This window comes from Cupriavidus sp. USMAA2-4 (assembly GCF_001854305.1).
GTDB lineage: Bacteria > Pseudomonadota > Gammaproteobacteria > Burkholderiales > Burkholderiaceae > Cupriavidus > Cupriavidus malaysiensis.
In genome coordinates this window covers 2,654,032-2,765,261 of sequence record NZ_CP017748.1, presented here as the reverse complement: position 1 = coordinate 2,765,261, position 111,230 = coordinate 2,654,032, and the positions used below count along the sequence as shown (strand labels likewise).

Below are 111,230 nucleotides of genomic sequence, written 5' to 3'. Positions count from 1 at the left end.
CTTCGCGCTGGTGCGGGACCCGGCCGCCGCCACGGGCCGGCGTGCCGCCGTCGCGCCGGCGTCCACGGTGTTGCGTGAAGGCAACGCTCGGGTCGAGGAACTGCCGGCGGCCGACCGCCTGGTGCTGATCCTGTCGGCCGGCGACGTGCTGCTGAGCGAGGCCGACGTCCCGCCGCTGGCACCGGCCCGCCTGAAGCTGGCGCTGCCCAACCTGGTCGAGGACATACTCGCGGGCGACGCCCAGCTCAGCCACATCGCGGTCGGCCCGGCGCTGGATGCCGCAGCGGCCGGTACGCCGCGCGCGGCGCGCCGCCGCCTGCTGATGGTGGTCGACCGCGCCTGGCTGCGCGCGGTGCTGGATGCCTTCGCCGAACACAGCCACCGCCGCCGCTGCGTGCTGCCGGCCCAGCTCTGCCTGCCGCTGGCCGAGCCGGCCGCGCCGGACAGCGCCGCCGACGGCGAGGCCGCCACCGAGCCGCCGCCAGCGGCGGCGGCCGCGCCGGCCACGCTGGCGATCGAGGATGCCACCCCGACACTGGAGCAGGCCGACGGCCTGCTCGCCGACGACGCCATTGCCGCGCCCCGCCAGGCGCAGCGGCTATGGCAGTTGACCGTGCGCACCGGACCGCATGCCGGCTACGGCCTGCTGCTCGGCAGCGAGTCGCTGGCCGGCTGGCTCGCGCTGGCGCCGGCAGGCAACTGGATTGCGGACCGTGAAGCGGGCCGCCACGCCGGCCTGCCGGTGGCGCCGGCCGCGCTCGGCTGGCCGCAGTGGCTGGCCGGCGCCCAGGACTGCCTGCGCGACGCGGCGCTCGACCTGGCCCAGTTCGAGTTCGCCCAAGGCCGTGCCGAGCGCTGGAACCTGCGCGCCTGGCGCCTGCCGCTGGCGCTCGCCGCCGGCCTGCTGCTGGTGCAGCTGGCCGGCATGAACATCCTGTGGCTGAAACTGCACCAGGAGCAGCAACGGCTCGCGGCCGCGCAGCTGCAGGCCCTGCGCAGCGCCTTCCCGCAGCTCCCCGTGGTGGTGGACCCGCCGTTGCAGATGCGCCGCCAGGTCGAGCAGCTGCGCCTGGCCAGCGGCCGCAGCGTGCCGGACGATTTCCTGCCGCTGGCCGACCGCTTCGCCCAGGCCGCCCGCCAGTTGCCGCCCGACGGCCTGCTGGGGCTCGAATACCGCAGCCGCACGCTCTATGTGACGCTCAAGGCCGGCACCGACACCGCCACCCTGCGCAGCGCGGCGCGCCAGGCCGGGCTGGCGATGGACGAAGACAACAGCCCGCGGGAAGGCAGCCAGGCCCCGGCCGGCAGCTCGCGCTGGACGGTCAAGCCCGCCCTATGAGCCCGCGCCCCGTCTCGACCGCCACTGCGCCCAGGAACGCCCCGTGATACCGACCAAAGACTCCGCACCCGGCCGCGCGCCGGGCCCGGCCGCGAACGGCGGCAAGCCGCGCAGCGCCCTGAACCGCCTGGCCGGCCTGGCGCGTCCGCGCCTGCCCGCGGCCTGGCGCGAGCGCTTCGACGCCTTCTGGTCGGCACGCAATCCGCGCGAGCAATGGATCCTGGCAGGCGGGGCGGCCGTGCTGCTGGCGGTCGCCGGCTACAGCCTGCTGTGGGAACCGGCCGCCGACGCCAGCGCCCGTCTCGCGCGCAGCCTGCCGCAGCAGCGTGCCGACCTCGCCGAGATGGACACCCTGGCGCAGGAAGCGCGCAGCCTGAACAGCAGCCCGCCGCCGGCGCTGCAGGGCGATGCCCTCACCCAGGCCCTGCAGGCCGGCCTGGCCCAGCAGGGCCTGAAGGCCACCCGGCTGGCCACCAACGGCGACGGCAGTGTGCAGGTCCAGCTCGACAAGGTGCCGTTCGGCGCGCTCGCGGCGTGGCTGCAGGACGTGCGCCAGCAGCAGCGGCTCAAGGTGACCGATGCCAGGCTGAGTTACGTCGGCGCGACCGCGCTGGTCAACATGACGGCCACCTTGCAGGGCCCCACCGCAGGCGGCCAGCGCTGATGGCACGGCTCGAAGCCCTGCGCCTGCGCCGGCCAGCCGCGCCCGCGCCACGCGGCTGGCGCCGCCTGGGCTGGCTGGCGCTCGGCGCGCTGGTGGTGGGCTTGACCACCCTGGCCGCCCTGCCGGCGGCCTGGATCGCAGACAGCGTGGCCGCGCAAAGCGGGCAGAAGCTGCTGCTGGCCGATGCGCAGGGCACGCTGTGGCAGGGCAGCGCCACGCTGGCCCTGTCGGCCGGCAGCGGCAGCGAGACCGCCACCGTGCTGCCCGGACGGCTGCAGTGGACGGTGGCCTTCTGGCCGCTGTTCACCGGCCGCCTGCGCGTGACGGTGCGCCATACCGAGGCCATGGACACGCCGGTGGCGCTGACCGTGGCGCCGGGTGGCTGGCAGGCCCAGGCCGGCGCGCTGCGCCTGCCGGCCACGCTGCTCGAAGGACTGGGCGCGCCATTCAACAGCCTGCGCCCCGACGGGCGCATGCAGCTCGACTGGACGGCGCTGAACGGCAGTTTCTCGGCATCCGGCGGCCAGCCGGCAGGACACCTGACGCTGCGCCTGGACAACCTGTCGTCCGCGGTCAGCCGCCTGCGCCCGCTGGGCAGCTACCGCGCCGAGATCGACTGGAGCGGCGGCGGCGGCAAGCTGCGGCTGCACACCGTCAATGGGCCGCTGCACCTGGAGGGCGACGGCACACTGGGACGGCAGGCGCGTTTCGAGGGCACGGCCTTTGCCGATCCCGATGCCGCCGCACAGCTGGTGGGCCTGCTGAGCCTGCTGGGAAGACGTGAGGACAATGTGACCACGCTGCGCTTCTGACCTGGCAGCCGGTACCAGCCGGCCATGCCCGCAGCCGCTAAACGATGATGAAAAAACAAGCTTTCCGCCCGTTCCTGCACACCGCCACCAAGCACGCCACCGTGCTGCTGTGCGGCCTTTCCCTGCTGGCGCCGGCGCCGCTGTGGGCCCAGCAGCCCGCCGGCGCGAACGGACGCGACCAGGTGGTGCTCAACTTCGTCAACGCCGATCTCGAATCGGTGGTCAAGGCGGTGGGCCAGGCCACCGGCAAGAACTTCGTGGTCGACCCGCGCGTCAAGGGCTCGGTCAACCTCGTCACCGAACAGCCGGTCTCGCGCGAACAGGCGCTGTCCACGCTGGGCTCGGTGCTGCGCATGCAGGGCTACGCCATCGTGGAAAGCAACGGCTTCACCAAGGTGGTGCCGGAGGCCGATGCCAAGCTGCAGGGCTCGCCCACCGTGGTCGGCCCCGCGCCGGCGCGCGGCGGCAGCGGCGGCGAGCAGGTGGTGACCCAGGTGTTCCGGCTGAACTACGAGTCAGCCAACAACCTGGTGCCGGTGCTGCGTCCCATGATCGCGCCGAACAACACCATCACCGCCTACCCGGGCAACAACACGCTGGTCATCACCGACTACGCCGACAACCTGCGCCGCCTTGCCCGCGTGATCGCGGCCATCGACGCGCCGGCCTCCGGCGAGGTGGAGCTGGTGCCGCTGCGCAATGCCATCGCCAGCGACGCCGCCGTGGTGCTGCAGAAGCTGCTCGATCCGGGTGCCGCCGGCGCCTCGGGCGGCGGCGGTGGCGGCCTGGACGCCAGCCTGCGCACCTCGGTGGTGGCCGAACCGCGCAGCAACTCGCTGCTGATCCGCGCCTCCAGCCGTGCACGGCTGCAGCAGGCACGCCAGCTGATCGAACAGCTCGACCAGCCCTTCTCGCGCCCCGGCAACATCTGGGTGGTACCGCTGAAGAACGCCGACGCGGTCAAGCTGGCGCAGACGCTGCGGGCCATCGTCGCCGCCGACAGCAGCTTCAACAGTACGCAGTCCGGCGCCGGCGTCGGCGGCACCGGTGCCACCAATACGCTGCAGAACACCGTCGCCAACACGGCCAGCCAGTACGCCACCAACACCACCAGCAGCACCGGGCGCAGCGGCACGGGCGGCGGCAGCGGCAATTCCGCCTTCAGCGCCTCGTTCGCCAGCCAGCAACTGCCCACCACCGGAGGCATCATCCAGGCCGACCCGGCCACCAACTCGCTGATCATCACCGCCAGCGAGCCGGTCTACCGCAACCTGCGCTCGGTGATCGACGACCTCGACATGCGGCGGGCCCAGGTCTACATCGAGTCGATGATCGTCGAGGTCTCGTCCACGCAGACCTCCAAGCTCGGCATCCAGTGGCAGGGCCTGCTCAACGCGAGCGGCAACACCATCGGCTTCGCCGGCACCAACTTCGGCACCGGCGGCGCCAACATCATCAACCTGGCCGGTGCCGTCGCCGCCGTGCGCGCCGACGGCGCCTCGGCCATCAACTCCGTCTCCGGCCTGGTGCCGGACCTGGCCGGCCTGAACCTCGGCGTGGTCAACAAGGCCGCCGGGCTGGGCGCGCTGCTGAGCGCGCTGAGCGCCGACGGCAGCACCAACCTGCTGTCCACGCCGAACCTGATCACGCTGGAGAACGAGGAAGCCAAGATCCTGATCGGGCAGAACATCCCGGTCACCACCGGCTCCTACGCCCAGACCGGCAGTTCCTCCACGGTCACGCCGTTCACCACCTACGACCGCAAGGACGTCGGCGTCACGCTGCGCGTCAAGCCGCAGATCACCGACGGCGGCCTGGTCAAGATGCAGATCTACCAGGAATCGTCTTCGGTGGTATCGGGCACCGCCACGCTGTCCCAGGGCCCGACCACCAACGTGCGCTCGATCGAGACCAATGTGCTGGTCAACGACGGCCAGATCATCGTGCTCGGCGGCCTGATCGAGGACACCTATGGCGACGGCGTGCAGAAGGTGCCGCTGCTGGGCGACATCCCCTGGATCGGCAACCTGTTCCGCTACGAGAACAAGAACCGCGGCAAGACCAACCTGCTGGTATTCCTGCGCCCCTACGTGATGCGCACCGCCGGCGCCACCGACCGCCTGACGCAGGACCGCTACGACTACATGCGCGCCAAGCAGCAGGGCTTCGTCTCGCCCAACAATATGGTGCGCGACCAGGACACGCCGGTGCTGCCGCCGGCAGACGCGCCGGCGGCGCCCTTCGTCGACCCGCGCGACAAGGGCGTGGCGCCAGCCGGGCCGCTGCCGCTGCCGCAGTCCGTGCCGCTGACGCGGTCCGGGCCGTTGCTGATGCCGATGCCGCAGTCCGGGCAGCCGACCTCGCAAGCGGCACCGCAAGCCTCCGCCCAGGCGCCGCAGGCCGCCGCCTCCGGCAACTGACGATGACGACGACGGCAACCGCATCTCCCGCCGCCGCGGCCCCCGCGCTGGAACCGCCCTCGCCGATGGCGGCCCGGCTGCTGCCCTACGCCTTCGCGCGCGAGGGCCGGCTGCTGGTCGCGCACCAGCGCGCCGACGGGCTCGAGGTCTGGGTCAGCCGCGCCACCGCACCGGCCGCGCTGGCCGAAGTGGCGCGCGTGCACGGCCCGCTGCAGCTGCGGGTACTCGAGCCCGACGCGCTGGAACGCGCCATGTCCGATGCCTACAACCGCCAGGACGGCAGCGCCGCCCAGGTGGTCGGCGAGGTCGAGGGCGAGGTCGACCTGTCGCGGCTGATGCAGGACATTCCCGCGGTGGAAGACCTGCTCGAATCCGAGGACGACGCCCCCATCATCCGCATGATCAACGCGCTGCTGACGCAGGCCGCGCGCGAAGGCGCCTCGGACATCCACATCGAGCCCTTCGAGTCGGCCTCGGTGGTGCGCTTCCGCGTGGACGGCACGCTGCGCGACGTGGTGCGCCCGAAGAAGGCGCTGCACGGCGCGCTGATCTCGCGCATCAAGATCATGGCCCAGCTCGACATCGCCGAGAAGCGCCTGCCGCAGGACGGCCGCATCACCCTGCGCGTGGGCGGCCGCCCGGTCGACGTGCGCGTCTCCACGCTGCCCACCGGCCACGGCGAGCGCGCGGTGCTGCGCCTGCTCGACAAGGAAGCCGGGCGCCTCGACCTGGCCAAGCTCGGCATGGCGCCGGGCACGCTGGCCGGTTTCGACGGCCTGATCCGCCAGCCGCACGGCATCGTGCTGGTGACCGGCCCGACCGGCTCGGGCAAGACCACCACGCTGTACGCGGCGCTCTCGCGGCTGGACGCGCAGAGCACCAACATCATGACGGTGGAAGATCCGATCGAGTACGACCTCGACGGCATCGGCCAGACCCAGGTCAACGCCCGCATCGACATGACCTTCGCCAAGGCCCTGCGCGCCATCCTGCGCCAGGACCCGGACGTGGTGATGATCGGCGAGATCCGCGACCTGGAGACCGCGCAGATCGCCGTGCAGGCCTCCCTCACCGGCCACCTGGTGCTGGCGACGCTGCACACCAACGACTCGGCCTCGGCAGTGACCCGCCTGGTCGACATGGGCATCGAGCCCTTCCTGCTGTCGTCGTCATTGCTTGGCGTGCTGGCGCAGCGCCTGGTACGCCGCCTGTGCCCGCACTGCAAGCGCGAGGAGGTCATCGAGGCCGCGCCGGACGAGGGCGGGGCCCTGCAGCCGCAGGGACGGCCGCTGCAGCGCGTGTGGCACGCGGCAGGCTGCGACAAGTGCGGCCATTCCGGCTATCAGGGCCGCATGGGCGTCTATGAGCTGCTGAGCGTGGACGACCAGATCCGCACCATGATCCACCGCCAGACGCCCGAGGCGGAGATCAAGCAGGCGGCGCTGGCTCGCGGCATGCACACCATGCGCGGCGACGCGCAGCGCTGGATCGACAGCGGTGCCACCTCGCTCGAGGAAGTGCTGCGCGTGACGCGCGACTGAACGGGAGGCCCGCCACATGCCAGCCTTCCGCTATGAAGCCGTCGACGCGGCCGGCAAGACCGACCGCGGCGTGGTCGACGCCGACAGTCCCAAGCAGGCGCGCGCGCAGCTGCGCGCGCGCGGCCTGACCCCGCTCTCGGTCGACGTCCTCGGCGCCGGCAGCGACAGCGGACGCGGCAAGGCCGCCGGCCTGGTGCGGCGCCTGACCAAGCAGGAACAGGCGCTGTTCACGCGCCAGCTCGCCAGCCTGATCGTGGCCGGCCTGCCGCTGGACGAAGCGCTGGGCGCGCTGGCCGACCAGGCAGAGCGCGCCTACGTGCACGAACTGCTGGCCGGCATCCGCGCCGACGTGATGGGCGGCAATTCGCTGTCGGCGGCGCTGTCGCAGCACCCGCGCGACTTTCCCGACATCTACCGCGCCCTGGTCTCGGCCGGCGAGCACTCCGGCCACCTCGGCCTGGTGCTGGAGCGGCTGGCCGACTACGTGGAAGCGCGCAACGCGCTGACCGGCAAGATCCGCCTGGCCTTCACCTACCCCGCCATCGTCACCGTGGTGGCCTTCGCCATCGTCATCTTCCTGCTCTCCTACGTGGTGCCGCAGGTGGTGAGCGTGTTCGCCAACACCAAGCAGAAGCTGCCGACGCTGACCATCATCATGCTGGCGCTGTCGGATTTCGTGCGCAATTGGTGGTGGGCCGCGCTCGCCGCGATCGCCGCGGTGACGTTGGGCATCCGCGCGCTGTTGCGCCAGCCCGGCGTGCGCCTGTCCTGGCACCGCTGGCTGCTGACCGCGCCGCTGGCCGGCAAGCTGATCCGCGGCTACGACTCCGCGCGCTTCGCCAGCACCCTGGCCATCCTGGTCTCGGCCGGGGTGCCGATCCTGCGCAGCCTGCAGGCCGCCGGCGAAACCCTCACCAACGAGGCGCTCAAGGCCAACGTCGACGACGCCACCACGCGCGTGCGCGAAGGCGCCTCGCTGGCGCGTGCGCTGGCGGCGCAGAACCAGTTCCCGCCGGTGCTGGTGCACCTGATCCGCTCCGGCGAAGCCACCGGCAACCTGCCGACCATGCTGGAACGCGCGGCGCAGGGCGAGGCGCAGGAACTGGAGCGGCGCACGATGTTCCTCACCAGCTTGCTGGAGCCGCTGCTGATCCTGACCATGGGGGTGGTGGTGCTGTTGATCGTGCTGGCGGTGTTGATGCCGATTATTGAGATCAATCAGTTGGTGAGGTGAGGGGTTGGTTCTTTAGCGTTTGGGCGTTTGGGCGTTTGGGCGTTTGGGCGTTTGGGCGTTTGGGCGTTTGGGCGTTTGGGCGTTTGGGCGTTTGGGCGTTTGGGCGTTTGGGCGTTTGGGCGTTTGGGCGTTTGGGCGTTTGGGCGTTTGGGCGTTTGGGCGTTTGGGCGTTTGGGCGTTTGGGCGTTTGGGCCGACGGTGTTGGTTTGCGAGGCAACGGCTTGTTTCGACTCCCCCTGCGGGGGAGCCGACCTACTTTCTTGGTCTTGCCCAAGAAAGTGGGCAAAGAAGGCGCGCCGGGTGCGGCTCAACACCCCCTCGCGTGCTGGGGCAAAGAGCGGCCGGGCCCCAACTCGGATCGCCTTAAGGCGATCCTCAGACAGGGGGCCCTCTTTTCCGCTCTTTGCCCCAGCACGCGAGGCGCCGCACACGGCAGGGAACAGATGCCACGCCTCGCTTCGCTTCGGGTGACGGGTGTTCGGCCAGCTCGCTGGCCGAACACGAAAGCTCAGCAGACCAAGCCTTCACGCTATATCGAACTCGTTGGCAGACCGATGGCTTGGCTTGCGCTTTTGCACTCTGTCCAGCGCTTCGGAGATAGATGTTCGGCCAGCGAGCTGGCCGAACACGAAGGCTCAGCCAGCCAAGCCAGCATGCAAGAGCAAGCCCACTCGCATACCAACGGTTTGGCCTTTCCCTCCCGTGTGCGGCGCCTCGCGAATTAGCCCCGGCCGCCGATGAAGCCCGTCCGCTGTCTGAGCGGCCGCAGGCCGCGAGTTCGGACGGGCGCGGCGGCCGGGGCTAATTCGCGAGGGGGGGTCGCCGCACCCGGGTCGCCTTCTTTGCCTACTTTCTTGGGCGAGATGTATAGACCGGGGACATAGGTGACACCTGTGCGAGGACATGGTTGACACATATTAGGCCGCCTGGTGGTCGTTCAAATCGATGTAGCCGAAGCAGTGATCGACGAAATACAGATCGAATCGTCCATCGTGGTTGGGTTGTGGGCGCAAGGCGACCGGGAAATCTCGTAGGGCATTGGACACTTTGAAGGTTTGCCCGCGAAAGCGCAGTTGTCCGTCCCATTTGATCTTCACTACCAGATCGTCAGGGCCGTATTCGATCTCCGGTAGCACCTCCGGATAGGAGCGAGGACTGGGCTGATAGCGTGTCACCGGCGTCGCCAGGCCGAGTGCCTCATGTGGGCGCTGCAAGTTGTAGATATCGCGCCAGGCATCAAACGCATGCTGGGCTTGCAGGCTGGAGGCAAAGCCACGGGCATTGATCACTTCGGCTTTGAGGGTGCGGTGAAAGCGTTCGTCCTTGCCATTGGTTTGAGGATGGGCCGGACGGCTATGGGTCAGGCGCACGCCTAGCCGGATGAGCCAGACCCCCAGGCCGGTGAGCTGCCCCGGTTGTGAGGGACTGCCCCACGGCGCCCCATTGTCGGCGTTGATGCGCCAAGGCAGTCCGAAGTGGCGAAAGGCCTGGGCCAGGTGCTCCTGGACCACAGCGGTGTGGGTCTGCGTACAGGCGGCCAGCGTGACGGCGAAGCGGGAATGATCGTCCAGTACCGTCAATGGCGAGCACATCTGGCCATCGTGCGTGCGAAAGCCGCCCTTGAAATCCATTTGCCACAGCTGATTGGGCGCCGCATGTTCAAAGCGTTGCCAGGGCTGGGCCTTGACCGAGGCTTCGGGTGAGATCAGGCCATGTCGATGCAGGATGGACGTCACGGTGCTCGGAGCCGGCACCGGTGTGTGGCCCAGATCCTGAAGCCGTCGGCTGATCTTGCGCCCGCCCCAAGCCGGGTGCTGCAGGCGCAGGTCGACGACCAGTCGCTCCAGTTCCTCCGCCGTTCGGGTCGGACTGGTCGCGGGCCGGCGCGACCGCTCGACCAAGCCAGCCATCTCCTGTTCGGTGTACCGAGCAATCCACTTATAGCCGGTCTGCGGGGAGATGCCGTAGCGTTGGCATAGCTGGCGGCGATTGCAGCCCTCTTGCTGGGCGAGCAGGACGAATTCGTGGCGCAGGCTCATGGTGTCGCGTGGGCTCCAGGGCATGACGGACTCCGGCAGAAACTCTGCCGTGAAGTGTCAACCATGTCCTCGCACACCTGTCCACCATGTCCCCGGTCTATACAGCGAGACCAAGAAAGTAGGTCGGCTCCCCCGCAGGGGGAGTCGAAACAGGTCGTTGTCTCGCAGACCAACACCGCCCGAACCCACACGACAAGCGTCAAGTCACGAGAGCCAAAACAAGCCGTTGCCCCGCAGACAGACAGCCCCCGAATCCGGGCATCCAATCAACTGCCGATCTACTCCGCAACCTTCTTCACCGCCCGCTTGCGCGGCGCAGCCGCCCGCTTCTTCTTCACCGGCGCAGCCTCGCCCACTACCTCCGTCTCAGCCGCAGCCTCTACGACAGGCGCCGCCACAATCAACTCTTCGCCAGGCACGCCAGCCGTCAGCACGGTCGCCCCGGGCGCGGCGAACACGGTGGCGTCGATCGGCCACGGCGTCTCGCTCAGCACCACATCGGGGCGCTTGGGCGCACGCTTCGGACGCCCCGCCGCCTTGGCCTTGGCGGGAACGGCTTCGGCCGGGGGCTCGCCCGCGTCCGCCGGTGCCGCGATCCCTGCCTCGGGCTCTGCCGCGGCCTCGGCCGGCACGATGGGCGCAGCCTCGGGTACGACCGCCGGCAACGGAGCTTCCTCGGGTTCCTGCAGCGCCGGGACTACCGCAATGGCCGCTGCCTCGGGAGCGGGAGCGGGAGACGGAGCCTGTCGTTGTTGCGCCCCATGGCGGTCGGGCCCGCGCCCTTCGCCGCGCGCGTGGCCGCCATGCTGCGGAGCCGCCGGCTGGGCCGGTGCCTGTGCCTTGCCTTCGCTTTCGGGTGCGTTGCGCGAGCGCTTCTTCAGGCGCACCCAGATGGTCTTGTTGTTGCCGCCGTTGCGCGTCTCCACCTCGAACAGGCCGGTGGCGACGACCAGTTCGGAGAGCTTGCCGTAGCCATAGTTGCGCGAGTCGAATTCCGGCGCCTGCTTGGCGATGTGGCTGCCGATGCCGCCCAGCGTGGCCCAGCCGTCTTCGTCCGACACGGCCTGCGAGGCGCTCTGCAGCAGGCGCACCAGGCGCGAGTCCTGGCGCAGTTCGCCGCCGCTGCGGCGCTTGGCGGGTGCCGCGGCTTCGTCGGTCTCGGCATCGGCACGCAACACGTCGGAGTAGATGAACTTGTCGCAGGCGGTGACGAAGGGCTTGGGCGTCTTGCGCTCGCCGAAGCCGTAGACGATCAGGCCCTGTTCACGGATGCGCGAGGCCAGGCGGGTGAAGTCGCTGTCGCTGGAGACGATGCAGAAGCCATCGAAGCGGCCGGTGTACAGCAGGTCCATCGCGTCGATGATCATCGCGCTGTCGGTGGCGTTCTTGCCGACCGTGTAGCGGAACTGCTGGATCGGCTGGATCGAGTGCGACAGCAGGCGCTCCTTCCAGCCGGCGAGGTTAGGCTTGGTCCAGTCGCCGTAGATGCGCTTGACGGCGGCCACGCCGTACTTGGCCACCTCGGCCAGCAGGCCTTCGACGATGGCGGGCGCCGCATTGTCGGCGTCGATCAGCACGGCCAGGGTCGCGCTGCCCTGGCGGGGGGAATTGGTCATGTCGTTTCCTGGTGTGCCGGGTGCCCCGGATCGGGGCGGGTTGCACCTGGCGCGATGTGGCGCCGGCCCGGCTTGCGCCCCTTCCGGGCGCCTGCTTTGAACGCAACGCAGTGTACACGCGAAGCCGCGTCCATACGGGAAATCACGGTCCCCCCGGGGGCGCATTTTGCTGCGCCGCAGGATATGCCGCGGCCGGGGGCGGTGCTACCATGCCGCGCAGAGACACAGCCGTGCCCCGCCTTCACAAGAGGCGCCAGCGGCTGCCCACAACCGAAGCGCCGGTGATCCCGGCAACACGCCAAGAGAGAGGAGCACGCATGAATGCCCCCCTGACCCCGCCTGTGAGCGACGCCATCCGCGAGGCGCTCGCCAGAGTTTCCCTGGACGACAAGTACACGCTCGAGCGTGGCCGCATCTATATCAGCGGCACGCAGGCGCTGGTACGGCTGCCGATGCTGCAGCAGGAGCGCGACCGCGCCGCCGGCCTCAATACGGCCGGCTTCATCTCGGGCTACCGCGGCTCGCCGCTGGGCGCGCTGGACCAGTCGCTATGGAAGGCCAAGAAGCACCTGGCCGCGCACAACATCGTCTTCCAGGCCGGCCTGAACGAAGACCTGGCCGCCACCTCGGTGTGGGGCTCGCAGCAGGTCAACATGTATCCGGACGCGCAGTTCGATGGCGTGTTCGGCATGTGGTATGGCAAGGGGCCCGGCGTGGACCGCACCGGCGACGTCTTCAAGCACGCCAACTCGGCCGGCTCGTCGAAGCACGGCGGCGTGCTGGTGCTGGCGGGCGACGACCACGCCGCCAAGTCGTCGACGCTGGCGCACCAGTCCGAGCATATCTTCAAGGCCTGCGGCCTGCCGGTGCTCTATCCGTCCAACGTGCAGGAATACCTGGATTACGGCCTGCACGGCTGGGCCATGAGCCGCTACTCCGGCCTGTGGGTGGCAATGAAGTGCGTGACCGACGTGGTCGAGTCGTCGGCTTCGGTGGAACTGGACCCGCACCGCGTGCGCATCGTCCTGCCGGACGACTTCCAGCTGCCGCCGGGCGGCCTCAACATCCGCTGGCCAGATCCGCCACTGGTGCAGGAAGCGCGCCTGCTCGACTACAAGTGGTACGCCGGCCTGGCCTATGTGCGCGCCAACAAGATCGACCGTATCGAGATCGATTCGCCGCACGCGCGCTTCGGCATCATGACCGGCGGCAAGGCCTACCTCGATACCCGCCAGGCGCTGTCCGACCTCGGCCTCGACAACGAGACCTGCGCCCGCATCGGCATCCGCCTGTACAAGGTCGGCTGCGTGTGGCCGCTGGAAGCACAGGGTGCGCGGGCCTTCGCCGAAGGCCTGCAGGAGATCCTGGTGGTGGAGGAAAAGCGCCAGATCATGGAGTACGCGCTCAAGGAAGAGCTGTACAACTGGCGCGACGACGTGCGGCCCAAGGTCTACGGCAAGTTCGACGAGAAGGACAACGCCGGCGGCGAGTGGTCGATCCCGCAGAGCAACTGGCTGCTGCCGGCACACTACGAGCTGTCGCCGGCCATCATCGCCAAGGCGATCGCCACGCGGCTGGAGAAGTTCGAGCTGCCGTCCGACGTGCGCGCGCGCATCGAGGCGCGCCTGGCCATCATCCAGGCCAAGGAGAAGGCGCTGGCCACGCCGCGCGTGGCGGTGGAGCGCAAGCCCTGGTTCTGCTCGGGCTGCCCGCACAACACCTCGACCAACGTGCCCGAGGGCTCGCGCGCGCTGGCCGGCATCGGCTGCCATTACATGACGGTGTGGATGGACCGCAACACCAGCACCTTCAGCCAGATGGGCGGTGAAGGGGTGGCGTGGATCGGCCAGGCGCCGTTCGCCGGCGACAAGCACGTGTTCGCCAACCTGGGCGACGGCACCTACTTCCACTCCGGCCTGCTGGCGATCCGCGCCTCCATCGCCGCCAACGTCAACATCACCTACAAGATCCTCTACAACGATGCGGTGGCCATGACCGGCGGCCAGCCGGTGGACGGCCAGCTGTCGGTGCAGGACATCGCCTTCCAGGTGGCGGCGGAGGGCGCCAAGCGCATCGAGATCGTCACTGACCAGCCGGAGAAGTACCACGGCGCCATCAAGCTGCCGGCCGGCGTGACCGTGCATCACCGCGACGAGCTCGACCGCGTGCAGCGCGAGCTGCGCGAGGTGCCGGGCGCCACCATCCTGATCTACGACCAGACCTGCGCCACCGAGAAGCGCCGCCGCCGCAAGCGCGGCACCATGGCCGACCCGGCCCGGCGCGCCTTCATCAACGACGCGGTGTGCGAAGGCTGCGGCGATTGCTCGGTCAAGTCCAACTGCCTGTCGGTGGAGCCGCTGGAGACGGACCTGGGCACCAAGCGCCGCATCAACCAGTCTTCGTGCAACAAGGACTTCTCCTGCGTCAACGGTTTCTGCCCGAGCTTCGTCACCGCCGAGGGCGCGCAGGTGCGCAAGCCCGAGCAGCACGGCGTGTCGATGGAAGGCCTGCCGGCACTGCCCGCGCCGGCGCTGCCCGGCCTGGCCCATCCCTATGGCGTGCTGGTGACCGGCGTGGGCGGTACCGGCGTGGTCACCATCGGCGGCCTGCTGGGCATGGCGGCCCACCTGGAGAACAAGGGCGTGACCGTGCTCGACATGGCCGGCCTGGCGCAGAAGGGCGGCGCGGTGCTGTCGCACGTGCAGATCGCCGCGCGTCCCGATGACCTGCACGCCACCCGCATCGCCATGGGCGAGGCAGACCTGGTGATCGGCTGCGACGCCATCGTCTCGGCCAGCGACGAGGTCCTGGCCAAGACCCAGTCGGGACGCACGCGCGCCGTGATCAACACCGCGCAAACCCCGACCGCCGACTTCATCAAGAATCCGAAGTGGCAGTTCCCCGGCCTGTCGGCCGAGCAGGACCTGCGCAACGCGGTGGGCGAGGCCTGCGAGTTCATCAATGCCTCCGGCCTGGCCGTCACCCTGCTGGGCGATACCATCTACACCAACCCGCTGGTACTCGGCTTCGCCTGGCAGAAGGGCTGGCTGCCCCTGTCGCTCGACGCCATGCTGCGCGCCATCGAGCTCAACGGCGTGGCGGTGGAGAAGAACCGCGCCGCCTTCGACTGGGGCCGCCACATGGCGCACGATCCCGAGCGCGTGCTGGCACTGGCCGGCAAGCTGCGCAACACGGCCGAAGGCGCCGAGGTGGTCAAGCTGCCGACCTCGTCCGGCGCCCTGCTCGACAAGCTGATCGCCGGCCGTGCCGAGCACCTGACCGCCTACCAGGACGCAGCCTATGCGCAGGCCTACCGCGATGCCATCGCCCAGGTGCGCACGGCCGAAAGCGCACTGGTCGGCGCCGGCAAGCCGCTGCCGCTGACCGAGGCGGCCGCGCGCGGACTGGCCAAGCTGATGGCCTACAAGGATGAGTACGAAGTGGCGCGGCTCTACACCGACCCGGCCTTCCTCGACAAGCTGCGCGCCCAGTTCGAGGGCGAGCCCGGCCGCGACTACCAGCTCAGCTTCTGGCTGGCGCCGCCGCTGCTGGCCAAGCGCGACGACAAGGGGCACCTGGTCAAGCGGCGCTTCGGGCCGTCGACGATGGCGCTGTTCAGGCTGCTGGCCCGCTTCAAGGGCCTGCGCGGCGGTGCGCTCGACATCTTCGGCAAGACCGAGGAACGCCGTACCGAGCGCGCGCTGATCGGCGAGTACCGCGCACTGCTCGACGAACTGCGCGGCGGCCTCAGCGCGGCCAACCACGCCACCGCGGTGACGCTGGCCGCGCTGCCGGACGACATCCGCGGCTTCGGCCACGTCAAGGAGAACAACCTGCAGGCGGTGCGTGGGCGCTGGCAGGCGCTGCTGGCGCAGTTCCGCGACCCGCAGGCCGCGCAGCAGGCAGCATGAGCCGGAGCCGGGACCGGACCGGCGGCCGCATGACGGCATGACCAAGGGGCGCGATTCGCGCCCCTTTTCTTATTCCGGCGTGCGGTGGTGCCGCCGCACCGGCCCGGGTCAGGCCGCGCTGGCCAGCTTGTCCTCGCCCGGCTTCACGTACATCGAATTGCGCGGACGCGCGAGCACGCGCCGCACCATCGGCTCGAAGAAGGACAGCGGCAGCGTGTCGTAGTCGGTCATGAAGGCGGCCGCGTCGTACTTCTGGCAGAACTCGGCGGTGCGCGCGAACAGTTCGGGCTGGTCGCGGAACTGCTCGCGCAGGTTGCGGTCCAGGCCGAGGTGATGGAAGAAGTAGTAGCCCTGGAACACGCCGTGCTTCTCCACCATCCACAGGTTCTCCGGGCTGACGAAGGGCTTGAGGATGGCCGCCGCGATGTCAGGGTGGTTGTAGCTGCCCAGCGTGTCGCCGATATCGTGCAGCAGCGCGCAGACCACGTACTCCTCGTCGCGCCCGTCGCGGTGGGCCAGCGTGGCCGTCTGCAGCGAGTGCGTCAGGCGATCGACGGGGAAGCCGCCGAAGTCGCCGTCGAGCAGGCGCAGGTGGGCCAGCACGCGTTCGGGCAGGGCCTGGGCGTAGGGCATGAACTCGGCGGAGATGGCGGCCCAGTCCTCGCGGGTGCCCTGCTCCATGTGGTGGAAGGTGGCGCGCGCGGCGGCGCCGCCGTGGCCGGCTTCGTTGGTGCTCATGGGGTCTCCTGTTTCTTGTGACGGCCTGGCCGCCTTGTTGTCAGCCTGTCGGGCTTCGGGCATTGTGTCACCAAGCGCACCGCGACACTGTCAATATCCCGACTTTGGCGAGCCCCGACTCGCTGCACCGCACCATGCTGATCCGCTCCTACCGGCCCGCCGACGAGGCCGACATCATCGCCCTGTGGCAGGCCTGCGGCCTGACCCGCCCCTGGAACGACCCGAAGAAGGACATCGCGCGCAAGCTGACCGAGCAGCCCGAGCTGTTCCTGGTCGGCGAGGACGGCGGCCGCCCGGTGGCCTCGGCCATGGTGGGTTTCGACGGACACCGCGGCTGGGTCTACTACCTGGCGGTCGACCCGGCCCAGCAGCGCCTGGGCTGGGGCCGCGCACTGATGGCGCGCGCCGAGCAATTGCTGGTCGAGCGCGGCTGCCCCAAGATCAACCTGCTGGTACGCAAGGGCAACGACGCGGTGCTCGGCTTCTACGACAGCCTGGGCTATGCGCAGGACGAGGCGGTCAGCCTCGGCAAGCGGCTGATCCCGGACCTCTGAGGCGCCCCCGGGGGGCCTGCCGGGACGCTCGACGCCGGCTGCCGCGCCTCGTAGGCTGGTAGGATGACAGGGGCCACCGCGAGACCGCCATGTTCCGCATCCTCGGCATCGACCACCTGGTTCTGCGCAGCGCCGACGTGCCGGCGATGCTGCGTTTCTACGTCGGCGTGCTCGGCTGCACCGTCGAGCGCGAGCAGGCCGCGCTCGGCCTGACCCAGCTGCGCGCCGGCTGCGCCCTGATCGACCTGGTCGCGCTGGACGGCCCCCTCGGGCGCGCCGGCGGCGCCGGACCCGGCGCGCAGGGCCGCAACCTGGATCACTTCTGCCTGCGCATCGACCCGTTCGACAGTGCCAGCCTGTCGGCGTGGCTGCGCGGGCTCGGTATCGAGCCGGCCCCCCCCGAGATGCGCTACGGCGCGGAAGGCCTCGGATTCTCCCTCTACGTGCGCGATCCCGACGGCAATGTGGTGGAACTCAAGGGTCCGGCGCAGCCGCCCGGGGCGAAGCCGGACGGCATGGGCGCCTGACACGCGCCACCGGAAGGCGGCGGCACCCCGTGCCGTGCACGCCACAATCGCCGCCAGCCAACGCGCACCGCCGCTACAATCGACGCTGGCAGGCCGCCGCAGCGGGTCCCCCGAGCCATCCCCGCGCGCGCCCGCTTCCCGACACCCGCACTCCAGCGAGGAAGCCCGCGCCGCCGGCCACCGGCCAGCGTCCGCGTGCCCGCGCGCACCATGACACAACAAGAACACCACACACCTTCCGGCCGGCATGCCGCACCAGCCGACCATAGTGGCAGCGCCCTGCGCAAGCTGGTCTGGGCCCTCGGCATCACCGAGGTGATTTCCTGGGGCACGCTGTACTTCAGTTTCACCGTCTTCATCGGGCCGATGAGCCAGGCCCTGGGCTATTCCAAGCCCTTCCTCGCCGGCGGCTTCTCGCTGGGCCTGCTGGTCTGGGCCCTGTGCTCCTTCGCCGTGGGGCGCCTGCTGGACCGCGTGCCGGCACGCCGCGTGATGTGCGCGGGCTCGCTGCTGGCCGGCGCCGGCATGCTGCTGTGGGCCTGGTCGCCGTCGCCGGCCGCCTTCCTGCTGACCTGGCTGCCGCTCGGCCTGGCGATGTCGAGCACGCTGTATGAGCCGGCCTTCCTGGTGCTGCGCCAGGCCTTCGGCGACGGCTACCAGAAACCCATCCTCAGCCTCACGCTGATCGCCGGCTTCTCCAGCACGATCTTCGTGCCGCTGGCGCAATGGCTGGTGCTGCATCTCGGCTGGCAGCCGACCCTGCTGGTCTTCGCCGCCCTCAACCTGCTGGTCTGCGCCCCGCTGCACGCGCGCCTGCGCTATGCCATCCACCCGAGCTATGCCGCCCCCGCCTCGCCGTTGCCGGAAGGCGCAGCGGGTGCCGGCATCGCCCGCGCCACGCTGCGCCAGCCGGTATTCTGGGCCGTAGTGGCGGCCTTCACGGCGACCGCCGTGATCGCCTCCCTGCTGGGGGCCCACCTGATCCCGATGCTGACCGAGAAGGGCATGCCGTTGTCGCAGCAGCTGATGGTGGCCGCGCTGATCGGACCGGCCCAGGTGGTGGGCCGCACCGTGATGATGCGCCTGCCGGTCAGTCATCCGGTGCGCCTGTCGATGCCTGTCTACGCGGTGATGGCGCTCGGCCTGCTGGGCTTCGCCCTGGGCGCGGGCGGCTGGCTGATGCTGGCCGCCGTCATCTACGGCTGCGCCAACGGCGTCAACACCATGCTGCGCGCGATGGCCATGCCGGAACTGATCTCGCGCCATCACTACGCCACGCTCAACGGCCTGATGATGACACCGGTGCTGCTGATGCAGGCCGCAGCGCCCTGGTTCGGCGCCCTGCTGTGGCGCGCCGCCGGTGGCTACTGGCTGATGCTGTGGCTGATGGTGGCATTGGCGCTGGCGGCGCTGGCCGCCTTCGCCTTCGCGCTGCAGCAGCGCGGCCTGCTGCGCACCGGTGCGGCACCGGCCTGAGCCGCCAGCGGCCGCGGGCGCGGCGCACGCGCGTCACGCGGCTGTGCGACCATGCGGGTCTCGCGCAGGCGGCGCGCCGGAACGGTCCGGCGCGCCACGCATGCGCCGCCGCCATCCGCATGTCCGATCCACATCACAGCCGGCCCTTGCCGGAACTTCCCGCGGGCCCGGTGCCCGCCGCCATGCCTGCCATGGCCGCCACCCGGCGGGTGGAACACGCCGCCTACGCCACCATGGCGCTGTTCTTCGTCAACGGCGCCACCTTCGCCACCTGGGGCGTCCATATCCCTACCATCAAGGCCCGCTTCGGCCTGTCCGATGCCGCGCTGTCGCTGGCCATGCTGGCGGTGGCCGGCGGCGCGATCGCGGCAATGGGGCCGGTCGGCCGCTGGGTGGCGCGCGTGGGCAGCGCGCGCGCCTCGCTGGCCAGCGGTGCGGCCTATGCCCTCGCCACCGCCCTGCTGCTGGCCATGCCGGATTTCCTGCTGCTGGTGCCGGCACTGCTGGCCTTCGGCATGGCCAATGCCGCATTCGACGTCGCCATGAACGCGCAGGCGGCCACGGTGGAAGCCAGCCGCAGCCGTCCCATCATGTCGCGCCTGCACGGCATGTTCAGCCTGGGCGGCATGGCGGGGGCGTCCTTCGGCGGGCTGATGCTGTCGCTGGGCGTGCCGCCGCTTGCGCACGCCGCCCTGATCGCGCTGATGACCGCGGCCACCTCGCTGTGCGCCGCGCCGCGGCTGCTGGACGACCATCCGGTGGCGCCGGCGCAGGCCGGTCACCACCACACCGGCCGTGTGTTGTGGCTGCTGGGTCTGATGGCCTTCCTGGGCCTGATCGGCGAGGGCGCCATGTATGACTGGACCAGCGTCTACATGCGCGAGGTCGCGGCGGCGCCGGCCGACTGGTCCGGCTTCGGCTACGCCGCCTTCTCGGCCGGCATGGCCTGCGGACGCTTCGGTGGCGACTGGCTGCGGGCGCGCTGGTCGGACCCGGCCACGCTGCGCGCCAGCGCCTGGCTGGCCTTCGGCGGCATCGGGCTGGCCCTGCTGCTGCCGTCACCGGCGTGCGCCCTGCTCGGCTTCACGCTGATGGGACTGGGCACCGCGAACATGGTGCCGATCTTCTTCATGGCCGCCTCGCAGCTGCCGGGCGTGGCGCCCGCCGAGGCCATCGCACGGGTGGCGCGCTTCGCCTACACCGGCCTGCTGCTCGGGCCGGTCCTGATCGGCGGCGTGGCGCATCTCGCCAGCCTGCGCCACGGCCTGGCCGTGGTCGCGCTGACCATGGGCTGGATCGCCCTGGCCGGCGTGCGCGTCGCCCGCCCCTACCTGCTGCGAGGCGAACGCTAGGTAGCCAGCAGCCGGGAATCAGGCTGCTGCGGGCTGCCGTTGCGGCGTGCCCAGGCCGTCGAAGACGAAGCTGTCCATGGCGAGCACGCCGTAGGTGACCTCGTCGGCCACGCGCGCAGCCTGGACGTGGGCGGATGCGCCCGCGGACGCATCGCGCGGGCCCAGCGCGGCGCCCAGCGCCACGTAGAAGGGCAGCAGGTGCTCGTCGGTCGGGTGGGCACGGCGCGCGTACGGCGCCTGCGCCCGGTAGTCGGCCAGCCGCGCGGTGTCGCCGGTGGCCAGCGTTTCATCGAGCGCCTCCAGCATCCAGCCGCGGAAGGCCTCGACATAGGGCTCCGGCGCCGGACCGTGCTGCGTGCGGTGGCCGCCGCTGCCGAACACATCCTGCAGGTTGTGGGTGAAGCTGCCCGAGCCGATCACCAGCACGCCCTCGTCGCGCAGCGGCGCCAGTGCGCGGCCGATCTCGATCTGCGTGGCGGGCGGCAGGTAGGGATTCAGCGCCAGTTGCACGACCGGCACGTCGGCAGCGGGAAACAGGTGGCGCAGCGGCAGCCAGGCACCGTGGTCGAGCGGACGGTCCTCGTCCTCGGCGACGAAAGCCGCGCCCGGAATCGCCGCCGCTTCCACCAGTTCCTTGACACGCGCGGCCAGTGCCGGCGCGCCGGGCGCATCGTAGCGCAGCGCGTAGAGCTCGCGCGGGAAGCCGCCGAAGTCGTGCCACGCTTCCTGGCGCTCGCGCGTGCTGACCGCCAGCGTGCTGTAGATCCAGTGCGCCGAGATGACCAGCACGGCGCACGGCGGCGAGCGGCGCAGCTGGTCGCCGAGGGCGTCGAATGCCGCGCCGGTCGGGCCGGGGTCGAGCGCCAGCATGGGAGAACCGTGCGAGAGGTAAAGCGAGGGAAGCATGGCGTCTGTCCTTGGAATCTTCTCTTCAAATGCTTTGTGTGGCTGCATACAAGTTTGGCAAAGAAGAGCAGATCGCACGGTCAAGCGATACGGACACCTCGCTCAATAATTTTGAATCGATTGGCGCAAGCTGCCGCCAGCGCCCCTGCGCCGTCGCCGCGCGCACGGTGCGGTGGCGGCGGACGTGGCGCCTCCGCATCACGTCCGGTGCCGCACCAGGCCGCGGCCCGGCCCCGCTGCGCGGCTGGCGCAATCGGCCTATGATGCAGTCAGGGCCGCCTGCGGCGGCCGCCGATACGGCGCCCGGCGCGCCGGCAGGAGAACAACGTGGCGAAGCGGACCCCACCCTGGCTCAAGTTGCCCCTGGCGCATTGGTGGCAGCCGGGACTGTTCGCCAGCCTGCCTGCGGTGGCGCTGTGGACCATCGCGCGGCTGCCGGCCGACCTGCTGGCTGCGCTCGGCGGCAGCACGCTGTCCGCGCTGCTCAACCATGCGGGCGACACGCTGTTCGTGGCGGGCTGGCTGCTTTCAGGCCTGCGCCTTTGGACAAGCCGCCGGCGCCCCGCCGCCGAGGACGGGCGCCGGCGCGAAGTGCCGCCCGCGGCGCCGTCGCGCCACCGCGCCGGCTGAGACGGCCCGGCTTCCCGACCTCGCCCCTGGCCTCGCACCCCGCACCGCACCTGCCCGCCGGCCGAAGCCGTCCGCGCCGCTCCCGCCATGTGACGGCTGCGCCGGATCGCTTAATATTCCAGGCAGGTGGCCGCGAGGCCCCTGGTTTTCTTCATCGCAGCACACCACAACAACATCATGCAAGGCACTGCCTACCCAACCCAACAAGTCTCGCCCGCCCATCGGCGCAAGGCCATCCTGGCGGCCACCATCGGCAACGGCCTGGAGTGGTTCGATTTCACCGTCTACAGCTTCTTCGCCGTCATCATCGCCAAGCTGTTCTTTCCCACCGGCAATGACCTGACCTCCTTCCTGCTGACCGTGGCGACCTTCGGCGTGGGCTTCTTCATGCGGCCGGTCGGCGCCATCGTGCTGGGCGTCTACGCCGACCGCGTCGGCCGCAAGGCTGCGCTGACCCTGACCATCCTGCTGATGGCGCTGGGCACGGCCATCATCGGCCTGGCACCCACCTATGACCAGATCGGCATGTGGGCCCCGGCGCTGATCGTGCTGGCCCGCCTGATCCAGGGCTTCTCCGCCGGCGGCGAGGTCGGCGGCGCGACCGCCTTCCTGATCGAGAATTCGCCCGATGCCAAGCGCGGCCTCTACGCCAGCTGGCAGCAGGCCAGCCAGGGCATCTCCTTCATGCTGGGCGCGGCCATGGGCGCGCTGGTCATCAATGGCCTGGAGCCGGCACAGGTAGATGCCTGGGGCTGGCGTATCCCCTTCCTGTTCGGCCTGCTGATCGGTCCGGTCGGCATGTACATCCGCTCCCACCTGGAAGAGCCGCCCGCCTTCCAGCAGCAGCGCGCCGAGCGCCAGGCCGCCAAGGTCAAGTTCTCGCCGCTGTCGCAGGTGCTGCGCGACCATCCGCGCGAGGTCGTGGCCGGGCTGGGCGTGACCATCCTGTGGACGGTCTGCACCTATGTGCTGGTGTTCTACATGCCGTCCTACGCCAAGCAGCAGCTGGGCCTGCCGCTGGGCGCGACCTTCAACTCGACCGCCCTGTGCGGCGCCATCATCCTGGTGCTGTGCCCGGTGATGGGTACCCTGTCCGACCGCATCGGCCGCAAGCGCATGCTGGGCGTGGTGGCGCTGGCGATCGGCGTGCTCGCCTACCCGCTGTTCCACTGGCTCAACCTGAGCCCGACCTCGCAGACCCTGCTGCAGGTACAGGTCGTGCTGGGCGTGCTGCTGGCAGCCTTCACCGGTCCCGCGCCGGCGGTGCTGGCCGAGCAGTTCCCGACCGAGGTGCGCTCCACCGGCCTGTCGCTGGCTTACAACTTCGCGGTCACCATCTTCGGCGGCTTCGCCCCGCTGATCGTGACGTGGCTGATCGAGTCCAGCGGCAACAAGCTGGCCCCCGCCTTCTACGTGATCGCGGCCGCCATCGCCAGCTTCATCGCGCTGCTCTTCATGCACGACCGCACCGGCAAGCCGCTGGCCTGAACGCCCGCGCCCCGGCCTTTGCCCAAAGCCAGCCATGCGCTGGCTTTTTTGTTGCCGCGATTCCTGGCGCGGTCCTTGGCATGATCGCGGCGCGGCCGGTGATGCCTGCGCCGCTGCCTGCGGCTACCATGGAAGGCCTGCCAGGAGACGAGCGACCATGAACCAGGACAAGACCCCACCGGCACCGCAACGCTGCGGCTGGTGCGGAACCCTAGAGGACTACTGCCACTACCACGACCACGAATGGGGCTTCCCCGTGGACGACGACCGCCGGCTGTTCGAGAAGCTGTGCCTGGAAGGCTTCCAGGCCGGCCTGAGCTGGCTGACCATCCTGCGCAAGCGCGAGGCCTTCCGCCGCGCCTTCGCCAATTTCGACATCGACAAGATGGCCCGCTTCGGCGAGCGCGACATCCAGCGCTTGCTGGGCGACGCCGGCATCGTGCGCCACCGCGGCAAGATCGAGGCGGCCATCAACAATGCCCAGCGTGCGCGCGAGCTGCTGGAAAGCGAATCCTCGCTGGCTGCATATTTCTGGCGTTTCGAGCCGGACCCGGCCAGCCGCCCGGACCGGCTCACTCCGGAGGTGCTGCGTGCCATGACCACCTCGCCCGAGGCCACCGCCCTGTCCAAGGACCTGAAGCGGCGCGGCTGGCGCTTCGTCGGGCCCACCACCATGTACGCGCTGATGCAAGCGATGGGGCTGGTCAACGATCACCAGGAGGGCTGTGCCGCCGGCGAGGCGGTTCGGCGGGCGCGCAAGGCCTTCAAGGTGCCGAAGTAAACCGGGGTAAACGTCCGGCAGCAGTACATCGCGTAAACCGGCGGCGATGCGCGGGCCAGAACGAAGCCAGGACGCTGAACGTATACGCCGCCGCGCTCCCCGCGCGAGCGGGCCGCAGTAAGACAGATCCTGCCTGCGCCGGCGTATACGGCAACGATTTCTCGTCTGGTTTCAATATTGTTTACGTATACAAAAATAGTAGTAGTAGGTAAACGGCACCCATTGCCGTGGATAAGCCACTTTTTTTGTTTCAATTCAATGACTTGAGTGATCGATAAGTGCTAGGAGCAAAGGCGGGTAAACGCTGATAAGTCTTGCGGATACGGAAGGGCGGCAGGTATACGTGGGGAGTTCTCCGTATACGCCCCACAAGGCGCCCCCAGGCAGGGCACAACTTGTCCAGCGGCTTATCCCCAGCCTGGCGGGGCATCTATCCACAGCCTGCCTGGATGCGGGGTGGCGGTGCGGCGGGCGGGGTATACGGCGGTTGGGGGCATCGCGATGCAGCAGAATGCAGCGAGTGCTGCGCGACGAAGAGGCGCGACAAAGAAAAAAGCCCGCCGATGTTGCCATCGGCGGGCTTCTGGTGCTGGCGGAGTGGACGGGGCTCGAACCCGCGACCCCCGGCGTGACAGGCCGGTATTCTAACCAACTGAACTACCACTCCCTGGCGCGGTGGCTCTCGCCACCGCCGCCACGCGCAAACCGCCTGTTGGCGGCCCGCGCGGATTTGGCGTCCCCTAGGGGATTCGAACCCCTGTACTCACCGTGAAAGGGTGATGTCCTAGGCCTCTAGACGAAGGGGACAGGAACCAGGTCATCGACGCGTTTCGCGCTGTGTTGCGTTTTGCGTCGCGAGGGGCGCGATTGTAACGCGACCTTTTGCGATTGTGAAGCCCCCATGCTCAGGTTTTTGCAGAGACCATGGAAATGCGCCGTACGAGCGGATGCAAACCGGGCCGGGCGCCGCTCAATTCCCTGCCGGCATGCTGTGCGGAAAGCGTCGTGCGCCGGCCTCCAGCGGCAAGCGCAGGGCATTGGTCAGGTAGCTGACGGTGCGATAGGAACCGGCCAGCATCAGCAACGCCAGCATGGCCTCCTCGCTGTAGCGGGTACGCAGGCGCGCCCACAGCGCGTCGTCCACATCGCAGTCGCGATGCAGCGCGTCACACAAGCGGATCAGGGTCGGCTTCCTCGGGCAGCCAGCGGGCATCGCCGGGGCCGCCGCGCGCCGCGCAACGGCTCGACCACGATGGCTCGGTCTATGTGCTGACGGCGCGCTGCGTCGAACTGCTGGAGCTGATGCTGCCGCTCAATGCCTGGGCGCAGCGTTGGGCGAGCGATATCGAGGCGGGAGAGGATCGGCCATGAGGCGGTCACGGGTCTTGCCGGGCCTTCGCCGTCGCGGCGGTGGGAGAGCGTGCGTGGGGATGGTCGCGCGCGCGGCCATCCGCGCTGCGCAGCGGGCGCATGCCGCCCGAATGCCGCCGGGCCTGCCGGCAGAAACGACAACGCCCCGGAACACAGCGTGTTCCGGGGCGTTGAAGGAAATCCTGGTGGACCGAAGGAGGATCGAACTCCCGACCTCTGCATTGCGAACGCAGCGCTCTCCCAGCTGAGCTATCGGCCCGTAGCGGAGGATTGTAGCGCAAGTTTCCGACAGCATTCAAGCCGGCCGCCGCCGGCATGCGACGGCACGCGCTCAGGCCGCCATGCCGGGGTTGCCGTCCATGCCGAGCACGCGCGGCACGTTGAGCGGGCGGGCATCGACCTCGCGCTGGCCGCGCAGCCAGTCGGCCATCACGTCCCAGACCGGGCGGCCGCCGGCCTGGCGCGCTTCCTCGGCCACCGGTGCCCAGCCCGCCACCTTGTAGGTCTTGCCGGCCTCGAGCGGCCGGCCATCGAGGCGCATGTCGCGGATGCGCTTGCCCATCGGCGCATTGGGCTCGATGGCGTACTGCAGGCCGCCCACGCGCACCATGTCGCCGCCTTGCTGGTAGTAGGGGTCGGGGTTGAACAGGTTGTCGGCGACGTCTTCCAGGATGGTCTTGATGGTCTCCCCGCTCATCGGTGTCACCGTGGTGTAGGGGTAGGTGATGGCGGTCTGGTCCATCAGGTGTTCCATCGTGATGGCCTCGCCGGGCAGCAGGCTGGTGCCCCAGCGGAAGCCCGGCGAGAAGGCGATCTGGGCATCCTGCATCTGCATCAGGCCGTCCAGGATCAGCTGGTCGAAGGTGCCGTTGAAATTGCCGCGCCGGTACAGCAGGCCGCGGTTGATCGCCAGCACTTCGCCCAGCTTCGCTTCGTAGGGCGCGCGCAGCTTGCCGATCAGGGCTTCCATGGCGGGATCGGCCGGCAGCGCATCGGAGAAGACCGGCAGCAGGCGGTAGCGGAAATCCCGTACGCGCTTGCCCTGCACGTCGAAGTCGAGCACGCCCAGGAACTTGCCGTTGGAGCCGGCATTGGTGACCAGGGTGACGCCGCCCGGGTTCTTGACCTGCACCGGCGCCGGCACGCCGTCGTGCGTATGGCCGCCGAGGATGGCGTCGAGGCCGCGTACGCGCGAGGCCAGCTTCAGGTCGACGTCCATGCCGTTGTGCGACAGCAGCACCACGGCGGCGGCGCCCTTGGCGCGCGCTTCGTCGATGACCTGCTGCAGGTTCTCTTCCTGGATGCCGAAGGTCCAGTCGGGCACCAGGTAGCGCGGGTTGGCGATCGGCGTATAGGGGAAGGCCTGGCCGATGATGGCGACCGGCACGCCGTTGATCTCGCGCATCACGTAGGCATCGAAGACCGGGTCGCCGAAGTCGTTGGTCTTGATGTTCTGCGCGAGGAACGACACCTTGCCCTTGAAGTCGCCTTCGACGATCTCCTTGACGCGCTCGGCGCCGAGCGTCATTTCCCAGTGCGGCGTCATCACGTCGACGCCCAGCGCCAGCGCCGCCTCGACCATGTCCTGCCCGCGCGTCCACAGGGCCGTGGCCGAGCCCTGCCAGGTATCGCCGCCGTCGAGCAGCAGCGCGCCGGGACGCCCGGCCTTGAGTTGCTTGACCAGCGTGGCCAGGTGGGCGAAGCCGCCGACCTTGCCGTAGCGCCGCGCGGCTTGCGCGAAGTCGAGACAGGTGAAGGCGTAGGCCTGCGCGCTGCCGGGCGCGATGCCGTAGTGGCGCAGCATGGCCGCGCCGACCAGGTGCGGCGGCTTGCCGGCGTAGTCGCCGATACCGAGATTGACGTCCGGCTCGCGGAAATGGACCGGGCGCAGCTGGGCGTGGCAGTCGGTGAAGTGCAGCAGGTGGACGTTGCCGAAGCGCGGCAGCGCGTAGAGATCGCGCAGTTGCTGCGCGGCCTCGGCCTCGCGCGCGGGAAAGGTCATGCCGGCGGCGCCGGCCACGGCCAGCACCTGCAGGAACTCGCGTCGGTTCATCGTCTCTTCCTGTACCAGGGCCGCCGCGTCCGGACCAAGCCGGGCGCGGCAGCGCATGTCGTGCCGCTGCGCAGTGCGCACGCGGTCCTGTCGTGTCGTTGTGTTGTCGTGTTGCCGTCTTCTTGTGCCGCCGGGCCGGCCCGCCGTGCCCAGCGCGCGGCAGGCCACCGGAAGGGGAGCGGCCTCAGGGCCGCGCGTACCTGGCCAGCGCCGCCACGTCGTCGTCCAGCATTTCGCCCACCTCCTTCTGCACCACGCGCCCGTGCGCATCGAGCACGTAGAGCTCGGGCAGGCCCTTGCGCGGCCCGACGACGGCGCGCAGCGCCGGCGTCTCGAGTGCCGCGGGGAAGGTGTAGCCGTGCTTCTTCAGGTAGGCGGCCGCTTCGGCCGGCGTCTTGTCGATGCTGATCGCCAGTACCTGCAGCGGCGTGCCGCGGGTCGCGTCGTAGAGCTTCTGCAGGCGGGGATTCTGCAGCGCGCAGAACGGGCACCAGGAGGCCCACACCTCGATCACCACGGGCTTGCCGGCCCACTGCGAGGCGGGCACGGTGCGGCCGTCCAGCAACTGCAGCGCCGGCAGGCGCACGGTGTCGCCGACCTCGAGCGCCAGTGCCACGCCGGCCTGCAGCAGCGCCAGCGCCGCGGCGCCGCCGGCGAGCGCGCGGCGCAAACCCGCCGCGCGCGCCGACGGCGGGCGCTTGGCGACGGGGGTGGGCATGGCCGTCATCGCCTTATTGGTTGACCGGCGAGGCCGGGTCCAGCAGCAACGCCATCACGTCGCGGATCTGCTGCTCGGTCAGGATGCCCTGGTGGCCGAAGCGCGGCATGTTGGAGCAGGCGGCGTAGGCGCTGGAATCCCAGATCTTGCCCCAGGTGTACTTGAGCACCGCCTCCGAATTGCCGCGCAGCTTGCCATACTGGTACAGCGAGGGCCCGATGTTGCCGAAGGAGATCTCGGCCCTGGTCAGCTGGTGGCAGGCGTAGCAGTTGCCGCCATTGGTGCCGCCGACCGGGTCGCTGAACTGCATGCCGCGGCCGTTCTGCGCGACCTTTTCGCCTTCCTTCCAGTCACCCAGCCAGGTCTTGTCGGCCGGGTACTTGACCTGCTTCAGCTCGGCGGCCTCGATTTTCCTGGCCACCTTTTCCGGCACCTTGCTGCGGTCCGGATACTGGCTGCAGGCCTGCTGCATGGTGTCCTGCTCCAGCACGCCGGCCACCGTGGCCGGTCCCTTGGAGCTGAACGACTGTTCGATCAGGTGCCGCATGTCGGCGTCGCTGACGGCGGGCGCGCGTGCGGCCTTGCCGCTGTCCTGCGCGTGCGCGGCCGTGCCCAGGCAGGCGGCGGCCACGATGGCGGCGGCGAATGCCGCGCGGTGGGTCTGATATGGCTTCATCTCGCGTCTCCCCTGCCTCAGCGTTTCATCGACGGGCCGTCGTAGGCGCCGCCGTTGGCATTGCGCGCCAGGAACAGCGACAGCGCGGTGATCACGTCAGAGCCGTAGGCGGGCTCGGGGAAGCGCTGCTGGCGCAGGCAGTCGTAGAGACGGTGCTGCATGGTGCGTACCTCGCCCTGCGATACCCGGTAGGCCGGCCACGTGGTGTAGGCGGCCTGGGCGCCCTTCTGCGTCAGCAGGTTGGGCAGGTCCTGCAGCCGGATGCGCTGGCCGTCGACGGCATGGCAGGTGGCACAGGCGAAGTCATAGGCGCCGCCGCGGTAGAAGAACATCTTCTGCCCGAGTGCGTAGACCCGCTTCTCTTCCGGGTGCTTGAGCTGCACGTTCATCGGCAGGCCGCGCGATTCGGAGGTGATATAGGCCACCAGCCGCTCGATGTCGGACGACTTGCCCGGCGCCGAGAAGGGATTGCGCATGGCCTCGTCGCGTGTCAGGCCCTGCAGCGTCACGCGGCAGTAGGCCAGGCGCTGCTCCAGGTCCATCACCTTGCCGGTGTCGGGGAAGAAGCGCGGCAGCTCCGCATAGGCACCCTTGACCACACCCGGCCCCTTGCCCAGGTCGCACTGTTCCAGCGAGACGTTCCTGGGGCCGGCGGGCTTCTTCCACAGTTCCTCGCCGGCGGCCTCCCACAGTTCGGCGGGGTTGCCCTCGGCCAGCATCTGGCGGTACTTGGCGATTTCCGCGGCGGTGTTGTCCTGCGCACGCGCGGCGCCGGTCGCCAGCACGGCCGCCGCCGCGGCGGCGAGCGCTGCCGCCGGCAGCAGCGAGGCTCGGATGTGTTTCATGGGGCTTCTCCTCGCGGTCGCGCCGGCTGGCACGCCGCTGCGTTCTTGTCCGTTCTTCCCTGCCGCCAGGCTCGATGGCTCAGGGCTTGATATAAGCGTAGCCTTCGTCGAACTGCAGGCGCGCCACTTCCACCACGCCGGCCGGCACCACCTTGGCCTCCATCAGCAGGCTCGTTTCCGAGATCCTGCGCGCCGCCAGCGTGTTGTGGCAGACGCGGAACTCGACGCCGTCCGAGGCCAGCGCGCTCACCGGCGCCTCGAAGGTATTGCCGCGCGCGTCGCGCGCGCCTTCGACGAGGAAGTCCACCCCGTAGCCGAAGGCCACCACCACGATCTTGGTGCCGGGCGCGCCGTTCAGGTGGTTGCGCAGGTTGGCCATGGCGCGCACCGCCTGGTCGATGCCTTCCGACAACTGGTAGACCACCTTGACCCGCCCGCCCTTGCGTCCTTCCGGGCCGGCCTGGGCCGAGGCCTTGGCCGCCAGGCCGATGGCGGCCAGGGCCGCCGTTGCTCGCATGAATGCTCGCCGCATGCTGTTCCTTTCACACCGACTCCCCCGCGCGACGGCGCGGGACCGGATGGCCGGCAGGAACTGAACCTTAGCAGACGGCGCCGAATCCCGCCGGCATGCCGCCGGGCCCGGCCGGATCAGGAAATGGTGGCCGAGTCGGTACGGCTGTCGTTGTGGTTGTCGACCCAGGTCACGGTGACCTTGTCGCCCTTGTTGCCGCCCTTGAACTTGAAGTTCAGGAACGGGTCCTTCGACACCGCCGGCCCGAACTGGGCGCGGAACACTTCCTTGCCATTGCACTGCGCCACCACGGTCTGGATATGCCAGGCCGGGATGGTCTTGCCGGACGCGTCCTTGCGCTGGCCGGTCTCCATGTCGTGCTTCATCAGGATCTTGACGTCGACGACGCCACCGTTCTCGGTGGCGCGTACGCGCATCGGGTCTGCCATGCTGCTCTCCTGTTACGGCTGAATCCAGGCGGCTCCGCCTGCCTGGGATGACGGTCGCGGGCGCCGGCGTCAGCCGCCGCAGCCGCCCAGCGTCACCTTGATTTCCTTGGACGCCACATACCACTTGCCGCCCGCCTTGACTGCCGCGACCACCACCGAGGTCTGGCCCATCTTCACGCGCGTGGAGACGAAGGGCTCGGTGCCGGCGGGGATGGCGAAGTCGGCCGCCAGCGTGTTCGGGTTCTTTTCCACCAGGATGGCGATCTGCTCGGTGCCGGGGATATTGCTGGTCACCGCCACCGGCACCACGGCGCCGTTCTCGGCGATGTCGGGCGCGGTGAACACGATGGCCGTGCTCTTCTCGGTGCCGCTGCCGCCCAGGGCCTTGATCACGTCGGCGACGCTCTTGCCGTCGAAGGCGACCTTGTTCCACTCGGCGGCCTGCGCTTCGCTGATCAGGCCGGTGGCCGCCATCAGCGACAGCACCGCCGTCATGCGCAGCATGTCTCGTCGTTTCACATTCATTGAGGTTTTCTCCTGCGTCTCCGCTCCCGCCCGTTCCGGGCTCCGCCGCCGCCCGGGATGGCTGCGCGGCCTGTTCATGCTCGATTGATTGTCGTGCCGCGTTATCCCATGGACTTGTGGCGCGGACTTGCCACGTAGGCTTGTTACGCGGTCTCGTCGCATCGTCTGGTCGCGCGGGAACCGGCATGGCGCCGGATCCCGCGCCGGCGGCGCCCCGCACGGGCCGCCGCCGGACTTGCCTTACTTGGCCGGGGCGCCCGCCAGCACCCACTCCACCACGGTCTTCACGTCGGCATCGCTGACGCCGGCGTTGGCCGGCATCGGGATCGGGCCCCAGACGCCGGAGCCGCCGCCCTTGACCTTCTTGATCAGCGCGGCCTCGGCATTCTTGTCGCCCTTGTACTTGGCGGCAACATCCTTGAAGGCGGGGCCGACCAGCTTCTTGTCGACCTGGTGGCAGCCCATGCAGGCGTTCTTATTGGCGATCTCCTGCGCCTTGGCGGCATCGACGGCGTGCGCCGACGCGGCGGCTGCCAGCATCAGCGTGGCGATGACAAACTGCTTCATTCTCTTGTGCTCCGAGATTTTCTAATGGCCGTGGGAACGGCGGGTGGGGCCGCGCGGATCCTGCCTTGCCCCTTGCGGCGCGGCAGCACCGGCCGCCGCGGGGGCGCAATGGCGGCCAGTGCGCTATTTTGCCTGAAGAATCCACCCCACCAGCGCCTGCAGGTCGGCTTCGGGCACCTGCGCCTGCGGCGGCATGGGCAGGCTGCCCCAGGCGCCCTGTCCTCCATCCCTCACCTTGCGCGCCAGCGTGGCCGCCGCGTCCTGGCCGTGGTAGCGGCGCGCGATGTCGGCGAACGACGGTCCGACCAGCTTGTGTCCGGCGGCGTGGCAGGCCACGCACTGGTAGCGGCTCGCCAGGGCATCGACTGGTGAAGCCGGCGCGGCAGGCGCGGTGCCATCGACAGCACCGGCCATCGCCGCGCTGGCGCCGGCCGGTGCCGTATGCAGGCCGCGCGTCGGGCCGAACCCGCGCTGCTGGCGCGCCAGGTCTCCGTGGGCATCGCGCGCGTAGTCGGGCAGCGACGACAGCAGCGTCACCGAGGCCTGGCAGTCGCGCATGCAGGCCGTGTTGTGCGTGTCCGGGCGCCCGCGTCCCGGCCACATGCCGTGGGCCGCGGTCATGCCGTTGCGATTCGGCATGCGTTGCTGCGCCTCGGCGATGCTGGTGTCGCTCAGCACGAAGTCGGCCGGCACGATGTCGCCCAGGTTGAGCAGGTAGGCGGTCACCGCGTAGACCTCGTCGGTCGACAGGCTCTTCGGCGCGTTCCACGGCATGGCACGGCGGATGTAGTCCCACAGTGTGCTGACGGTGCTGACCTTCATCAGCGTGGTGCGGTAGGGCTGGTTGCCGGTCAGCGCTGCCACGCGGCCGCGGCGGATATCGTCCGCACTGGTGCCGCCTACCAGCGGCGAGAAGACGTCGTTGGATTCGCCGAATTCGCCGTGGCAGGCAGCGCACTTGCCGTCCCATACCTGCTGGCCCTGCGCCACGCTGCCCTGCCCGCGCGGCAGGCCCTGGAAATCGCCGCGCACGTCGATATCCCAGGCGCGCACCTCGGCGGGGGTGGCGGCGCGGCCCAGCGCTGTGCGGGCCCCCGCCGTTGCATCCGTGGCTGCCGCCGCGAGCGCCGGCCCGGTTGCGGTCATGGCAACGAGCGAGACGAGCGCGATGCGCACGAGAAGCATCCCCGGCACGGCCAGGGCCGGCGCATGCCGTGCGCCGCGCTCAATCCACCTGGACATTGGACACCTCGCCGCCGGGCGCCACCTGCCAGCTCTGGATGGCGTTGTTGTGGTAGATCGAACGCTTGCCGCGCACCGCGCGCAGTTGCGCCATCTTCGGCTGCACATAGCCGGTCTCGTCGATGGCGCGGCTCTGCAGGATGGCGGGCCCGCCGTCCCAGACCCAGTCCAGGTTGAAGCGTGTCAGGCATTTCGACAGCACGGGCGTCTCCAGCCGCGCCGTGCGCCAGTTGCGGCCGCCATCGGTGGAGACGTCCACGCGGCGGATGCGCCCGCGCCCCGACCAGGCCAGTCCGCTGACGTTGTAGAAGCCCCGCCCGACCAGCACCTGGCCACCCGATGGCGTGGTGATCACCGACTTGCATTCCTGGATCGAGGTGTACTGGCGCTGCATGCCGTCGGGCATCATGTCGACGTAGTGCACCGTCTCGTCCTTGGTATTCCAGGGCTGGTCGCCCAGCTTGAGCCGGCGCAGCCACTTGACCCAGGACACGCCCTGCACGCCCGGCACCACCAGGCGCAGCGGATAGCCGTTCTCGGGGCGCAGCATCTCGCCGTTCATGCCCCAGGCCACCAGGATCTCGTCGGCCAGTTCCATCGGGATGGTGCGCGTCATCGACGAGCCGTCGCCACCCTCGGCCAGCAGGTAGCGCCCGCGGCGCAGGTCCGCGCCTGCGTCCTCGAGCAGCACCTTGAGCGGCACGCCGGTGAACTCGCAGCAGGACAGCATGCCGTGCGTGTACTGCACCGTGGGCACGGCCACATTGCCCCATTCCATGCCGGTATTGGCGCCGCACTCGATGAAGTGGATGCGCGATACCGCGGGCATGCGCATCAGGTCGTCCATGGTGTAGACGCGCGCTTCGCGCACCAGCCCGTTGACCATCAGGCGGTGGCGCGCCGGATCGATGTCCTGCCAGCCCTGGTGGTGCCGCTCGAAGTGCAGACTGTTGGGGGTGATGATGCCGAACAGGCCCTGCAGCGGTGCGAAGGCGACCGAGGCGGCCGCGACGCGGGTCAGCCCGGGAGATTCGCGCCGGACCAGGTTCTGCTCGTACTGCGAAGGCTGGCCATAGGGACGCGCCGCGACCGGCTGGCCGAGCGAGGTGGCCCAGGGTTGCGGGGTCAGGATGGCGGGGTCGCCCTCGCCGGGGGTGGCGGCCGCCTCGGTGTTCCCGGCGGCGTGCGCGCCGCGCGCCAGCCCCGCCGCGGCGACCGCCGCGGCGGTGGCGCCGGCGAAGCTGCGGCGCAGGAAGGCACGCCGCGCGTCGTCGAGCCCGTGGCGCGTGATCTGCTGCTGCAGGGATGCGGGAATGAAGCCTTCCGGCGCGCGCAACACGCGCCCGGGCCTGGCATGGTCCGGCACGGCGGTCTCCTCCGGCACGCTCTGGCGGCGTGCCTTGTCATGCGTGATCGGTGCCGGCCTGCCCGGGGCCGCTCAGCGCCGCGCGGCGCGCTTGCGCGCAGGCGCGGAAGGCGCAGGCTGGCCGGGCATGAAGCGGTCCACCACGGTCGGCGTCAGGGCCTCGTCTTCGAGCTGGCTCGCCACCTGCACGCACACCGAGCGGCACAGCGCCACCACGCTCTCGTCGGCGATCGCGTAGTAGACCAGGTTGGCCTCCTTGCGGCGCGCCAGCACGCCGGCGCGATACATCGCGTTCAGGTGGCGCGACACATTGGTCTGCGACGAACCCACCGTCTCGACCACGGTGCCGACCGGTTTTTCGCCGTCGCACAGCGCGTGCAGGATCTTCAGCCGGGTCGGCTCCGCCAGCAGGCTGAAGTAGCCCGATACCTTCTCGAACACGCGGTCCAGTTCTTCCATGGCGTCCAATATATGCCTATATGCGTGTATGCGCATATATCGTTAACCCCCTGCTGCGCGGCAGCAGGGGCGGCGGCATGCCGGGCGGCTAATCCATTGCGTCAGAGAAGGCGCGCCCCTGGCGGCGATGCCTTTCGAATGACGCCGTGGACTAACCCAGCATCTCGCTCCAGATGCTGCGCGCCCAGGCCTGCGCGTAGATGCCCTCCTGCACATTCGGCGCGGCCGACAGGCCGCCGGCGCCGGGCACGGTCAGCATGGTCCGTTGCGCTGCGTCGTAGCGGTGCACGCTGGCCACGTGCACGGCTTCGGTCGCACTGGTGAAGCTGTAGCAGGTGTTGTTGTAGAGCGGCTCCGGATCCGGAGCCTGTCCCGACAGCAGGGCGACGATGGCGGCCGCCGCGGTCTTGCCGTGCTGGTTGGCCATGTGGCCGGATTTCGGCATCAGCGGTGCGATCTGGATGGCGTCGCCGAGCACGTGGATGCCCGCTGCGGCGCGCGACTCGAAGGTGAGGAAGTCCACCTCGCACCAGCGCCCGTTGGCGGTGGCCAGCCCCGCCGCGACCGCGATGGCGCCGGCACGCTGCGGCGGCAGCAGGTTGAGCACGTCGGCGCGCTCGTCTTCCTGTACCTCGAACTTGAGCGTGCGCGTGGCGGCATCGACCTCGACCGCCGCGTATTGCGGCCGGTATTCGACCATGCCGGCGTACTGTGTGGCCCACACACGCTTGAACAGCTCGCCCTTGGAGGTCACGTCGGGATTGGCGTCGAGGATCAGCACCTTGCTGCGCGGCTTGTGCTGCTTCAGGTAGTGCGCGACCAGGCAGGCGCGCTCGTAGGGGCCGGGCGGGCAGCGGTAGGGCGCCAGCGGGATGGCGATGACGAAGGTGCCGCCATCGCGCATGGCCTCGAGCTGCGCGCGCAGCGCCGCCGTCTGTGGTCCGGCCTTCCAGGCATGCAGGATGTGCTCGCCGCCGGGGCCGGCCAGGCCGGGCAGTTCGGCCGAGAGAAAGTCGACACCGGGCGACAGCACCAGCCGGTCATAGGGCAGCAGCGCGCCGCCGGCCAGGCGGACCTGGCGCCGCTGCGCGTCGATGGCCACCGCGCGGTCGCGTGCCAGGCGCACGCCGTGGCGCGCGGCCAGCGCATCGTAGGGCACGGTGATGTCGGCCATGGTGCGGGCCCCGCCGATCACCAGGTTGGAGAGCGGGCAGGAAACGAAGCTGGTGTCGGGCTCGACCAGGGTCACGTCGATGGCACCCCCGCTCCAGGCGCGCAGGTAGCGCGCCGCGGTGGCGCCGCCGTAGCCGCCGCCCACCACCACCACCTTGGCGTGCGCGGCCGATCGTGCGCGCGCGGCCGACATGCCGGCGGCGAGGGCCGCGGCGGCGGCAAGGAATCGGCGTCTGCGCATCTCAGTCTCCTTGCGGCCGTGCCGCGGCGAACCAGGCGGCGATGGCCGCGATCTGCGCTTCGCTGTAGCCCTTGGCGATCTGCGGCATCACGGTGCCGTCGCGCCGGCCCGCCTTGAAGTCCGCCATCAGCGACGCGATCCGCGCGGCCGGACGCCCGGCCAGCGGCGGGATCGGGCTGCCCGCGGGCGGCTGTCCGCCGAAGCCGTGGCAACTGGCGCAGGCCGCGGCCCAGGCGCGCGCCTGCAGCGGCCGGTCGTCATCGGCGGCCGCGCGGCCGGGCATGGCAAGCGCTGCGATGGCCGCGCACACTGCCAGCAACGCCGGCATGGCCGGCAGGTGGGTCTTGCGCATGGTGTCGCTCCGGGGGCGGATGGGTGATGCGGTCGCGCGTGCCGCCGCGCGTGGCGTGGCAATCCTGGCACATCGCCCCGCGTGCGTGGCGGGGTGTCCGTGCCGCCGCCGGCATGCGCGCCGGCGGTGGCAGGAAACGTCAGGGCAGGTTGCGGCCCGGCGGCAGCGGCACCGGCGAGGTGACCGGGCTGGTGACGGGGCTGGTCACGGCGCCGCCGGGGGCGGCGCTGGCCGGCGAGCCCGTTGCCGCCGGGGCGGGGCCCGCTGCGGGGGCGTTGTCGAGGCCGTTGCGCACGCCGTCGTCGGGCTGCTGGCCCGGCGTCGTCTGGTTCTGCGCGTTGGCCGCCTTGTCGAGTCGGTCGCGTTCGGCCTCGCTGATGTAGTCGAAGGTCTTGACCACCTTGCTGACACCGCCCGCATTGCGCGCCACGTCGGTGGCGCGGTCGCCTTCGGCATTGGTGACGATGCCGAGCAGGTAGACCACGCCCTTTTCCGTCACCACCTTGATGGAGTTGGACGGCACCCCCTCGGCGGTCATCAGCTGGGTCTTGACCTTGCTGGTGATGAAGGCGTCCTCGCTGCGCGTCATGAAGGACGGGGAGGAGACCACCTCGATCTCGTTGATCACTTCGCGCGCATTGGGCAGGCTGCGCACGTACTGGTCGACCTGCTGCTTGACGTCGTTGTTCTGGGCCTCGCCGGTCAACAGCACCTTGCGGTTGAAGACCGTCACGTTGACGCGGGCGCGGTCGCCGAAGCGCGAGTTGATCGTGCTTTCGGACTCGATCTGCAGGCCGCGGTCGACGGTCTGCACGGCGGTGGGCCGCCGGTCGGTGGCGACCAGCACGCCGCCGGCCATGGCGCCGGCCAGGACGGGGAAGCAGCCGGTCAGCTGGGTGGCCGCCGCGGCGAGCGCCGCCACGGTGGCCAGGGTGCGGGCCAGGCGCGGCAGGCCCGCGGGCACGGCGTGGCGCGCTGCCTGCCGGCTGGCCAGGGAGTCTTGCTGGGGATGCGGGTTCGTCGTCATGCGGTCCTTGCTGTGGCTGTGATGCGGATCGGGGGCGGGTGCGGCACGCTCAGCCTTCGCCGAGCAGGGCCTCGTCGATGCCTTCGCAGAGGCAGTGCAGGGTGAGCAGGTGCACTTCCTGGATGCGCGCGGTGCGTTCGCTCGGCACGCACAGGTGCACGTCGAATTCGTCGAGCAATGCGGCGATCTCGCCTCCGCCCTTGCCGGTCAGCGCGATCACCGACATGTCGCGCTGGCGCGCAGCCTGGATGGCGCGGATCACGTTGAGCGAATTGCCGGAGGTGGAGATCGCCAGCAGGATGTCGCCCGGCTGGCCGAGCGCCTCGACCTGCTTGGCGAACACCACGCTGAAATCGTAGTCGTTGCCGATCGCGGTGAGGATGGAGCTGTCGGTGGTCAGGGCCAGCGCGGCCAGGCCGGGCCGTTCGCGCTCGAAGCGGCCGACCAGCTCGGCGGCGAAATGCTGGGCGTCGGCAGCCGAGCCGCCGTTGCCGCAGGCGAGGATCTTGTTGCCGCTGGTCAGCGCGCCGACCACGCGCTCGATCGCGGCCTCGATGTGCGGCGCCATCTCGGCCGCGGCGCGGCGCTTGGTCTCCGCGCTGTCCAGGAACTGCTGGTGAATGCTGTCAATGCTCATGGGGTCCGGCCGGCCTGCTTCGCCTGCTCTGCTTGCTGTCCTGTGCTGTCCTGCGCTGTCCTATCCTATGGTCCGCGCTGCCTGCGCCACCCGGGGCCACCTGCGTGGCCCGCGGCAAGGCGCATTATGACGCAGCGGCCGGCCGCCGGCGGCCTCAGTCGCCGCTCTCCAGGGCTTCCTGCCCGAAGGCACCCTGCAGCCACTCCAGCCTCGCGCCATCGATGGCCACCACGTCGAAGCGGCAGCCCGGCACGGCGGGCCATGCCGCCAGGAAATGGCTGGCGGCGAGCAGCACGCGGCGCTGCTTGGCTGGCGTCACGCTGGCCGCCGCGCCGCCGAAGGCGCGGCTGCTGCGCTGGCGCACCTCCACGAATACCAGCCCGCCATCCGCCTCCTGCATCACCAGGTCGATCTCGCCGCCATTGCAGCGATAATTGCGGGCGGCGAGCACGAGACCGTGCCGCTGCAGGTGCGCCAGCGCCCGGGCCTCGGCCTGGGCGCCGCGCGTCCTTGCGATGGTATTGGATGAGCGATGCAAAGGAAGTTCCCAAGATGAGTGACTGGATCTCGCTGGCGGCCGGCCAGTCCTACCCTGCCGGCACGCTGTACGTGGTGGCGACGCCGATCGGCAACGTGGCGGACCTGTCGCTGCGGGCGCTGCACGTGCTGGGCCTGGTCGATGCCATTGCCTGCGAAGACACCCGCAACACCGGGCAGCTGCTCGCCCGCCTGGGCCTGCAACGCCCGCTGGTGGCGGTGCACGAGCACAACGAGCGCGAGGCGGCCGGGCGCATCGTCGCGCGGCTCGCGGCGGGCGAGCGCATCGCCTACGTGTCCGATGCCGGCACGCCGGGCATTTCCGACCCCGGCGCGCGCCTGGTCGAGGCGGCGCGCGCGGGTGGCCACGCCGTGGTGCCGCTGCCGGGCCCGAGCGCCGCGGTGGCGGCGCTGTCGGTGGCCGGCGGCCTGCTGGATACCGGTGCGGGCCGCTTCACCTTCGTCGGCTTCCTGCCGTCCAAGGCGCGCGCGCGGGCCGAGGCCATCGCCGGACTGGCCGGGCTCGACCATGCCTGGGTCCTCTACGAGGCACCCCACCGCATCGCCGAGACGCTGGCGGCGCTGGCCGAGGGCCTGCCCGGCACGCGCCGCCTGCTGATCGGGCGCGAGCTGACCAAGCTGTTCGAGGAAACGCCGGTGCTGAGCGTGGCCGAGGCGCCGGGCTGGCTGGCGGCCGATGCGGCGCGCGCCAAGGGCGAGTTCGTGCTGGTGGTCGAAGGGGCGGCCGCGGTGGCGGCGGACGGCGCGCCGGATGCGCAGGCGCAGCGGGTGCTCGATCTGCTGCTGGCCGAGCTGCCGGCCAAGCGCGCGGCCAAGCTGGCGGCCGCCATCACCGGTGCGCAGACCGATGCGCTGTACCGGCTGGCGCTGGCGCGGCGTGGCGATGACGGCGCGGCATAGCGGGTGACATAGGGCGCGGCCGCCGTACCGGTGCCGGCGGCGTCGCGGCGCACGCGCGTACGGCAACGGCGTGGGGATGTGCCCGGCCGGGGCCGGAAGGGATGCAGCGCTGGAAGTTATCCACAGGCCGGCAAGCTCCCGCCTGCTGCGCTCAGCGGGCCTTGTGCCTGGGCGCGGCCTTGCGCGTCTTGCTGGTCTTGCGTGCGGCGCGCGAGTGCTTGGTCCTGGTGGTGGTGTCGGCATCGGCATCGTCGGCATCGCCGCCGGCCTCGTCCGCCACGCTGTTGTCCACGCCGGCCTGCGGGCCCAGCGCTGCCACTTCGGTGCGCGACAGGCGGCGGATCTCCACCTGGGTGGCGCCGTGGTCGACGAAGCCGAGGCGCTTGGCCGCCGCGTAGGAGACGTCGAGGATGCGGTTGCCATGATAGGGGCCGCGGTCGTTGATGCGCAGCACGGCTACTTTGTCATTGCGCAGGTTGCGCACCAGCACCCAGCTGTCGAGCGGTAGCGAGGGGTGGGCGGCGGTCATGGCGCGCATGTCGAAACGCTCGCCGGTGGCGGTGCGGCGGCCGTGCAGGCCGCGCCCGTACCAGGAGGCAGAGCCGCGCTCCTCGAAAGTGCCGAGGTCCGCGCGCAGGCCGTCGAGCGAGCCCTGGCGGCCGAGGCCGGCGTCCCCGCCATTGCCGCCGTTGGCAGCGCTGTCGTCGTTGCCCCAGGAGAACAGGTTCCAGCCGCTGCCGCGCTCGTCGCTGGCGCCGGCCTGGGCATGCGCGGAGAGGCCGGACCTGGCCGTCGCGGGACGGTTGGCAGCCGGCGTGCGCTTCGCCGCCAGCGGCTGCGGCGAATCGGCATCGCCCGGGCCGGCGGTAGGCGGCAGCGCGCAGGCGCTCAGCGCGAGCGCGCAGACGCCGTGCGCGCCGAAGCGGGCAAGGCGTCGCAGGTCGGAGGGGAAGCGGAGCAGCGTGCGCATCGGGCGGAGTCTAGCATCATGCGAATGCCGCTACTGCACCGATTTTGTTACGAAATGTCCGGATCGCCAGGGCAATTCCGCGCAATCCACCAGCTGGCGCGGGATTGCGGGGAATCACCCCCCTTTGTCTTGACATGCATCATACGGCACCCGGACGGCCCGCATCCGGCGCGAAACGGGGCCGGAGGCTACAATGCGGCCACAGTTTCCGCGCGTCCGGCGCGGCGCCGACACCCCAGACGTCCACCATGAAAGTCCTGCTGATCCCGGTTACGCCCTTCCAGCAAAACTGCTCGCTGCTGATCGACGAGAGCAGCGGCCGTGCCGCGGTCTGCGACCCGGGCGGCGATCTCGACCGCATCCTGGCCGCGGTCAAGGAACAGGGTGTGACGCTCGAGAAAATCTTTCTGACGCATGGCCACGTCGACCACTGCGCCGGCGCGGCCGCGCTGTCGCGCGAACTGGGGATTCCCATCGAGGGGCCGCAGCGCGACGAGCGTTTCTGGATCGAGCAATTGCCGGAGCAGACGCGGCGTTTCGGCTTCGGCCATGCCGAGGTGTTCGAGCCGGAGCGCTGGCTGGAGAACGGCGACACGGTCCAGTTCGGCAATGAGACGCTCGAGGTCTATCACTGCCCGGGACATACCCCGGGCCACGTGGTGTTCTTCTCGCGGCCGCACCGGCTGGCGATCGTCGGTGACGTGCTGTTCGCCGGCTCGATCGGCCGCACCGACTTCCCGCGCGGCAACCACGCCGACCTGATCCGCGCGATCCGCACGCGCCTGTGGCCGCTGGGCGACGACGTGACCTTCGTGCCCGGGCACGGCCCGGTCTCGACCTTCGGCGAGGAGCGCAAGCACAACCCCTACGTCGCCGACCACCTGATCGACGCCGCCTGAGCCCGGCGGCCAGGCGCATACCCCATGGCCAAGCACCAGGCTCCCGATACGCGGCCCGAGATCTACGTCAGCACCGACATCGAGGCCGACGGCCCGATCCCCGGGCCGCACTCCATGCTCTCCTTCGCCTCGGCGGCCATGCTGGCCGACAAGACCGTGGTGGGGACTTTCTCGGCCAACCTGCACACGCTGCCGGGCGCCAGCGGCCATCCGGTGCAGATGCGCTGGTGGGAGACGCAGCCGGAAGCCTGGGCGGCCTGCCGGCGCGACCTGCAGGCGCCCGAGGAAGCGCTGCCGCGCTACGTCGAATGGGTCGAGAGCCTGCCCGGCAAGCCGGTCTTCGTGGCCTTCCCGGCCGGCTTCGACTTCACCTGGATGTTCTGGTACATGATGCGCTTCGCCGGCCGCTCGCCGTTCGGCTGGGCCGCGCTCGACATCAAGACGCTCGGCTTCGCGCTGACGGGGCTGCCCTACCGCCGTACCGTCAAGCCGGCCCTGCCCGCCGAGTGGAAGGATCCGTTGCCGCATACCCACGTGGCGCTTGATGATGCGCTGGAACAGGGCGCTCTCTTCTGCAATATGCTGGCCGCGCTGCGCACACGGCAGGCCGCCGCGGCGGCCGATGGCGCGGGCGCTGCCGGTGCCACTCCGCTGGCGGCCGATAGCGGCCCGGCGTGAGCCGCCGCCGGGTGGGCCAGCGCTCGCTCCGCCCTTGTGCGCCCTGGGCGAGCGCGCGGATGGCCGCCTATAGTGATAGGGAGAGGCGACGGGCCGGGCGCGGCAGGGTGCCACTGCCGGCCGTTGCGTGCCGCGGCTACGCCTGCGGGCGACCCGGGCGGAGGAGGTGTCCATCATGCGTTTCCACCCCGATCTGCACTGGCGGCAGCTTGCCGAACGGCTGCACCGGGGGCGTCCGAGCCACCCCGCGCCGCACCTGATGCATTCACTGGACGACGATGCGGAAGCCGCCAAGGCCACGCTCTATGTCGCCACCATCGCCCTGCTGGTATTGCTGTTCGTGTTCGCTGGCATCGCTTTCGGTCAGGAGGCCATGCACTGGCTGGGTGTCGGCTAGACGACCCGCCTGAAGCAGACTGTCTGTCTGACCGGGCCGGCCCCCATGAGAATGGGGGCCGGCCTCTTTCTGGGGCAGTGGAAGGGGCAGTGGAAGTGGACCGCAGGGGGGCGGTGGGCGGCGCATGGCGTGCGCCGCCGGGGTTCAGTCCAGCAGTGCCGCGACGTTCTCGGGCGGGCGGCCGATCGCGGCACGGCCCTTGCGTACCACCAGCGGGCGTTGCAACAGGATCGGGTGGTCGGCGACCGCGGCCAGCACCTCGGCATCGGTCAGCCCCGCATCGGCGAGGTCGAGTTCCTGGTAGATGGCCTCGTTGTCGCGCACCATCTGCCGGACCGGCACTCCCAGCATGGCGTGGAGTTGCTTGAGCGTGGCCAGGCTGGGCGGGGTCTTCAGGTATTCGACCACTTCCACCGGCTCGCCGAGGCGGGTGGCCGCGGCCTCGACCAGGGCTAGGGTCTCACGCGACTTGGAGCAGCGCGGGTTGTGGTAGATGGTGATCATGGCCAGGTTCTCCGGATGCGAATACCGGCACTATAACCAAGAGCGGCGTCCCGGGCACCAGGGTGGTGCACCTCGGGGCGGCCGCTTCCAGGCGGCAGCTCAGGGGCCGCGCTCAGCCGCGCTCAGGCATCGCGGCGGGAGGCCGGCGCCAGTGCGGACAGTGCCTCCACGGTGGCGCGCAGCCCGGCCTGCAGCGGCTTGTCACGGCGCAGCACCACGGCCAGCGTGCGTCCCAGCGGGGGGGCCAGCCCGCGCACGGCGATGGCCGCGCCGCGCCGGCCGGGCGGCAGCGCCATCGAGGGCAGTACCGAATAGCCCAGGCCGGCACCCACCAGCTCCTTGATCGCCTCCACGCTGTCCAGCTCCATGACCGGATGGGCCGCCACGCCACCGCGTGCCAGCCAGGCGTCCACCAGGCTGCGCGTATTGCCGCTCGGCGAGAACAGCACCAGCGGGCGGCCGGCCAGGTCGGCGGGCGAGACCTCGGGCGGCAGCGGCTCGCCGTCGGCCGGGCCGATCGCGACAAAGGGATCGTCGACCACCGGGATGACTTCCAGCATGCGCCCGGAAGCCGGCAGCGTGACCAGGGCCAGGTCCAGGCTGTTGTCCTCGACCGCGCGCACCGCCTCGGCCGCATGGCAGGTGCGCACCACGATCTCCAGTCCCGGCAGGCGCCGCCGCAGTTCGCGCAGGACTGCCGGCAGCAGGTAGATGCAGGCCGTGGCGCCGGACCCCAGCCGCACCTGGCCGATCACCTCGGTGCCGTGGCGGGCCATGCCGGCTTCGGTGGCGGCCAGGGCCGCGGCCACGCTCCGTGCGTGGCGCAGCAGTTCTTCGCCCGCGGCGGTGGGACGTGCGCGCCGGCCGACCCGCTCCAGCAGTCGCAGGCCGTAGCGCTGCTCGAGCTGGCGCACCTGCTGGCTCACCGCGGGCTGGCTCAGGCCGAGACGGTCGGCCGCGGCCGAAAAGCTGCCAAGTTCGCAGACCAGCGCGAAGCTGCGCAGGTGATCGGGATGCAGCAGAGGACGCATACCAAAGTTCTGCTAATGCAGTGGATAAGCCGCCAAAGCTTCCCTTATAGCATGGCGCTGCGCTAAGGTTGGACCATGGCCCCGCCTTCCTGCCCGCCAGGTGCGCCAGGGCCGTGCCGGCCACGCGCCGGCTCCATCCTGCCGTCGTCACCACCCGATCATGAACGCCCCGCTGCCCGTCCACGCGCCGGCCTCCGCCGCGCCCAGCACCGCTCCTAGCATCCGCACCGCCGAAGCCGGCGATGTCCCGGCCATCCTGGCCATCTACGCCCACCACGTGCAATTCGGGCGCGCCTCCTTCGAGGAACAGGTGCCGACCCTGGCGGAGATGGAGCGCCGTTTCGCCGACGTGGGCCGCCAGGGCCTGCCCTACCTGGTGGCGCAGCGCGACGGCGTGGTGCTGGGCTACGCCTACGCTTCCGCCTATCGCACACGCAGCGGCTATCGCTTCACCATCGAGGACTCCATCTATATCGACCACCGCCATGCCGGCGCGGGGCTCGGACGGGCGCTGCTGCAGGAACTGCTGGTGCGCTGCGAGCGCGGCCCCTGGCGCCAGATGGTGGCGGTGGTGGCCAGTACCGCCAGCGGCGAAGGCGCCGGCTCGATCGCGCTGCACGAGAAGATGGGCTTCCGCGTGATCGGCCGGCTGGAGGCCGTGGGCTTCAAGCATGGGCAGTGGATCGACACCCTGCTCATGCAGCGCCCGCTCGGTGCCGGCAACGTCGGCTTGCCGGGCGCGGGCTGAAGGCGGCCCCGACTCAATCCCGGCCGGCGGCACCCGCCGCCAGCCGCGCGGCGACTGCTGCGCTCCAGTCGTCGAGCCTGGCGCGGGCGGCCTCGATGGCGGCCGGCTCGCGCCGCAGGTTCTCCAGCCGCAGCACCTCCACCTGCGTCAAGCCCATGCAGCCGAACACGGCGCGCAGGTAGGGCGAGAGGAAATCGACCTGGCTTCCCGGCGCGGCCTCGAAGGCCCCGCCGGCGGCGGCCACCACCAGGACCGGCCGGTCGGCCAGCAGGCCGACCTTGCCTGCCGGCGTGCTGAGGAAGGTGCGGCCAGGCCGCACCACGTGGTCGATCCAGGCCTTCAGCGCCGACGGCACCGTGAAGTTATGCACAGGCGTGCTCAACAGCACCAGGTCGGCCGCTTCGAGCTGCCCGATCCATTGCTCGGAGGCGGCCAGCGCGGCCTCCGCCGCAGGGCTGCGCGCATGCGCCGGCGTCAGGCTGGCCTCGACCATGCGCGCGTCGGGATGCGGTGGCGGCATGGCGCCGAGGTCGCAGTCGAGCACGCGCAGCGGCCCCAGCGCCTGCTGCAGGCGCGCCAGCACGTGATGCCCGGCGGCGCGGCTGTGCGAGGCTCCGCCGCGGCTGCTGGCCGCGACGTGCAGCAAGGTGCGGGACGCTTCCCGCGAAGCAGCCCGCGCGCTCATGCCAGCGCCGTGTAAAAGCGCAGCGCCGAGGCCAGCAGGCCGTTGCGGTAGTAGAAGCGATGGCCCAGCACATTGGTGAGCGGCGTATCCAGCACGAGCTTGGCGCAGCCGAGCGCAGCGGCCTCCTGCTTGAGGCGGGCCATCATGCGCTCGCCGTACCCGCCGCTGCGCAGCGCCCCGTCGGTGACCAGGTCGTCCACATAGAAATGCACGCCATGCACCAGGTTGTCCTGCAGCCGGAAGCCCGCCAGCGCCACCGGCCGGCCATCCTGCCACAGGGCCAGCAGCCGGTAGCCGGCCGCGCGCTGGCGCTGCCAGCGCGACACCAGCTCGTCGGCCGATTCGAGGTGCGGGCGCAGTTGCTGCATCAGGGCGAAGCAGGCACGCACGCCGGCCTCGTCGTCGACATAGCGGATCCCGTCCGCTTCCGGCAGGTCGCGTACCGGTTGCGCGGCGGCGTTCATGCGGCGCTCCCGCGCACCGCCGGCGGCGGCGCGAAGCGGAAGCCCGCGGCGATGCGGTTCCAGGCGTTGATATTGGCCACCGCCGCGCTCAGGTGGGCGAGCTCGGCCGGCGCGAAGGCGGCGCTGGCCTGGGCGTAGACAGCGTCGTCCACCTCGTGCACGGCCACGCGCGTGAGTGCCTCGGCCCAGGCCAGCGCCGCCTGCTCGCGTTCGCTGTAGAGGCCGGCGTCGCGCCAGGCGGCGAGCAGGTCGAGCTTGCGCGGATCGAGGTCCAGCCCGAGCTGGCGCACGATATTGAGGTGGTACTGCAGGCAGAAGGCGCAGCCGTTGATCTGCGACACGCGCAGCTTGACCAGCTCGGTCAGGGCCTTGTCCAGGCCGGAGTCGTCGACCGCCTTGCCGAGGGCAGCGAGTGCGGCATGGACGGCGGGGGCGGCCTGGGCGAACTCCTGGTAGGCAAGGCGGACAGAATGTTGCGGCATGGACGTTCTCCTGTTGGCGAGCAAGGGAAGGGGCATCCGGCAGTCACACCGGAATGCGTTGCACCGGAATAATATCAGAGCACGAATACTATATTCGTACTCTGATACTTTAGGCAAGTCACGGGGTGTTCGATGCGGGCCGGGAAAGCCATGGCGGCGGGAATCACACCCAGATCATTCTTGGTATGGATGCTGAAGGATAGTGGCTTCCTTGTGTATTCGATGCGACGAATAGTCAGGATAGTGCCGTGCGTATTGCGGCACGAATCGCCAGCGCAAAGCAGGACGCCCGCTGGCGCGGGCGTCTCGATGGCCGCCGCTGCTGCGGCGGCCTTGGCAACGCGGGGGCCGGCGCCCCCGCGGGCTCAGCCCAGCAGGTCCGACAGCGCCAGCGCGACCACCTTGGTGGCGCGGTTCAGGTCGTTGAGGCGCAGGTTCTCGTCCGAGTTGTGGCCGCGCGCTTCCATCAGCGTGCGCGGGCCGGCGCCGTACAGCACGGTGGGGATGCCGCGTGCGGTGTAGTGGCGGGCATCGGTGTAGAGCGGCACGCCCTGCACCGGGATCTCCACGCCGAACACGGCTTCCGCGCGGCTCTTGAGCGCGCCGATCAGCTTTTCCACGCCGGGCAGCTCGGACAGCGGTTCGGCCAGGATGATGCGCTCCACCTTGACCTCGATGCCCGGGCGGTCCTTGGCGGCCTGCTCGACCACCGCGCGGATCTCGCCTTCCGCGTCGAAGCCGAGCTCTTCGGGGATCATGCGGCGGTCGATGCGGAAGGTCACCAGGTCCGGCACCACGTTGGTGTTGATGCCGCCCTTGATCAGGCCCACGTTGAGCGTGGCGGTGTCGATGCCCGGCACCTTGGACTTGCGCTTGGCCAGTTCGGCGCGCAGGCCGTAGATGGCCTGCAGGATATGGGTGGCGGCCTCGATGGCGTCGACGCCGGTGTGCGGCATGGCGGCGTGGCCCTGCTTGCCCTTGACCGTCACTTCGACGTGCAGGCAGCCGTTGTGGGCCGAGGTGATGCCGTAGGAAAAGCCGGCCGAGATGGCGTAGTCGGGCTTGGTCAGGCCTTCGTCGAGCAGGAACTTGGGACCGATGTCGCCGCCGGTCTCCTCGTCATAGGTGAACTGCAGCTCGACCGTGCCGTTGAGCGGGACGCCCTGTTTCTCGGCCTCCATCAGCGCCAGCACCGCATAGGTGTAGGTGGCGAAATCGGACTTGGACACCGCCACGCCACGGCCGTACATCACCGGGCCGTGCTCGCTGTCGGCGATCTCGCCGCCGTAAGGGTCCTTGGTCCAGCCCAGGCCCGGCGGCACCACGTCGCCGTGGGCATTCATCGCGATGGTGGGGCCGCCCTGGCCGAAGGTCTTGCGCACGACCAGGTTGGTGGCGCTGATCATGCCGGCCGCCTTGACCTTGTCGTCCGGCACCTTGTGCGCCTCGACCCGGAAGCCCAGGCCTTCGAGCAGTGCCTTGGCACGCTTGCCGTGGGCGTCGCAGTCGCCCGGCGGGTTGTCCGAGGGCACCTTGACCAGTTCGGCCAGGAAGGCCTCCTGCTGCGGGCGGTGCTGGTCGATGAACTGGCTCAGGGTGGCGTCTTTGGCACTCATATTGTCTCGGGCGGTCATGATTTGGCTCGTTCTGTTCTGGGGATGGTAGGACACTTCGCGGCAAGGCGGCCGGGTGCGTTTGGTGCGGCTCAGTGCGGCCGCGCGAAATGCTCGACGAAGTCCGAGAAGACGCGGGCGGCCAGTTCGGCATCGTCGGCGCTCATGGTCTCGGTGGGATGGTGGCTGATGCCGCCGTTGCCGCAGCGCACGAACAGCATGGCGACATCGGCGATGGCGGCGATGGCCATGGCATCGTGGCCGGCACCCGACGGCAGGTGGCGCACCGGCAGGCCCTGGCGGGCGATGGCGTCGGCCCACTGCTGCTGCAGCCACGGGGCGCAGGGCACGCTGGCGGCCTCGTGGGTCTTGCGCACCTGCGCGCGCACCTGGCGCCGCGCGCAGACGCGCTCGATCTCGGCCAGCACATCGGCCACGGCGGCCTGGCGCACGGCATCGTCGCCGGCGCGGATGTCGATGGAGAACTGGGCGCGTCCCGGCACCACGTTGGTGGCGCCGTTGGGCACGTTGAACTGGCCGACCGTGCCGACCAGGCCCGGCGTGCCGCCGCAGCGGCGCTCGATGTAGAGGCCGATCTCGGCGGCCGCCATGGCGGCGTCGCGGCGCATGTCCATCGGCACCGTGCCGGCGTGGCCGGCCAGCCCTTCCAGGTCCACCAGGAAGCGGCTGGCGCCGGAGATGGCGGTGACCACGCCCAGCGGCAGCCCTTCGTTGAGCAGCACCGGGCCCTGTTCGATATGCACCTCGATGAAGCCCAGCACCTGGGCGCGCGGGTGCGCGGCGGCCGGCAGCCGGTCGGGCTCGAAGCCGGCGGCGCGCATCACGTCGCGCATGCTGCGGCCTTCGTCGTCCAGGTTGTCGAGCACCTTGCTGTCGAAGGTGCCGGCGATGGCGCGGCTGCCCAGCAGCGTGGCCTTGAAGCGCACGCCCTCTTCCTCGGCGAAGCCGACCACTTCGACAGCGAAGGGAAAGCGCTTGCCCTGGCGGTGCCAGGCGCCCACGCAGGCGATCGGCAGCAGCACGCCGAGGTTGCCGTCATAGCGGCCGGCGTCGCGCACGGTGTCGAAGTGCGAGCCGGTCAGCAGCGCGGGGGCGCCGGGCTCCAGTCCTTCGTAGCGGCCGATCACGTTGCCCGCGGCATCGCGGCGCACCTGCATGCCGGCTTCCTCCATCCAGCGCGCGAGCTGGGCCGCGGCGCCGTGGTGGGCTTCGGTCAGGTAGGTGCGGGTGAGCATGCCGGGCTGCTCGGTATGCGCGGCCAGGGTGTCGGCCCAGGCCATGATGCGCGTGCCGGTCTCGCCGGCCGGCGAAGGGGATGCTGCCATGCGTGTCTCCTGCTGGAAGTGCGTGAAAGCGACGGCGTGCCGGACGCAAGCACCGTGCCGGGCCCGGCCTTGCCGCCCGGCAATGCACCGCGCGGCGCGCCGGATGGTGGCACCGCGGCGGTCGCGCGCGGGCCCTGGCTCTCTATTCTGTGCGATCCATGGTAGCACAGTGAATTCAAAAATTGCATACAAAAATGATATGCACTATATTGGCCTCCACGCGTCGACAATCCGCCGCGGACAATCCGGTCCGGCGAGCGTATTGCGCGGGTTCCGCCCGTACCCGGGCGGCGCTCGGCGGGGTGGGCCTTCCGGCACCGGGGCCTGGCCCGGCGCCACCCGACCGGCCCCGACGGCCGGCATCACCGACAGAAAAGACGGCAAGCCAGGTGGCGCACCCGCCTCCGTGGACTGGCCGGATGGAGACAACCATGCAGCACGCGAACCTTTCGCGCCCTGGTACCGGCCTGCCCGGCAAAGGACCGGGCGTCCCTTTCCACATCCGCTTCACCCGTTCCCTGTTCGGCCAGGTGCTGATCGCGCTGGCGCTCGGCGCCGTGCTCGGCCTGCTCGCACCCGAGTTCGCCGCCAAGCTCAAGCCGCTCGGAGACGCCTTCATCAAGCTGATCAAGATGCTGATCGGCCCCATCGTGTTCTGCGTGGTGGTGGCCGGCATCTGCGGCGCCGGCGAGCTGAAGAAGGTGGGCCGGGTCGGCATCAAGGCCGTGGTCTACTTCGAGGTGGTCACCACCATCGCGCTGGCGCTGGGCGTGGCGCTGGCCTACCTGTTCGAGCCGGGCACCGGCATGAACGTCAACCCGCACTCGCTCGATGCGTCGGCCATGGCCGCCTACGTGGAGAACGCCGAGAAGATCAAGAGCGCGGGCATGGTCGACTTCCTGCTCAAGCTGATTCCCAACACGGTGATGGGCGCTTTCGCCAGCGGTGACGTGCTGCAGGTGCTGCTGGTCTCGGTGCTGTTCGGCTGCGCGCTGTCGCTGGTGGGCGAGCGCGGCCGCCCGCTGGTGGCGCTGATCGACACCTTCTCGCACACGCTGTTCAAGATGATGGGCTTCATCATCAAGCTGGCGCCGCTCGGCGTGCTCGGCGCGGTGGCCTTCACCGTGGGCAAGTACGGCATCGGCTCGCTCAAGCAGCTTGGCTTCCTGGTGATGCTGTTCTATGGCGCGGTGGCTCTCTTCGTGCTGGTGGTGCTGGGTACCGTGATGCGCCTGTGCGGCTTCTCCGTGCTCAAGCTGATCCGCTACCTGCGCGCCGAGCTGCTGGTGGTGCTGGGCACCGCCTCCTCCGACAGCGTGCTGCCGCAGGTGATGAAGAAGCTGGAGTTCATGGGCATCAAGAAGTCGGTGGTGGGCCTGGTGATACCGACCGGCTATTCCTTCAACCTGGATGCCTTCTCGATTTACCTGACGCTGGCGGCGGTCTTCATCGCGCAGGCCACCAACACCCCGCTGGCCTTCGGCGACCTGCTCGGCATCCTTGCCGTGGCGCTGGTCACCTCCAAGGGCGCGCACGGCGTGCCCGGCTCGGCCATCGTGATCCTCGCCGCCACGCTGTCGGCCCATCCCGCCATTCCCGCCATCGGACTGGTGCTGGTGCTGTCGGTCGACTGGTTCATCGGCATCGCGCGCGCGCTCGGCAACCTGGTCGGCAACTGCGTGGCCACCGTGGTGGTGGCCGCCTGGGAGAAGGATATCGACCGCGAGCGCGCCCATGCCGTGCTCGACGGCCGCGTGCCCGCCGGCGAACTCGACGAAGGCCTGTCGCCGCCGGTGCCCGCCGGGCCCGCGCCGGCGCTGCCCGATACCGTGGGCGGGCGCTAGCGCTAGAATCTCGGCATTCCCCCAACGCGCGCAGCCCCTGCGCCAGCGCATCGCCATGCCCGAGCACATCGATCCCGACATGACCGCCGAAGCGATCGCCGAAGACATCGTCGCGGCGATCGTCTCGCACCGCCTGCCGCCCGGCACCAAGCTGCGCGAGGAGGCCCTGGCCAGCGTCTACCGCGTCAGCCGCACCAAGGTGCGCGCGGCGCTGCTGATGCTGTCCAAGGACAAGGTGATCCAGATCGTGCCGGACAAGGGGGCCTTCGTCGCCAAGCCGAGCGCCGAGGAGGCGCGCGAGGTCTTCGCCGTGCGCCGCATCCTGGAGGCGGCGCTGGCGCGCGAGTTCGTGGCGCGCGCGGGCGCCGCCGACTACAAGCGCATCGACCGCCATCTCGCCGCCGAGAAGAAGGCGCTGGCGGGCAACGATGCCCAGCTGCGCACGCGCTTGCTGGGTGACTTCCACATCCTGCTGGCCGACGTGGTCGGCAACGGCGTGCTGACCGAGATGTTGCGCGAGCTGTCGACGCGCAGCGCGGTCATCACCATGCTCTACCAGTCGCGCCGCGACGCCGCCTGCTCGTCGGAAGAGCACCGCGAGTTCATCGAAGCCGCCCGCGCCGGCGATACCGAGCGCGCCGTGGCGCTGATGGTCGAGCACCTCGGCCACGTGGAAGGCGCGCTGCATTTCGAGGAGCTGCCGGCGGCCAAGGGCAAGGACCTGGTCGCCGCGCTGCTGGCCTGAGCGCGCAGCGCCGGCCGGCGCTGCCACTCCGTTATACGTAGCGCTTGACCTGCGTCAAGGCGGCCCCGGCCGCCATCGGCGATGATGGCATCGCCATGTAGCTGCGGGGGCGCGCTTCATGGCAGTCATGCCCCTCTGGGGCGGCCCGCACACCGCAATGGGTGCGGGCCTTTTTCTTTTCTGCGGCCATGCGCGGCCTTTGTCCTCCCGCCCCGCGCCCCAGCCTGGCTGGCGCCCGGTCGCCCACCGCTTGCGCCCGATCATTTCCCCGCCCGCAACAGCGCATGGTGCACTGCAGCCATGATGGAAGCCGGGCTTCGGGTTACGATGTGGCGGGCCCGCCCCCGCGGCGCCGTCGACAAGACAACGACAAGCAGAAAAAACGGAGACAAGCATGCCGATTCCCCGCGCGCGGCGCCGCCCGGCCGCGCCTGCGCCTGCCCCTGCCCCTGCCTCGTCGGATCCGACGAATCGCCGCCCGCGGTTTGCATGTCCAATGCCATCCATCCAGGACAGGCAGAGGAGGGGAATCGTATGACCAGTGCTTTCAAGGACCAGATGCTCGCCGGCAAGACGGCGTTCGTCGCCGGCGGCTCGTCCGGCATCAATCTCGGCATCGCCCAGGCGCTGGCGCGCGCGGGCGCCCGGGTCGGGCTGATCAGCCGCGACGCGGGTCGCATCGAGGCGGCTGCCGGCACCATCCGCGCGGCCGGCGGCAGCGCGCTGGGGCTGGCGGCCGACGTGCGCGACTTCGATGCGGTCGAGGCCGCGCTGGCGCGCACCCGCGCCGAGCTGGGCGCGATCGACATCGTCGTTTCCGGCGCCGCCGGCAACTTCCTGGCGCCGGCACTGGGCATGTCGGCCAACGGCTTCAAGACCGTGGTCGACATCGACCTGATCGGCACCTTCAATGTGTTCCGCGCCAGCTTCGCCCACCTGAACAAGCCGGGCGCCTCGCTGATCGCCATCACCGCGCCCCAGGCACACAACGCCATGATGTTCCAGGTCCACGCCTGCGCGGCCAAGGCCGGCATCAACATGATGGTCAAGTGCCTGGCGATGGAGTGGGGCCCGGCCGGCGTGCGCGTCAACGGCATCTCGCCCGGGCCGATCGCCGACACCGAGGGCATGGCCCGCCTGGCGCCCACGGCCGAGATGGAACAGCGCTACAAGGCACGCCTGGCGCTGCGCGACTACGGCGACAAGAGCGATATCGCCGACACCGCGCTGTTCCTGTGCAGCGACAACTCCCGCTATATCACCGGCACCATCATCGACTGCGACGGCGGCAGCAAGCTGGGCGACGCCTCCGCCGACGCGCTCCAGCCGCCGCCGCGCGCCTGAACCGATCCGACAGACCATCCGCTACCAGAGGAGACCCCGACCCATGACCTCCCCCGTGCTCTACCACGTCGCCGACGGCGTGGCCACCATCACGCTGAACCGCCCCGACGTGCTCAACGCCCTCAACGCCGACCTGATGCGCGCGCTGCGCGAGGCCGTCGAGCAGGCCGCCGCCGATGAGGCAGTGCGTGCCGTGCTGCTGACCGGCAACGGCCGCGGCTTCTGCGCCGGGGCCGACCTCGCCGACCGCGCCGCCGGCAGCGGCGGCGCGCTGGCCGACTCGGGCACGCTGCTGCGCGAGCGCTACCACCCGATCATCCTGGCGCTGCGCGGCATGGCCAAGCCGGTGGTGAGCGCCGTCAACGGTGTCGCCGCGGGCGCGGGCATGAGCCTGGCGCTGGCTGCCGACGTGGTGCTGGCCGCGCGCGGCGCCAGCTTCCTGCAGGCCTTCTCCAAGATCGGCCTGGTGCCGGATGCCGGCAGCACCTACTTCCTGCCGCGCTATGCCGGCGAGATGCGCGCGCGCGCCCTGGCCATCCTGGCCGACAAGATCAGCGCCGACGAGGCCCACCGCATCGGCCTGGTGTGGCAGGTGCACGACGACGCCGCCCTGCACGAGGAAGCCGGCAAGCTGGCGCGCAGGCTTGCCCAGTCGCCCACTTTCGCCTACGGCCTGATCAAGCAGGCACTCAACGAAAGCCTGGACAACGACCTGCCGGCCCAGCTCGAGCTGGAAGCCACGCTGCAATCGCGCGCCAGCCGCAGCGAGGATTTCCGCGAGGGCGTGGCGGCCTTTCTGGAGAAGCGTCCGCCGGCTTTCAAGGGCCGTTGATCCAGGGCCGCTGAGCCACGCACCGCGCCGGCCGCCCCGGGGCACGGCGCCATGACACGATAAGGAGACACGCATCATGCTGGGCCTCATGCAAGACCACCCGCTGTTGATTTCTTCGCTGATCGAGTACGCCGCCGCCTACCACCCGGAGCAGGAGATCGTGTCGCGCACGGTCGAGGGCGACACGGTGCGCACCAACTACGCACAGGTCGAACGCCGCGCGCGGCGCGTGGCCAACGCGCTCGCCGGCCTCGGCGTGCGCGAGGGCGACCGCGTCGGCACGCTGGCCTGGAACACGCACCGCCACCTGGAGCTGTACTTCGGCGTATCAGGCTCGGGCGCGGTGCTGCACACGGTCAACCCGCGCCTGTTCCCGGAGCAGATCGACTACATCGTCAACCACGCCGAGGACAGCGTGCTGTTCTTCGACACCACCTTCGCCGAGCTGGTGGCGAAGCTGGCGCCGAAGCTGACCACGGTGCGGCACTTCGTCGCGCTGTGCGACCGTGCCCACATGCCCGCGCTCGACCTGCCCAACCTGCTGTGCTACGAGGACCTGCTCGCCGCCAGCAGCGAGGACTACCAGTGGCCGCAGTTCGACGAGCGCACCGCCTCCTCGCTGTGCTACACCTCGGGCACCACCGGCAATCCGAAGGGCGTGCTCTATTCGCACCGCTCCACGGTGCTGCACAGCCTGAAGGCGTGTGCCGCCGACACCTTCTCGGTGGGGGCCGACAGCAGCGTGCTGCTGGTGGTGCCGCTGTTCCACGCCAACGCCTGGGGCATGCCCTACGCGTGCGCGATGACCGGTGCCAAGATGGTGCTGCCCGCACAGCACCTCGACGGCGAGAACGTCTACAAGCTGCTGCGCGACGAGCGCGTGACCTTCTCCACCGCGGTGCCCACGGTGTGGCTGATGCTGTTCCAGTACCTGGATGCCCATCCCGACATCGACCCGCGCGCGCTCGGCCTGAAGATCGCCGGCGTGGGCGGCTCGGCCGCGCCGGCGGCGATGGTCGAGCGCTTCGAGCGGCAGTTCGGCGCGCGCGTGGTGCAGGGCTGGGGCATGACGGAGACCAGCCCGATCGGCGTCATCAACACACTGCTGCCGCGGCTGGAGAGCCTGCCGGCGGCCGAGCAGCTCAAGATCAAGACCAAGCAGGGCCGCGCGGTATGGGGCGTGGAGCTGCGCATCGAGGACGACGAAGGCCGCGCGCTGCCGCATGACGGCGTGGCCTTCGGCCGCCTCAAGGTGCGCGGGCCGTGGATTGCCTCCGGCTACTTCAAGGCCGGGCAGGATGCGCTCGACGCGGACGGCTGGTTCGACACCGGCGACGTCGCCAACATCGACCCAGACGGCTACCTGCAGCTGGTGGACCGTGCCAAGGACGTGATCAAGTCGGGCGGCGAGTGGATTTCGTCGATCGACCTGGAGAACGCCGCCATGGGGCACCCGGCGGTGGCCGAAGCGGCGGTGATCGGCGTCACCCATCCCAAGTGGCAGGAGCGGCCGCTGCTGGTGGTGGTCAAGCGACCGGGCCAGCAGGTGAGTGCAGCCGAGCTGCTGGAATTCGTCGCCGGCAGGGTGGCCAAGTGGTGGGTGCCGGACGACGTGGCCTTCGTCGACGCCCTGCCGCATACCGCCACCGGCAAGCTGCTCAAGCTGAAGCTGCGCGAGCAGTTCCGCGACTACGTGCTGCCGACCGCGCGGGTGGCGTGAGATGACATGAGGCGGCATCCCCGTCTTCAGAAACGATAGGCGAGCAAGGAACCATAGATGAGTGAAGCCAGCAGCCAGCGCATCGCGCTGACCATCGAGGACGGCGTGGCCGAGGTGCGCTTGAACCGTCCCGACAAGATGAACGCGCTGGACCCGGCCATGTTCGCCGCGCTGGTCGAGACCGGCCAGCGCCTGGCGCGCGAGCCGGACCTGCGCGCGGTGGTGCTGTCGGGCGAGGGCAAGGCCTTCTGCGCCGGGCTCGACATGCAGAGCATGTCCGGCCTGGCGGGCAAGGCGCCCGGCGAGGGCGGCAGCATGGGGCGCCTGGCGCCCCGCACCCATGGCATCAGCAACGCGCCGCAGTATGCCTGCATGGTCTGGCGCGAGCTGCCGGTGCCGGTGCTGGCGGCCGTGCACGGCGTGGCCTTCGGCGGCGGGCTGCAGGTCGCGCTCGGCGCCGACCTGCGCTATGTCACCGCCGATGCGCGGCTGTCGGTGATGGAGATCAAGTGGGGCCTGGTGCCCGACATGGCCGGCATGTTGCTGACGCGCGGCCTGGTGCGCGAGGACCTGCTGCGCGAGCTGATCTACACCGGGCGCATCGTCAGCGGCACCGAGGCCTGTGAACTGGGCCTGGCCACGCGCGTGGTCGACGACCCGCGCGCCGCCGCGCTGGCCGCCGCGCGCGAGATCGCCGGCAGGAGCCCCGACGCCATCCGCGCGGCCAAGCGGCTGATGCAGGTGGCCGCCGGCGGCGACGCCGCCGCCATCCTGCAGGCCGAGTCGGTCGAGCAGGAAGCCCTGATCGGCGGCGCCAACCAGCGCGAGGCGGTGCTCGCCAACGTCGAGAAGCGCGCGCCGCGCTTCGTGCCTGCGGCCGGCTGAACGGGGGCGGGCTTGCCCGGCTAGTGCCGCACGGGCCGCACGGGCCGCGCGCCATGCGCGCGCCGCCGCCGCCACTGGCGCCACCACAGGCCGTACCAGGCCAGGTTCAGCGCCAGCGCCAGCACGCCCAGCCACCACTGGATGGCGGGCGTCAGCCCGGCCGGGTAGATCCACGGCAGCAGGTAGCGGGCGATGAAACCGCCGGCGTAGCCGGCCTGCCCGGCAGCGTGGCGCAGCGCATTCTCCAGCGGCGTCAGCGGGCAGATCCAGCCGTTCCACTCCACCAGCACCCCCCAGGCCAGCGCCGGCAGGTGCAGCCAGGCCAGGCGCGGCAAGCGCGGCAGCAGCAGCGCGCCGGCCACGACGAAGGCGATGAAGGCGAAGTGCAGCAGCAGCACCGCGTCGGCCGCCCAGGCGCTCCAGGGGAACGATGCCGCCGCCGGCATGGTCAGCCTTCCTTGCGGCCGGTCCAGTAGCCCGGCTGCGCGAACTGCGCCTTCAGGTGCTCGATGAAGAAGCGGATCTTGGCCGGCACCGGACGCTGCTGCGGGTACACCGCGAGGATGTCGTAGTCGGGCAGCGCGTATTCGTCGAGCACGGTGATCAGCTCGCCGCTTTCCAGCTGCGGCAGGATCTCCCAGGTCGAGCGCCAGCCCAGTCCGAGGCCCTCGCCGGTCCAGCGGTGCAGCAGCTCGCCGTCGTTGCAGTCGAGATTGCCGTTGACGCGCACCGTCACCGTCTTGCCGTTGTGGCGGAAATACCAGCCGCGCTGCTGTCCGCCCTGCAGGTTGAAGGCCAGGCAGTTGTGCTGGGCCAGGTCGTCCAGCGTCAGCGGCACGCCGTGGCGGGCGAAGTAGGCGGGAGTGCCGCACACCACGCGCTTGTTGCTGGCCAGCTTGATGGCGACGAAGTTCGGGTCGATGGCACCGCCGATGCGGATGCCGACGTCATAGCCCTCGCGTACCAGGTCGACCACGCGGTCGGTCAGGTTGAACGAGAGCTGCACCTCGGGATTGGCGGCGAGGAAGGCGGGCGCGTGCGGCGCCACGTGCTTGCGGCCGAAGGCGGCCGGCGCCGACACGATCAGGTGGCCGGTGGCCTTGTGCTTGCCCTCGGCAATCAGCATCTCGGCGCGGTCGAGGTCGGCCAGCGCCTTCTTGCACTGCTCCATGAAGACGGCGCCCTGCTCCGTCACCACGATGCGGCGCGTGGAGCGGTGCAGCAGCTTGACGCCGATGCGTGCTTCCAGCGCGTTGATGCGGCGTCCGATCATCACCGGCGTGACGTCCTGCGTGAGCGCCGCCGCCGCCATGCTGCCGTGCTCCACCACGGCGATGAAGGCCTCGATCTGTTTGAGTTTGTCCATGTTCAGCAAGTCTCCTGGCCGCCATTGTGCGTCATCGGCGCCGCCGCGGCATGCGCACGGGCCGATGCCCGGGATCAGGCCCCGGCGCGCGCGCCGCGCCGCGGCGGCACCATCAGCCGTGCGCGGTGCCGCACTTCCTTGCTGAATTCGGCGCAGGCCTGCGTCATCAGGTCGGCCGAGCGGTAGACCAGGAAGACGCGGAAATCGGGCAGTTCGTCGCGTATCGGCAGCTGCAGCAGCGACTCCTGCACCAGGCGCAGCGGCCCGCCGGTGCCATGGAAGACGAAGTCGGACCACATGCTGATCAGGTCGGTACGCGCAGCGAGCTGCAGGCCCAACAGGTTGGATGCGCTCTGCACGATGCGGCGCGGCATGTCCAGCCGGTGCAGGCGCAGCAGGCTGGGCAGCGGACTGCCCGGATCGTCGAGCGGATCGAGCGTGAGCCAGTCGGCATCGAGCAGCGGGCGCAGCCGGCTGGCGCGCCGCAGCGGATGGCCCGGGCGCACTGCCAGCGACATGCCGACGGCGAACAGCGGCTCCCACTGGAAGGCACCGGTGCCCGGGCCGCTGTTGGTGGAGATCAGTCCCAGGTCGAGCCGCCCCTCGCGCAGCCCCTCCAGGATCTGCTGGGGGCGCAGCTCGAAGGCACACAGGTCGACATTGGGGAAGCGCTGGCGGAAGGCCGCCATGGCCTCGGGCAACGGCCCGCTCGAGGCCACCGCGGTGAAGCCGATATTGAGCCGGGCCTCGGCATGGCCGCGGATGGCCTCGATGTCCTCCAGCGCGTGGCGCAGCTCCTGCTCGACCACGCTGGCACGCTTGACCAGGGCCAGGCCGTAGGCGGTCAGGCTGACGCCGCGCACCGAGCGCGACATCAGCGTGACGCCGAGTTCGCGCTCCAGCTCCGCGATGGCCTTGGACAGTGCCGGCTGCGATACGTGGAGGCTGCGCGAGGCCTCGTGGATGCTGCCATGCTGGGCGACTGCCAGCAGGATGCGCAGTTGATGCAGTTTCACCGTCTCCCCTCTTCCTTGCCTCGTTGCTTCCTTGCCTTTGCCTGGGCACCGTTGTGCGTTGCCGCACGCACCGGCACGGTGCGCCGCCGCCCCGCACCGTGCCGCTCGGTACTTTTCCCGATGGCCCCGAGACGCTGGTTATGACGGCGATTCGATTTGGTTATCAGGATGAAAATATATGATTTTTTACGGCCGCCGGCTTTATCCGATGATTGTCTGAGCCGGCTGGGCGTTCTCCTCGGAACCCGCTCCGGTGTCCCCCGAAAGCCGGCCGCCGCCTGCTGCACGGACCCAGTTCCCACTCCAGCCCCCATTTGGAGATCCGACATGAACGACGCCACCCTGGGCGCCGCCGGCACCGCCGTCCCCCATGCAGCCGCCGGCGCGGCCGCGCCGCGCCAGAGCCAGTTCCGCCTGATCGCCGCCTGCTCGATCGGCAACGCGCTCGAGATGTACGACTTCACCGTCTACAGCTTCTTCGCCATCCTGATCGGCAAGCTGTTCTTCCCCTCCGACAGCGCCTATGGTTCCCTGCTGCTGGCCGTGGCCACCTTCGGCATCGGCTTCGTGATGCGCCCGCTGGGCGGCTTCGTGATCGGCAACTACGCCGACCGCCACGGGCGCAAGGCCGCCATGACGCTCACCATCGGCCTGATGGTGGCCGGCACGCTGTGCCTGGCGCTGGCGCCGACCTATGCCGCGGCCGGCCTGTTCGGCCCGCTGATGATCGTCGCCGGACGCCTGCTGCAGGGCTTCTCGCTGGGCGGCGAGATCGGCGCCTCCACCGCCATGCTGATGGAGGCCGGCGGCGTGCAGGGCCGCGGTTTCCGCATCAGCTGGCAGCTCGGCAGCCAGGGCATCGCCGCGCTGCTGGGCGCGCTGACGGCGGCCATCCTGTACGGCGCACTGCCGCCGGACGCGCTCGAGAGCTGGGGCTGGCGCCTGCCCTTCTTCCTCGGCCTGGCGATCGCGCCGGTGGGCCTCTACATCCGCCGCCACCTCGACGAGACGCACGTGCCCGAGGCGCGCGCCGCGAGCCCGCTCGGCACGCTGTTCCGCGAGCATGGCGGCCTGGTGGCCAAGGGGATCCTGACCATCATCGGCGGCACCGTCGGCACCTACCTGGTGGTCTACTTCATGCCCACCTACATGATCCGCGAACTGCACCTGCCGGCCTCGCTGTCGCTGCTGGCAGGCTGCGTCACCGGTGTCGTGTGCCTGGCCGCCTCGCTGCTGTCGGGCTGGCTCGCCGACCGCCTGCCGCGCCGCAAGCCGCTGGTGGTCTGCGCCATGCTGTTCACGCTGGTGGCGCTCTACCCGTCGTTCTGGCTGATGACGCGCTACCCCAGCGTGCCGCTGGCGCTGGGCCTGTCGGCCATGCTTGCCGCCAGCCTCTACATCGGCGCCACGCCGATGCTGCTGGTGCTGATGGAAGCGCTGCCGGCCAAGGTGCGCGCCAGCGGCCTGTCGGTGATCTACGCCATCGGCGTGACGGTGTTCGGCGGCTCCTGCCAGTTCGTCGTGACGTGGCTGCTGGCCCGCACCCACAACCCGCTCGCGCCCGCCTTCTACATGATGGCCTGCGGCCTCATCACGCTGCTGGCCATCCTCAGCATCCGCGAGCGCCGCACCGATTGAACGACGGAGCGACTGAACAAGCGATCGCTCTTTTGCCCCTGCCGGGCCCGCGCGTCCCGCCGCGCGGCCCGCTCCACCTGCCGACGCCGGCCAAGGACAAGCCATGACACGCGAACCGACCCTGACCCCGTTCCAGTTGCTGCCGCACCTGCTGCCCGATATCCAGATCGATGCCGACACCTTCATCGGCATCCGCCGCCAGATCCATGCCCAGCCGGAACTCGGCTTCGAGGTCGGCGCCACCAGCCGGCTGGTGGCCACGCTGCTGGAGAGCTGGGGCTACGAGGTCCACACCGGCATCGGCAAGAGCGGCGTGGTCGGCCAGCTCAAGCTCGGCGACGGCAAGCGCCGGCTCGGCATCCGCGCCGACATGGACGCGCTGCCCATCGTCGAAGCCACCGGCCTGCCCTATGCGAGCAAGGCGCCCGGCAAGATGCACGCCTGCGGCCATGACGGCCACACCGCCATCCTGCTCGCCGCGGCCAAGGCGCTGGCCGACCGCCGCGATTTCAACGGCACGCTGAACCTGATCTTCCAGCCCGACGAAGAGAATTTGTGCGGCGCGCGCGCGATGATCGAGGACGGCCTGTTCGAGCGCTTTCCCTGCGACGCGGTGTTCGCGCTGCACAATATGCCCGGCGTGCCGGCCGGCACCTTCCGCGTGCTGCCGGGCCCGGTCAGCCTCTCGTCCGACGTGGCGGATGTGACCCTCAAGGGCGTGGGCGGCCACGGCGCCATGCCGCACCGCGCGCGCGACCCCATCGCGGCCGCCGCGGCGGTCGTCACCGCGCTGCAGACCGTGGTGGCGCGCAACGTGGCGCCGGACGACACCGCGGTGCTGTCGGTCGGCTTCATCCGCGGTGGCGCCACCCACAACGTCATCCCCGAGTCGGTCACGCTCGGCCTGAACGTGCGCGCGGCGCGCCCCGAGACGCGCGCAATGGTCGAGCAGCGCATCCGCGAAATCGTCGCGCTGACCGCGCAGGCACATGGCGTGGAAGCCATCATCGATTACCGCCAGCTGACGCCGCCGATGGTCAACGCCGAGGCCGAGACGCAACTGGCGCAGCAGGTCTGCGCCGAACTGGTCGGCGCGGACAAGGTGGTCACGCAGGCGCCCAAGGGCCTGAACGGCAGCGAGGATTTCGCCTGGATGCTGAACGAGGTGCCGGGCTGCTACCTGATCCTCGGCAATGGCGAAGGCGAGTTCGGCGGCTGCATGGTGCATAACCCGGGCTACGACTTCAACGACCAGGTGCTGCCGCTGGGCGCGGCGTGCTGGGTGCGGCTGGCGCAGACGTTCTTGCGTTAAGCGCGCGCGCGCTGCGCCGGATCGCTCCGCTCTCCCGCTTGCGGGAGATGCGGCACACCCGTTGGTTCTGTCGATCAGCGCGAGCGCATCCGGTTGGTTCGTTCGAGCGGCTTCGGTGCACTGCCTTTGCGATTGCCTATCCCCGTGCGGTCGCTTCGACCTTCGCCCGCATTTCCGTCCCTCCCTTCCTCCCTTCCTCCCTCCAGCACGCAGGCCAGTCGCCGCGGCGCTTCGAGCAGTTCCAGCGTCGACGTCAGCCTGGCGTTCAGCGCCATCGCATCCTCGGGACGGTCGGCCGGCGGACTTCCATTGCTGCCTGCGCGCATGACCGCGCCGGAACAAAAAGGCCGTAAATCGGCCCTGGCAGCCTCGTGCGCTGCAGCGCAGCATCCCGATTTCTCGTCAGATTGCTTATCTCAGGTATCGAATCAATAGACCTTGCCTCCCTTTATCGCAACGGACCTGCGGGAATAGCATGGTCCCGAAACGAAATCCGCCAACCTGGACCTTTGGAGACAAGCATGCCGAAGATGAGAGCAGTCGACGCGGCCATCGCCGTGCTGGAAAAAGAGGGCATCACGACCGCGTTCGGCGTGCCCGGCGCCGCCATCAACCCGTTCTACTCGGCCATGCGCAAGGCCGGCAGCATCAGCCACGTGCTGGCCCGCCACGTGGAAGGTGCCTCGCACATGGCCGAGGGCTACACCCGCGCGGCGGCCGGCAATATCGGCCTGTGCATCGGCACCTCGGGCCCGGCCGGCACCGACATGATCACCGGCCTGTACTCGGCCTGGGCCGACTCCATTCCCATCCTGTGCGTGACCGGCCAGGCACCGCGCGCCCGCCTGTACAAGGAGGACTTCCAGGCGGTCGACATCGAGTCGATCGCCAAGCCGGTGACCAAGTGGGCGGTGACGGTGCGCGAGCCGGCGCTGGTGCCCCAGGTGTTCCAGCAGGCCTTTCACCTGATGCGCTCGGGTCGTCCGGGCCCGGTGCTGATCGACCTGCCCTTCGACGTGCAGGTGGCCGAGATCGAATTCGATCCCGATACCTACCAGCCGCTCGAGCCCTACAAGCCGGCCGCCTCGCGCGCGCAGATCGAGAAGGCCATCGCCATGCTGAACGCTTCGGCGCGGCCGCTGATCGTCTGCGGCGGCGGCGTGATCAATGCCGACGCGGCCGAGCTGCTGGTCGAGTTCGCCGAGCTGGTCAACGTGCCGGTGGTGCCCACGCTGATGGGCTGGGGCGTGCTGGCCGACGACCATCCGCTGCAGGCCGGCATGGTCGGCCTGCAGACCTCGCACCGCTACGGCAATGCCAACCTGCTGGCCTCGGACTTCGTGCTGGGCATCGGCAACCGCTGGGCCAATCGCCACACCGGCAGCGTCGACGTCTACACCAAGGGCCGCAAGTTCGTGCACGTGGACATCGAGCCCACGCAGATCGGCCGCGTGTTCGGCCCGGACCTGGGCATCGTCTCCGACGCCAAGGCCGCGCTCGCGCAGTTCGTCGAGGTGGCGCGCGAGATGAAGATGGCGGGACGCCTGGCCTGCCGCAAGGCCTGGGTGGCCGAGGTGCAGCAGCGCCGCCGCACCCTGCATCGCAAGAGCGACTTCGACAACGTGCCGATCAAGCCGCAGCGCGTGTACCGCGAGATGAACCGCTACTTCCCGCGCGACGTGCGCTACGTGTCGACCATCGGCCTGTCGCAGATCGCCGCGGCGCAGTTCCTCTCGGTCAACCAGCCGCGCCACTGGATCAACTGCGGCCAGGCCGGCCCGCTGGGCTGGACCATCCCGGCTGCGATCGGCGTCAAGGTGGCCTCGCCCGACTCCGACGTGGTGGCCATCTCGGGCGACTACGACTTCCAGTTCATGATCGAGGAACTGGCCGTGGCCGCGCAGTTCAACGTGCCCTACATCCACGTGGTGGTGAACAACTCCTACCTCGGGCTGATCCGCCAGGCGCAGCGCAACTTCGACATGGATTACTGCGTGCAGCTCGCCTTCGACAACATCAACGCACCGGAGCTGAACGGCTACGGCGTGGACCACGTCAAGGTGGTCGAGGGCCTGGGCTGCAAGGCGCTGCGCGTGTTCAAGCCCGAGGACATCGAGCCCGCCTTCGCGCAGGCCCGCAAGCTGATGGCCGAGTTCTCGGTGCCGGTGGTGGTGGAGGTGATCCTGGAGCGCGTGACGAACATCGCCATGGGCACCGAGATCGACAACATCAACGAGTTCGAGCCGGTCGAAGACCGCGCCGAAGACGACGACATCCTCAACGAGGAGGCGGAGACCGCCTGAGCGGTCCTGCCCGCGGGCGCTGCCCACAACACGCAGGCGCGCCCGCCACGGCGGGAGCGACCCGGCGGAACTTACCCGGAGATATCGATGACGAAACTTGCCGCCAACCTGACCATGCTGTTCAACGAGGTCGGCTTCCTCGACCGCTTCGAGGCCGCCGCGCGCGCCGGCTTCCGCGGCGTCGAGTTCCTCTTTCCCTATGCCTTCCACGCCGACCAGATCGCGGACCGGCTCAACCGCTTCCAGCTCGACCTGGTGCTGCACAACCTGCCCGCGGGCAAGTGGGAAGCCGGCGAGCGCGGCATCGCCTGCCACCCCGACCGCGTCGGCGAGTTCCAGGACGGCGTGGGCGAAGCGATCAAGTACGCCAAGGTGCTCGGCGTGCGCCAGCTCAATTGCCTGGTCGGCATCCAGCCGCAGAACGTCAAGCGCGAACAGGCGCAGGAAACGCTGGTGGAGAACCTGCGCTTCGCCGCCGGCGCGCTCGCCGCGGAGCAGATCGACCTGCTGGTGGAGCCGATCAATACCTTCGACATCCCCGGCTTCTTCCTCTCGCGCACGCAGCAGGCGCTGGAGCTGATCGAGCAGGTGGCCGCGCCCAACCTCTACGTGCAGTACGACATCTACCACATGCAGCGCATGGAGGGCGAGATCGCCGCCACGCTGAAGACCCACCTGCCGAAGATCAAGCACGTGCAGCTCGCCGACAACCCGGGCCGCAACGAACCCGGCACCGGCGAGCTGAACTACCGCTTCCTGTTCCAGTGGCTGGACGCCATCGGCTACACCGGCTGGGTGGGCTGCGAGTACAAGCCGAAGACCACGACCGAGGCTGGGCTGGGCTGGCGTGGGGAGCATGGGGTGCTGTGAGTTTCCGCCGATGGCCGTGCGGCTTGAAGCGTGAGCCTTGGACAAGGCTGGCGGTTTGCTCCCCTCTTCTTTCGCCATGAGGGGAGAGGGAGCCAGGACGTCGTGCTTGGCGCGCCGGATTGGCGCAACGTTTTTTGCTTTCAACTGAATTTCGATTTCATTCATCGTTCCTTAGGAGACTTCCCATGGCAAACCAACGCAACGTCGGCTTCATCGGTCTGGGCATCATGGGCGCGCCCATGGCGGGCCATCTGCGCGCGGCCGGCCATACGCTGTTCGTGCATGACGTGAACCCGGCGCCGCAGGCCCTGGTCGATGCCGGCGTGACGGTCTGCACCAGCGCCGAGGAGGTGGCCAAGCGTGCCGACATCATCATCATCATGGTGCCGGACACGCCGCACGTGGAAGCCGTGCTGTTCGCCGAGAAGGGCGTGGGCGCGGCGCTGAAGGCGGCCGGCAAGGAGGCTGCGCACGGCAAGATCGTGGTCGACATGAGCTCGATCTCGCCGATCGCCACCAAGGACTTCGCCGCGCGCGTCAACAAGCTGGGCGCGGCCTACCTGGACGCGCCGGTGTCGGGCGGCGAGGTGGGGGCCAAGGCGGCTTCGCTGACCATCATGGTGGGCGGCCCGGCCGAGGCCTTCGACGAGGTCAAGCCGCTGTTCGAGCTGATGGGCAAGAACATCACGCTGGTGGGCGGCAACGGCGACGGCCAGACCACCAAGGTGGCCAACCAGATCATCGTGGCGCTGAACATCCAGGCCGTGTCGGAGGCGCTGCTGTTCGCTTCCAAGGCCGGCGCCGATCCGGCCCGGGTGCGTGCCGCGCTGATGGGTGGCTTCGCCTCGTCGCGCATCCTGGAGGTGCATGGCGAGCGCATGGTCAAGCGCACCTTCGATCCGGGCTTCCGCATCGAGCTGCACCAGAAGGACCTGAACCTGGCGCTGCAGGGCGCCAAGGCGCTGGGCGTGTCGCTGCCCAATACGGCGACCGCGCAAGAACTGTTCAACGCCTGCGCGGCCAACGGCTTCGGCAAGCTCGATCACTCGGCACTGTGCCGCGCCATCGAGCTGATGTCGAACCACGAGATCGCCAAGGCCGCCAAGTAAGGCCTCCAGGTCAAGCCGCCCGGCAAGGCCTCTCCGTCAGGCCGGCCATGCCGGCGCCTCGGGCCGAGGCGCCGGCGCGGCCGCATCACCGCTCAGGGATTCCGTCATGTTCGTTCCCGCTTCACAGGCCGCGCTGCTGGCGCCCCAGCGCGCCCCCGGCCTCTCCGATCCGCGCGCGCTGCTGCGCGACCTGTTCGACACGGCGGTGGCAGCCGTCAGCGCCGGCCACTGCCTGCCGCAGCACCTGCCGGCCCCGCCCAAGGGGCGCACGGTGGTGATCGGTGCCGGCAAGGCCGCCGCCGCGATGGCGCAGGCCGTCGAGGCGCACTGGTCCGGTCCGCTCTCCGGCCTGGTGGTCACGCGCTACGGGCACGGCGCGCCGTGCCGCCGCATCGAGGTGGTGGAAGCCGCCCACCCGGTGCCGGATGCCGCCGGCCAGCGCGCCGCGCAGCGCATGGTGGAACTGGTGCAGGGACTGACGGCCGACGACCTCGTGCTGTGCCTGATCTCCGGCGGCGGCTCCGCGCTGCTGGCCGCGCCCGCGCCCGGGCTGACGCTGGCGGACAAGCAGGCGGTCAACAAGGCGCTGCTGCGCAGCGGCGCCAGCATTGCCGAGATGAACTGCGTGCGCAAGCACCTGTCGGCGCTCAAGGGCGGACGACTGGCGCTGCAGTGCGCGCCGGCGCGGGTGCACACGCTGCTGATCTCCGACATCCCGGGCGACGACCCCACGCTGATCGCCAGCGGCCCCACGCTGCCGGACGTGACCACCTGCGCCGACGCGCTGGCGGTGATCGCCAAGTACGGGATCGAGGTGCCGGCAGCGGTGCGCACCCACCTGGAGAGCGGCGCGGGCGAGACGCCCAAGCCCGGCGATGCGCGTTTCGAGGGCCACCGCAGCGACACGCTGGCCAGCGCGCAGCAGGCGCTGGAAGCGGCCGCGGCGCGCGCGCGCGAACTGGGCCTGGCGGCCCACATCCTGTCGGACTGCATCGAGGGCGAAGCGCGTGACGTGGCGCTGGTGCATGCCGGTCTCGCACGCCAGATCGCGCAGCGCGGCCAGCCGTTCGACAAGCCCTGCGTGCTGCTGTCCGGCGGCGAGACCACGGTCACGGTGCGCGGCAACGGGCGCGGCGGACGCAACGCCGAGTTCCTGCTGGCGCTCGCGGTGGCGCTCGACGGCTTGCCCGGCGTGCATGCCATCGCCTGCGACACCGACGGCATCGACGGCTCGGAGGACAACGCCGGCGCGCTGCTGGGCCCGGACACGCTGGCGCGCGCGGCAGCGCTCGGGCAGTCGGCGCGGGCGCGCCTGGCCGACAACGACGGCTACGGCTTCTTCGCCGCGCTCGGCGACCTGATCGTGACCGGTCCGACGCGCACCAACGTCAACGACTTCCGCGCGATCCTGATCGTCTGAGCGCCTGGCCGCCGGCGCTGGTGCGCCGCGCTCCGCAGAAGATGCGCAGTAGGTCCGCAGTAGGTCCGCAGCACACGAGGGCCAGGGGGCCCGGCCGCGCGCCGGGCGCTGATGGTTCGCATTGATCGATTTGTTCGAGACGGGGCGCGCGGGCGCTCCGGGGATGGGAGGAGACAGCAAGATGAGACGCCAGCGCAAAGCCAAGATCGTGGCCACCCTCGGTCCGGCCAGCACGGAGATCGCGGTGATCCGGCAGTTGTTCGATGCCGGCGCCGATGTGTTCCGGCTCAACTTCAGCCACGGCAGCCACGAGGACCACCGGCGCCGCTACGACGCGGTGCGCGCGGTAGAGCGCGAGCGCGGCCGGCCCATCGCGGTGCTGGCCGACCTGCAGGGGCCGAAGCTGCGCATCGGCACCTTCGCCGCGGGCAAGGTCGCCTTGCAGGCGGGCGATGCCTTCGTGCTCGACAGCGATCCCACCCCAGGCGATGCCGCGCGCGTGCACCTGCCGCATCCGGAACTGTTCCGCACGGCCAACCCGGGCCAGGCGCTGCTGATCGACGATGGCAAGGTGCAGTTGCGCATCGAGTCGGTCGCGCCCGGCAGCCTCGCCACGCGGGTGGTCAACAGCGGCACCCTGTCGGACCGCAAGGGCGTCAACGTGCCCGATGCGGTGATCCCCATCCCCGCCCTCACGGCCAAGGACCGCAAGGACCTGGAGTTCGCCCTGTCGCTGGGGGTCGACTGGATCGCGCTGTCCTTCGTGCAGCGTCCGGCCGACATCGTCGAGGCGCGTGAGCTGGTGGGCACGCGCGCCGGCGTGCTGGCCAAGATCGAGAAGCCGGCCGCGCTGCAGCAGCTCGAGGAGATCGTGCGCGTGTCCGACGCCATCATGGTGGCGCGCGGCGACCTCGGCGTGGAACTGCCGCCCGAGCGCGTGCCGGGCGTGCAGAAGCGCATCCTGCGCTTGTGCCGGCAGCATGGCAAACCCATCGTGATCGCCACGCAGATGCTGGAGTCGATGATCGAGTCGCCGGTGCCCACGCGCGCCGAGGCCTCGGACGTGGCCAGCGCCATCTACGATGGCGCCGACGCCGTGATGCTGTCGGCCGAGTCGGCCAATGGCCGCCACCCGGTGCCGGCGGTGGCGATGATGGACCGCATCATCGGCGAAGTGGAACGCGATCCGCTCTATCGCAAGCTGCTCGATGCGCAGCACGAGGCACCGCTGGCCACGCGCCAGGACGCCATCTGCGCGGCGCTGCGCGAGGTGTCGCACATCATCGGCGCGGCCGCCACGGTGACCTACACCTCGTCCGGCGCCACCGCGCTGCGTGCCGCGCGCGAACGGCCGTGCGCGCCCATCCTGAGCATCACGCCGCACCGGGAGATCGCGCGGCGCCTGGCGCTGGCCTGGGGCGTGCACTCCACGGTCAGCCCCGACGTGCAGAGCGTCGACGAGATGGTGGATGCGGCCATCCGCGCCGCGGTGGCGGAGGACTTCGCCTGCGCCGGCGACCAGATCACCATCGCCGCCGGCACGCCTTTCGGCCAGGGCGGCACCACCAACCTGCTGCGCGTGGCCGAGATTCCCGGCCAGCCGGCGGTAGGCGTGGCGGACGGCGACGCCGCCGAGACGAGCGGCGCGCACCGCGAGGACCTCGCTACGCTTTGACCCCGTGCGCCGACCGGGCCTGGCGCGGAGACGGCCGCGCCAGGCCCGGCCGGCGCTTTTTTTTGCGGCCTTGCCGCATGGCGGCCGGATACTGCCGGTCACACTTTTTTCAAATCGGGACGTGCCATGCCGTTGCTATACTGATCGGCACGCGGCGGCCGCAGAGCCGCCGCGTTCCCCATCAGCATCACGGAGTCATCATGCGTCTTGACGACGAGGCCGAAAGCCAGAACGTGGAAGATCGCCGCGGAGGTGGCGGCGGGTTCGGCGGACCGGGCACCATCGGCATCGGCACCATCATCGTCGCGCTGGCGGCGTCGTATTTCTTCGGCATCGACCCGCGCCTGATCATGCAGGGCGCGCAGGTGATGCAAGGTTCCGGGAACGTACCGCATCAGCAGGCGCCTGCGCACGCACCTGCCAACGACCCGCTCACGGTATTCACGCGCAAGGTGCTGGGCAGTACCGAGCGCACCTGGGAACGCGTGTTCGAGACCGACCTCGGCCGCCGCTACGAGCCGCCCACCCTGGTACTGTTCTCCAACGTCACGCCCACCGCCTGCGGCACCGGCCAGTCGGCGATGGGGCCGTTCTACTGTCCGGGCGACCGCAAGGTCTATATCGACCTGTCGTTCTACAACGAACTGCGCCAGCGCTTCGGCGCCAGCGGCGACTTCGCCCAGGCCTATGTGATCGCGCACGAGGTCGGGCACCATGTGCAGAACCTGCTGGGCGTGTCGGACAAGGTCGACGCCGCGCGCCGGCGCATGGGCGAGGCGCAGGCCAACCAGCTGTCCGTGCGCATGGAGTTGCAGGCCGACTGCCTGGCCGGGGTGTGGGCGGCGAATGCGCAGAAGATCAACCAGAAGCTGATCGAACCCGGCGATTTCGAGGACGGCCTGCGTGCCGCCGCCGCCATCGGCGACGACCGGCTGCAGAAGCAGGCGCAGGGCTATGTGGTGCCGGAGGCGTTCACCCACGGCACCAGCGAGCAGCGCGTGCGCTGGTTGCGCCAGGGCCTGACCACGGGCGATATGCGCCGTTGCGACACCTTCGCCGCCAAGCAGCTCTGACCGGTCTGCCTCAGGCAATCGCCGATCCAGATCTCAGAAACATCCGGGCGTTTGTGTCGTAAACACAACTTTGTGAACATTGTTCACGAAATCAGTGGTGTTTATAATGCACCACATGTCCGCCCTGCCCCAGCCGTCCTCAGCACATTCCGGCCCGTCGCCCGCCCGCTCGCCGGGTGCCGCCGCGCGCCGCGAGGCGGTGCGGCAGGCCTTCTTCGACGCCGCCCGCGCCCTCTTCGCCGAGGCCGGCTACGCAGGCGTCACGCTGCGCCGCGTGGGCGAGCGCTGCGGCTATAGCGCCGCCGCCATCTATCGCCACTTCGAGGACAAGTCCGCGCTGCTGTTCGAGCTGTGCGCGCAGGACTGGGTACGCCTGGCACAGGCCCTGGCCACCGCGCGCGAGGGCTGCCAGCCGGGCCGCACGCTGCCGGCGGTGTTCCAGGCCTACCTGGACTGGGCCCTGGCCAACCGCCATGGCTACCACCTGATGCTGATGATGGGCTTGCCGGCCGAGGCCGAGCGGGCCATCGACCAGCGCTGGCGCCAGCGTTTCCCGCAGGACCCGGTCGGCGCCGTGCTGGAAGCCTGCGTGCAGGACCTGCAGGCCGCCGGCGGCATCGCCACCCACCACCTGCCCGAAGACGTGGCCGATGCGCTGTGGACAGCGGCGCACGGGCTGGCGGCGCTGGAGATCACCTTCGAGCACCTGCCGCGCGAACACTGGCAACCGCTGGCGCACCGGCAGCACGTCTTGCTGGACGCGCTGCTGCGCGGCTTCGCCCCCTCTCCGCCTACCTAGGGTCGGCGGACCCGACAGCCAGCCGCCCCCTCCTGCCGCTCCGTTCCTGGCCTGCCGCACACCTGCGCGGTGACGCGGCCGGCCGCCGCTCGCCGCCGACGGGCGCCGACACCGGCCGTCCCTTGTCGGTCCTGCGTCGGTCCCGTTGTCACGTTGTCGTCTTCTGATCGTTGTTCCATCGTCGCTCATGGCGCAATTCTTCCTTCGCCGCCCCGCCTTCGCCTGGGTGCTGGCCATCCTGACCGTGGTCGCCGGCCTGCTGGCCCTGACCCGCATCCCCATCGCCCAGTATCCGGCGGTGGCGCCGCCCACCGTGATCATCTACGCCGACTATCCCGGCGCCTCCGCGCGCACGGTGGAAGATCGCGTCACGGCCATCCTCGAACAGCAGATGCACGGCATCCCGGGGCTGCTGCACCTGGACTCCAGCAGCGAACCCGGCGCCGCCACCGTGACGCTGGCCTTCCGCCAGGGCACCGATCCGCAACTGGCCCAGGTCAATGTGCGCAACCGCGTGGCCCAGGCCGAGCCGCTGCTGCCCGAGACGGTGCGCCGCGGCGGCGTCTACGTGGACCAGGCCAGCAGCAGCCCTTTCCTCTACGTGTCGCTGGTCAGCGACGGCAACCGCCTCGACGAGACCGCGCTGGGTGACTTCGCCGCCGGCGCCATCCTGCCGATGCTGCGGCGCCTGCCCGGCATCGGCAAGGCCGAGGCCTACGGCTCCGAGTACGCCATGCGCATCTGGTTCGACCCGGACAAGCTGAACGCGCTCGGCCTGAACACCGAGGAGGTCGAGGCGGCCATCAAGGCGCGCAACGGCAACGTCACGCCCGGCCAGCTCGGCGGGGCGCCGGCCGTGCCGGGCCAGCCCTTCCAGGCCACCGTGCGGCCGCCGCCGGCGCTGGCCGACCCCGAGGCCTTCGGCCGCATCGTCGTGCGCGGCAGCAGCGCCGACGGCAGCGCCGTGCTGCTGCGCGACGTCGCCCGCGTCGAGATGGCCGCGGCCGACTACCGCTTCGGCTCCACGCTGGACGGACGCCCGGCCGCCGCGATCGGCCTCAAGCTGGCCGACGGCGCCAATGTGCTGGCCACCTCGCGCGCGGTGCGCGCGGCGCTGGATGCCGCCTCGGCCGGTTTTCCCGACGGCGTGCACTACGAGATCTCCTACGACAATGCCGCCTTCGTGCAACGCTCGATCTCGCGCGTGCTGCTGACGCTGGTGGAAGCGGTGGTGCTGGTCTTCCTGATCCTCTACCTGTTCCTCGGCAAGCTGCGCGCGACGCTGATCCCGGTGGTGGTGGTGCCGGTGTCGCTGCTCGGCACGGTGGCCTGCCTGTACGTGCTGGGCATGTCCCTGAACGCCATCACGCTGTTCGGCGTGGTGCTGGCGATCGGCATCCTGGTCGACGATGCCATCGTGGTGGTGGAGAACGTCGAACGCATCATGGCCGAGCACGGCGTGAGCGCGCGCGAAGCCGCCGCGCGCTCGATGCGCGAGGTCTCGGGCGCCCTGCTGGCGGTCACGCTGGTGTTGTGCGCGGTCTTCGTGCCGATGGCTTTCTTCGGCAGTGCGGTCGGCGTCATCTATCGCCATTTCGCTGTCACGCTGGCTATCTCCATCGCCTTCTCGCTGTTCTTCGCACTGTCGCTGACGCCGGCCATGTGCGCGGGCCTGCTGCGCCATGGCGCGGCGCCGGCGCACGGGCCGCTGGCCTGGTTCGAGCGCCGTTTCACCGCATTGACCGGCCGCTACGGACGCTGGGTGGCGGGCGCGCAGCGCCGCCGCCTGCGCTGGCTCGGCGCCTACCTGGCGCTGGTGCTGGCGTGCGGCTACGGCTTGTCGCAGACGCCCAGCGGCTTCCTGCCCGAGGAGGACACCGGTGAGCTGGTGGTCGATATCGAACTGCCGGCCGGCAGCACGCAGCAGCAGACGCGCGATCTGGTCGCGCGGCTGGAACACTGGTTGCGCGCCGAGGGCTACCCGCTCAAGTCCACCTTCGCCGTGATCGGCTGGGGCAACGGCGGCAACGGTGAACAGCGCGCCAACCTGGTGCTCAGCCTGACCGACTGGGCGCAGCGCGGCAGCCGGCAGCGCGCGGCGGCCGTGCTGGAGCGCCTGTCGGACGGTCTCGATCACTGGCCCGGACGCGGCGATGCCCAGCTGTTCGCCTACAACAGTTCCGCCTTGCCCGAGCTGGGCAGCACCAGCGGGCTCGACATGCGGCTGACCTCGGCCCACGGCGCCAGCCGCGACGCCCTGTTCGCGGCGCGCGACAAGTTGCTGCAAGCCGCCGCGGCCGATCCCGCGCTGCGCGAGGTGCGCGCCACCGCCGCCCAGCCGAGCTCGGCGCTGGACCTGCGCATCGACTACCGCAAGGCGGAGAGCTTCGGCGTCGCGGCCGAGACCATCCACCATGCGCTGGCGTCGACGCTCGGTTCGCGCTATGTCGACGAGGTGACGCGCGACGGGCGCATCCGCCGCGTCATCCTGCAGGCCGATGCTCCGCACCGGATGCAGCCCGAGCAACTGGCGCGCGTGCATGTGCGCAATGCCCAGGGCCGCATGGTCTCGCTGGCCTCGTTCGCCAGCATGGAGTGGGGCAACGGCGAGACCACGCTGGAGCGCTTCAACGGCCTGCCCTCGGTGCGCATCAGCGCCGACAGCGGGAGCGGCTACAGCAGCGGCACCGCGATGGCCCGGCTGAGCGCGCTGGTGCGCGACCTCGGTGCGCCCTTCGGCGTGCGCTGGACCGGCCGCGCCTTCGAGCAGTTGCAGAGCGGCGACCAGGCACCCTGGCTGTTTGCGTGCTCCGCCCTCTTCATCTTCCTGTGCCTGGTGGCGCTGTACGAGAGCTGGACCCTGCCGCTGGCGGTGCTGGCGGTGGTGCCGGCCGGCATGGTCGGCGCGGCCGCGGCGATCTGGCTGGGCGGCTTGCCCAACGACGTCTACTTCAAGGTGGGGCTGGTGGTGGTGATGGGCCTGGCGGCGAAGAATGCCATCCTGGTGGTGGAATATGCGCAGCAGCTGCGCGCGGGCGGCATGGCGCTGGGCGATGCCGCGCAGCAGGCGGCGCGCCAGCGCTTGCGGCCGGTGGTGATGACCTCGCTGGCCTTCATCCTGGGCGTGGTGCCGCTGGTGCTGAGCAGCGGTCCGGGCGCGGCAGCGCAGCGCGCGGTCGGCACCGGCGTGCTGGGCGGCATGCTGGGCGCCACCGTGATCGGCACGCTGGCGGTGCCGCTGCTGTATGCGCTCATCGGCAAGTTGCAGCGCCGGCACTGAGTCCGACCGGCCTGCGCGACCCGCTGCGGCGGGCCGCGCAGGCCTGTGCGGCGGAAGAAAAATCGCCTGCCCGGCGAAGAGAGAAAGAGGAGGAGGTCGAGCGGGCAGGCGGGCGGTAAAACGTGGCGGCCACCGTGAAGGTGGCCGCCGGGCGGGACCGTCCGCGCCAGGCGGACGGAACGGCGTCGAACGTGTCAGACGCGATAGCCGTATAGCGAGCCGTCGCCGGAGCGGGAGTTATCCAGCGACGAGGCAGCGATCTGGCCGGTGAAGGCGCGCGCGCCTTCCGAATACGGATCGAACTTGCCGCTGCGGGTGCCGTCGCTATACGGGTCGTACTTGCCCGACTTGGCGCCATCCGTGAAGCTGTCGAACTTGCCGGCCTTGGCGCCGTCCGTATAGGTGTCGAACTTGCTGCCGACACGCAGCGCGTCGGCGTAGACATCGAACTTACCAACCTTGCTCCGGGCGGGTGCGGCGATCGCCGTGGCCGACACGGCCACGGCGGCAACCATCAGCACGCCGCCAATCAAACGCTTGGCGATCATGTTGGGACTCCTTCAACTGAGATATCGTCTTTTTTATGTTTTCCGGCCAGCATGCACCGACGATATGGCATGTTGCGATGCGAGCGCGGACTGAAGATTAGGGCCTCGACAGGCAAGGAGAAATGCCGCTGCGACGAATGGTGCGTTGCGAGCCGTGAAACGCAGGGGATGGGGACGAACGGAGGCGCGGTGGTGCAGAGGGACGCTAGCGGCACCGGCACGCAAGTGCCCGATACGGCGCTAACACGAGACGAGTTGGCGGGCAAAGTGCCCTTCGAAAGACATTGCTCCGCCGGATCCGGAGCGGCGGCGCCGCCGCTCCGGGAGGCGGGTCAGAGGTTGAACTGGCCGTTGGCCTCCGGCTGGAAGGCGATCTCGATCACCGTCAGCCGCTGCTCGCGGCCGTCCGGCAGGCGATAGGCGACCGTCTCGCCGGCACGCGCTCCCAGCAGGGCCTGGCCGACCGGCGACAGCACGGACAGGCGGCCGGCGTCGAAATCGGCGGTGTCGGGATAGACCAGGGTCCAGTGGCGCGGCTCGGCGTCACCTTCCAGCGCGCAGCGCAGCTGCGAGTTCATCGTCACCACGTCGTGCGGGATGGCTTCGGGCGCCACGATGGCGGCGCGCTCCAGCAGCGCGTCGAGCATGTCGGACAGTTGCGCGCTCCCGGCGCGCTCGGCGATGCGCTCGAGGCGGGTCACATCGAGTTCGGTCAGGTACAGCGTGGTCTTGTTCGCGGAAGACAGGGTCATTTGAGCCTCCTTATGCTTGATGCGGCCGATGCCGTTCGGCGGGCTTCGCTGCCCGGGCGTGAGTCGGGGCGGCGCGCATCGGATCGATCGGATCGCTGGCGGAATCAGCGGCAATGCGGAAAGACGGAGAAGCGGCAATGCGCCGACCGGGACGGCATCGGCGGCCTGCGGCCCGGGCCCGGTCCGGGCCCGTACCCGCAAGCTGCGAAGACGGTCAGGCCGGGAACCGGGCCGGATCAAGCGGCTGGCTGATCCGGTAGCTGGCCGAAGCGGGGGTGGCCCGCATGCCCTCCACGCGCGCACGCGCGCCCGCTTGCCGCGCAAAGCGGGCAGGCATGGCAGCGATCGTCGGCAGGCGGTCGGGCATCATGACAAGGGGAAACTCGGGGTGATCAGGCCATCGCAGCGCCATGCTGGCGCGAGCGAGGGCTCACATACGGTGCCTCGCGATGCCTTGGCCGGCATGCGGGCGTCTGTTGGCGGCGCTTAAGCGCGCGCCCGGCCGTGGCAAAGCCTGCTCATGGCCGGAAGCTCCATCGTAGCACAGCCGCCGCAGCGGGCCGGCGCATCAGCCATGTGCGTGGCATTCGCAACTGGCGCCCGCGGCCGCCTGCTGCAGGTTCTGCAGGATGCCGCATTCGCTGGCCTGGTGCGGCTGCGTGCAGGTATGGCGCAGTGCCCGCAACTGGCCTTCGAGCGTCTCCAGCGCCATGCGCTGCGCGTGGATCTGCTCGATCTGCCGGTCCAGCAAGGCATTGATGTCGTCGCAGGCGAGACTCGGATTCCGCTCGAAGTCGCGCAGGCGGCGCACGTCGGCCAGGCTCATGCCGAGCGAGCGGCAATGGCGCACGAAGTTGAGCTGAACCAGGTGGGGGTCGCCATAGCGGCGGTAGCCGTTGTCCTCGCGCTGCGGTGCGTCCAGCAGACCCTCGCGCTCGTAGTAGCGGATGGTTTCGACGTCGCAGAGGCCGCGGCGTGCCAGTTCTCCGATGCGCATGATGGCTCCTCAGCGGGCAGAACCCTGTAATGACTCAAGACTTCTAACAGTGTAGCCCAGCGTCGTCCGGCGTGCAGGACGTCACGGTACGGCCGTGCTCATCCTGTAGAATCGGCGCACGGCTTCATGCCATGTCATCGTCCTGAGCGACCCTTGCGCCTCCTACGTCCGTTCCGCCTGCTGCTGCTGATCGCGCTGCTCGCCTTCCTGCCCGTACAGGGATGGGCGGCGGCCGGCGCGCGCACGGCCGCCGCCGGCGCGCCGGCGGTGCCGGCCGGCCAGGCGGTCACCGCCGTGGACGAATTCGCACCGCCGGGGGCGGCCACCGCGCTGCCGGCGCCGAACACGTTCATCGAGACGGCCGCCACCGCGGCCGCGGCGGGCGACGCCGACCTGCCCGGCCCGTTCGACGGCAAGGACAACAACACCGAGCGCGCCCAGGCGGGCGCCGATCCGGTCGAACAGTGGCTGCCGCCGACGCTGCCGCGGCTGGCCGCGCTGCCGGCCCGTACCGGCGCGCCGCGCTACACCGGCGCTCGCCTGTCCGACCCGGACCTGCCCCGGCAGCCGCGCCCTCCGCGCGCCTGATCCCCGGCGCGGGCATGTCCGCGCACCCTCCGTTTCTTCCGCCTGCCGCACATCGGTGCGGTGTGCGTTCGCGGCCTGGCCGCATTCCTCCGTCGTCCCCTGCGTTATCCACAACATGAAACGTATCCTGCTCTTCCTGGCGACCAACCTCGCCGTCATGCTCGTTCTCAGCCTCACCGCCAGCCTGCTCGGCGTGAACCGCTTCCTGACCGCCAATGGCCTCAACCTCGGCATGCTGCTCGCCTTCGCCGCGCTGATGGGCTTCGGCGGCGCCTTCATCTCGCTGCTGATGTCCAAGCCCATCGCCAAGTGGTCGACCGGCGCGCAGGTCATCACCCACCCTGGCACCAGCCGCGAACTGTGGCTGGTGCAGACGGTGGAGAAGCTGGCCACCCGCGCCGGCCTGCCGATGCCCGAGGTCGCCATCTACGAGGGCGAGCCCAACGCCTTCGCCACCGGCGCCACCAGGAACAGCTCGCTGGTGGCAGTGTCGACCGGCCTGCTGGAGTCGATGCGCGAGGATGAGGTGGAGGCCGTGCTGGCGCACGAGGTCGCCCACATCGCCAACGGCGACATGGTCACGCTGACGCTGATCCAGGGCGTGGTGAACACCTTCGTGATCTTCCTGGCACGCGTGGTCGGCTACTTTGTCGATTCCATGCTGCGCAAGAACGACGAGGAGTCGAGCGGCCCCGGCATCGGCTACATGGTGACGGTGGTGATCTGCGAGATCGTCTTCGGCATTTTGGCCAGCATCATCGTGGCGGCGTTTTCGCGCCAGCGCGAATACCGCGCCGACGCCGGCGCGGCCAAGCTGCTGGGCACCCCTTCGCCGATGGTGGCGGCGCTGCGCCGCCTGGGCGGCCTGGATGCCGACGGACTGCCGCAGAACATGCAGGCGATGGGCATCGCCGGCGGCAAGTCGTGGATGGAACTGTTCTCCAGCCACCCGCCGATCGAACAGCGCATCGCCGCGCTGCAATCGGCCCGCTGAGGCCGCCGGTGCCGGGGTGCCGATGGCGCCCGCGGCACCTTGCGCGGCGGGCCGTGCCGGCCTGCCGCGTTTTCGCCGATCCGCCGATCCGCCGATCCGCTGATCCGCTGATCCGCTTTTCCCCTTCCCTTTTTCCCCTGGTCCTTCCCGCGCCGCCCGGCGACTCAGGCCGCGCGGCCGTCCGCCGCAGGCACCGCGCGGAAGGCGGCGCGATAGCGTTCCGGCGTGGTCTGCACATGGCGCAGGAAGGCCTGGCGCATCACGTCGGCGTTGCCGAAGCCGGCCAGGCGCGCCACCGCCTCCAGGCGCTGGTCGCCGCTCTCCAGCAGGCGCCGCACCGCTTCCACCCGCAGGCGCTCCACGTACCGCGCCGGTGTTTCGCCGACCTCGCGGGCGAACACCCGCGCGAAGTTGCGGGGGCTCATCGCCACGCGTTCGGCCAGCACAGCCACCGACAGGTCGCGCGCCAGGTGGTCGGCGATCCAGGCCTGCAGTTCGCGCAGCTCCGGCGCCTGCGCGGCCTGGGCCTGCAGCACGGTGGAGAACTGTGCCTGGCTGCCGGGCCGGCGCAGGAACAGCACCAGTTCGCGCGCCACCGCGAGCGAAGCGGCATGGCCCAGGTCTTCCTCGACCAGGGCCAGCGCCAGGTCCATGCCCGCGGTGACGCCCGCCGAGGTGTAGAGCCCGCCCTCCCGGATCCAGATCGGATCCGGATCGACCTGCACGCGCGGGTGGCGGGCGGCCAGCCGGTCGGCGTGGCGCCAGTGGGTGGTGGCGCGGTGGGTGTCGAGCAGGCCGGTGGCGGCCAGCACGAAGGCGCCGGTGCAGACCGCGCCGAGCCGTCGCACGGTCGGCGCCTGCGCACGCAACCAGGTGGTCAGGCGCGCGTCGTCGGCCGCGCTCGCGTGGCCGGCGCCGCCGGCGATCAGCAAGGTGTCGATGGGCCCGTCCAGCCCGGCGGCGATGTCGTGATACGGCGCGTCGGCCAGCATCCTGAGCCCGCTTTCCGTGCGGATCAGGCCATCGTCGCGCACGCTGGCCACCCGCAGCCGGTACGGCGGGCACTCACGCCCGCTCACGCGGTTGGCCTGGCCGAACACGGCGCTGGGGCCGGTGACGTCGAGTTCCTGCGCCGGGTCGGGGGCGACGATGACGACCGTTCGTGGCGTGTCGCTGGCAAGGGAGAGGCGGGCTGGCATGGTGGCGTGGCGGTGGCTGTCACCGATCATACCGGGCCCGGCCCGCGCGGCGCGGCACTGCCACTCAAACCGCCGCGCCGGCCGCCAGCGCGCCGGCCTGCTCGCGCCGCACCTGGCGTTGCCAGGCCAGCGTGAGCGCCAGCGCCACCGCCAGCGCCGGCAGCACGGCCAGGTTGACCGCCTGCCAGCCGTGCCGGTGCAGCACCTGGCCCGCCGCCAGCGTGGCGAGCGCGGTCAGCACCGCGGCGGAAAACTCCGCGGCGGCCTGGGTGCGGGCCCGTTCGCTGGGCCGGTAGGACGCGGCCAGCAGCGCCGTGCCGCCCACGAACATGAAGTTCCAGCCCACGCCCAGGCACAGCAGGGCCAGGTAGAAGGCCGGCAGCGCCGTGGACGCAAGCGCTGCCAGCGCGGCCACGGCACACAGCAGCGTGCCGCAGGCCAGCATGCGCGCGGTGCCGAAACGCTGCAGCAACCAGCCCGAGAAGAAGGACGGCGCATACATGCCGACCAGGTGCCACTCGATGATCTGCGCGCCCTGCCCGATGCTGTGGCCGCAGGCGACGGCGGCGATCGGGGTCGCGGTCATTACGAACATCATCACGGCGTTGCCGATGCCGTTGTTGGCGAAGGCGGCCAGGAACACGGGCCGCCGCACGATCTCGCCGAGCGGACGTGCCGGCAGCACGGCCTCGTCGCCGGCGCCGGCTTCGGTGCGGGCCGGCTCGCGGTAGGCGAGCAGCAGCAGCAGGATGGTCGCGACGCCGAACAGCGCCACCACGAGGTAGGAGCCGGCGAATGGCTCGGCCTGCAGCATGTCGCGGCTCCAGGCGGCGATCGCGGGGCCGCACACGGCGGCCACCACGCCGCCGGTCAGCACGGCGGCGATGGCGCGCGGCTTTTCCGCCACTGCGGCGGCATCGGCTGCGGCCAGGCGGTAGAAGCGTGCGAAGGCCTGGAACACACCGACCAGCGCGGTGCCGACGCAGAAAGCGACGAAGTGCCGGTGCGAGATGGCCCACACCGAGACCAGGCCGCCCGCGGTGCAGGCGAGGCCGCCCAGGCAGAAGGCCAGGCGCCGGCCGCAGCGCTCGATGACGAAGGCGGCGGCGATCGCGGTGAACGCGGAGGCCACGGTGATCAGCGCGAAGGGCAGCGTAGCCAGCGCCTTGTCCGGTGCCAGCGTATAGCCGACCAGGCCGGTCAGGGTCAGGTCGACGGAAAGGGCTGCGGTGAACAGGGCCTGGCAAACCGCCAGTACCCGGGCCTGCGACATCGCCGGCGTGGCCATGGAACGCTCCTTGGGGGAAATGAGGACAGTCCCAAGGCTAAGTCCGGCGCGCCCGGCACGACGGACAACGATCCGTCGAATCCTGCCAGGCCGGCCGCCTGGCCCGGCCTGGCCCGGGCCTAGTTGAACACGTCCTGCCGGTAGCGGCCCTCGGCCACCAGGCCGGCGAACCAGGCCGAGGCGGCATCGCCGTCCAGGCCGCCCTCGGCCACGGCGATGTCCATCAGCGTCTTGCGCACCGCCGGCGCCATCTGGCGCCCGTCGCCGCACAGGTAGGCCACGGCACCGGCGCTGAGCTGGCGCCACAGCTCGGCGCGCTGCTGCCACAGCAGGTCCTGGACGAAGCGCGCGGGGGCGCCGGTGGCAGAGTGCGCCACGTGCAGGCGCGCCACACCCTGCGCCTGCCAGGCCAGCATCTCGTCGCGATACAGCCAGTCGTGCTGCGGGTGGCGGCAGCCGAAGTAGAGCTCGACCGGGGCCACGGCCTGTCCTGCGGCCTGCTGCGCGGCACGCTCTTCGAGGAAGCCGCGGAAGGGGGCGATGCCAGTGCCGGGCCCGATCAGGATCATGGCTTGCGCGGGGTCGGCCTCCGGCGCGAACGGCGGGTTGGGCGTGCGGATGGCGGCCGCCACCGTGGCGCCCGGCGCCAGTCCCTGCAGCCAGTTGGACGCCACGCCGCGGAACTGGCCGCGCCCCGACAGGGCCGGCGCCAGCACGGTGCCGACCGTGAGCGTGGCCACATCGGGCGAGACCAGCGGCGAGGAGGCGATTGAGTAGAAGCGCGGGCGCATCGGCACCACGCAGGCCAGCAGGCCGGCGAGGTCGAGCTCGATGGCCGGGAAGCGCGCCAGCAGGTCGGGCAGGCCGAGGCGGTGCGCCGCCACCTGGGCCGCGTAGCCTTGGGCGGCATCGTCCGAGCCCAGGCGCTCCAGCGACTGCCGCGTGAACGGGCAGCGTGTGCGCTGCGCCAGCAGGCGCAGGGTCTGGCGCGACACCACATCCTGCAGTTCGACGAAGTGCGTGAGCAGCGCGCGCAGTGGCAGGGGCTGTCCCAAGGGCAGGCCGCGCGCCGCGCCGGCGCGTGGCGCCGACAGCGTGACCACCGCTTCGGGATCGAGGTCGAGCCGCTCGCACAGGTCGTGCACCAGTGCCGGACGGTTCTGCGGGTAGACGGCGAGGTGGTCGCCGGCGGCATAGCGGGCTCCCTCGGGCAGGCGCAGCCGGATGTCGCGCGTCGAGGTGCGCGGCGGCTCGACGGCGAAGTCCCACAGGCCGGCGGGATCGCTCACCAGTTCGCGGTTGGCGAGCACGGTGAACGGCTGGGTGTTGGAAGGCAGCACGCTGGCGCGGATCTCGTCGATGCCGCGCAGCGCGACCTCGACCGCCAGCGGCGGCGCGCCCTCGGCGCCCGGGGCCGGGCCGGGCGCGTGCGGCTGCTGCTGCGCGAGCGCGCTCCACAGCGCCGCCAGCCACTGCTCGGCGGCCTGGTCGAAATCGGCATTGCCGTCGGCCTCCCCGCGCGCCAGCAGGGGCCGGGCGCCGGCGGCGGCGAAGAAGGTGTCGAGGCGCTTGGGAAAGGCCTGGTAGGTGGCCCACTGCGAATTGCCGCAGCCGAGCACCGCGTAGCGCAGGCCGCCGGCGCGCCAGTCGCCCGGCGCATCGCCGGCGGCATCCAGCATGGCTTCGAAGCGGCGCGCGTTGTCGGGCGCGCGGCCGTTGTAGGTGGCCGCCACGATCACCGCCAGCCCTTGCGTGGGCAGCTTGCCGAGCGCGTCGTCGAGGTCGTGCAGCGTGGCCTCGTAGCCGGCCGCCAGCGCGCCCGCCTGGACCTGCTCGGCCAGCTCGCGCGCGGTGCCGAGGCTGGAGGCGCACAGCACCGCCAGCGTCTCGCCGCCGGCTGCCACCACCGGGCGCGCCGCCGCGGCCGTGACGGCGCCGGAGGCGGGCGCCGCCACCACGATGCGTTCGTGCGGACGGCGCCGGCGCGCGCGCAGCAGGAAGTGGTCGGGCTTGAGGGTCAGCGTTTCCTTGATGCGGAACTGGTAGTCGTGCGGATCGTGCAGCTGGAAGTGGCGCAGCATCAGCGCCAGCGCCAGCTTGGCCTCGGTCAGCGCGAACTGGCGGCCGATGCAGGCGCGCTCGCCGTTACCGAAGGGCTTGTAGGCATGCGGATGGATGCGTGCCTCGTTCTCGGGCAGGAAGCGGTCGATGTCGAAGCGCTCGGGATCGTCCCACACGGCCGGATCGCGGTGCAGCGCCGTCAGCACCACCGCGACGCGGCGGTCCTTGTGGATGCGGTAGCGTCCGCCGATCACCGTATCCTCGAAGGGCGCCACCGAGAAGGCGGGCGCGGTCGGCCACAGGCGCAGCGTTTCCTTGAGCACGCGGTCCAGCACCTGCAGGCGCGCCAGGTCGGCGTAGGCCGGCGGCGCGTCGCCGGGCAGCACCGCGTCCACTTCGGCATAGGCCTGGGCCAGCACGCCCGGATGGCGCATCAGCTCGTACAGGGCGAAGGTCAGCAGGCCGCTGGTGGTCTCGTGGCCGGCGATCAGGAAGGTGATCACCTGGTTGCGGATATTGACGTCGTCCAGGCGCTGGTCGGTCTCGGGGTCGCGCGCCTCCAGCATCAGGTTGAGCAGGTCGCGCGCGGGCGTGGGCGACTGGCGGCGCTGGCGGATCACGTCGTCGACCAGTTCGCGCATGAAGCGCGTGTCCTCGGCGAACTTGCGGTGCGCCGCGTGCATGAAGCGGTCCTGCAGCGGGAAGCGCGTCAGCTTGCCCATGGCCTCTTCCAGCGCGCCGACCATGGCGTCGATGAAGGGATGGAGCTGCTGGCTGGCGAAGGAGTCGAAGTCGTAGCCGAAACCGGACAGGGCGATGGTGTCCAGCGTCAGCCGCGTCATGTCGTCGGAGACGGCGATGTCGGCATCCGGGCCCTGGCGGTCCCACTTGTCGACCAGGCGCATGGCCACGCGCAGCATCACGTCGAAGTAGCCCTTCATCGCGCGCTGGCTGAAGGCCGGCATCAGGATGCGGTGGGCGCGCCCCCAGTTGGCTTCGTCGGTATGCGCGGTGAACAGGCCGTCGCCGGCCACGTCGCGCAGGAAGGACAGCGGCGGGCCGATGAACTTGCGGAAGCGCGCGGCATCGGCCAGCTCCGCCGCCAGGGCCGCCGACGTGACGAAAGGCACGCGGCGCCCGGCGAAGTCGAGTTCGAAGATGCCCTCGTGCGCCCGCGCGCGCGCCATCAGGTGCTGGGCGAAGGCGCCCGGCTTGATCTGCAGGATATTGCCCACCAGCGGCCAGCCCGGATCGCGCGGGATCGGCTGCAGGGAGGCGGCGGGCCGGCCGGCAACCGGGGCCTGGGACGAGGAAGTGGCGGCTTGCGTCATAGTGGGCGCGCAGGGGCGGCTAGGAGTCGTAGGCGGCCGGCGCGCCTGGCGCGCCGGTGGGAAACATCCTGGGGCGATACCGGTAGACAATACGCACGTGGCAGCCGGTGCGGAGCACGGCAGCGGCACCGGAGATGCCACCGACACCGGAACCGGAGCCGCAGTCGATGTCCGGTAGACATTCGTCTACTTCTGCAGCAAAGTAGACGAATGTAGACAGGATGTCAATGCACATGGCGCGGGGTGCCGCGCGTTTGCATGGCCGGCGCCGCGCGCATGCGCAGGGTGCCGGGCACCGGGCGCGTCTGGTGCACAATTTGTAGATCTGAAGACACACGCGGGCCACCGCCCGCCAAGCTGGCAGCACATGGAAGACATCGCCGACGGCAAACGCAGATTGATCGACGCCGCCCTGCGGCTGGCCGCCGCCAAGCGCAGCTTCGCCGCGCTGGGCCTGCGCGAACTCGCGCGCGAGGCCGGACTCAACCCGAATACCTTCTATCGCCATTTCCGCGACATGGAGGACCTGGCGCTGACCGCCATCGCCGAGGTCAGCGATGCCCTGCGGCCGATGCTGCGCGAGGTGCGCTGGGCGGCCGCGCGCGACAGCTCGCAGGCCGTGGCCGAACGCACCTGCGGCGCCTTCTTCGCCTACGCGCATGGCCATGCCGATGCCTTCCTGCTGGCGCTGTGCGGCAGCACCGGTCCGCAGCCTGGGCTGCGCGCGGCGATCCGCCAGCTGCTGGCCGATATCGCCGCCGAGATCGCCGAGGACATCGAACGCCTGCAACTCATTCCCTCACTGCCGCGCGCGACCGTCGACGCGGCCTGCGCGGAGATCGTCTTCCACCTGTTCCACCTGTCGGCCGAGTACCTGGAGGCGGACGAGGCCGGCCGGCGCGCCCACGTGGGGCGCGCGGTACGCTTCGTCGCCTGGCTGCTGCACGGCGCCGCCGCGACGCAGGCGGGCGAGGCCTGCCGCGCCGCCGAGGCCGCCGGCGCGGCGCGCCTGTCGGCCCGCTGAGACAGCCCTGATGCGGCTTTGATGCGGCGCGCGCGAGGCGCGCCTACTCGACCACCTTGCCGCGCTGCACCTTGAGTGCGCTGCGCTGGCTCTTGCCCTCCAGGCGGCGCCGGCGCGAGGCCAGCGTGGGACGGGTGGCACGGCGCACGCGCGGCGGCGTGGCCACGCTGCGCACCAGTTCGTGCAGGCGGCGCACGGCTTCCTCGCGGTTGGCTTCCAGGCTGCGGTGCTGCTGCGCCTTGATCACCACCACGCCGTCGCGCGTGATGCGGTGGTCGTGCAGCTGCAGCAGGCGCTCCTGGTGGTCGGCGGGCAGTGACGAGGCGCGGATATCGAAGCGCAGGTGGACGGCGTTGGAGACCTTGTTGATGTTCTGGCCGCCCGCGCCCTGGGCGCGGATCGCCATGATCTCGTACTCGTGGTGGGGGATGGTCGGCTCGCCGTGCATGGCCGCATCTTAGCAAGCGGCGAGGCCGATATGGGGTACGGGGTACCGCGCCTGCCGCTCAGCGCGGCACGCTGACCGGATCGACGTGGGTCATCACGTTAAGCACGTCAGCGCGCGCCATGGCGCGGTTGCTGGCCTCGGTGGCGATGGCATGGCCCTGGGCCACGCTCAGGCTGCCGTCGACCTCCAGGTGCACGTCGACCAGGATCATGTCGCCCATCTTGCGCGTCTTCAGGTCGTGCACACCCTGCACGCCGGGCGTGGCGGCGATCAGCACGCGCAGGGCTTCCACCGTCTCGGCGTCGGCGGCGCGATCGGTCAGGTCGCGCAAGGCCTCCCGGCTGAAGCCCCAGCCCATGCGCGCCACCATCAGGCCCACCACGATGGCCGCCACCGGATCGAGCAGGTGGTAGCCAAGCAGATTGCCGCCGATGCCGCACGCGACCACCAGGGAGGAGGCGGCGTCCGAGCGCGCGTGCCAGGCGTTGGCCACCAGCATGCTGGAGCGCACCCGCTGCGCCGCCGCCAGCATGTAGCGGAACAGCGATTCCTTGGCCACCAGCGTGGCCAGCGCCACCCATAGCGCGACCGAGGTGACGTGCAGGATGTCCTCGGGGTGCTGCAGCTTGTGCGCGGCCGACCACAGCATGCCGATGCCGACCGCCAGCAGCAGCAGGCCGAGCGCGAGCGAGGCGGCGTTCTCGTAGCGCTGGTGTCCGTAGTGGTGGTCCTCGTCCGGGGCTTTGCCGCCCTGGTGGCCGGCGAACAGCACGACAAAATCGGCCACCAGATCCGACAGCGTGTGCACGCCGTCGGCCACCAGGCCGCTCGAGCCGGACAGCAGGCCGGCGACGATCTGCACCACGCTCAGCACGCTGTTGACTGCCACGCTCACCAGCGTGCTGAGGCGGGCGGTGGCCTGCCGGGCGGCGAGGCCGTCCTCGGCGTCGCCACGCAACGGCGCCATCGGCACCGTCTCCTGCGCCACGTCTTGCACCACGTCTTGTGCCGCCTGTCTCACTCCGTCTGCCTGCCCCACCCGTTCCGTCCCTTGCGATTCCCGCACCATGTTCCCGATCCTCTGGCGGGCCGTGCTCCGCCGGCGCACGCGCGGCGCCGGTGCCGGCCCTGTCGCCGGCAATGCTACCGCAGCCGCGTGTCGGCCGCGTGTCGGCCGCGCGGCAGGCGCCGCCCTGGCCGGGCGGCCGCGGTCATCGCGCGCGCGCCATCGCGCGTTAATGGCGTGGGAGCGTCGCCACGCGGCGCCTGCCCCACGTGGCGTGGCCGGCCCGGCCGCCCGCCCTGGCCGTTCCGGCCCGTATTCCGCCCCGCATCATGCCTGTCTCTTCCCTTTCCTCCCTGCGCCGGCCCCTGGCCGCCCTGGCCTCGCTCACCCTGCTGGCCGGCTGCCTGGCCTGCGCCACTGCCGCCCGCGCCGCCGAGCCCGTCATCGTGCTCGACTCAGGGGAGGCCTCGCTGACGCTGATCGACCAGGCCACGCACAAGGTGCTGCGCACCGAGCCCACCGGCAAGGAGCCGCACCACCTGCTGGCGACGCCGGACCAGCATGCGCTGATCGTCGCGAACTCGGTATCGAACAGCCTGATGTTCCTGGACCCGCACACCGGCAAGGTGCAGCGCCTGAGCGAAGGCGTGGAGGATCCCTACCAGCTCGGCTTCTCGCCCGACCACAAGTGGTTCCTCACCGCCGGCCTGCGGCTGGACCGGGTCGACATCTACCACTATGACGGGCAGCAGCTCACGCTGGCGCGCCGCCTGCCGCTGGGCCGCACGCCGAGCCACCTGAACTTCACCTCGGACGGCCGCCTCGCCTTCGTCACCCTGCAGGACTCGGGCGAACTGGCGGCGATCGACCTCGCCACGCAGAGCGTGTTGTGGAAGCTGCCGGTCGGCAGCACGCCGGCCGGCCTGTGGATGACGCCGGGTGACCGCTATCTGCTGGTCGGCATGACCGGCGAGGACGACGTCAAGGTGGTGGACTGGCGCGCACGCCAGGTGGTCAAGTCGATCCCGACCGGCCGCGGCGCGCACAATTTCCGCGATCTCGACGACGGCCAGCACGTGGCGGTCAGCAACCGCGTGGCCAGCACCATCAGCCTGATCGACTACCGCACGCTGCAGAAGACCGGCGACATCGCCGGCCTGCTGCCCGGCCCGGACGACATGGCGCTGAGCGCCGACCACCGCTACCTGTGGGTCACCTTCCGCTTCGCCCGCCACGTCGGCGTGATCGACCTGCCCGCGCGCAAGCTGGTCGATACCATCGCGGTCGGCCGCTCCCCGCACGGCATCTTCTTCGCCGACGGCGCGCCGGTGCACGCGCCCAATCCGGACTGAGCGCCGGCGCCGCACCGATCCGCCATCCGCCTTTGCTCCAACCGGCCCGCCCCATGCTGCACTCCTTGCTCGCCCTGCTCGACAACGCGGTCGCCGCGCTGCAGACGCTGCTCTACATCGACATCGTGCAGCCGCTGTGCTTCCACTTCGGCCTGATGAGCTACGACGAGGATGCCTACGATGCGCTGTACTGGGTCATCATCGGCGTACTGCAGGTCGCGGCCATGTACGCGCTGCTGCGGCCGCTCGAGGCGCTGCGACCGATCGAGCGCTGGCCCGACCGCAAGGACGTGCGCGCCGATGTGGTCTACACCTGGATCGGCAAGCTCGGCGTGATCAACCTGACCTTCTTCTTCCTGCTGCAGCCGCTGTTCCACCACTGGCAGAGCCTGCTGGTGATGCACGGCATGCCGGCCATCGCGCTGGACCGCCTGCTGCCGGACGCCGACGAGCGGCCGGTGGCGTCCTTCCTGGTCTACCTGGTGGCGCTGGATTTCGCCGGCTACTGGTACCACCGCTGGCAGCACCGCTTCGGCCTGTGGTGGGAGCTGCATGCCGTGCACCACAGCCAGCAACAGATGTCGCTGTGGACCGATGACCGCAACCACTTCCTCGACGAGCTGCTGCAGGCCGCCTTCTTCGCACTGATTTCGCTCTTCATCGGCATGCAGCCGTCGCAGTTCGTGGTCCTGGTGGCGCTGGGCAACTTCATGCAGAGCGTGCAGCACGTCAACGCCCGCCTGCCCTTCGGCCCGCTGCTGGAGCGGCTGGTGGTCAGCCCCGCCTTCCACCGCCGCCACCATGCCATCGGCTACGGCCACGAAGGCACGCGCTACGGCTGCAACTTCGGCGTGCTGTTCCCCTGGTGGGACATGCTGTTCGGCACGGCTTCCTGGGAGCGCCAGCCGGAGCCGACCGGCATCCGCGAACAGCTCCCGCCGCCGCTGGGCAGCGGGCGCGACTATGGGCGCGGCGTGATGGCGCAGCAGTGGCGCGCCTTCGGCCGCATGGCGCAGCGCCTGCGCGGTGGCCACGGCGCCGCCGTCGTCGTGCAGGACTGAGCGCCCGCCTCCCTCACCCCGGGCAGGCGTTCGCCTGCCCTTTCCTTTCACACCAGGCTTGCCGGATCGGCATCGACCGCGCCGCAGCCAGCCACCGGCCCAGCCCGGCGATCCCCCCACATGCTCAGGGCAGGCCCGCGTGCGGCACATCCACCTCCGCCATCAGGATCTGCCCGAGCCGCGTGGCACGGCGCTCGTGCTCGGCAAAGTTCGGTGCGGCCGCCATGAACAGCGTGGTGCCCCTGGGGCCGCCCAGCGCGGCGGCGAAGATGCCCTGCTCGCCGGTGTCGATCTGCTCCAGGATCCTGCCTCCCTGCTGTACGCGCACGATGCGCTTGCCGATGGCGTCGGCCACCCAGACCGCGCCTTCGGCGTCCAGCGCACCGCCGTCGGGGGCGATCGAGGCGGCGGCCATCAGGGTGCCGATGTCGTCGCTGTCGGGCATGGCGCCGAAGCTGGCCCAGTCGCGCCGCGGCCCGAGGTTGCCGCCGGGCAGGATGTCGAAGGCGGAGACGCGGTTGCCGAAGGTCTCGTTGACGATCAGGGTGCGGCCGTCCGGCGTGATGAAGGAGCCGTTGGGAAACCACAGGCCCTCGGCCACCACGCGCGCGGCGCCATCGGGCTCGACGCAGACCAGTCCGGTGGTGCGGAAGGGCGCGCCGGACATCAGGTCGAAGCCGAAATTGCCGACGTAGGCGCGGCCTGCGCGATCGACCACCATGTCGTTGATATGGCCGCCGGTCAGGGCGGTGAGGTCGGCATGCACGGCCAGCGTGCCGTCGGGCTCGCGGCGCAGTACCTTGCGGTCGCGCATCGACGAGATCAGCAGCCGGCCGTCGGGCAGCCAGCCCAGCCCGGACGGCTGCTGTGGTACCTGCGCCATCTCGGTGACGCGGCCGTCGAGGCCGGCGGCGATGACCTTGCCGGTGTAGAAATCCGACGCCCACAACCTGTCTTCATGCCAGCGCAGCCCTTCGAGGAAGGTATAGCCGGACACCAGAACCGATAACGCTCGCTTCGCCATGCATCGTCTCCTGTTCTTGTTCGTGTCCGGAACGCGCGATGGCGCACGCTCCGGGGAATGCATCAGTCGGGATGGAACGGTTCGCGCAGGCCGCGCGCGGGGCGGGCCTGCCGCGGTGCGACGGCACGGGATGAGGCGGGAAACAGCGGGAGGACGTGGCCAGGCCGGCGCCACGGGAGTACGAAAGCGGCACGTCGCCCGCGTACTGTAGCGGGGCGGTTTTTCAAGCGTCAAGGCGCGCGCATGCTGCAGCGCGGCGCCTCGGGCGGATCGCGCCGCGTTCAGTCCGGGGCGCCTGCCTTGGGTGCCTGGCAGGTGCGGATGCCCAGCAGGCTGTAGGCCGGGCAGACCCGGACGATGCCGGTCAGCAGGGGCACCACGCCGATCCAGCCCCACGGGCCGATCTTTCCGGTGGCGGCCAGGCCGATCAGCAGCAGCCCGGCGATGATGCGGACGGCGCGGTCAATGGTTCCGACATTGGCGTGCATGGCGAGACTCCTCGCAGATATCCTCGCAGATTGGGAGAGGCCGGCACACGCGGGGATCCGCATGGGTCGGCGGTCGGTGCCGGCGGCAGCTTGCCACGAGCACTTATCCACAGGCTACGAGCGTCTCGCCTGCGCGGCCTTGACGCAGCGCAAGCGCAGAGCATGGGGAGGCCCGGCCAGGGCACGCCGCCGCCCGGCTCAGAACCGCTCGGGGATGCGCTTGTCCGAGTGGTCCGCCTCGACGTAGCCTTCCGGCCCCAGCCGCTCGGGCAGCACGGTCTTCTTGTGCGGCAGCTCCTGGTAGGGGATCCGGCCCAGCAGGTGGGCGATGACATTGAGCCGCGCGCGCCGCTTGTCGTCGGCATCGACCACATGCCACGGCGCATGGGCGCTGTGGGAGGCATCGAACATCGCGTCGCGGGCACGCGAATAGTCGTACCAGCGGCGATACGACTGCAGGTCCATGTCGGACAGCTTCCACAGCTTGCGCCCGTCGTCGATGCGCGATTGCAGGCGCCGGGTCTGCTCGGCCTGGCTGATTTCCAGCCAGTATTTGACCAGGATGATGCCGGCATCGATGATCGCCTTTTCCACCAGCGGCACGTCGCGCAGGAAACTCTCGACCTCCTGCTCCGTGCAGAACCCCATCACCCGCTCGACGCCGGCCCGGTTGTACCAGCTGCGGTCGAAAATGACGACCTCGCCACCGGCCGGCATATGCGGCAGGTAGCGCTGCACGTACATCTGCGTGCGCTCGCGCTCCGTGGGTGCAGGCAGGGCCACCACGCGGAACACGCGCGGACTGACGCGCTCGGTGATGGCCTTGATGGTCCCGCCCTTGCCCGCGCCGTCCCGGCCCTCGAACAGCACGCAGACCTTGGCGCCCGTCTGCTGCACCCAGCGCTGCAGCTTGACCAGCTCCACGTGCATGCGGAAGAGCTCCTTGTCGTAGGCCTTGGCGCCCAGCTTCGGCTTGCCTGCAGTGGTCTGGTCCGGCGTGACTGCGGTGGTGTCCTGATCGGACTGGCTTGCCATGGTCGTCCTCCTGGTCTGTGGTCGGCCTGTCCCGGCGGCCTGTCGGTGCCGGGCATGGGCGGCGCGATGATCCTGAAGCATAGCGCCGGCGTCGCCGCGGTAGCCCCTGAGCCGCCCCGCGACACTTGGAGGGCACCCGGGTCGGGCGGGAGGCCGGTGCATCACTCGCGGCGAACGAAGGCATCGGCAGCATGCGAGCGAACTCTTCGGCACATTATGGACGTGCCGGCGGCAATACCAGGGGAGTCGATGCGGAAAAGCGGAAAGCGGCGGTGGCGCGCCCGGCTGGGATCGAACCAGCAACCCCTGCCTTCGGAGGGCAGTACTCTATCCATTGAGCTACGGGCGCGCGGAGCAGGTGGCGAAGGCGACAGCCTCCGCCGGAAAGGCGCATAGCATACCCTGTTTGCCCGGGATCGTCCAATCGGTGCACACCCGGCACTTTGAGCCAGGTCACGCAGCCGTCGCTTTTGCCGCCCCGAATCAGGCAACGCCGCTATAATCGCTAGCTATTTGTGCAAGGACGGGGCTGCTTCGTATCCACTTGGTGCGCCGCAGCCGTCGCGGTGGCGCCGGCGGGAGGAGAACCACGGCTCATCGCTGGCTCGACCGTCGCGCGCGAATCGTGGCGCCAGAAGAACGAGGCCGAGCCGATCAGAACTGAACGCATGCGGCCAGACAGGTTTCCTGCAAAAAACGAGAGTTCAGCATGAGCGACGTCCAACAACCACACGACGAACACGAGTCTCCCATCAAGACGCCCAAGCAGTTGATCGCGGTAGTCATCGCCGCGTTCCTGGTGCCGATCCTGGTCATCATCCTGCTGGTCAACTTCGTCGGCCATGGCGCCAAGGAAGGCGCTGGCGCGACGGACGCCACCGAAGCGGTGATCGACCGCATCAAGCCGGTCGCTTCGCTCGAGCTGAAGGATGCCAACGCGCCGCGCGTCTACAAGACCGGCGAACAGGTCTACAAGGAAGTCTGCTCCGCCTGCCACGCGACCGGCGCGGCGGGTGCGCCCAAGTACGGCACCGCCGGCGACTGGGCCCCGCGCATCGGCCAGGGCTTCGACGGGCTGCTGAATTCGGTGCTGCACGGCAAGGGCGCGATGCAGGCGCGCGCCGGCACCACGCCGGACGACTACAGCGACTACGAACTGGGCCGTGCCGTGGTCTACATGGCCGATGCGGGCGGCGCCAAGTTCCCCGAGCCGGCGGCACCGGCGGCTGCAACCGCCGCGGCTTCCGCGCCGGCGGCCGAGACCGCTGCGGCCGCCCCGGCTCCGGCGGCTGCCCCCGCGCCTGCCGCCGCCGCTGCACCGGCCGCGGCGTCGGCCGATACCGGCAAGAAGGTCTACGAGCAGGTCTGCGCCGCCTGCCATGCGGCCGGCGTGGCCGGTGCGCCGAAGTTCGGCGACAAGGCGGCCTGGGCGCCGCGCCTGAAGGAAGGCATGGACGTGGTGCACAACTATGCGCTGAAGGGCAAGGGCGTGATGCCGCCCAAGGGTGGCTATGCCGGCCCCGATGCCGACGTGCTGGCCGCGGCCGACTACATGGCGGCCGCCGCGAAGTAAGCTCCGCACGGCCGGACGCGGTTCCGGCCGGCGCAGTCGACGCAGTAGAAAAAGCCCGCGGCATGCCGCGGGCTTTTTGCTTTGTCCTGCTGCTTCCCTTCTGATGCTGCTTCCCTTCTGTGCGGTCAATCGTCCGGCCGATCCGCACACTACGCCGGCCGCCAACCCTGCGCAGGCGGCCGCCGGGGGCGCAGCGCGCCGCCCGGCCCCCGCTACACCACGCGCGAGTAGCGCACCAGCGGGGCCGCTACCGCTTCGTTGGCGGCCTCGCCGGCCAGCGCGCGCCGGCGTGCGGCGTCTTCGCGCAGGTGGCGGTCGAATACCATCGCCACGCGGCGCACCAGCAGGCGCCCGAGCGGTGTCACCTCGATGCGGCCGGGCCGGCAGTCCACCAGGCCGTCGGCGGCCAGGCGCTCCAGGTCCGCCAGTTCGGTGGCGAAGGCGGCTGCGAAATCGATGCCGTGGCGTGCCGCCAGCGCAGCGCTGTCGAGCACGCCGTTGCACATCAGCGCGCCGATGATCTCGCGCCGCAGGTGATCGTCGGCGGACATGTGGAAACCGCGGATCACCGGCAACCGGCCGGCGTCGAGCGCGGCGTAGTAGTCGTCCAGCGTGCGCGCGTTCTGCACGTAGCGTCCGGCCACCGCGCCGATCGCCGACACGCCGAGTCCGACCTGGTCGTAGCCGGCGTGCGTCGAATAGCCCTGGAAGTTGCGTTGCAGCTTGCCCTCGCGCTGCGCCACGGCGAGGTCGTCGCCGGGCAAGGCGAAATGGTCCATGCCGATGTAGACGTAGCCGGCGGCGCTCAGTTTCTCGATGGTGGCGACCAGGATCTCGAGCTTTTCGGCCGGCGCCGGCAGCGCCGCTTCGTCGATGCGGCGCTGCGGCTTGAACACATGCGGCAGGTGCGCATAGCTGTAGACCGAGAGCCGCTCGGGCCGCATCTCCAGCACGCGCTCGATGGTCACGGCGAAGCGCCGCGCGTCCTGGTGCGGCAGGCCGTAGATCAGGTCCATGCTGATGGAGCGCATGCCGAGGCGGCGCGCGGCATCGACCACGGCGCGCGTCTGCGCCACGGACTGCTCGCGGTGGATGGCGCGCTGCACCTCGGGATCGAAGTCCTGCACGCCCAGGCTGATGCGGTTGAAACCCAGTTCGGCCAGCAGGGCCATGCGCGCATCATCCACCACGCGCGGGTCGATCTCGATGGAGTGCTCGCCGTAGGCGGACAGTTCGAAGTGCTCCTGCAGCGCGGCCATCACACGGCGCATCTCGTCTTCGTCGAGAAAGGTCGGCGTGCCGCCGCCCCAGTGCGACTGCAGCACCTGGCGGCGCGCGCCCAGCGCCTGCGCCACCTGGGCGGCCTCACGCGCGAGGTAGTCGACGTAGCGCGCGCTGCGCCCATGGTCGCGCGTGATGATCTTGTTGCAGCCGCAGTAGTAGCAGATGTTCTCGCAGAACGGCACGTGCACGTAGAGCGAGAGCGGCGAACCCGTTGGCAGAACCGGCGCGGACGCCCCGCGGCTGCTGTCGGCCAGCGCCGTGCGGTAGTCGGTCTCGCCGATGCCGTCATGGAAGCGGTCGGCGGTCGGATAGGAGGTGTAGCGCGGGCCGTTGCCGTCGATGCGGCCGGCGAGCGCGCGGAAACCTGCCAGTGCGTCGCGGTCGAGCGTCCGCGCGGCGGGCGTGATGGGTGAGGCGGGTGTGAGGCGTGAGGTGGGAGCGGACATGGGGGCGCCCTCGGCGGACGGATTGCTGATGGCCCATGCTAGTCCCGGCGCGGCGCGGGGGGCTTGACCGGCGTCAAGCGCTGGCGGCGACGGCGGGACGGCCGTCGCCGAGCGGTGTCGACTGCCACGCTGGCGTCGCGTGCCGCCTTCGACGCCCCTGGCGCCAGGCCTTCCGGCGTTCCCGAGAGCGCAGGCGCACTCGGAGGCACCTCAAACACACCTCAGCCCGCGTCAGACGCGCGGCAGCACCATGCGCACGCGCAAACCGCCTTCGGGGCGGTTGGCCAGGCTCAGTTCGCCGCCGTGGCGCGCCACGATGTCGGCCGCGATCGACAGGCCCATGCCGACACCGCCGGTGGCGCGGCTGCGCGAGGACTCCACACGGTAGAACGGCTCAAGTACACGCGGCAACTCCTCGTGCGGAATGCCGGGGCCGTCGTCGCAGACGTCGATCACCACGCGCTCGGGCGCGTCGGTCAGGCGGATCTGCGCGGCGCCGCCATAGCGGTGCGCATTCTCGATCAGATTGACCACGGCGCGGCGCAGTTCGGCCGGATAGGCCAGCAGCGGCGCCGCCTGGCCGTCCAGCGTGACGTCCTGGCCGAGTTCGGCGGCGTCGTCGACGATGGCGTGCAGCAGGGCCAGGATGTCGACCCGCTGGCGCGGCTCGCCGCTGTCGCGGTCGCGCAGGTAGTACAGGGTGGAGTCGATCAGGCCGTTCATCTCGGCCAGGTCCTGGCGCAGGCGGTAGCGCACGTCGCGGTCGTCGACGCGCTCGATGCGCAGGCTCATGCGCGTCAGCGGCGTGCGCAGGTCGTGCGATACGGCGGCGAGGAAGCGCGACTGCTGCCCCATCTGCGTGCGGATGCGCTGCTGCATGTGGTTGAACGCCACCGCTGCGGCGCGCGCCTCGACCGGGCCGGTATCCTCGTCGAGCTGCGGTGCATTGACGTCCTGCGCCAGGCGGCCCGCGCCGCTGGCCAGCTGCTGGATCGGCCGCGCCAGCAGGCGGGCACCCACCCAGGAGGCGGCGACGATGGCGGCAAGCTGCAGCAGCAGGCCCGGGCGCGGCGGCCACCAGCCGTGCAGCCGCCGCGGCGGCCCGTGGGGTGGCATCGGCGGTGGCGGCAGGTCGGCGGCGAACAGATCATCGGGCGGCGGCGGTGGCATGCGCCCTACCTCCAGCCCCGGCGGGCCCGGCGGCATCGCGCCGGAGGGCTGGCCGGGGGTGGCGTGGCGCGCGCCGGCGGCGGTGGTGTCGTGGCGCTCCAGGCCGGGGCGCGGGAAGATGCTCTCGATGACCGTGATGCCGAGCAGGTGCACGGCCAGCATGATGGTGGCCATCACCAGGAACAGGCGCACGAACATGGTGTCGTAGCGCGCCAGCGGACCGCGAAGACGCACGCTCAGCTTTCCACGTTGGCGGTGAAGACGTAGCCCTCGCCGCGCACGGTGCGGATCAGCACCGGATCGCGCGGATCGTCGCGCAGCTTCTGGCGCAGGCGCGACACCAGCAGGTCGATGCTGCGGTCGAACACGTCCAGGTCGCGGCCGCGCGCCTGGTTGATCAGCAGCTCGCGGTCGAGCACGCGGTGCGGATGTTCGATGAAGGTCAGCAGCAGGCGGAATTCGGCATTGGACAGCGGCACCACCGTATCCTCGCCGTCGACCAGCTGGCGCAGCGTGGTGTTGAGCCGCCAGGCGCCGAAGCGCAGTTCGTGCCCGGCGGCGGCGGCCGGACGGCGCTGCCCGCCCTGGCTGCGGCGCAGCACGGTGTGGATGCGCGCCACCAGCTCGCGCATCTCGAAGGGCTTGGTGACGTAGTCGTCCGCGCCGACCTCCAGGCCGACCACGCGGTCCGCCAGTTCGGCGCGCGCCGTCAGCATGATCACCGGCGTGTCGCTCTGCTCGCGGATCTCGCGGCACAGCGCCAGGCCGTTCTCGCCCGGCAGCGACAGGTCGAGAATGACCAGGTCATAGGTCTTGCCGGCCATCGCGGCGCGCATGGCGGCACCGCCCTCGGCACCGTCGGCCGCCATGCCGAAGGTCGACAGGTAGTCGGCCAGCATGGTGCGGATCTGGGTATCGTCGTCGACGACAAGTAGTTGCAGCGGAGCGGAGGCGGTAGCGGTGGATTCCATTCTCATGTCGGCAAGGCGGCATCCGCCGCAGCGCTCACTGTAGCAGCACAGCATACTCTGGCTTTGGCCGCTTTGTATCCACACCGATACAGACGAAAGCCAGGGCCGAACCTGTCTGTACAAGCAAGCGTCGGCGGCGTGACCAAGTGCTCAAGCTGGGCACGAAATCGGGGCATACCATCGAAAAAGTCGGCCATGCGCCGCTTGTTCCCGACCCTGCCATCCGGGGCCGACATCCTTCGTTGTTCACGGAGCCAAACCATGACACGCCCGACCCGCCTTCGGGACGCGCTGCGCCGCGTCCGCTTCCTCCTCAGCCTTGCCGTGCTCGGCGGCGCCTGCTCGCTGGCCTTGCCGGCCCATGCGCTGCAGAACGCCTCGTCCGATCCACCCGCCCGGCCCGGGCCGAACCTTGCACCGCGCGAGGCACTCGGCCTGAATGCCGCGCAGAACGCGCTGTGGCAGGCCGCCGAGTCCGCCACGCGTGAAGCACACGCCCATGCGCTGGAGCTGCGCGCGCGCTTCCTGCGTGAAAGCGGCGACCCCGAGGGCATGCGCGACGGCAGCGCACCGCTGCGCCCGCGCGTCCAGGCGATGGAGCGGCTGCACGATGCGCTGGAGAAGGACCGCCGCGCGGTCGATGAACGCTGGCTGGCGCTGGATGAGAGCCTCGATGCGTCCCAGCGGCGCCGCTTGCGCGCGATGCCCCAGGTGGCGCACTGGCTGGGCCTGATGCCGCCGATGCATGCCATGCACGAGCTGGAGATGGGCCGTCCCGGCGGGCCGGAAGGCAGGGACCGGGCGGGCCCCGGCTTCGACGGGCCGCCGCACTGAGCGCTGCCGGGAGTATCGCGGCGCGCGTGCCACGCCTCGCCGCACCCTGCCGACCTGGCTGCTGCATGCGTGGCGCCGCGGCGTGCAGCGATCGGCGGTGACCGGAATGTGGATAAAAGAACGCCCCCGCGCTTTGGGCCGGGGGCGTCAAACAGGGAAGAACCGGGCACGCATGCCCGACCGCGCAGGACAGAAGGGTTAAGCCCCGCACGGTACCCGCAGCACAAGGCCGCGGACGGGGGTGATCCTAGTCGGCGCGCCGGGGCCGGTCTTGTCTATCTCGTATCCCTATGTATCGACTTTGTATCAGACCCCGGCCTTTCCGTTACCGAGCAGCGCCTTGAGTCCGGCCAGGCGGTCCTTGGGGCTCATGGCCGGGGCCGTGTCCTTGGGCGCCGGCGCCTCTTCCAGCTTCATTTCACCGATGAAGCGCGACGGCTGGCAGGAATAGGTGTCGCGCGCGCGCTTGCGCTTCTTGCACCAGCTGATGTGCAGGCTGCGCTGGGCACGCGTGATGCCGACGTACATCAGGCGGCGCTCTTCCTCGACCTTCTCGTCGCTCATGTCCTCGTCCTCGCGGCAATGGGGCAGGATGCCCTCCTCCACGCCGACCAGGAACACATGCGGGTACTCCAGGCCCTTGGAGGCATGCAACGTCGACAGCCGCACCGCGTCGGGATCTTCTTCGCGGCCCTCGAGCATGCTCATCAGTGCCACCGTCTGTGTCAGCTCGAGCAGGTTCTTGCCCTCGTCGCCGAAGCCGTCGGCGGTGTCGTAGCCAGTGGCCTCGCCCGTGCCGTCGCCACCCTCGGGCTTGGTGCCCTTGCGCTTGAGCCAATCGAGGAATTCCAGCGTGGTGGTCCACCTGGACTGTGCCTGGCGCTCGTCGAAGGTGTCGTAGAGGTAGGCCTCGTAGTGGATGCCTTCCATCAGGTCGTCGAGCACCTGCGTGGCCGGGTCTTTGGCGGCGCGCGCGGCCAGCCGCACCATCGACTCGCAGAACACGCGCAGCGGCTCCAGCTGGCGCGGCTGCAGCTTGCCTTCGATGCCGCCCATCATGGCCGCCTCGAACAGCGAGACCTTGGCCTGGCCGGCGAAGGTGCCCAGCACCTCCAATGTGGTATTGCCGACGCCGCGCCGCGGCGTGGTGATGGCGCGGATGAAAGCAGGGTCGTCGTCCGGATTGGCGATCAGGCGCAGGTAGGCGCAGATGTCCTTGATTTCCGCCTTGTCGAAGAAGCTCTGCCCGCCCGACAGCACATAGGGAATGCGTTCGCGGCGCAGGATCTGCTCGAACAGGCGTGCCTGGTGATTGCCGCGGTACAGGATGGCATAGTCGCGGAACTGCGCGCGGCGCTCGAACTTGTGGGCCGACAGGCGGAACACCACGGACTCCGCCTCATGCTCCTCGTCGTTCATCGGGTTGATGGCGACCGGGTCGCCCATGCCGTGCTCGCTCCACAACTTCTTGTCGAACAGCTTCGGATTGTTGGCGATGACGGCGTTGGCCGCTTCGAGGATGCGCACCGTGGAGCGGTAGTTCTGCTCCAGCTTGATCACTTTCAGGTCGGGGAAATCGGTCTGCAGCAGGCGCAGGTTGTCGAGCGTGGCGCCGCGCCAGCCGTAGATGGCCTGGTCATCGTCGCCGACCGCGGTGAAGGCCGGCGCGCGCAGGTGCGAGCCACCCGCCAGCAGCTTGAGCAGCTGGTACTGGCAGGCATTGGTGTCCTGGTACTCGTCGACCAGGAAGTAGCGCAGGCGGTTCTGCCACTTCAGGCGCACCGTCTCGTCGCGCGCGAACAGTTCGGCCGGCAGGCGGATCAGGTCGTCGAAATCCACCGCCTGGTAGGCATGCAGCGTGGCCACGTAGTTGCGGTAGACCAGCGCGGCCTGGTGCTGGTCGGCATCGGCGGCCTGCGCGATGGCCGCTTCGGGATCGACCATGCCGTTCTTCCACAGCGAGATCGTGCCCTGCACGCTGCGGATCAGCTTCTTGTCGGTGGTGCCGAGCTGTTCCTGCACCAGCCCGAAGCAATCGTCCGAGTCCATGATCGAGAACTGCGGCTTCAGGCCCACGTGCTCGGCCTCGGCGCGCAGGATCTGCACGCCGAGGGAGTGGAAGGTACAGACCGTCAGCTGCTTGAGCGGCAGACGCTTGCCTTCGCGCGTGGTCTTGCCTTCCATCAGCTTGCCGATGCGCTCCTGCATCTCCTTCGCCGCCTTGTTGGTGAAGGTGACGGCGGCGATGTGGCGGGGCTCGAAGCCCTTGTCCTCGATCAGGTGGGCGATCTTCTGCGTGATCACCCTGGTCTTGCCCGAGCCGGCGCCGGCCAGTACCAGGCAGGGACCATCGAGATAGCGGACAGCTTCGGATTGGGCGGGATTGAGTCCGTGGGTCATGCGCGGGAAGACAGCGTGGAAGTGTGACGGGAACGGCCGGGCCGCGGATGCGGTGCGGCGTGTGCAGGATCCGGCGCGCCTCGGCACCGTGCAAGCGGAGGATGTTAACACGCGCCGCCGCCGGGCCAGGCTGCTCGACGAGGCCTTTGTCCCCGGCCGTCATGTAACGCGCCGTAATGCTCTGTAATGAAAAGTAATGGCCGGGATCGCGTCCCGGATGGCGGTCTCTAAGAAGGATAGAGAGCTTGTATGACGGCTGCTCCAACACTGCTTCAACCAGGTGTGGCCTCATCATCACAAGGGAGCTGTCCTATGCGAACACAGAAGCGAGCACGTCCGGCTCTGGCCAAGGCCATCCTGATCAGCGCCACGCTGGTGGCGTTCGCCGGCTGCGCGGACATGTCGCCCAAGCAGCGCAACACCGCCATCGGCGCCGGTATCGGCGCGGTCGGGGGTGCAGTGCTGACTGGCGGCGATGCGCTGGGCACCGTCGGCGGCGCGGCCGTGGGCGGTGTCATCGGCAACGTCACCACCCCGAACCGCAGGGGCCGGTGAGCCCTGCCCCGCCGGCCCGGGGCGCGTTGACAAAGCGGGGGGCGTCCCGTACATTGCGCGCATCCGGCCGGGAGAGCGCGCGAGGCATCGCGCCGCCGAAGGGGTATCACCCGAAAACTCTCAGGCACCATGGACTGGTCGGATCGGCGGGCAATATGCACACGATGCACGCCGTACTCTGGAGAGCGACACCCGCCATCGTTCGCATGAATGACGGTGAGCGTGTCCACCGAAGGGGCGCGCAGGGCCCGGTTCCGCCAGGAGCCACCCTGTAATCTCTCAGGTATCGAGGACAGAGGGGTCATCCGCCGCAGCGGATTCGCAGCGCGACGCGCGCGAGCCATGCGGCGGATGGCCCTTTTTTCGTTTTCGCAACCGCAGAGATCCGTCCCCGAGGAACCCATGACGCTCCAGGCCACGCCCCTCAATGCCATCCACCGCGCCCTCGGCGCCCGCATGGTCGACTTCGGCGGCTGGGACATGCCGGTCAACTACGGCTCCCAGATCGAGGAACACCACGCCGTGCGCAGCGACGCCGGCATGTTCGACGTCTCCCACATGTGCGTGGTCGACCTCGCCGGTCCCCACGTGCGCGCCTTCCTGCGCGGCCTGCTGGCCAACAACGTGGACAAGCTGCAGACGCCGGGCAAGGCGCTCTACTCCTGCATGCTCGACGACAAGGGCCACGTCATCGACGACCTGATCGTCTACTTCTTCGCCGAAGACCGCTTCCGCCTGGTGGTCAACGCCAGCACCGCACCCACCGATATCGAATGGATCCGCGCCCGTAATGCCGCCACCGGCAGCGGAGTCGCGATCACGCCGCGGCGCGCCGACAACGCCCCCGCGGGCGTGGCGCCGCTGGCCATCGTCGCGGTGCAGGGCCCGAACGCGCGCGCCAAGGTATGGGGCGCCTTCCCCAGCACCCAGCCGAGCGAAGCGCTCAAGCCCTTCAACGCCCTCGTGGTGCAGGACCCGGCCATCGGCGAAATCATGGTCGCACGCACCGGCTACACCGGCGAGGACGGCTTCGAGCTGGTGGTGCCGGCCGACAACGTCGCCGCGGTGTGGGAAAAGCTGGATGCCGCCGGCGTGCGCCCGGCCGGCCTGGGCGCGCGCGACACGCTGCGCCTGGAAGCGGGCATGAACCTGTATGGACAGGACATGGATATCCACACTTCGCCGCTGGATGCGGGCCTGGCCTGGACCGTCGACCTGCAGAGCGAACGCGACTTCACCGGCAAGGCCGCCCTGCTGGCCGACGGCCAGAAGGCCGCCTTCGCCGGCCTGGTCCTGCGCGACAAGGGCGGCGTGCTGCGCGCCCACCAGACCGTCGTCACGCCCGCTGGCAACGGCGAGACCACCAGCGGCACCTTCAGCCCGACCCTGTCCCTTTCGATCGCCTTCGCCCGCCTGCCGCTGGGCGCGCAACCCGGCGACAGCGTCGAAGTGGAGATCCGCGGCCGCAAGCTGGCGGCGACTGTGGTTAAACTGCCGTTTGTGCGCAATGGCAAGGCACTCGTGAGCTGACGCTCGCAACGGTCAAACAAGGTCAAGAGCCAACGGTCATGGCGCGCCCGCGCGCGGGCGCGCCCAGAACAGACGAACCAACCGAATCCGGAGAATCCACATGAACTTCCCCCCCGAACTCAAGTACACCGAGTCGCATGAGTGGGTGCGCGTCGAAGCCGACGGCACGCTGACCATCGGCATCACGGACCATGCGCAGGACGCGCTGGGCGACATCGTCTTCCTCGAGCTGCCCGAAGTGGGCCGCAGCGTCGGCGCCGGCGACGCGCTGGCCGTGGTCGAGTCGGTCAAGGCCGCCTCCGACATCTACGCGCCGGTGGCCGGCGAGGTCATCGCCATCAACGACGCCGCCAGCGCCGAGCCGGAGAGCGTCAACGCCAACGCCTTCGAGGCCTGGCTGTTCAAGCTGAAGCCGGCCAACGCCGACGACGTCAACGGCCTGATGTCGGCCGACGCCTACAAGGCCAGCGTCGGCGCCTGACGCCGCGCGGCCCCGGCGACGGGGCCGCCGAGACCGAACGACCGCGCGGCGGCCGGCCGACCACCGGCGCCGCGCCTGACGAGACCCCTGCCATGAATGCCCCGCTGCCCATGAACGCCGCCCACGCCCGTCCCACGCTGGCCGAACTGGAGGCGCGCGACGCCTTCGCCGGACGCCACATCGGCCCCGACGCCGCCGAACAACAGCACATGCTGAAGATGCTCGGCTACGACAGCCGCGCCGCGCTGATCGACGCCGTGATCCCCGCCGCCATCCGCCGCCGCGACCCGCTGCCGCTGGGCGAGTTCGCCGAGCCGCTCAGCGAGGAAGCCGCGCTGGCCAGGCTGCGCGCCCTCGCCGGCAAGAACAAGGTGTTCAAGAGCTTCATCGGCCAGGGCTACTACGACACGCATACACCCGCCGTGGTGTTGCGCAATATCTTCGAGAACCCGGCCTGGTACACCGCTTACACGCCCTACCAGCCCGAGATCTCGCAGGGCCGCCTGGAAGCGATGCTGAACTTCCAGCAGATGGTCACCGACCTGACCGGCCTCGACATCGCCAATGCCTCGATGCTGGACGAGGGCACCGCCGCCGCCGAGGCGATGACGCTGCTGCAGCGCGTCAACAAGCATGCCTCGCAGACCTTCTACGTCGCCGACGACGTGCTGCCGCAGACGCTGGAAGTGGTACGCACGCGCGCCAAGCCGCTCGGCATCGAGGTCAAGGTCGGGCCCGCCGCCGAGGCCGCGGGTGCGCATGCCTTCGGCGTGCTGCTGCAATATCCCGGCGTCAACGGCGACGTCAATGACTACCGCGCCATCGCCGACGCCGTGCATGCCGCCGGCGGCCTGGTGGTGGCCGCCGCCGACCTGCTCGCGCTGACCCTGCTGGCCGCGCCCGGCGAATGGGGTGCCGACGTCGCGGTGGGCAACTCGCAGCGTTTCGGCGTGCCGCTCGGCTTCGGCGGCCCGCACGCCGGCTACATGGCGGTCAAGGACGCGTTCAAGCGCTCGATGCCGGGCCGCCTGGTCGGCGTGACCGTCGACGCGCAAGGCAACAAGGCCTACCGCCTGGCCCTGCAGACGCGCGAGCAGCACATCCGCCGCGAGAAAGCCACTTCGAACATCTGCACCGCGCAGGTACTGCTGGCGGTGATGGCCTCGATGTACGCGGTCTACCACGGCCCGGCCGGCCTCAAGCGCATCGCGCAGCGCGTGCACCGCCTGACGGCGACGCTGGCCGCCGGCCTGGAAGCACTTGGCTTCGCGCGCGCCAATGCCACCTTCTTCGACACACTGACGCTCGAGACCGGCTTCAACACCGAGGCCATCCATGCCGCCGCCAGCGCGCGCGGCATCAACCTGCGCCATGCCGGCGCCACCCGCGTCGGCGTATCGCTCGACGAGACCGCCACGCGCGAGGACGTCATCGCGCTGTGGGAGATCTTCTCGCATGGCAAGCCCCTGCCGGCCTCGCTCGCCTTCGATGCCATCGAGGCCGCGGCGCAGGACGCCTTCCCCGACGGCCTGGCCCGCCAGAGCGCCTACCTGACGCACCCGGTGTTCAACACGCACCACGCCGAGCACGAGATGCTGCGCTACCTGCGCATGCTGGCCGACAAGGACCTCGCGCTCGACCGCACCATGATCCCGCTGGGCTCGTGCACGATGAAGCTGAACGCCACCAGCGAGATGATCCCGGTGACGTGGCCCGAGTTCAGCCGTATCCACCCGTTCGCGCCGCTGGACCAGACCGTCGGTTACCGCGAGATGATCGACCAGCTCGAGGCGATGCTGTGCGCCGCCACCGGCTATGCCGCCGTCAGCCTGCAGCCGAACGCCGGCTCGCAGGGCGAGTACGCCGGCCTGCTGATCATCCACGCCTACCATGCCAGCCGCGGCGAGAGCCACCGCGACATCTGCCTGATCCCGTCCTCGGCGCACGGCACCAACCCGGCGTCGGCGCAGATGGCCGGCATGAAGGTGGTGGTGGTGGCCTGCGACGAGAACGGCAACGTCGACCTGGACGACCTGGCGAAGAAGGCCGAGCAGCACAGCAGCAACCTGGCGGCCATCATGATCACCTACCCGTCCACGCACGGCGTGTTCGAGCAGGGCGTGCAGCAGATCTGCGAGATCGTGCACCGCCACGGCGGCCAGGTCTACGTGGACGGCGCCAACATGAACGCCATGGTCGGTACTGCCGCGCCTGGACAGTTCGGCGGCGACGTCTCGCACCTGAACCTGCACAAGACCTTCTGCATCCCGCACGGCGGCGGCGGCCCTGGCGTGGGCCCGGTGGCGGTCGGCGCGCACCTGGCGGACTTCCTGCCCAACCAGGACAGCGTGGGCTACCGCCGCGACGACAACGGCATCGGCGGCGTGTCCGCCGCGCCATTCGGCTCGGCCAGCATCCTGCCGATCTCGTGGATGTACGTCGCCATGATGGGCTCGGCCGGCCTGACCGCCGCCACCGAGAATGCCATCCTCGCCGCCAACTACGTCGCCAAGCGCCTGTCGCCCCACTACCCGGTGCTGTACACGGGCCAGCACGGCCTGGTGGCGCACGAGTGCATCCTGGACCTGCGTCCGCTGCAGAAAGTCACCGGCATCAGCAACGAGGACGTGGCCAAGCGCCTGATGGACTACGGCTTCCACGCGCCGACGATGAGCTTCCCGGTGCCGGGCACGCTGATGATCGAGCCGACCGAAAGCGAAGCGCTGCACGAGCTGGACCGCTTCATCGACGCGATGATCGCCATCCGCAAGGAGATCGCGCGCGTGGAAGACGGCAGCTTCGACCGCGAGGACAACCCGCTCAAGCACGCCCCGCACACCGCCGCGGTGGTGACTGCCGACGCCTGGCCCCACCGGTACACGCGCGAGGAAGCGGCCTACCCGCTGGCGTCGCTGCGCACGCAGAAGTACTGGCCGCCGGTCGGCCGTGCCGACAACGTGTACGGCGACCGCAACCTGTTCTGCAGCTGCGTACCCATCGGCGAGTACGCGCAGGACTGAACGACCGGGGCCGGAGCCGGCTCCGGCCCGGCCCCACGCAGGAATCCGGAGTCAGGAGTCGCGATGTGGAACCTGAGTGCTCCCTGGTGGGAGTTCGTGCTGCGCGGGCTGATCGTCTACGGCAGCGTGCTGGTACTGCTGCGCGTGACCGGCAAGCGCCAGATCGGGCAGCTCACGCCCTTCGACCTGGTACTCCTGCTGGTGCTGTCCAACGCGGTGCAGAACGCCATGAACGCCGGCGACAACTCGGTCACGGCGGGGCTGATCCTGGCCGTCACGCTGGTTGCGGCCAACCTGCTGCTGGCCACGCTGACGGCGCGCAGCCGCCGCTTCGAGCGGGTGGCCGAGGGCCGGCCCGAGGTACTCGTCCACGACGGGCGGGTCTACCATGAACTCATGCAGCGCGAGCGCATCACCCGCGACGACCTGCACAAGGCGCTGCGCCGCGCCGGCTGCGAGCGCCTCGGCGACGTGCACGTGGCCATCCTGGAAACCGACGGCAGCATCAGCGTGCTGGTGCACCGGGAAGCGCCGGCGACGCCGCGCGAGGCCGCCGGCTCGCTGTGGCACCAGGGCGCGGCGGACGACGACACGGTCTGAGGCGGCCAGGGCCCTCACCCACCACCACGGCTGACCGCCATCCGGCGATCCGCCAGGCCATCGAGAAGGAGACTATCGTGGCTGTCAGCGTCTTCGACCTGTTCAAGGTCGGCATCGGCCCCTCGAGTTCGCACACGGTCGGCCCCATGCGCGCGGCCGGCCTGTTCGTCCATGGCCTGGAGCGCGACGGGCTGCTGTCGCGCGTGGCCACGGTGCGCGTCGAGCTGTACGGCTCGCTCGGCGCCACCGGCAAGGGACACGGCACCGACCGCGGCGTCATCCTCGGCCTGATGGGCGAAAGCCCCGACACCGTCGATCCCGACGGCATCGCCGCACGGCTGGCCGCGCTGCGCGCCGGCGGCCGCCTGGCGCTGCTGGGCCGGCACGAGGTGCCCTTCGTCGAGAAGGAACACATCGCGTTCTACCGCCGCGAGGCCATGGCGGAACACCCCAACGGCATGAAGTTCCATGCCTTCGACGCGGCCGGGGCCACGCTGCGCGAGGCGCGCTACCTGTCGGTCGGCGGCGGCTTCGTGGTCACCGCCGGCGCGCCCAATACGCAGGTGCTGGAGGCCGAGCGCCAGCTGCCCCATCCGTTCCGCAGCGGGCGCACCATGCTGGAGATGGCCGCCGCCAGCGGCAAGTCCATCGCGCAGCTGATGCTGGAGAACGAACTGGTCTGGCATGGCGAAGCCGAGGTTCGCGCCGGCCTGCTGCATATCTGGGACGTGATGCAGGCCTGCGTCGCGCGCGGCTGCCGCACCGACGGCCTGCTGCCCGGTCCCTTCCAGGTGCGCCGGCGCGCCCCGGAACTGTTCCGCCACCTGACCGAACGCGCCGAGCGCGCCTTGTCGGATCCCCTCTCCGCGCTGGACTGGGTCAACCTCTACGCCATCGCCGTCAACGAGGAGAACGCCGCCGGCGGCCGCGTGGTGACCGCGCCGACCAATGGCGCCGCCGGCATCATCCCTGCCGTGCTGCACTACTACGACCGCTTCGTGCCGGGAGCCAGCGCACAAGGCGTGGTGGATTTCCTGCTCACCGCCGGCGCCATCGGCCTGCTCTACAAGCTCAACGCCTCCATCTCCGGCGCCGAGGTGGGCTGCCAGGGCGAGGTCGGCGTGGCCTGTTCGATGGCGGCCGGCGCGCTCGCCGCGGTGCTGGGGGGCAGTCCGGCCCAGGTGGAGAATGCCGCCGAGATCGGCATGGAGCACAATCTCGGCCTGACCTGCGATCCGGTCGGCGGCCTGGTGCAGATCCCCTGCATCGAGCGCAACGCGATGGCCGCGGTCAAGGCGGTGAATGCCGCCCGCATGGCCCTGCGCGGCGACGGCATGCACTATGTGTCGCTCGACTCGGTGATCAAGACCATGCGCGAGACCGGCGCCGACATGAAGACCAAGTACAAGGAGACGGCACGCGGCGGCCTGGCCGTGAACATCGTCGAGTGCTGAGCGCCGGCGCTCCGGCGCGCCGGAGCGATGGGCGGCGGGCGCGGCGGAAGCAGGCCAGGCGGGCGGACAGGACGAAGCGGACGAAGCGGACGGAAAGCACGAGTCTGCACTTTTTGCTAGGCTGGCGTCCTGCCCGCCTTCGCCGCGCCGCGGCGGGCAGGTGCAGCACGCGCCCGGCGCGGCCTCTCTTGCGACAACGAACGGGATCACCCCATGATCAAAGTCAGCATTCTCTATCCGTACCAGGAAGGCGGCAGGTTCGATTTCGACTACTACCAGTCGCGCCACATGGCGCGCGCCGACGAGCTGTTCCGCAGCGCGCCAGGCTACCGCGGCTACGCCATCGAACGCGGCCTGGGTGGCGCCGCCCCGGGCTCGGCACCGGCCTACGTGGCCATGGGCCACTTCCTGTTCGACGATGCCAAGGCCTTTGCCGCCGCCTTCGGGCCGCACGCGGCCGAGCTGCAGGGCGACATCCCCAACTACACCGACGCCAGGCCATTGATCCAGCTCAGCGAGGTGCTGCTGCCGCGCTGAGCCGGGACGCGCCGCCGGCCGGCGCCACCTCCCGTGCGGCCTGAAATGGCCCCGCACTGGCCGCCACGCTGGCGCGCGGCGAGTTCGCGCCGACCGTCAATGTCCTTCGCCCGGCCGGCCCTGCCCGGTCGCCTCTGCGCGACCGGGCGCGTGGTCCGGCGCGGCAGGCGTCAGGGACGCAGCAGCCCCGGGAAACTCAGGAGGCCCAGCTGTCGCAGCTCTGCCGCACCGTGTCGCGCAGGCTGCGCGATTCCGCATAGGTCCGGCGCAGCCAGCGCTGGTCGCCGCTGCGGCTTGCCGCCAGCGCGCGGATATTGGCCAGGGCCTCGAGCGAGCCGAGCGCCTCGGCATGCGGCACCAGCGCATCGCAGATCGACAGGATGTGATCGGCGATCGGCACCCGCGTCAGCTCGTTGGGATGCACATACTCGCCCTCCAGGCCGAAGCGGCAGGCCTGGAAACGGTTGAAGGTGTAGACCAGGTAGTCGTCCTCCTGCGGCATGAAAGGGCGCGCCAGCAGCAGGTAGCGCGCCAGCGCCTGGATGTAGGCGGCGATGTCGCAGGCCTGCCGCACCGTCAGCGGCGTGTCCATCACGCGGACTTCGATGGTGCCGAATTCCGGCTTGGGCCGGATGTCCCAATAGAAGTCCTTCATGCTCTCGATCACGCCGGTGGCGTGCATCTTGTTGAAGTAGGCGGTGAAGGCGTCCCAGGTCAGCACGAAGGGCGCGCGCCCGCTCATCGGGAACGCGGAGACCGAGTTCAGGCGCGCCGAGGCGAAGCCGGTATCGACGCCCTGCACATAGGGCGAGGATGCCGCCAGCGCGATGAAGTGCGGCACGTAGCGGCCGATCGCATGCAGCAGGTAGAGCGACTCGTCGGCGCTCGGGCAGCCGATGTGCACATGCTGGCCGAATACCGTGAACTGCTTGGCGAGATAGCCGTACAGCTCGGAGATGTAGCGGTAGCGCGGCGAGTCGGAGATGGTGCGTTCGGACCACTGCTGGAAAGGGTGGGTGCCGCCGCCGCAGATGCCCAGGTTGAGCGCGTGCGAGGCCTCGACCATCAGGTCGCGCATGGTGCCGAGTTCATCCAGCGCCTGCGCGTAGCTGTGGCAGATGCCGGTGCTGATCTCGATCATCGACGGGCTGATCTCTGGCTTGATGTCGCCCTCGTGGCGGGCGCCCTTGAGCGCGCGCAGCAGGTCGGGCGCAAACGGCGCCAGGTCATAGTCGTGCCGGTTGACGAGCTGCAGTTCCAGCTCGACGCCGAAAGTCAGCGCCTCGGAGTGCGTGAACGATTCCAGTGACATCAGTGCGCCCCTCCATTGCCATGGCCATGACTGTTGCCGCCACGCACCTCGCCGGCGAAGCGCAGGCCCAGCGCGGCCAGCGCGGGCGCCAGCAGCTGCTCGATGGCCAGCGTGCACAGGATGATGGCGGCCAACGGCTCGCCGGTGTCGGGATAGAGCCGCGCCACGGCGCTCATCAGCAGGAAGGCCAGCCCGGACATCGGCCCCAGCGCCAGCCCGAGCGCCATGCATTGCTTGAGGCTCAGCCCGGAGAAGGAGCCCAGCGTCACCACCCCGGCCAGCTTGGCGGCGTGGCGCAGCACCACCAGCACCACCGCCGCGGCACCGCCGACGGCCCAGTCGTGGGCCGTCAGCGGCAGGCCCAGCGAGACCACCATGACGATGATCAGCAGGCTGCCCGCACTGCCGAAGTGCGCCGGCCACACATGCGGCTGGCGGTCCTGGTGCTTGAACACCACGCCGGCCAGCATCAGCGTCAGCGGCATGGACAATTTTAGTACCTGCGTCAGCGCCAGCGCGAACAGCACCAGCCCGACCAGTACCAGGAAGCTGTAGTGATCGTCACTCGACATGCGCGCATAGATGGCGTGGCCGGCCTTGCCGACGCCCCAGGCCAGCGCGCAGGAGCCGACCAGCAGGTAGAGCGGGTGCAGCAGCGCGGCGCCCAGGTTGCCGTACTCGGAGTGCAGCCAGCCGGTGGCGAGCTGCACGATGATGGCCGCATAGATGCTGTTGAGCGCGGCCAGGGCCAGCAGGCGCTCGGTCACCTGGCCCTCGGCGCGCAGTTCGTTCTTGAGTTGCAGCACGATGGTGGGCGAGGTGCTCACCGCGATGCCGCCCGCCAGGATCGCCACCGCCGGCACCACGCCCATCCACTGCAGCACCGCCGCCACCAGGCCCCAGGTCAGCAGGCTCTCGAAGGCACTGGTGAAGAGCAGCCAGCGGTTGGCCCGCAACCAGGTGATGGAAAGGCGGTGGCCCAGCTCGAACAGCGCCAGCGCCAGCGCCATGTCGATCAGCACATGGGTCTGGGCCAGCATGTTCTCGTCGAGGATGCCGCGGCCCAGGGTGCCGGCGGCCAGGCCGGCAGCCGCATAGCCGATGATGCGTGGCAGGCGCAG

The 111,230-nt window shown here is 70.2% G+C and carries 100 protein-coding genes, 4 tRNA genes and 2 riboswitches (2 of these 106 only partly in view); of the genes, 49 read left to right on the top strand and 55 right to left on the bottom strand.

Annotation, left to right across the window (positions count from 1 at the left end; genetic code table 11):
* From gspL to gspF, 6 genes are all read left to right on the top strand, one after another.
* Positions 1-1,339, top strand: partial view of a type II secretion system protein GspL gene (gspL, locus tag BKK79_RS12085; protein WP_071037785.1) — the 3' portion only. 77 nt of this gene lie to the left of the window's left edge; only the last 1,339 of its 1,416 coding nucleotides appear in the window; its start codon lies off the left edge, out of view; its stop codon occupies positions 1,337-1,339.
* Between the two features lie 43 nt (positions 1,340-1,382).
* Positions 1,383-2,003: a type II secretion system protein M gene (locus BKK79_RS12080; RefSeq protein WP_071010206.1), complete on the top strand. Its 621-nt coding sequence runs from the start codon at positions 1,383-1,385 to the stop codon at positions 2,001-2,003.
* Complete coding sequence (locus BKK79_RS12075) at positions 2,003-2,815, top strand: type II secretion system protein N (RefSeq protein WP_071010208.1); 813 nt, start codon at positions 2,003-2,005, stop codon at positions 2,813-2,815. The genes BKK79_RS12080 and BKK79_RS12075 overlap by 1 nt, the downstream gene beginning before the upstream one ends.
* Positions 2,816-2,862: 47 nt before the next feature.
* Positions 2,863-5,235 carry a type II secretion system secretin GspD gene (gene gspD / locus BKK79_RS12070; protein ID WP_071038525.1) on the top strand — a complete coding sequence of 791 codons (2,373 nt, stop codon included), beginning with the start codon at positions 2,863-2,865 and terminating at the stop codon, positions 5,233-5,235.
* Between the two features lie 65 nt (positions 5,236-5,300).
* Entirely contained in the window at positions 5,301-6,776 is a 1,476-nt protein-coding gene (gene gspE / locus BKK79_RS12065) for a type II secretion system ATPase GspE (RefSeq protein ID WP_071010210.1), read from the top strand.
* 16 nt (positions 6,777-6,792) lie between these two features.
* The gene (gene gspF, locus BKK79_RS12060; RefSeq protein WP_071037784.1) at positions 6,793-8,010 is read left to right on the top strand and encodes a type II secretion system inner membrane protein GspF; all 1,218 of its coding nucleotides are present in this window, start codon (positions 6,793-6,795) and stop codon (positions 8,008-8,010) included.
* A gap of 917 nt (positions 8,011-8,927) precedes the next feature.
* Here the strand turns inward: gspF and BKK79_RS12055 are convergent.
* Positions 8,928-10,073 (bottom strand): IS481 family transposase, encoded by a 1,146-nt coding sequence (locus BKK79_RS12055; RefSeq protein WP_071037632.1) that lies wholly within the window; start codon positions 10,071-10,073, stop codon positions 8,928-8,930.
* Between the two features lie 254 nt (positions 10,074-10,327).
* Entirely contained in the window at positions 10,328-11,665 is a 1,338-nt protein-coding gene (locus tag BKK79_RS12050) for an NYN domain-containing protein (RefSeq protein ID WP_071037783.1), read from the bottom strand.
* Positions 11,666-11,982: 317 nt separating this feature from the next.
* Here BKK79_RS12050 and BKK79_RS12045 point away from each other — a divergent pair, with 317 nt between their 5' ends.
* A complete protein-coding gene (locus tag BKK79_RS12045; protein ID WP_071037782.1) occupies positions 11,983-15,576 on the top strand; it encodes an indolepyruvate ferredoxin oxidoreductase family protein in 3,594 nt (1,197 codons plus the stop codon).
* 108 nt (positions 15,577-15,684) lie between these two features.
* Here BKK79_RS12045 and BKK79_RS12040 read toward each other — a convergent pair whose 3' ends face one another.
* Positions 15,685-16,314 carry an HD domain-containing protein gene (locus BKK79_RS12040; RefSeq protein WP_071037781.1) on the bottom strand — a complete coding sequence of 210 codons (630 nt, stop codon included), beginning with the start codon at positions 16,312-16,314 and terminating at the stop codon, positions 15,685-15,687.
* A gap of 134 nt (positions 16,315-16,448) precedes the next feature.
* Between BKK79_RS12040 and BKK79_RS12035 the strand changes: the two genes are divergently transcribed.
* The 4 genes from BKK79_RS12035 (at position 16,449) to BKK79_RS12020 (ending at position 20,223) form a co-directional block, all read left to right on the top strand.
* Entirely contained in the window at positions 16,449-16,868 is a 420-nt protein-coding gene (locus tag BKK79_RS12035; RefSeq protein WP_071010221.1) for a GNAT family acetyltransferase, read from the top strand.
* Between the two features lie 89 nt (positions 16,869-16,957).
* Positions 16,958-17,395: a VOC family protein gene (locus tag BKK79_RS12030; RefSeq protein WP_071037780.1), complete on the top strand. Its 438-nt coding sequence runs from the start codon at positions 16,958-16,960 to the stop codon at positions 17,393-17,395.
* A 210-nt stretch (positions 17,396-17,605) separates the two neighbouring features.
* Positions 17,606-18,871, top strand: coding sequence for an MFS transporter (locus BKK79_RS12025; protein ID WP_071015874.1), 1,266 nt, complete (start codon positions 17,606-17,608; stop codon positions 18,869-18,871).
* Between the two features lie 119 nt (positions 18,872-18,990).
* Positions 18,991-20,223 (top strand): MFS transporter, encoded by a 1,233-nt coding sequence (locus BKK79_RS12020; protein ID WP_084084693.1) that lies wholly within the window; start codon positions 18,991-18,993, stop codon positions 20,221-20,223.
* A gap of 18 nt (positions 20,224-20,241) precedes the next feature.
* On the opposite strand, the gene BKK79_RS12015 is transcribed toward BKK79_RS12020, so the two are convergent.
* The gene (locus BKK79_RS12015; protein ID WP_071010227.1) at positions 20,242-21,129 is read right to left on the bottom strand and encodes a DODA-type extradiol aromatic ring-opening family dioxygenase; all 888 of its coding nucleotides are present in this window, start codon (positions 21,127-21,129) and stop codon (positions 20,242-20,244) included.
* Positions 21,130-21,456: 327 nt separating this feature from the next.
* Here BKK79_RS12015 and BKK79_RS12010 point away from each other — a divergent pair, with 327 nt between their 5' ends.
* The 3 genes from BKK79_RS12010 (at position 21,457) to BKK79_RS12000 (ending at position 24,028) form a co-directional block, all read left to right on the top strand.
* Positions 21,457-21,759, top strand: a complete 303-nt coding sequence (locus tag BKK79_RS12010) for a hypothetical protein (protein WP_071037779.1) — start codon at positions 21,457-21,459, stop codon at positions 21,757-21,759.
* Positions 21,760-21,936: 177 nt separating this feature from the next.
* Complete coding sequence (locus BKK79_RS12005) at positions 21,937-23,247, top strand: MFS transporter (protein WP_071015876.1); 1,311 nt, start codon at positions 21,937-21,939, stop codon at positions 23,245-23,247.
* 157 nt (positions 23,248-23,404) lie between these two features.
* Complete coding sequence (locus BKK79_RS12000; RefSeq protein WP_071010231.1) at positions 23,405-24,028, top strand: DNA-3-methyladenine glycosylase I; 624 nt, start codon at positions 23,405-23,407, stop codon at positions 24,026-24,028.
* 590 nt (positions 24,029-24,618) lie between these two features.
* On the opposite strand, the gene BKK79_RS11995 is transcribed toward BKK79_RS12000, so the two are convergent.
* From BKK79_RS11995 to BKK79_RS11900, 20 genes are all read right to left on the bottom strand, one after another.
* Positions 24,619-24,695 (bottom strand) — tRNA-Asp (locus BKK79_RS11995).
* A 64-nt stretch (positions 24,696-24,759) separates the two neighbouring features.
* Positions 24,760-24,835: transfer RNA gene (locus BKK79_RS11990), tRNA-Glu, on the bottom strand.
* A gap of 163 nt (positions 24,836-24,998) precedes the next feature.
* The gene (locus BKK79_RS11985; protein WP_071037778.1) at positions 24,999-25,241 is read right to left on the bottom strand and encodes a hypothetical protein; all 243 of its coding nucleotides are present in this window, start codon (positions 25,239-25,241) and stop codon (positions 24,999-25,001) included.
* Between the two features lie 341 nt (positions 25,242-25,582).
* A tRNA-Ala gene (locus tag BKK79_RS11980) sits at positions 25,583-25,658 on the bottom strand.
* Between the two features lie 72 nt (positions 25,659-25,730).
* Positions 25,731-27,452, bottom strand: coding sequence for a thiosulfohydrolase SoxB (gene soxB, locus BKK79_RS11975; RefSeq protein WP_071010236.1), 1,722 nt, complete (start codon positions 27,450-27,452; stop codon positions 25,731-25,733).
* A gap of 184 nt (positions 27,453-27,636) precedes the next feature.
* Entirely contained in the window at positions 27,637-28,170 is a 534-nt protein-coding gene (locus tag BKK79_RS11970; RefSeq protein ID WP_084084689.1) for a TlpA disulfide reductase family protein, read from the bottom strand.
* A 13-nt stretch (positions 28,171-28,183) separates the two neighbouring features.
* Positions 28,184-28,846: a sulfur oxidation c-type cytochrome SoxX gene (soxX, locus tag BKK79_RS11965; protein WP_071037777.1), complete on the bottom strand. Its 663-nt coding sequence runs from the start codon at positions 28,844-28,846 to the stop codon at positions 28,184-28,186.
* A gap of 17 nt (positions 28,847-28,863) precedes the next feature.
* Entirely contained in the window at positions 28,864-29,691 is an 828-nt protein-coding gene (soxA, locus tag BKK79_RS11960) for a sulfur oxidation c-type cytochrome SoxA (RefSeq protein WP_071037776.1), read from the bottom strand.
* 79 nt (positions 29,692-29,770) lie between these two features.
* Positions 29,771-30,223, bottom strand: coding sequence for a DsrE family protein (locus BKK79_RS11955; RefSeq protein ID WP_071010242.1), 453 nt, complete (start codon positions 30,221-30,223; stop codon positions 29,771-29,773).
* Between the two features lie 116 nt (positions 30,224-30,339).
* The gene (soxZ, locus tag BKK79_RS11950) at positions 30,340-30,651 is read right to left on the bottom strand and encodes a thiosulfate oxidation carrier complex protein SoxZ (RefSeq protein WP_071010244.1); all 312 of its coding nucleotides are present in this window, start codon (positions 30,649-30,651) and stop codon (positions 30,340-30,342) included.
* Between the two features lie 69 nt (positions 30,652-30,720).
* Positions 30,721-31,176, bottom strand: a complete 456-nt coding sequence (gene soxY, locus BKK79_RS11945; protein ID WP_071010245.1) for a thiosulfate oxidation carrier protein SoxY — start codon at positions 31,174-31,176, stop codon at positions 30,721-30,723.
* A gap of 240 nt (positions 31,177-31,416) precedes the next feature.
* Positions 31,417-31,743, bottom strand: coding sequence for a c-type cytochrome (locus BKK79_RS11940; RefSeq protein ID WP_071010247.1), 327 nt, complete (start codon positions 31,741-31,743; stop codon positions 31,417-31,419).
* Positions 31,744-31,866: 123 nt separating this feature from the next.
* Positions 31,867-32,928 (bottom strand): c-type cytochrome, encoded by a 1,062-nt coding sequence (locus tag BKK79_RS11935; RefSeq protein ID WP_084084687.1) that lies wholly within the window; start codon positions 32,926-32,928, stop codon positions 31,867-31,869.
* A gap of 40 nt (positions 32,929-32,968) precedes the next feature.
* Positions 32,969-34,351, bottom strand: coding sequence for a sulfite dehydrogenase (soxC, locus tag BKK79_RS11930; RefSeq protein WP_071037775.1), 1,383 nt, complete (start codon positions 34,349-34,351; stop codon positions 32,969-32,971).
* 72 nt (positions 34,352-34,423) lie between these two features.
* A complete protein-coding gene (locus BKK79_RS11925) occupies positions 34,424-34,846 on the bottom strand; it encodes an ArsR/SmtB family transcription factor (RefSeq protein ID WP_071010251.1) in 423 nt (140 codons plus the stop codon).
* Positions 34,847-34,961: 115 nt separating this feature from the next.
* Positions 34,962-36,224 carry an NAD(P)/FAD-dependent oxidoreductase gene (locus BKK79_RS11920; protein ID WP_071037774.1) on the bottom strand — a complete coding sequence of 421 codons (1,263 nt, stop codon included), beginning with the start codon at positions 36,222-36,224 and terminating at the stop codon, positions 34,962-34,964.
* A gap of 1 nt (position 36,225) precedes the next feature.
* Entirely contained in the window at positions 36,226-36,576 is a 351-nt protein-coding gene (locus tag BKK79_RS11915) for a c-type cytochrome (protein ID WP_071037773.1), read from the bottom strand.
* Positions 36,577-36,715: 139 nt separating this feature from the next.
* Positions 36,716-37,603 carry a BON domain-containing protein gene (locus BKK79_RS11910; RefSeq protein WP_071037772.1) on the bottom strand — a complete coding sequence of 296 codons (888 nt, stop codon included), beginning with the start codon at positions 37,601-37,603 and terminating at the stop codon, positions 36,716-36,718.
* A gap of 49 nt (positions 37,604-37,652) precedes the next feature.
* Positions 37,653-38,240 (bottom strand): phosphoheptose isomerase, encoded by a 588-nt coding sequence (locus BKK79_RS11905; protein ID WP_071010259.1) that lies wholly within the window; start codon positions 38,238-38,240, stop codon positions 37,653-37,655.
* Between the two features lie 154 nt (positions 38,241-38,394).
* Complete coding sequence (locus tag BKK79_RS11900; RefSeq protein WP_071010261.1) at positions 38,395-38,778, bottom strand: YraN family protein; 384 nt, start codon at positions 38,776-38,778, stop codon at positions 38,395-38,397.
* 14 nt (positions 38,779-38,792) lie between these two features.
* Between BKK79_RS11900 and rsmI the strand changes: the two genes are divergently transcribed.
* Positions 38,793-39,698, top strand: a complete 906-nt coding sequence (rsmI, locus tag BKK79_RS11895) for a 16S rRNA (cytidine(1402)-2'-O)-methyltransferase (protein ID WP_071010263.1) — start codon at positions 38,793-38,795, stop codon at positions 39,696-39,698.
* Positions 39,699-39,849: 151 nt separating this feature from the next.
* Here rsmI and BKK79_RS11890 read toward each other — a convergent pair whose 3' ends face one another.
* Positions 39,850-40,668: a septal ring lytic transglycosylase RlpA family protein gene (locus BKK79_RS11890; RefSeq protein WP_071010265.1), complete on the bottom strand. Its 819-nt coding sequence runs from the start codon at positions 40,666-40,668 to the stop codon at positions 39,850-39,852.
* Between the two features lie 248 nt (positions 40,669-40,916).
* Between BKK79_RS11890 and BKK79_RS11885 the strand changes: the two genes are divergently transcribed.
* The 3 genes from BKK79_RS11885 (at position 40,917) to BKK79_RS11875 (ending at position 42,642) form a co-directional block, all read left to right on the top strand.
* Positions 40,917-41,567, top strand: a complete 651-nt coding sequence (locus tag BKK79_RS11885) for an MBL fold metallo-hydrolase (protein WP_071010266.1) — start codon at positions 40,917-40,919, stop codon at positions 41,565-41,567.
* Positions 41,568-41,591: 24 nt separating this feature from the next.
* Positions 41,592-42,245: an exonuclease gene (locus BKK79_RS11880; protein WP_071010268.1), complete on the top strand. Its 654-nt coding sequence runs from the start codon at positions 41,592-41,594 to the stop codon at positions 42,243-42,245.
* A gap of 175 nt (positions 42,246-42,420) precedes the next feature.
* Entirely contained in the window at positions 42,421-42,642 is a 222-nt protein-coding gene (locus BKK79_RS11875) for a hypothetical protein (RefSeq protein ID WP_071010270.1), read from the top strand.
* Positions 42,643-42,786: 144 nt separating this feature from the next.
* Here BKK79_RS11875 and arsC read toward each other — a convergent pair whose 3' ends face one another.
* Both arsC and BKK79_RS11865 read right to left on the bottom strand, forming a co-directional pair.
* Entirely contained in the window at positions 42,787-43,146 is a 360-nt protein-coding gene (gene arsC, locus BKK79_RS11870; RefSeq protein WP_071010276.1) for an arsenate reductase (glutaredoxin), read from the bottom strand.
* A gap of 122 nt (positions 43,147-43,268) precedes the next feature.
* Entirely contained in the window at positions 43,269-44,177 is a 909-nt protein-coding gene (locus BKK79_RS11865; protein ID WP_071010278.1) for a LysR family transcriptional regulator, read from the bottom strand.
* 160 nt (positions 44,178-44,337) lie between these two features.
* Between BKK79_RS11865 and BKK79_RS11860 the strand changes: the two genes are divergently transcribed.
* Complete coding sequence (locus BKK79_RS11860) at positions 44,338-44,925, top strand: GNAT family N-acetyltransferase (RefSeq protein WP_071010279.1); 588 nt, start codon at positions 44,338-44,340, stop codon at positions 44,923-44,925.
* A gap of 13 nt (positions 44,926-44,938) precedes the next feature.
* Here BKK79_RS11860 and BKK79_RS11855 read toward each other — a convergent pair whose 3' ends face one another.
* From BKK79_RS11855 to BKK79_RS11835, 5 genes are all read right to left on the bottom strand, one after another.
* Positions 44,939-45,610: an FMN-dependent NADH-azoreductase gene (locus BKK79_RS11855; protein WP_071037771.1), complete on the bottom strand. Its 672-nt coding sequence runs from the start codon at positions 45,608-45,610 to the stop codon at positions 44,939-44,941.
* Positions 45,607-46,074, bottom strand: coding sequence for a GNAT family N-acetyltransferase (locus BKK79_RS11850; RefSeq protein WP_071010283.1), 468 nt, complete (start codon positions 46,072-46,074; stop codon positions 45,607-45,609). The genes BKK79_RS11855 and BKK79_RS11850 overlap by 4 nt, the downstream gene beginning before the upstream one ends.
* Positions 46,071-46,556: a carboxymuconolactone decarboxylase family protein gene (locus BKK79_RS11845; protein WP_071010285.1), complete on the bottom strand. Its 486-nt coding sequence runs from the start codon at positions 46,554-46,556 to the stop codon at positions 46,071-46,073. The genes BKK79_RS11850 and BKK79_RS11845 overlap by 4 nt, the downstream gene beginning before the upstream one ends.
* 365 nt (positions 46,557-46,921) lie before the next feature.
* The gene (locus BKK79_RS11840; RefSeq protein WP_071010288.1) at positions 46,922-48,190 is read right to left on the bottom strand and encodes a M20/M25/M40 family metallo-hydrolase; all 1,269 of its coding nucleotides are present in this window, start codon (positions 48,188-48,190) and stop codon (positions 46,922-46,924) included.
* A gap of 71 nt (positions 48,191-48,261) precedes the next feature.
* A complete protein-coding gene (locus BKK79_RS11835; protein WP_071010290.1) occupies positions 48,262-49,515 on the bottom strand; it encodes an allantoate amidohydrolase in 1,254 nt (417 codons plus the stop codon).
* 431 nt (positions 49,516-49,946) lie between these two features.
* Between BKK79_RS11835 and BKK79_RS11830 the strand changes: the two genes are divergently transcribed.
* The 6 genes from BKK79_RS11830 to BKK79_RS11805 all read left to right on the top strand — a co-directional run bounded on the left by BKK79_RS11830 (position 49,947) and on the right by BKK79_RS11805 (position 56,885).
* Positions 49,947-51,359 carry a C4-dicarboxylate transporter DctA gene (locus BKK79_RS11830; RefSeq protein ID WP_232346209.1) on the top strand — a complete coding sequence of 471 codons (1,413 nt, stop codon included), beginning with the start codon at positions 49,947-49,949 and terminating at the stop codon, positions 51,357-51,359.
* Positions 51,360-51,414: 55 nt separating this feature from the next.
* Entirely contained in the window at positions 51,415-52,104 is a 690-nt protein-coding gene (locus tag BKK79_RS11825; protein ID WP_071010292.1) for a GntR family transcriptional regulator, read from the top strand.
* Positions 52,105-52,638: 534 nt separating this feature from the next.
* Positions 52,639-53,448 (top strand): SDR family oxidoreductase, encoded by an 810-nt coding sequence (locus BKK79_RS11820; RefSeq protein WP_071010294.1) that lies wholly within the window; start codon positions 52,639-52,641, stop codon positions 53,446-53,448.
* Positions 53,449-53,491: 43 nt separating this feature from the next.
* Positions 53,492-54,280 (top strand): enoyl-CoA hydratase-related protein, encoded by a 789-nt coding sequence (locus BKK79_RS11815; protein WP_071010296.1) that lies wholly within the window; start codon positions 53,492-53,494, stop codon positions 54,278-54,280.
* 76 nt (positions 54,281-54,356) lie between these two features.
* The gene (locus tag BKK79_RS11810) at positions 54,357-56,000 is read left to right on the top strand and encodes a 3-(methylthio)propionyl-CoA ligase (RefSeq protein ID WP_071037770.1); all 1,644 of its coding nucleotides are present in this window, start codon (positions 54,357-54,359) and stop codon (positions 55,998-56,000) included.
* Between the two features lie 57 nt (positions 56,001-56,057).
* The gene (locus BKK79_RS11805) at positions 56,058-56,885 is read left to right on the top strand and encodes a crotonase/enoyl-CoA hydratase family protein (RefSeq protein ID WP_071010300.1); all 828 of its coding nucleotides are present in this window, start codon (positions 56,058-56,060) and stop codon (positions 56,883-56,885) included.
* 20 nt (positions 56,886-56,905) lie between these two features.
* Here BKK79_RS11805 and BKK79_RS11800 read toward each other — a convergent pair whose 3' ends face one another.
* From BKK79_RS11800 to BKK79_RS11790, 3 genes are all read right to left on the bottom strand, one after another.
* The gene (locus BKK79_RS11800; RefSeq protein WP_071037769.1) at positions 56,906-57,331 is read right to left on the bottom strand and encodes a DUF2784 domain-containing protein; all 426 of its coding nucleotides are present in this window, start codon (positions 57,329-57,331) and stop codon (positions 56,906-56,908) included.
* 2 nt (positions 57,332-57,333) lie between these two features.
* A complete protein-coding gene (locus BKK79_RS11795) occupies positions 57,334-58,251 on the bottom strand; it encodes a LysR family transcriptional regulator (protein WP_071010304.1) in 918 nt (305 codons plus the stop codon).
* 74 nt (positions 58,252-58,325) lie between these two features.
* Positions 58,326-59,267 carry a LysR family transcriptional regulator gene (locus BKK79_RS11790; protein ID WP_071010306.1) on the bottom strand — a complete coding sequence of 314 codons (942 nt, stop codon included), beginning with the start codon at positions 59,265-59,267 and terminating at the stop codon, positions 58,326-58,328.
* Positions 59,268-59,594: 327 nt separating this feature from the next.
* Here BKK79_RS11790 and BKK79_RS11785 point away from each other — a divergent pair, with 327 nt between their 5' ends.
* Both BKK79_RS11785 and BKK79_RS11780 read left to right on the top strand, forming a co-directional pair.
* The gene (locus tag BKK79_RS11785) at positions 59,595-60,905 is read left to right on the top strand and encodes an MFS transporter (protein ID WP_071037768.1); all 1,311 of its coding nucleotides are present in this window, start codon (positions 59,595-59,597) and stop codon (positions 60,903-60,905) included.
* Positions 60,906-61,008: 103 nt separating this feature from the next.
* A complete protein-coding gene (locus tag BKK79_RS11780; protein WP_071037767.1) occupies positions 61,009-62,217 on the top strand; it encodes a M20 aminoacylase family protein in 1,209 nt (402 codons plus the stop codon).
* Positions 62,218-62,291: 74 nt separating this feature from the next.
* Here BKK79_RS11780 and BKK79_RS40320 read toward each other — a convergent pair whose 3' ends face one another.
* Positions 62,292-62,543 (bottom strand): hypothetical protein, encoded by a 252-nt coding sequence (locus tag BKK79_RS40320; protein WP_198173276.1) that lies wholly within the window; start codon positions 62,541-62,543, stop codon positions 62,292-62,294.
* Positions 62,544-62,738: 195 nt separating this feature from the next.
* On the opposite strand from BKK79_RS40320, the gene gcl reads away from it, so the two are divergent.
* The 8 genes from gcl to BKK79_RS11740 all read left to right on the top strand — a co-directional run bounded on the left by gcl (position 62,739) and on the right by BKK79_RS11740 (position 74,746).
* Entirely contained in the window at positions 62,739-64,520 is a 1,782-nt protein-coding gene (gene gcl / locus BKK79_RS11775; protein ID WP_071037766.1) for a glyoxylate carboligase, read from the top strand.
* A gap of 87 nt (positions 64,521-64,607) precedes the next feature.
* Positions 64,608-65,390: a hydroxypyruvate isomerase gene (gene hyi / locus BKK79_RS11770; RefSeq protein WP_071037765.1), complete on the top strand. Its 783-nt coding sequence runs from the start codon at positions 64,608-64,610 to the stop codon at positions 65,388-65,390.
* Positions 65,391-65,575: 185 nt separating this feature from the next.
* Entirely contained in the window at positions 65,576-66,499 is a 924-nt protein-coding gene (gene glxR, locus BKK79_RS11765; RefSeq protein ID WP_071010315.1) for a 2-hydroxy-3-oxopropionate reductase, read from the top strand.
* Between the two features lie 106 nt (positions 66,500-66,605).
* Positions 66,606-67,919: a glycerate kinase type-2 family protein gene (locus BKK79_RS11760; RefSeq protein ID WP_071037764.1), complete on the top strand. Its 1,314-nt coding sequence runs from the start codon at positions 66,606-66,608 to the stop codon at positions 67,917-67,919.
* Between the two features lie 181 nt (positions 67,920-68,100).
* A complete protein-coding gene (pyk, locus tag BKK79_RS11755) occupies positions 68,101-69,594 on the top strand; it encodes a pyruvate kinase (RefSeq protein ID WP_071010318.1) in 1,494 nt (497 codons plus the stop codon).
* A gap of 200 nt (positions 69,595-69,794) precedes the next feature.
* Positions 69,795-70,667 (top strand): KPN_02809 family neutral zinc metallopeptidase, encoded by an 873-nt coding sequence (gene ypfJ / locus BKK79_RS11750; protein ID WP_071010320.1) that lies wholly within the window; start codon positions 69,795-69,797, stop codon positions 70,665-70,667.
* A 115-nt stretch (positions 70,668-70,782) separates the two neighbouring features.
* Entirely contained in the window at positions 70,783-71,466 is a 684-nt protein-coding gene (locus BKK79_RS11745; RefSeq protein WP_198173275.1) for a TetR/AcrR family transcriptional regulator, read from the top strand.
* A gap of 187 nt (positions 71,467-71,653) precedes the next feature.
* Complete coding sequence (locus BKK79_RS11740; protein WP_071037762.1) at positions 71,654-74,746, top strand: efflux RND transporter permease subunit; 3,093 nt, start codon at positions 71,654-71,656, stop codon at positions 74,744-74,746.
* A gap of 194 nt (positions 74,747-74,940) precedes the next feature.
* Here the strand turns inward: BKK79_RS11740 and BKK79_RS11735 are convergent, their stop codons facing one another.
* From BKK79_RS11735 to BKK79_RS11725, 4 genes are all read right to left on the bottom strand, one after another.
* Positions 74,941-75,294, bottom strand: a complete 354-nt coding sequence (locus tag BKK79_RS11735) for a hypothetical protein (protein WP_071010327.1) — start codon at positions 75,292-75,294, stop codon at positions 74,941-74,943.
* A gap of 332 nt (positions 75,295-75,626) precedes the next feature.
* The gene (rnk, locus tag BKK79_RS11730; protein WP_071010328.1) at positions 75,627-76,046 is read right to left on the bottom strand and encodes a nucleoside diphosphate kinase regulator; all 420 of its coding nucleotides are present in this window, start codon (positions 76,044-76,046) and stop codon (positions 75,627-75,629) included.
* A gap of 214 nt (positions 76,047-76,260) precedes the next feature.
* Positions 76,261-76,416, bottom strand: coding sequence for a hypothetical protein (locus tag BKK79_RS40315; RefSeq protein ID WP_156811070.1), 156 nt, complete (start codon positions 76,414-76,416; stop codon positions 76,261-76,263).
* A gap of 198 nt (positions 76,417-76,614) precedes the next feature.
* A complete protein-coding gene (locus tag BKK79_RS11725; RefSeq protein ID WP_071010332.1) occupies positions 76,615-77,043 on the bottom strand; it encodes a Cd(II)/Pb(II)-responsive transcriptional regulator in 429 nt (142 codons plus the stop codon).
* A gap of 153 nt (positions 77,044-77,196) precedes the next feature.
* Here BKK79_RS11725 and BKK79_RS11720 point away from each other — a divergent pair, with 153 nt between their 5' ends.
* The gene (locus tag BKK79_RS11720; protein ID WP_232346208.1) at positions 77,197-77,631 is read left to right on the top strand and encodes a hypothetical protein; all 435 of its coding nucleotides are present in this window, start codon (positions 77,197-77,199) and stop codon (positions 77,629-77,631) included.
* 115 nt (positions 77,632-77,746) lie between these two features.
* Positions 77,747-78,625, top strand: a complete 879-nt coding sequence (gene htpX, locus BKK79_RS11715) for a protease HtpX (RefSeq protein ID WP_071010335.1) — start codon at positions 77,747-77,749, stop codon at positions 78,623-78,625.
* Positions 78,626-78,789: 164 nt separating this feature from the next.
* Here htpX and BKK79_RS11710 read toward each other — a convergent pair whose 3' ends face one another.
* From BKK79_RS11710 to BKK79_RS11700, 3 genes are all read right to left on the bottom strand, one after another.
* Complete coding sequence (locus tag BKK79_RS11710) at positions 78,790-79,824, bottom strand: GlxA family transcriptional regulator (RefSeq protein ID WP_071038521.1); 1,035 nt, start codon at positions 79,822-79,824, stop codon at positions 78,790-78,792.
* 64 nt (positions 79,825-79,888) lie between these two features.
* Positions 79,889-81,112, bottom strand: a complete 1,224-nt coding sequence (locus BKK79_RS11705; RefSeq protein ID WP_071037760.1) for an MFS transporter — start codon at positions 81,110-81,112, stop codon at positions 79,889-79,891.
* A gap of 119 nt (positions 81,113-81,231) precedes the next feature.
* Complete coding sequence (locus BKK79_RS11700) at positions 81,232-84,504, bottom strand: bifunctional cytochrome P450/NADPH--P450 reductase (protein WP_071037759.1); 3,273 nt, start codon at positions 84,502-84,504, stop codon at positions 81,232-81,234.
* A 367-nt stretch (positions 84,505-84,871) separates the two neighbouring features.
* Between BKK79_RS11700 and BKK79_RS11695 the strand changes: the two genes are divergently transcribed.
* Complete coding sequence (locus BKK79_RS11695) at positions 84,872-85,528, top strand: TetR family transcriptional regulator (RefSeq protein ID WP_071010340.1); 657 nt, start codon at positions 84,872-84,874, stop codon at positions 85,526-85,528.
* A gap of 43 nt (positions 85,529-85,571) precedes the next feature.
* On the opposite strand, the gene arfB is transcribed toward BKK79_RS11695, so the two are convergent.
* Both arfB and BKK79_RS11685 read right to left on the bottom strand, forming a co-directional pair.
* On the bottom strand, positions 85,572-85,976 hold the full coding sequence (arfB, locus tag BKK79_RS11690; protein WP_071037758.1) for an alternative ribosome rescue aminoacyl-tRNA hydrolase ArfB: 405 nt from the start codon (positions 85,974-85,976) through the stop codon (positions 85,572-85,574).
* A gap of 58 nt (positions 85,977-86,034) precedes the next feature.
* On the bottom strand, positions 86,035-86,943 hold the full coding sequence (locus BKK79_RS11685) for a cation diffusion facilitator family transporter (protein ID WP_071037757.1): 909 nt from the start codon (positions 86,941-86,943) through the stop codon (positions 86,035-86,037).
* A gap of 368 nt (positions 86,944-87,311) precedes the next feature.
* Here BKK79_RS11685 and BKK79_RS11680 point away from each other — a divergent pair, with 368 nt between their 5' ends.
* Together BKK79_RS11680 and BKK79_RS11675 are read left to right on the top strand one after the other, a co-directional pair.
* Positions 87,312-88,334, top strand: a complete 1,023-nt coding sequence (locus BKK79_RS11680; protein WP_071037756.1) for a YncE family protein — start codon at positions 87,312-87,314, stop codon at positions 88,332-88,334.
* Between the two features lie 53 nt (positions 88,335-88,387).
* Positions 88,388-89,395 (top strand): sterol desaturase family protein, encoded by a 1,008-nt coding sequence (locus BKK79_RS11675; protein WP_071037755.1) that lies wholly within the window; start codon positions 88,388-88,390, stop codon positions 89,393-89,395.
* Between the two features lie 124 nt (positions 89,396-89,519).
* Here the strand turns inward: BKK79_RS11675 and BKK79_RS11670 are convergent, their stop codons facing one another.
* From BKK79_RS11670 to BKK79_RS11655, 4 genes are all read right to left on the bottom strand, one after another.
* Positions 89,520-90,419, bottom strand: coding sequence for an SMP-30/gluconolactonase/LRE family protein (locus BKK79_RS11670; RefSeq protein ID WP_071010348.1), 900 nt, complete (start codon positions 90,417-90,419; stop codon positions 89,520-89,522).
* A gap of 281 nt (positions 90,420-90,700) precedes the next feature.
* Positions 90,701-90,907, bottom strand: a complete 207-nt coding sequence (locus BKK79_RS11665; RefSeq protein WP_071037754.1) for a YgaP family membrane protein — start codon at positions 90,905-90,907, stop codon at positions 90,701-90,703.
* Between the two features lie 198 nt (positions 90,908-91,105).
* Complete coding sequence (ppk2, locus tag BKK79_RS11660; protein WP_071010352.1) at positions 91,106-91,942, bottom strand: polyphosphate kinase 2; 837 nt, start codon at positions 91,940-91,942, stop codon at positions 91,106-91,108.
* 273 nt (positions 91,943-92,215) lie between these two features.
* Positions 92,216-92,291, bottom strand: a tRNA-Arg gene (locus tag BKK79_RS11655).
* Between the two features lie 360 nt (positions 92,292-92,651).
* Here BKK79_RS11655 and BKK79_RS11650 point away from each other — a divergent pair.
* Positions 92,652-93,515 (top strand): c-type cytochrome, encoded by an 864-nt coding sequence (locus BKK79_RS11650; protein ID WP_071010353.1) that lies wholly within the window; start codon positions 92,652-92,654, stop codon positions 93,513-93,515.
* Between the two features lie 212 nt (positions 93,516-93,727).
* On the opposite strand, the gene hemN is transcribed toward BKK79_RS11650, so the two are convergent.
* The 3 genes from hemN to BKK79_RS11635 all read right to left on the bottom strand — a co-directional run bounded on the left by hemN (position 93,728) and on the right by BKK79_RS11635 (position 97,386).
* Positions 93,728-95,245, bottom strand: a complete 1,518-nt coding sequence (gene hemN / locus BKK79_RS11645) for an oxygen-independent coproporphyrinogen III oxidase (RefSeq protein ID WP_071037753.1) — start codon at positions 95,243-95,245, stop codon at positions 93,728-93,730.
* Between the two features lie 231 nt (positions 95,246-95,476).
* Positions 95,477-96,613 carry an ATP-binding protein gene (locus tag BKK79_RS11640; RefSeq protein WP_071038520.1) on the bottom strand — a complete coding sequence of 379 codons (1,137 nt, stop codon included), beginning with the start codon at positions 96,611-96,613 and terminating at the stop codon, positions 95,477-95,479.
* A 38-nt stretch (positions 96,614-96,651) separates the two neighbouring features.
* The gene (locus tag BKK79_RS11635) at positions 96,652-97,386 is read right to left on the bottom strand and encodes a response regulator (RefSeq protein ID WP_156811074.1); all 735 of its coding nucleotides are present in this window, start codon (positions 97,384-97,386) and stop codon (positions 96,652-96,654) included.
* Between the two features lie 261 nt (positions 97,387-97,647).
* On the opposite strand from BKK79_RS11635, the gene BKK79_RS11630 reads away from it, so the two are divergent.
* Positions 97,648-98,220, top strand: coding sequence for a hypothetical protein (locus BKK79_RS11630; protein WP_071037752.1), 573 nt, complete (start codon positions 97,648-97,650; stop codon positions 98,218-98,220).
* Between the two features lie 306 nt (positions 98,221-98,526).
* Here the strand turns inward: BKK79_RS11630 and BKK79_RS11625 are convergent, their stop codons facing one another.
* Positions 98,527-100,620, bottom strand: a complete 2,094-nt coding sequence (locus BKK79_RS11625; RefSeq protein ID WP_071037751.1) for a UvrD-helicase domain-containing protein — start codon at positions 100,618-100,620, stop codon at positions 98,527-98,529.
* Between the two features lie 312 nt (positions 100,621-100,932).
* On the opposite strand from BKK79_RS11625, the gene BKK79_RS11620 reads away from it, so the two are divergent.
* The 7 genes from BKK79_RS11620 to BKK79_RS11590 all read left to right on the top strand — a co-directional run bounded on the left by BKK79_RS11620 (position 100,933) and on the right by BKK79_RS11590 (position 108,797).
* Complete coding sequence (locus BKK79_RS11620) at positions 100,933-101,175, top strand: glycine zipper 2TM domain-containing protein (protein WP_071010360.1); 243 nt, start codon at positions 100,933-100,935, stop codon at positions 101,173-101,175.
* A gap of 58 nt (positions 101,176-101,233) precedes the next feature.
* A riboswitch (glycine riboswitch) is annotated at positions 101,234-101,322 on the top strand.
* Positions 101,323-101,343: 21 nt separating this feature from the next.
* Positions 101,344-101,481: riboswitch (glycine riboswitch) on the top strand.
* Between the two features lie 96 nt (positions 101,482-101,577).
* Entirely contained in the window at positions 101,578-102,705 is a 1,128-nt protein-coding gene (gene gcvT, locus BKK79_RS11615) for a glycine cleavage system aminomethyltransferase GcvT (protein WP_071010362.1), read from the top strand.
* Positions 102,706-102,805: 100 nt separating this feature from the next.
* Entirely contained in the window at positions 102,806-103,186 is a 381-nt protein-coding gene (gcvH, locus tag BKK79_RS11610; RefSeq protein ID WP_071010364.1) for a glycine cleavage system protein GcvH, read from the top strand.
* Positions 103,187-103,278: 92 nt separating this feature from the next.
* Positions 103,279-106,206, top strand: coding sequence for an aminomethyl-transferring glycine dehydrogenase (gene gcvP / locus BKK79_RS11605; RefSeq protein WP_071037750.1), 2,928 nt, complete (start codon positions 103,279-103,281; stop codon positions 106,204-106,206).
* Positions 106,207-106,269: 63 nt separating this feature from the next.
* A complete protein-coding gene (locus BKK79_RS11600; protein WP_071010368.1) occupies positions 106,270-106,806 on the top strand; it encodes a DUF421 domain-containing protein in 537 nt (178 codons plus the stop codon).
* A 77-nt stretch (positions 106,807-106,883) separates the two neighbouring features.
* Positions 106,884-108,260, top strand: a complete 1,377-nt coding sequence (locus BKK79_RS11595; protein ID WP_071010370.1) for an L-serine ammonia-lyase — start codon at positions 106,884-106,886, stop codon at positions 108,258-108,260.
* A 213-nt stretch (positions 108,261-108,473) separates the two neighbouring features.
* Positions 108,474-108,797, top strand: coding sequence for an EthD family reductase (locus BKK79_RS11590; RefSeq protein ID WP_071037749.1), 324 nt, complete (start codon positions 108,474-108,476; stop codon positions 108,795-108,797).
* Between the two features lie 196 nt (positions 108,798-108,993).
* Here the strand turns inward: BKK79_RS11590 and BKK79_RS11585 are convergent, their stop codons facing one another.
* Both BKK79_RS11585 and BKK79_RS11580 read right to left on the bottom strand, forming a co-directional pair.
* Positions 108,994-110,109 carry a YbdK family carboxylate-amine ligase gene (locus BKK79_RS11585; protein ID WP_071010373.1) on the bottom strand — a complete coding sequence of 372 codons (1,116 nt, stop codon included), beginning with the start codon at positions 110,107-110,109 and terminating at the stop codon, positions 108,994-108,996.
* A protein-coding gene (locus tag BKK79_RS11580; RefSeq protein ID WP_083384175.1) for a cation:proton antiporter crosses the window boundary here: on the bottom strand, positions 110,109-111,230 show its 3' portion. Its footprint extends 114 nt past the window's final position; the window shows 1,122 of its 1,236 coding nt (coding positions 115-1,236); its start codon lies off the right edge, out of view — the gene reads right to left on this strand; its stop codon occupies positions 110,109-110,111. The genes BKK79_RS11585 and BKK79_RS11580 overlap by 1 nt, the downstream gene beginning before the upstream one ends.

What these genes read in the sequence shown, in the direction of transcription:
- BKK79_RS12075 (WP_071010208.1), top strand. Translation starts at nt 2,003, where the DNA reads ATGGCACGGCTCGAAGCCCTGCGCCTGCGCCGGCCAGCCGCGCCCGCG.
- gspD (WP_071038525.1), top strand. Translation starts at nt 2,863, where the DNA reads ATGAAAAAACAAGCTTTCCGCCCGTTCCTGCACACCGCCACCAAGCAC.
- gspE (WP_071010210.1), top strand. Translation starts at nt 5,301, where the DNA reads ATGGCGGCCCGGCTGCTGCCCTACGCCTTCGCGCGCGAGGGCCGGCTG.
- gspF (WP_071037784.1), top strand. Translation starts at nt 6,793, where the DNA reads ATGCCAGCCTTCCGCTATGAAGCCGTCGACGCGGCCGGCAAGACCGAC.
- BKK79_RS12055 (WP_071037632.1), bottom strand. Translation starts at nt 10,073, where the DNA reads ATGCCCTGGAGCCCACGCGACACCATGAGCCTGCGCCACGAATTCGTC.
- BKK79_RS12050 (WP_071037783.1), bottom strand. Translation starts at nt 11,665, where the DNA reads ATGACCAATTCCCCCCGCCAGGGCAGCGCGACCCTGGCCGTGCTGATC.
- BKK79_RS12045 (WP_071037782.1), top strand. Translation starts at nt 11,983, where the DNA reads ATGAATGCCCCCCTGACCCCGCCTGTGAGCGACGCCATCCGCGAGGCG.
- BKK79_RS12040 (WP_071037781.1), bottom strand. Translation starts at nt 16,314, where the DNA reads ATGAGCACCAACGAAGCCGGCCACGGCGGCGCCGCCGCGCGCGCCACC.
- BKK79_RS12035 (WP_071010221.1), top strand. Translation starts at nt 16,449, where the DNA reads ATGCTGATCCGCTCCTACCGGCCCGCCGACGAGGCCGACATCATCGCC.
- BKK79_RS12030 (WP_071037780.1), top strand. Translation starts at nt 16,958, where the DNA reads ATGTTCCGCATCCTCGGCATCGACCACCTGGTTCTGCGCAGCGCCGAC.
- BKK79_RS12025 (WP_071015874.1), top strand. Translation starts at nt 17,606, where the DNA reads ATGACACAACAAGAACACCACACACCTTCCGGCCGGCATGCCGCACCA.
- BKK79_RS12020 (WP_084084693.1), top strand. Translation starts at nt 18,991, where the DNA reads ATGTCCGATCCACATCACAGCCGGCCCTTGCCGGAACTTCCCGCGGGC.
- BKK79_RS12015 (WP_071010227.1), bottom strand. Translation starts at nt 21,129, where the DNA reads ATGCTTCCCTCGCTTTACCTCTCGCACGGTTCTCCCATGCTGGCGCTC.
- BKK79_RS12005 (WP_071015876.1), top strand. Translation starts at nt 21,937, where the DNA reads ATGCAAGGCACTGCCTACCCAACCCAACAAGTCTCGCCCGCCCATCGG.
- BKK79_RS12000 (WP_071010231.1), top strand. Translation starts at nt 23,405, where the DNA reads ATGAACCAGGACAAGACCCCACCGGCACCGCAACGCTGCGGCTGGTGC.
- BKK79_RS11985 (WP_071037778.1), bottom strand. Translation starts at nt 25,241, where the DNA reads ATGCCCGCTGGCTGCCCGAGGAAGCCGACCCTGATCCGCTTGTGTGAC.
- soxB (WP_071010236.1), bottom strand. Translation starts at nt 27,452, where the DNA reads ATGAACCGACGCGAGTTCCTGCAGGTGCTGGCCGTGGCCGGCGCCGCC.
- BKK79_RS11970 (WP_084084689.1), bottom strand. Translation starts at nt 28,170, where the DNA reads ATGCCCACCCCCGTCGCCAAGCGCCCGCCGTCGGCGCGCGCGGCGGGT.
- soxX (WP_071037777.1), bottom strand. Translation starts at nt 28,846, where the DNA reads ATGAAGCCATATCAGACCCACCGCGCGGCATTCGCCGCCGCCATCGTG.
- soxA (WP_071037776.1), bottom strand. Translation starts at nt 29,691, where the DNA reads ATGAAACACATCCGAGCCTCGCTGCTGCCGGCGGCAGCGCTCGCCGCC.
- BKK79_RS11955 (WP_071010242.1), bottom strand. Translation starts at nt 30,223, where the DNA reads ATGCGGCGAGCATTCATGCGAGCAACGGCGGCCCTGGCCGCCATCGGC.
- soxZ (WP_071010244.1), bottom strand. Translation starts at nt 30,651, where the DNA reads ATGGCAGACCCGATGCGCGTACGCGCCACCGAGAACGGTGGCGTCGTC.
- soxY (WP_071010245.1), bottom strand. Translation starts at nt 31,176, where the DNA reads ATGAATGTGAAACGACGAGACATGCTGCGCATGACGGCGGTGCTGTCG.
- BKK79_RS11940 (WP_071010247.1), bottom strand. Translation starts at nt 31,743, where the DNA reads ATGAAGCAGTTTGTCATCGCCACGCTGATGCTGGCAGCCGCCGCGTCG.
- BKK79_RS11935 (WP_084084687.1), bottom strand. Translation starts at nt 32,928, where the DNA reads ATGCTTCTCGTGCGCATCGCGCTCGTCTCGCTCGTTGCCATGACCGCA.
- BKK79_RS11925 (WP_071010251.1), bottom strand. Translation starts at nt 34,846, where the DNA reads ATGCGCATACACGCATATAGGCATATATTGGACGCCATGGAAGAACTG.
- BKK79_RS11920 (WP_071037774.1), bottom strand. Translation starts at nt 36,224, where the DNA reads ATGCGCAGACGCCGATTCCTTGCCGCCGCCGCGGCCCTCGCCGCCGGC.
- BKK79_RS11915 (WP_071037773.1), bottom strand. Translation starts at nt 36,576, where the DNA reads ATGCGCAAGACCCACCTGCCGGCCATGCCGGCGTTGCTGGCAGTGTGC.
- BKK79_RS11910 (WP_071037772.1), bottom strand. Translation starts at nt 37,603, where the DNA reads ATGACGACGAACCCGCATCCCCAGCAAGACTCCCTGGCCAGCCGGCAG.
- BKK79_RS11905 (WP_071010259.1), bottom strand. Translation starts at nt 38,240, where the DNA reads ATGAGCATTGACAGCATTCACCAGCAGTTCCTGGACAGCGCGGAGACC.
- rsmI (WP_071010263.1), top strand. Translation starts at nt 38,793, where the DNA reads ATGAGTGACTGGATCTCGCTGGCGGCCGGCCAGTCCTACCCTGCCGGC.
- BKK79_RS11890 (WP_071010265.1), bottom strand. Translation starts at nt 40,668, where the DNA reads ATGCGCACGCTGCTCCGCTTCCCCTCCGACCTGCGACGCCTTGCCCGC.
- BKK79_RS11885 (WP_071010266.1), top strand. Translation starts at nt 40,917, where the DNA reads ATGAAAGTCCTGCTGATCCCGGTTACGCCCTTCCAGCAAAACTGCTCG.
- BKK79_RS11880 (WP_071010268.1), top strand. Translation starts at nt 41,592, where the DNA reads ATGGCCAAGCACCAGGCTCCCGATACGCGGCCCGAGATCTACGTCAGC.
- BKK79_RS11875 (WP_071010270.1), top strand. Translation starts at nt 42,421, where the DNA reads ATGCGTTTCCACCCCGATCTGCACTGGCGGCAGCTTGCCGAACGGCTG.
- arsC (WP_071010276.1), bottom strand. Translation starts at nt 43,146, where the DNA reads ATGATCACCATCTACCACAACCCGCGCTGCTCCAAGTCGCGTGAGACC.
- BKK79_RS11865 (WP_071010278.1), bottom strand. Translation starts at nt 44,177, where the DNA reads ATGCGTCCTCTGCTGCATCCCGATCACCTGCGCAGCTTCGCGCTGGTC.
- BKK79_RS11860 (WP_071010279.1), top strand. Translation starts at nt 44,338, where the DNA reads ATGAACGCCCCGCTGCCCGTCCACGCGCCGGCCTCCGCCGCGCCCAGC.
- BKK79_RS11855 (WP_071037771.1), bottom strand. Translation starts at nt 45,610, where the DNA reads ATGAGCGCGCGGGCTGCTTCGCGGGAAGCGTCCCGCACCTTGCTGCAC.
- BKK79_RS11850 (WP_071010283.1), bottom strand. Translation starts at nt 46,074, where the DNA reads ATGAACGCCGCCGCGCAACCGGTACGCGACCTGCCGGAAGCGGACGGG.
- BKK79_RS11845 (WP_071010285.1), bottom strand. Translation starts at nt 46,556, where the DNA reads ATGCCGCAACATTCTGTCCGCCTTGCCTACCAGGAGTTCGCCCAGGCC.
- BKK79_RS11840 (WP_071010288.1), bottom strand. Translation starts at nt 48,190, where the DNA reads ATGACCGCCCGAGACAATATGAGTGCCAAAGACGCCACCCTGAGCCAG.
- BKK79_RS11835 (WP_071010290.1), bottom strand. Translation starts at nt 49,515, where the DNA reads ATGGCAGCATCCCCTTCGCCGGCCGGCGAGACCGGCACGCGCATCATG.
- BKK79_RS11830 (WP_232346209.1), top strand. Translation starts at nt 49,947, where the DNA reads ATGCAGCACGCGAACCTTTCGCGCCCTGGTACCGGCCTGCCCGGCAAA.
- BKK79_RS11825 (WP_071010292.1), top strand. Translation starts at nt 51,415, where the DNA reads ATGCCCGAGCACATCGATCCCGACATGACCGCCGAAGCGATCGCCGAA.
- BKK79_RS11820 (WP_071010294.1), top strand. Translation starts at nt 52,639, where the DNA reads ATGACCAGTGCTTTCAAGGACCAGATGCTCGCCGGCAAGACGGCGTTC.
- BKK79_RS11815 (WP_071010296.1), top strand. Translation starts at nt 53,492, where the DNA reads ATGACCTCCCCCGTGCTCTACCACGTCGCCGACGGCGTGGCCACCATC.
- BKK79_RS11810 (WP_071037770.1), top strand. Translation starts at nt 54,357, where the DNA reads ATGCTGGGCCTCATGCAAGACCACCCGCTGTTGATTTCTTCGCTGATC.
- BKK79_RS11805 (WP_071010300.1), top strand. Translation starts at nt 56,058, where the DNA reads ATGAGTGAAGCCAGCAGCCAGCGCATCGCGCTGACCATCGAGGACGGC.
- BKK79_RS11800 (WP_071037769.1), bottom strand. Translation starts at nt 57,331, where the DNA reads ATGCCGGCGGCGGCATCGTTCCCCTGGAGCGCCTGGGCGGCCGACGCG.
- BKK79_RS11795 (WP_071010304.1), bottom strand. Translation starts at nt 58,251, where the DNA reads ATGGACAAACTCAAACAGATCGAGGCCTTCATCGCCGTGGTGGAGCAC.
- BKK79_RS11785 (WP_071037768.1), top strand. Translation starts at nt 59,595, where the DNA reads ATGAACGACGCCACCCTGGGCGCCGCCGGCACCGCCGTCCCCCATGCA.
- BKK79_RS11780 (WP_071037767.1), top strand. Translation starts at nt 61,009, where the DNA reads ATGACACGCGAACCGACCCTGACCCCGTTCCAGTTGCTGCCGCACCTG.
- BKK79_RS40320 (WP_198173276.1), bottom strand. Translation starts at nt 62,543, where the DNA reads ATGCGCGCAGGCAGCAATGGAAGTCCGCCGGCCGACCGTCCCGAGGAT.
- gcl (WP_071037766.1), top strand. Translation starts at nt 62,739, where the DNA reads ATGCCGAAGATGAGAGCAGTCGACGCGGCCATCGCCGTGCTGGAAAAA.
- hyi (WP_071037765.1), top strand. Translation starts at nt 64,608, where the DNA reads ATGACGAAACTTGCCGCCAACCTGACCATGCTGTTCAACGAGGTCGGC.
- glxR (WP_071010315.1), top strand. Translation starts at nt 65,576, where the DNA reads ATGGCAAACCAACGCAACGTCGGCTTCATCGGTCTGGGCATCATGGGC.
- BKK79_RS11760 (WP_071037764.1), top strand. Translation starts at nt 66,606, where the DNA reads ATGTTCGTTCCCGCTTCACAGGCCGCGCTGCTGGCGCCCCAGCGCGCC.
- pyk (WP_071010318.1), top strand. Translation starts at nt 68,101, where the DNA reads ATGAGACGCCAGCGCAAAGCCAAGATCGTGGCCACCCTCGGTCCGGCC.
- ypfJ (WP_071010320.1), top strand. Translation starts at nt 69,795, where the DNA reads ATGCGTCTTGACGACGAGGCCGAAAGCCAGAACGTGGAAGATCGCCGC.
- BKK79_RS11745 (WP_198173275.1), top strand. Translation starts at nt 70,783, where the DNA reads ATGTCCGCCCTGCCCCAGCCGTCCTCAGCACATTCCGGCCCGTCGCCC.
- BKK79_RS11740 (WP_071037762.1), top strand. Translation starts at nt 71,654, where the DNA reads ATGGCGCAATTCTTCCTTCGCCGCCCCGCCTTCGCCTGGGTGCTGGCC.
- BKK79_RS11735 (WP_071010327.1), bottom strand. Translation starts at nt 75,294, where the DNA reads ATGATCGCCAAGCGTTTGATTGGCGGCGTGCTGATGGTTGCCGCCGTG.
- rnk (WP_071010328.1), bottom strand. Translation starts at nt 76,046, where the DNA reads ATGACCCTGTCTTCCGCGAACAAGACCACGCTGTACCTGACCGAACTC.
- BKK79_RS40315 (WP_156811070.1), bottom strand. Translation starts at nt 76,416, where the DNA reads ATGATGCCCGACCGCCTGCCGACGATCGCTGCCATGCCTGCCCGCTTT.
- BKK79_RS11725 (WP_071010332.1), bottom strand. Translation starts at nt 77,043, where the DNA reads ATGCGCATCGGAGAACTGGCACGCCGCGGCCTCTGCGACGTCGAAACC.
- htpX (WP_071010335.1), top strand. Translation starts at nt 77,747, where the DNA reads ATGAAACGTATCCTGCTCTTCCTGGCGACCAACCTCGCCGTCATGCTC.
- BKK79_RS11710 (WP_071038521.1), bottom strand. Translation starts at nt 79,824, where the DNA reads ATGCCAGCCCGCCTCTCCCTTGCCAGCGACACGCCACGAACGGTCGTC.
- BKK79_RS11705 (WP_071037760.1), bottom strand. Translation starts at nt 81,112, where the DNA reads ATGGCCACGCCGGCGATGTCGCAGGCCCGGGTACTGGCGGTTTGCCAG.
- BKK79_RS11700 (WP_071037759.1), bottom strand. Translation starts at nt 84,504, where the DNA reads ATGACGCAAGCCGCCACTTCCTCGTCCCAGGCCCCGGTTGCCGGCCGG.
- BKK79_RS11695 (WP_071010340.1), top strand. Translation starts at nt 84,872, where the DNA reads ATGGAAGACATCGCCGACGGCAAACGCAGATTGATCGACGCCGCCCTG.
- arfB (WP_071037758.1), bottom strand. Translation starts at nt 85,976, where the DNA reads ATGCACGGCGAGCCGACCATCCCCCACCACGAGTACGAGATCATGGCG.
- BKK79_RS11685 (WP_071037757.1), bottom strand. Translation starts at nt 86,943, where the DNA reads ATGGCGCCGTTGCGTGGCGACGCCGAGGACGGCCTCGCCGCCCGGCAG.
- BKK79_RS11680 (WP_071037756.1), top strand. Translation starts at nt 87,312, where the DNA reads ATGCCTGTCTCTTCCCTTTCCTCCCTGCGCCGGCCCCTGGCCGCCCTG.
- BKK79_RS11675 (WP_071037755.1), top strand. Translation starts at nt 88,388, where the DNA reads ATGCTGCACTCCTTGCTCGCCCTGCTCGACAACGCGGTCGCCGCGCTG.
- BKK79_RS11670 (WP_071010348.1), bottom strand. Translation starts at nt 90,419, where the DNA reads ATGGCGAAGCGAGCGTTATCGGTTCTGGTGTCCGGCTATACCTTCCTC.
- BKK79_RS11665 (WP_071037754.1), bottom strand. Translation starts at nt 90,907, where the DNA reads ATGCACGCCAATGTCGGAACCATTGACCGCGCCGTCCGCATCATCGCC.
- ppk2 (WP_071010352.1), bottom strand. Translation starts at nt 91,942, where the DNA reads ATGGCAAGCCAGTCCGATCAGGACACCACCGCAGTCACGCCGGACCAG.
- BKK79_RS11650 (WP_071010353.1), top strand. Translation starts at nt 92,652, where the DNA reads ATGAGCGACGTCCAACAACCACACGACGAACACGAGTCTCCCATCAAG.
- hemN (WP_071037753.1), bottom strand. Translation starts at nt 95,245, where the DNA reads ATGTCCGCTCCCACCTCACGCCTCACACCCGCCTCACCCATCACGCCC.
- BKK79_RS11640 (WP_071038520.1), bottom strand. Translation starts at nt 96,613, where the DNA reads ATGTTCGTGCGCCTGTTCCTGGTGATGGCCACCATCATGCTGGCCGTG.
- BKK79_RS11635 (WP_156811074.1), bottom strand. Translation starts at nt 97,386, where the DNA reads ATGGAATCCACCGCTACCGCCTCCGCTCCGCTGCAACTACTTGTCGTC.
- BKK79_RS11630 (WP_071037752.1), top strand. Translation starts at nt 97,648, where the DNA reads ATGACACGCCCGACCCGCCTTCGGGACGCGCTGCGCCGCGTCCGCTTC.
- BKK79_RS11625 (WP_071037751.1), bottom strand. Translation starts at nt 100,620, where the DNA reads ATGACCCACGGACTCAATCCCGCCCAATCCGAAGCTGTCCGCTATCTC.
- BKK79_RS11620 (WP_071010360.1), top strand. Translation starts at nt 100,933, where the DNA reads ATGCGAACACAGAAGCGAGCACGTCCGGCTCTGGCCAAGGCCATCCTG.
- gcvT (WP_071010362.1), top strand. Translation starts at nt 101,578, where the DNA reads ATGACGCTCCAGGCCACGCCCCTCAATGCCATCCACCGCGCCCTCGGC.
- gcvH (WP_071010364.1), top strand. Translation starts at nt 102,806, where the DNA reads ATGAACTTCCCCCCCGAACTCAAGTACACCGAGTCGCATGAGTGGGTG.
- gcvP (WP_071037750.1), top strand. Translation starts at nt 103,279, where the DNA reads ATGAATGCCCCGCTGCCCATGAACGCCGCCCACGCCCGTCCCACGCTG.
- BKK79_RS11600 (WP_071010368.1), top strand. Translation starts at nt 106,270, where the DNA reads ATGTGGAACCTGAGTGCTCCCTGGTGGGAGTTCGTGCTGCGCGGGCTG.
- BKK79_RS11590 (WP_071037749.1), top strand. Translation starts at nt 108,474, where the DNA reads ATGATCAAAGTCAGCATTCTCTATCCGTACCAGGAAGGCGGCAGGTTC.
- BKK79_RS11585 (WP_071010373.1), bottom strand. Translation starts at nt 110,109, where the DNA reads ATGTCACTGGAATCGTTCACGCACTCCGAGGCGCTGACTTTCGGCGTC.